Source organism: Ruegeria sp. Ofav3-42, from assembly GCF_022347725.1.
In the GTDB taxonomy this organism is placed as follows: domain Bacteria; phylum Pseudomonadota; class Alphaproteobacteria; order Rhodobacterales; family Rhodobacteraceae; genus Ruegeria.
Genome location: NZ_JAKRGB010000019.1, coordinates 1 through 86,804 on the forward strand (window position 1 = coordinate 1; position 86,804 = coordinate 86,804).

Below are 86,804 nucleotides of genomic sequence, written 5' to 3' on the forward strand. Positions count from 1 at the left end.
TCGCTCAGCCCTAACAATCCGATATCACCGCCTCGAGGCATTTGACGCCTGGAATGCTGCCACTCGAGCCGCTTGAAATCCGAAAACTAGGATCTCTGTGTGAACCGCGGGTTAACGTGACAACACCAACCAGAGTAATTCTCTGGGTTTTCAAAAATCAAAAAACCTGATCACTTCGTTCTACGAGGCACTTACAAGCACGGCCAGCGCAGAATTCCCGACGGCAATTGAGCAATTCTGCGCCGAAGACCTGCTGTGGCGCGGCTTTCACCCGTTTAATGAAATCACCGGTGGCAAACAGGTGGCGCGCGAGTTCTGGCAGCCCTTGAAACGCCTTCAGCGTCGTCAGGGCATCTTTTTTTTGCCGGACAGAACTCGTTGAAAAACGACGGTGGCATTTGGGTGGTTTCAATGGGGCAACTGATGGGCCTGTTTGACCAACCCTGGCAGGGCCTACGACCAACAGGAAAACTCGCTTTTCTTCGGCATTGCGAATTCAACAATGTGTCTGATGGAAAGATAACCGAAACAGCCATGTTCTTCGACATCCCCCATCTAATGGCGCAGGCAGGCCAGAACCCCTTCCCGCCGCAGACAGCCGCTCACCTCGTCCAGCCCGGACCTTTGACCCACGACGGTATTCTGACACAGGACGCGTCAGGAAGAAGGACAGCGCACCCTCGCTGCCATCAACGCGATGAATTCGGACCTGGGACAGTGGGACAGCGGTCTTTCTCTGACCGAAGAACTGGCGAGAACATGGAACGACGACATAATCTGGTGGGGGCCGGAAAGTATTGGCGCGACCTACACGATCGAACGTTATGCGCAGCAGCATTCAGGGCCTTTCAGGGCCGCCTTCTCGGAAAGGTCAAAACAAACCATATCTGTCGCCTGGCCGAAGGCCATTTCGGCGGATTTTTTTGAATGGCTAAACTTCTCAACCGTTCCAGCCGGCGTTTTTATGGGGATGCCCGCAACTGGGTCTGCCGGCGAGTTTCGCGTCATCGATATCTAGCGTTGGGCTGGTGACAAGCTGGCAGAGAACCGGGTTTTCATTGACCTTCTCCACTTCTGGAAACGGCAAGGTGTCGACATTCTGACGCGCACAACAGGAATCGAAACGTCATGAAATTCGATGCGCATCACCACCTGTGGGATCTGAACGCCGTGCATTACTCATGGCTTATGGAAAAGGGTGCCAAGTGTTTCTTTGGCGACCCAAAACCAATTCGGCGCGATTTCCTGCTGCCCGAGTTTCGCAGGGATTCCGAACCCCATGGCTTTTCCGCATCGGTCCACATTCAAGTGGGTGCTGCTGACGCGTGGGCCGAAGCGCAATGGGTGCAAGCCATTGCCGATCAAAATGGGGACTGGCCGTTGGCGCAAGTTGCATTTTGTGACCTCACCTCGGACGACCTGACACACCAGTTGGATCGGCTGCTAACCTTGCCGTCAGTGCGGGGCGTACGGCAGATTGTCGGTCGGTCCCCGGGCGAAGATGCTGAGACAGGCACCAACACATTACTCGCGAACCCAAAATTTCTGACGGGCCTGCAACAACTGGGCGAGCGCGGTCTGTCTTTTGATCTCCAGTTGCTGCCCGAACTGATGGAGCAGACGGCCTCGGTCTTGGAACAAGCACCGAAGACACAAGTCGCTTTGTGCCACGCCGGGTCACCCCATGATCGTTCCCAAAATGGGTTGGATCAGTGGGGAGCCGCTTTGAAATCGCTGTCCAGCTTGCCGTGCGTCTATTGCAAACTTTCTGGTCTCGGCATGTTCGACCATGATTGGACCGCACAAAGCGTAAAGCCGATCGTGGAAACATGTCTGACGCAATTTGGCGCTGAGCGCTGCTTGTTCGGATCCAATTTTCCAGTCGACAGCCTCAGGTCCACCTTCGGTGAGTTCATGTCCAGATACCGGAAACTCGTTTCCGGGAACAACAGTCAGATGTGTTCTACAAGACCGCCGAGCGTTTCTGCCGTTTTGGCTAATGTTGGGTTTCGATGCCGAGTCTTGCGACGACACGTGACTTCAGTTTCTGAGCACTCGTGCCACGTGGAATGACGGCCATTCTACGAGCCGGATCCGGAAATGTAATTTTGTTTCTTTCTTGCCGCTAAATTTGAAACATCATGACAATCCTGCGTCGATGGTCTAATTGTACATTTTACGTAAGAACAAATTCCCGGTGACGTTTGTGGAACAGGTGGCCTTTAATTTTGAGATGGGCGTCGTTTGCGCCCTTCTGGCTTTCACCGTTTTCCTCTTTGTATCCGAAATCGTCAGAATTGACCTGTCTGCCATAATTGTTTTGGTCGTCATTGGCCTTCTCAGCTATGCGCCCGGCCTCGAAAACCTCGCTAATGTTCCGCACCTGTTTGATGGTTTTGCGTCCAATGCGGTGATTTCGATAATCGCAGTGATGATCGTCGGCGCTGGCTTGGACAAGACAGGCATTATGAACAGGGTCGCAGCCGTCATTCTGAAATACGGTGGTACGTCCGAGAACCGAGTGGTGCCTATCGTCTCGGGCACCGTCGGTGTCATTTCATCGTTCATGCAGAATGTCGGGGCAGCCGCATTGTTCCTTCCAGTCGTCAGTAGAATATCGTCCAGATCCGGCATCCCGCTTTCCCGGCTGCTGATGCCCATGGGTTTCTGCGCCATTCTGGGCGGCACGATGACGATGGTTGGCTCGTCCCCGCTCATTTTGCTGAATGATCTGATCCAGACCGCGAACAGGGGCTTGCCGGACGGTCAAAAAATAGAGCAGTTTGGCCTGTTCTCGGTCACTCCGATCGGTATTGCCCTGATCCTGACCGGTATCATTTACTTCCTGGTGCTGGGTCGCTGGGTGCTGCCGGGCGATGCGGGCTCTGACAACACCGGAACCGGACAAGGCACACAAGAATATCTGCAACGCGTCTACGGGTTAAAAGCGGATGTTTTTGAGGTCATCGTGCCAGCGGAGAGCCCGTTGGTGGGACAAATTCTGGCTGACATCAACCACGAAAACCATCTGTACATTATTTCGACATTCTATCGCGGCAAGACCTCGATGGTTCAGGTTTTGACGGCGGAAATTGCAGCGCCATGCAGGCTTGCAATCATCGGTCGCCGCTGGGTGGTTGAGGAGTTTGCGCAAAAATTCGGGCTGACGGTCCTGCCAGATCTGGACATCTTCGTTGAAGAGTTTGCACCGACCAACGCCGGTATTGCCGAAGTTGTCGTAACGCCCGACAGCAAACTGATTGGCAAATGTCCGCGCGAACTGCTGTTCCGCAAGACTTACGGCATGTCTCTGCTTGCCATCCATCGCGGGGAAGAGACGCTTAGTCACGTTGAGACCGAAACACATGAATCCACTCAAATCGGACTTGAGAAGTTCCAGGCCGGCGACATGCTTGTTGCGCATACGAGGTGGGACAACCTCATGCGGATCAAGCGGGACCCGGATTTTGTTGTTGTCACAACGGACTTTCCTCAGGATGAGTTGAGACCGCAGAAAGTCGGCTGGGCCTTGGCTTTCTTTGCCATTTCCTTGTCTCTGATACTGTTCACCGATGTGCGCCTGTCGCTATGCCTTTTGACCGGGGCCGCCGGAATGATGCTGACGCGAGTGCTGAGCGTAGATGAAGCTTATCGTGCAGTTGGCTGGAACACCGTCTTTTTGCTCGCGTGCCTTATTCCCTTGGGCCAGGCCGTGCAAAACACCGGCACGGCCGCGTGGATCGCCCAACAGATCATGATAATTCTCGACGGCTGGCCGATCTGGTCGCTTCAAGCCGGTGTTGCAATTCTGGCCACTGCGTTTTCGCTTGTGATGTCCAATGTCGGGGCCACCGTGTTACTTGTGCCATTGGCCGTATCAATTGCAGTGGCAGCAGGCGGAAACCCGGCTGTTTTTGCACTGACAGTCGCAATATCAACGTCGAACAGCTTCATCATTCCAACCCATCAGGTAAACGCGCTTATCATGGGTCCCGCTGGGTACAAGGTCATGGATTTCGTTCGTTCGGGCGGGGTCATGACGATCCTATTTCTGGTTGTTTCCCTGATCATGCTCAACGTGTTGTACTGAGGTCGCCTCTTTTTCGCTTGGTGGGTCATAGCTCCTAGCGGTGGCTCACCAGACGCGGGCTTGCCGCTGTTTGCAACGTCAATTTCCGCGTGACTGACGGCACCAACTACCGTTCGCTGAACGCTCGTTCCATTGTCAGCTGCACTGGCTTTAACAGATACGCCAACAGCGTCTGTTCTCCCGTGGTCATTTCCGCGACAACGGTCATCCCGGCCTGAAGGGGGCGTTCCCGGGGTCCAGCACCCACCTTGGCATCGGCCAATGCGAACGACGCACGGAAATAGGTTTCTCCGGTTCTTTCATCAGTCAAAGGCACGGGGTAGATGTATTGCAAACGCCCTTCGACCTTTCCGAACCGCCGCGCATCATATGTATCAATGCTGACCGAAACCGGATGATCAGCGTCAACATGACCGACCTCGGAGTTTGCAATGCGTGCTTCAACGACCAAGGCTTGGCGGGTCGGCAAAATCTCAAAAATCACTTCCCCGGGTGCGATAACTTCTCCGGGGTTAGGATAGGTGACCGCCTGCACGATCCCACGCGCCGGGGCAGCAATGTTAAGTGCCGCCAGTTTCGTGATGACGGAGTGCAGAGATACATCCAGCTCCGACCGTTTTTGTTCCAGCTCGGTCATTCGGGTCAGCATTTCGTCCCGCAACGTCAAAGTCTCCTCAGCCTTGGCCGCTTTGGCCAACATCAATGCGCTTTGAGCCTCAGCAAGGCGCACACGGGCATCCGAAGCGGCGGCACGTACGGCGTCAACTTCATCCTCTTCCTCAAGGAAATCACTCAGGGACTTCAATCCTTGTGCGCGTAGCTGCGCGAACCTTTCCAGGATCTCTTCCTTTTTCTGAACGCGATCCTGGGCAAACTGCGCTGCCTGTTCCAGGATGCCGAGCGTTCCCTGCTGTTGCGTGATCGTAGCGTCTTGAATGCGTTGACTCTCAGCATAAAGTTCCAACCGCGCAGCGGCGACGATCAGGCCTTTATCCTTGAGGTCATCTATATCCGAAACGCCAGGCAAGCTGCCGCGATCTAACATTTCAAGCACAACAGATGCAGTGGCCAAGTCACGTTGCACTGCTGCAAGCTGTCCTGTCATCACGTCCCGTTCCATTGTCAGGTCCGGGTGATGCAGCTCGACCAGCAGGTCTCCGGCCTCGACATACTGACCGTCGCGAACGTGGACTGCACGAACGATGCCGCCCTGCATCGTTTCGATTTGCGGATACTCTCCGACGGGCAGGATCGTCCCGGGGGCTCGAGTGATCTGGGGCACAGCGGTTTGCCCGGCCAAGAGGATAAGGCTCCCAATCATGATAAACGTTGCCATAGAGAGGAATGCGGCGAACCGAGGCCGTTTCATCCGACGTTTCCAACCAGCGCGTTCCATCGGGCCAGCGGTGCGGCTTTCATTGAAGTTGTATCTCACTATCCCCTCCCCAGCGTTTTCAAAACGGCCTGAAGCTTCCTTCGCCCAGCGTCACCTGTCCCGTTCACGACGACCCGGTCGCCATTCAAAAAAATGAAGCGGTCGGCAAGCTGCACAAAAGATTGATCCGCCGTAGCGATGACCACAGTGCGTCGCCCTTGCTGCGATTGAACCCAGTCCCTGAAACTGTGTCGGCGATGATCCGAAAGGCTGTTGGTGGGTTCTGAGAACAGGTAAATCGAGGATTGGCGGGCCATGCAGCGTGCAAGCACCACGGACTTCAAGGTTTCCGCAGGCAGGCGCGCCAGATCGCGATCCGTCAACCGAGTGCCGATACCGTCGGGCAATAGGTCTTGATCATCCAACAAATCCATTGCACTCAGCGCAGCCTTGATTTCGGCGTCAGAAACCGACGGCGAAGCCAACCTGAAGTTCTGAGCAATCGTTCCGTAGAACAAGGAAAGGTCATAGGTCGCGTAAGTGATGGACTTGCGTCGCTCGTCTTTGGCGATCTGGCGAATGTCGACGCCATCATGCTCGATCGTTCCGGCCAGAGGGGTGTAACTGCCGTCGATCAAATCCAACACTGCTGTGCGACCGGCGGCGTCGCTGCCCATGACCAAAACTACTTCGCCCGGTTCGCAGTTAAAACTGGCTTGGGACAAGACAGGTGCGTTCAATGGATCAGGTCGGAACGTGACAGAAGAAAACGCGATGGCCCCACTTAGGGTCTTTTGGTGCGTTTGCTCCAGCCCCACCTCCATCTCTTCATTGAGGCCCAGAACGCGGTCAGCCTGATTTCGACTACTTCGGAAGGACAGTATCTGCGGAAAGTTGGTGTAGAGCGACTGGATCGGGGCCAGAATTTTGGACACCAGCGCGATGGAGGCAATCAAGCCGCCAAAGCTGACTTCTCCGATCAATGCACCATGAGCACACAAAATGATGGCGCCCATCGTGGCCAGCGCTGAGACCGACTGTGCTAGGGACTGCGATAGTGCCTGAAACTGACGCGCACGGCGTGTGCTTGATTCAGCGTTTTCCGCCATAGGCATGCAGCGTTTCAGCCATTGATTTTGCATACCGAGATTGGCAATGGCCCGCTGATGACGTATCGTATCCAGCATCGCGGACTGGCTTGCTGCAGCTGCTTCTGCGGCTTCCTGATCCAGCCTTTTTTGGCGTGGAATGGTGATTAACCCAACCGCGATCAAAAAAGTGGCCAACCCGAGTGTCAGCAACCCGACCTGCGGCGCAAGATAGACGAGAACCGAGAAGAATATCAACACAAACGGCAAGTCCAACAGAGTCGTCATAACCTGCCCGGTGAACACATCTCGCAGGGATTCAAACTGACGGAAACGCGAAAGCTGCTGATCAACATCTGACTTTTGGATCTGGCTGATGGGCAGCGACATAAGCTTGCGAAACAACGCGATCATCAACTGGCGTTCCGCGCGCCAGCCCGCATAGGCCAAAGCCCTGGTGCGTGCATGACGGAAGCACAGATCGGACACGCCAATGATGACAACGCCGATGGTCAGAGAAATCAACAAATCAACAGAGCCCGATGGGATCACCCGCTCGTAGATTCCCATAATCAGCAAGGGCACCATCAGCCCTAGGATGTTGGACAGCAACGATGCGGCCACCAACCAGGGCATCATCGGCCCCAGCTCTCCGAATGCCGAGCGCACGGATGTGAATCGCTTTGCAACCTGTTGTTGCGTAGATGGGTCGATGCGGATGACTGTGCACCAATGGCGACCGGGTTTTAGGTGCCTCAGATCCGGATTTTGATCGTCGCTGATTTGCAAGTCACCACCGTCGCGGTTCAGCGCCAGATAGCACGCGCCATTCTCTGGTACGATCAACGCGGGGCACTCTTGTGCCGTGATATCGCGTTCACGGCATCTGATCTGCGTGTAGGGGAGTTTGAGATTGTCTAACGTCTCAAAAAGGTCTGCCGGCCGAAGCTTTTCGGACATATGCGGAAAGGCCTCCAGCAGCCTGTCCTGATTGTTTCTCCAGCCACCCGCCAACAGTAGCTGATACAATAGCCGGCCGACGGTCTGAGCGTTCATCACAGTCACGCGGCACCTCTGCTCAAAGCCTCTGCCGTCGCGATCTCAAGGCCTGCATCCACAGACCATGCCGCCAAGTCTTCGGACTCGGGTAGGGTTAACCGGACAGACTGATCTGAGAACTGCTTCATCCGTGGATCGGGACTGGCCAATATCATCGTAGGTCGCGGCGACAAAGATTTTAGATAGTCGGCCAAAGCCTGACGTTCAGGCATATCCAGAACAGCTGTCGGCTCGTTCATCAAAAGCACCCGCGGGCGCAATGCCAAAGCTCGCGTCAGCGCGATCAACTGCCGGTTCACGGGGTCCGATTCAAATCCTGTCCCGGTATTGAGCCGGGTGGCATAGCCCATGGGTAGTCGGTGAATTCTTTTTTCCAACCCAAGTGCCAAAGCAACTTTCTTGGCCCGCGCTGCCATCGCCGCATCGCCGAAGGCGCTGATGTTATCGAGTATTGTTCCAGAGAGGATCGCGGGCTTGGATTCAAGCGCGACCAGTGCGTCCTGTCCCCGTCGTCCAACTTGTTGCGATGCCGACAGGTCATCGATCAGCACCTCGCCCTTCTCAGGCGTTCGTTGACCCATCAGCGCATCAAACAAGGCATCAATCATCCAGCTGTCAGTTGCCTCAATCAAAACAGCGCTGCCATGACCCGCTCGGAAAGTTATCGGAGAAAAGGTTTTACCTTCACCACTCAGCCTACTCATGGATAGCTCCGAAACGTCAATCTTCCCAACCAAAGAGCTGGTAGGGGAATCCGCGCTTTGACTGGTTTCGATTTTTTCCATTTCCTCTAATCGCGCCTTTGAAATGGCTGTGTTTTCCGATTGAACCCACAGCGCCATAAGCTTGGTCAGAGGTTGGACAATTCGGCCATTTAACAGCATACAGGCTGCCAATTCCGCGATGCCGATTTGATTGGAAATCACGAGGTATGCCCCAAGCAACCCCATCGCCGCCACTGTCATCTGGGAAAAAATCGCGCCAAAGCTTTGCGAAAACCCCGAGAACTGGATCAACGTCTTACTGAGGCTGACGGTCTGATCCTCCAGCATCTCAAATCGGCGGGCCATTTGCGGCTCCATCCGGTTTGCCTTGACCGTGGACATGCTGGACAAAATCTCGGACAGAAAGGCATAGCGGCGCGTATCCAGGGCTTTGCGATGCCTGAACAAGGCCCATTGCGCGCGTTTCATGACGCCCGCAAAGACGGCCACTACGCAGAACGAACCCACCGGCACTAGAAAAAGCCACCCGCCAATCAATCCGATCATAACCGCAAACAGAACTGTAAATGGCAGGTCAATCGACAGCGCCTGCCCCTGGCCGGAATGATAGTCTCTGAGCTGACCGATTGCCGCGTAACGCTCGGCGAATGTGCTGGCAGGCTCCCGTGAAAAGGCCAGGGTATTCGCGCCGAGGACTTTGGTCATGAAATGGCGGTAATTCGAAATCGCAGCACCCTCGGCGGCGGTTGTCAAAAGGATGGACCGGCTTTGTCTTAGCAGAAATTCAATCCCGGCTCCGATCAATAACGCCACAGTCAGAACCCGCAGGGTCTCTGTCGACTGAAATGGGATGATGCGATCGAAGATGAGCAAGATGGAAATTGGCATCAACAGAGACAGGATGTTCAAAGACAGCGACGCAATCCAAAGCGGGATGTAAAATTGCGGTGCCGAGATGCGGCCAACAAATTCACGCGGTTCCATATCGCCCTTCACGCAACTGATGTTTTGGGCAGGAGTGACTGGTTCCTATTTAGAATTAGTAAACTCGGATATGGCGGACTGGCAATAATTTCCTTTAAAATTTAGGCACTTAGTTTGACCTCATTGGCCGACGGCATGCTACCCAAAAGGTTGAATCAGCACGCATTTCGGGGTTTGGCATTATGGGTAGATTGGAAGACAGCCTTAGTTACCACGCTCGGTCTGCCAAGGCCGATTTGGACGAGAGGCAGGAAATCGTCTCTCACGCATCGCGCAGTGCACCCGGAGCAAACGACGATCCCACGCGCAGCACCCTGCACACAGGCCAACAGTTTTCCGGCAAGCTTGAGGTCCAAGTTCGAAACGATGGTGCCCCGGAGGACCACAACAAACCTAGCGCGCAAGACCACCCGCAAAGAGGGGAAACACGAGCAGAACCTGAGACCCACTCCCCCGCTCCGATCGCCACCCCGATCAACACGGAGGCATCAAATTCCGAAGCTGATGCCCAGAAAACGTATGACGGCAGCGTTCCTAGCGAGCATTTCATCGTCCCGAACGAGCCGCGCAATCCGACTTTGCAAGTCGAAATGACCCCGGCAAGCAGGCCTGCGGAGTTTTCAAATACGCCAAATGTGGGTGATATGGAACCAACACTCGAGGCGCCATTCCCTGAGCAGAACGAAAATCACGCCCCACAAGACATCTCGCTGGACAGCGCGACCGTTGCTGAGAACGCCCGGGGGGGCGTGATCGGCAACATCACAATTGTCGACCCAGATGCATCAGACACGCACAGATTTGACATTTCCGGCGACCGATTTGAATTCGTCGACAGCCAGCTGAAGCTCAAGCCCGGCATCGCGCTGATCCACGAAGACGCTGCGCAGATCGAGGTCGATGTCACGGTCACTGACGCCAAGGGTGCCAGCCTGTCCGAGCGAGTTACCGTGGACGTTCAGGATGTGAACGAAACGCCCGAGGCAATCTCGCTGGACAGCGCTTCCGTGGCCGAGAACGCCCAAGGGGCCATAATCGGCAACATCACAATTGCCGACCCCGATGCATCGGACACCCACAAGTTCGACATTTCCGACGACCGGTTTGAAGTTGTCGACGGCAAGTTGAAACTCAAGCCGGGCATCGCGCTGAACCACGAAGACGCTGCGCAGATCGACGTCGACGTCACGGTCACCGACGCCGAAGGTGCCAGCCTGTCCGAGCGCTTTACTGTGAACGTTCAGGATGTGAACGAGGGACCATCACGGCTCGCGATGCAGTACGACGCTGACAACCTCGTAAGAAATGGAAGTTTCGAAGAGTTCGACCTCGAAAAAGGAAAATGGAAGGGCTTTGACGCCGACAAAACCGGATCCTGGAAAGATACCAATGGTATGGAAATCTGGGACCAATTGGGCGGTACAAAAGCGTCCGATGGGGACCAACTGCTTGAGATGGACCACGACCGGGGCATCGACAGCATCTCTCAGATCATCAATACAGAAGACGGTCAGCTTTACGACCTGAGCGTTGACCTCCGCGAACGTCTTGCCGGTGGGACCGATACGGTCGAAGTCTATTGGAACGGCAATCTGATTGCAGAGTTGGACCCGCAATCTGCCGATTGGGAAACGTTCCAGCTCAAGGTCGTAGGAACAGGTCAGGATACGCTGGAACTGCGGGAAGCCGATGGCGAGAACGACACCTACGGAGCACTGGTCGACAATATCACACTGACCGCTGCCGAACAGACTGTGGCCGAAAACGTTGAAGGTGCCGTTGTCGGGCAGATCAGCTTCGATGAACCGGATCTGAGTGACTCGCACCGGTTCGAAGTGTCAGATGATCGGTTTGTGGTCGTCGACAACCAACTGCGCCTGAAACCGGGGGTCGCGCTGGATTTCGAGGGTGCCTCATCGATCACAGTTGACGTAACTGTGGTTGACGAGGGTGGACTAAGCCAGACTGAGAGCTTCACCGTCAAAGTCGAGGACATGGATGAGATCACGTTTTCTTCTGGGTTTCATGCCAAGTTTTTCGAGGTTGATCATCGCCTGTCCAAGCTCGATGACATCGATTGGAACGCAGAGTCAGCCCATCAGGAGGTAACGTCCGACGTCAATTTCTCAAACGGCCATGAGTCCTTTTGGGAAGGGGGCTCAAAAGACACGTTTGGAGTGCAGATCACTGGGAATGTCGAAGTTGAGGAAGGTGGAACCTTCACATTCTTTTTGGGTGCCGACGACGGCGCGATACTGGTCATAAACGGCGAGCCGGTCGTTGAAAATGACGGGGTGCACGGGTTTCGGACCCGCTCGGGTAAAATTGAACTGGAGCCGGGCACTCATTCGATTGAAATCCGGTACTTTGAAAACTATGGTCGGGCCGGGTTAAAACTTGAGTGGGAAGGTCCCGGTTTGGACGGGCGCGAGCTTGTGACAGCCCCGGATTCATCCGCGGCCCAGACCGTCGCTGGAATGCCGTTGGCGTTTGAGGTCGACTTGGGGGCGCTCAAACCGACAGACGAAACCAGATTTGAGCTGGGCGATTTACCGGAAGGAACGATTGTCGACACTGGCGGCGTTACTTATGCGGCAGACACGGAAGGTAGCATTGAGCTTGCGGGGTGGCGCGGCGAAATGCTGACCATCACGCCACCTTCGGACTATTCCGGTACGGTTGAGGCATCGTTGCGCCATTCCACGCCCACGGGCGAAAACAGCAGCCATGACGCTGTGCAGAAACTGGCTTTCGAAGTGAATGAGGCGGCTCTGAGCGCGATTGACGCCAAGATGGTGGGCGGCTTCCATGCCAGCTATTTCGATGCCGACAACAGGCTGTCAAAACTGGATGACCTAAACTGGAACGGAACGCCGACGCATCAGGAATTCGTGCCTGAAATCAATTACAAAAACAGCGCAGACTCGTTTTGGGAAGGCGGATCAAAAGACACCTTCGGTGCAAAACTTGAGGGTAGAATCACAATAGAAGAAGGCGGGTCCTACACGTTTTTTGCCGGTGGCGACGATGGCGTCGCAGTTTTCATCAACGGCGTAGAAATCATCGATAATGATGGGTTGCATGGATTCCGAACGCGATCGGGTCAAATCGACCTGGAGCCCGGCTGCTATGACATCGAGGTCCGATACTTCGAGAATTACGGCCACGCAGGGCTTAAACTGGAATGGGACGGTCCGGACTCCAACGGGCGCGAGCTTCTGCAACCCGATCCCGGAACCACAATCGGTGAAAACGGCACTTTCGAAGTTGGGCTTGAACTGGATAACGCTGGTGATCAGGCTGTCGTATCGCTGGACGGGTTCCCGGCAGGCACGTTGTTTATCAGCGGCGAGGATGCGGTGATGGCGGATGGCGGGCCAACCGATTTATCCGGCTGGTCCCTTGATTTTCTCGAGATTTCTCCGCCCCCAGGCTTTGAAGGATTGATTGAGGGAGAGATCATCGTAACGGACACCGGCTTCAACGGCGCGCAAGTGACCTCTGAAAGCCCGTTTGTTCTGGAGGTCGGACAGACCGACCACGGTACGCCTGATATTAGCCGAGACTTGGCCGAGACACTCTCGGCAACCACAGGGCCAGAAACGCACACGCCATGGAACATGGATCATCTGCAAAGCGAAAATGAGGATGCAGATGTTATGGCCGAGGCGGTCTTGACCAATCCAGGGTCCGAGATTTCGTGCATTGAGACAGAAGCCTACGAACGTATCGACTGGTGACCCTACCTCAAGAAGCCCATCTTTCGCACTCAACCTACCTTGGCCACGCCTTCAGTCGCGTTTTCGGGCAACAATCCACGTCGGTTGATATGTCAGCGAAACGCCAGTTTCGCTACCGAAGTACCTGACGTACTGGTCAGTAAATTGATTTAGACTGGTCTTTGTCCAGCCTTTTTGTGCACGCCCGTTCACCCCTGTTCTCCGCAGATGCTCAAGGACTTTTCTGGGTGAGGCGAAGTGCATTTCCCGAATGGTATCGCCAGTGCTTATGATCTCTAGCTCATCCCGCACCGCGGCAGCCAGATCTTCGGATCGGCAAAGACCCGGTGCTTTGGCCGTTGATCCAACTTTCACCAGCTCGCGATACTGTTCCGGTCCAAAGCCGGAAACCGCCAACCACCCCCCGGGCGTAAGTGCAGTGGCCGCCTTTCGCAGAAATGCGGCAGGGTCACGCAACCATTGGATCATAGACGCGGACGCGATGAGGTTTGGCTGGCCTGGCCAGTTAAGTGTTTCGGCATCACCGCACAGAAAATCAGCACCAACGGCATAGGCAGTCTGCTCGGCTTCGGGCGAAAGGTCATTGATCATCAGCGACCGAAACTCAAACGTCTCGCAAAGCCTTTGCGTCAGATGGCCGGTGCCACAGCCAAACTCCAACCCAAACGCAAAATGTTGCGGGGCGCCGCCGGTGCGCATCTCATGCACCAGGTGGTTCGCGATTTGGGATTGCTGGCTTGCAGAGTCATGATAGCTGCGAAAACTGCGGCTAAAACTGCGTTGAACGCGTTCGGCTAATTGGGCGTTCATGCGATCCACTCCTCCCAGCTTTGACCACTGCGAAACGGGATATGCGGGGCAGAGATACTACGGATTGCGGACTGCTGGGATGTCCAGGCGACTTCCTGTGCGTGTGTTGGGATGACCCGATCGCGCTGAGGAATCCATACCCGGTCAAATGCCATTTCCGGGGCATCGCCGCGTTCGATCACGGCGTGAAGTTCAGCCCGCGCTGCGTCAACGTCAATCGCAGGGACCGGCCCCTCCATCCCGGCGCGGCGGCAAAACTTGGTAAAGCTGTTTTCGGTCAATTGATCAGCCGTGGCACGGATCATTTCTGGCGCGATGCCGCGCTCAGCATCTGCCGGACACAGAGTCCCGCTGACGGCAATCAGCCGATAGGGTCGGAAACCAGATTGGGTCAACCAATGGGCGGCGGACGCCACACCAAATGAAAAGGCGATCAGGTTGACACGGTCATATTGCGTGAGGTCATCAAGCGGTTCGTCAAGCCGGGTATAGTCATCGACCAGCAGAACATCTCCGCCCCCGCTGAGGCCGGTAAACGGGGCAGCACCAAGAGCCCACCCTGCAAAGACCAAGATCAGGTCATCCGTGCCAGATCGCGACAACCAGCGCTGTTTCATGACATGCTCCGAACCAGTGAGACCATTGCGGACGTCACCCGGCTCAGCTCTTCCGGCGTGATGATGTAAGGCGGCATACAGTAGATGTTGCGCGCAAACGGACGCAGCCAGACTCCGGTGTCGGGTGCCAGAGCATGCGCGATCGAAGGATCAACCCACTGCTCCATTTCGATGACCCCGATTGCACCCAGCACGCGGACATCGGCAACGCCGGGCAATCCACGCGCCGGGGCGAGCTCATGCTTCATCTGGTCGGCAATTGCGTGCACCTCGGTACGCCAATCTCTGGCCGACAACTGGCCCAGACTGGCTATGGCCGCAGCGCAAGCCAGCGGATTGGCCATATAGGTCGGCCCGTGCATCAAAACACCTGCTTCGCTTTCGCCAATTCTGCGCGCGACGTTTTCGCTGGTGATTGTTGCAGCCAGCGTTATGTGCCCCCCCGTCAGCGCTTTGCCCAGACACACGATGTCCGGCACCACAGCGGCATGGTGCATCGCAAACAGCTCTCCGGTCCGACCAAACCCGGTTGCGATTTCGTCGAAAATCACAAGCACATCGTGCGCTTTGCACATCTTTTGCGCCCGCTGCAACCATTTGGGGTGATAAAAGTACATGCCGCCCGCACCCTGAACGACGGGTTCAAGGATCAGCGCTGCGATTTGATCGGATTTGGTTTCCAGAAGCTCTTCCAAAGCGTCCAGCCCATTCAGGGTTGTATCATCCGTCCATTCCTGATCGAACGAGATCGGCGGGCACGGTAGGAAATGCTGGATCGACAAGGCTCCGCTGAACAAACCATGCATCCCGTTCACGGGATCGCAGACACTCATCGCCTTCCAGGTGTCACCGTGATAACCGCCGCGGATCGTGGCGAATTGAGTACGGCCAGTGTTCCCAAGGGCCATCTGGTACTGAACGGCCATCTTCAATGCCACTTCAATCGCAACCGACCCGCTGTCACTGTAGAAAATGCGGTCCAGCCCTGTCGGCAGCAACTCAACCAGCTTGCGGCCAAGGTCAATAGCGGGCTGGTGCGTCAGGCCGCCGAACATCACATGTGGCATCCGCTGCAGCTGCGCCTGCATTGCGTTGGTAATGGCAGGGTTACGATGTCCGTGTGCCGCACACCACCACGACGACATCGCGTCGATCATCCGGGTCCCGTCCTCGCGGGTCAACCAGACACCCTCGGCGTCGGTGATCAAATGCATCGGGCCGGGGTCCAGCACGTTTGTATAGGGGTGCCACAGATGGCGGGCATCAAAATCCAGCGAGTTCACAGGGCACTCCGGATCAATTCGACGTCAATGGCCCCAAAAGCATCGGACAGGGACTCGCGAGACAGGGGATTGAGATGCGGTAAACGCCCCAGGTGCGCGACCTTGCACATCTCGGAAATTGTCTGTTCCACATCAGGTTCGGCGTCTCCGACGAACGCCACTCCGACAACATTGCATCCCGCACTCCGCAGGGCCATCAGAGACAGGCTGGTGTGGTTGATCGTCCCAAGCTCTGTGCGCGCCACCAGAACAACGGGCGCGTTCCACAGTGCGATCACATCAAGGAAGAAGCTTTTACGGTTCAACGGCACCATAACGCCGCCAGCGCCTTCCACAACCAAAGGCCCGGTGACCTGTGGCAACACAAGCCGGTCCAGTTCAATTTCAAGGCCCATCTCTTCCGCCGACAAATGCGGCGAGGCTGGCATATTCAGCCGATAGGCCTCGGGCAGGACCTTGGCACCGGACAGAGTTTCAACGGTTTCTGTGTCAGTTGCGTCCTCAAGCCCGGATTGCACGGGCTTCCAATAGCATGCGCCCAGCGCCGCCGTCAGACCAGCGGCAAAAACTGTTTTACCCACACCTGTGTCGGTTCCTGTAATGACTACGGTACTCATGCAGCCTCCGCCTGTTGATGCGCTAGTGTTTCGAACAGCGCGGTGATGTCATCCTCGTCGACATTGCCGGTGATCGACACCCGCAATCGCGACGTGCCACGTGGCACCGTCGGGGGCCGGATACCACGAACGTCGAACCCCTTGGCCTGTAACGTTGCGGCCATTTCCATTGACCTGGCTTCGTCACCCAGAATGACTGGAATAATCTGGCTGTTAAGCGCCTCTTCAGGGACACCGTGTTGCTGAGCAACCGCATGAGCGTGCCCGATACGGGCGGTCGCAGCGCGGGTCGCAGCGTTGTCCGATTGCAGGTGCTGCAAAACGGCACGCACAAGAGCGGCATTGAAAGGCGACGGGGCAGTTGCAAAGATGAACGGCCGCGCGCGATTGATCAGGGTGTCGATCATTACCCGTGGGCCACAGATCAAACCGCCTGAAACTCCCAACCCCTTACCGCATGTATGCAGGGTCAACAGATCAGCATCCAACCCATGAGCCAAACCCTGCCCATTCGAGCCGAACACGCCGGTCGCGTGCGCTTCGTCCACAACCAAAATCGCACCATGCTCGCGGGCCAGTTTGGAAAGCTCTTTCAAGGGCGCGATTTCACCCTCCATCGAGTAGATGCTTTCCACTGCAATCCAGATTTGGCCAGTTCCACCACCTGCCTGCCAGTCGGCGATGGCGCGCCGCGCATCGGTCGGATCATTATGGACAAAGGCACGGGTCTGGGCGCGCCCTATGCGCATACCTTCATGCGCGCTTGCATGCACCAGAGCATCGTAAAGGATCAGATCTTCGGCCGCCGGAAGCGTCGAAAAAATCGCCTGGTTTGCCTGAAACCCTCCGCCCATGAACAAGGCGGCTTCGGCACCGAAAAACGCGGCGGCCTCTTCTTCAAGGGCTTCATGTTCCGGGTGATTCCCGCGCAGCAGCCTGGATCCGCCAGATCCCAACGGCACGCCCTGGTCTAACGCTTTTTGGGCGGTATCATGCAACAGCCTCGACTGAGCCAGCCCCAGATAATCATTGGACGCGAAGTCCAATCCGCTCCGGGGTGCCAACACCCGGCGGCGATGTCGGGTGTCCAGCACTTCGAGCATTGAGTGCAAACGACTCAACGCCTTCATTCAGCAGCATCCAGGCAGGATTTTTCAGCCGGTGCTTCGGCCTGCAACCCAAGTTTGGCAAATAGCACAGCGTCAGTGTCTTCTTCCGGGTTCTCTGCAGTCAGAAGAGTTTCGCCGACGAACATCGAGTTCGCGCCGGCAAAGAAACACATAGCCTGCAGCTCATCACTCATTTCGCTACGGCCTGCGGACAGGCGCACGTAGGATTTCGGCATCATGATACGGGCCACTGCGATCACGCGAACGAAATCAATCGGATCAATCGGCTTGGCATCTGCTAAAGGCGTGTCTTCCTGCGGCATCAGCATGTTGATCGGCACAGAATCCGGAGCGGGGTTCATATTGGCCAGCGTCACCAGCATATCGACCCGGTCCTGAACCTCTTCGCCCATTCCCAGGATACCGCCCGAACACACTTTGATCCCTGCTTCCTGCACCCGGTTCATCGTGTCGATCCGGTCTGCAAAGGTACGCGTCGTGATCACTTCGGAGTAATACCGTTCGGACGTATCGATGTTGTGATTGTAGTAGTCGAGTCCGGCATCGCGCAGGCGGATCACCTGGTTGTCGTCCAGCATGCCCAGCGTCATGCAGGTCTCCATGCCCATGTCGCGCACACCTTCAACCATGGCTACAAGCGCATCCATGTCCCGATCTTTAGGTTCGCGCCAAGCAGCACCCATGCAAAAGCGTGTTGCACCACCGTCACGGGCTTGGCGGGCCTGGCTTAGAACACGTTCCACTTCGATCAGTTTGGAGGCAGAGAGTTTCGATCCGTTACGGGCCGACTGCGAGCAATAGGCACAATCCTCGGCACATCCGCCAGTTTTGATTGATAGCAGCTTGGATGTCTGGATCTGGTTTGGATCAAAGTTTTCGCGATGCACCGTCTGGGCGCGAAACAACAAATCCATCAGTGGAAGGTCATACAGTGCTTGCGCAGCCTCACGGGACCATAGCGTGGCGGTGTTTTTCATTTTATCGATACTTTTCAAAAGACATCATGATTGGCTGATCTTTTATAGATAAAGAAGAGAATCACAACTGGAATTTACCGCCCGCACCTAACAGGCGGATCCTCGCACCTATTTGGAAGCCCTAAAAACGCGCTGCCGCAGCAGGTAGACACATCACACGCATGTCCCAAGATCAGCGCATTCTAGCGCGTGAGCCGTCGCGGCATTCGTTTAGCGATTTTCGGATTTAATGAGATCTGCGGCTTTCTCGGCAATCATAATCACTGGCGAGGCCGTGTTACCCGATACGATTTTCGGCATGATCGACGCATCCACAATGCGCAGCCCGGTCAAACCGCGAACCCTCAGCTGAGGGTCAACCACCGCCCGGTCATCCATTCCCATCTTGCAAGTCCCCACCGGATGGAAAATCGTCGTGGCAATATCCCCGACCGCCTTAACCAAGTCGGAGTTTTCTCTGATTGAAGGCCCAGGCAGGATTTCTTGTGGCTCGTATCGCGACAGCGCTGTTGCGGACATGATCTGGCGGGCTTGGCGAACAGACTCCACCGCAACAGCCCTGTCCCGCGGCGCGGACAGGTAATTGAGCCTAATATCGGGTTGCTGATCGAGATCACGAGAGCTGACATGGCTGCTACCAATGCTCTCTGGTCGAAGATTGCATACCGAAACGGTAATGGCCGGAAAGGGATGCAAAGGATCGCCCAGCTTGTCCGTAGACAGAGGCTGTATGTGGTACTCCAGATCCGGTGTCGCGAGCGCAGGGTCAGATTTGGTGAACATCCCGAACTGACTTGGGGCCATAGACATGGGCCCCGACTGCCTTAGTGCATATTGCAGAGCGATCCGGGCTTTGCCGAACAAAGAGTTTGCCAGCGTGTTCAATGTTCTGGCGTTGCTGACTTTGAACACAGTTCTGATCTGCAGATGGTCCTGCAGATTTTCACCAACCCCTGCGCTTTCATGCTGCACCTCAATGCCGAAACCGGTCAGCACATCGCCGCGACCTATGCCAGATAGCTCCAGAATCTTCGGAGAATTGATGGACCCGGCAGCCAATAGAACCTCTTTTTGAGCGATGGCATCAACGACCCGACCTTTGTGGCGAAACCGGATTCCCCGAACAGCCTTTCCATCCAGGATCAGTTGGTCCGTCGTGGCTTCCGTCACGACCCTGAGATTTGGGCGTTTCATCACGGGCCTCAAAAAACCCTTTGCTGTATTCCACCTGACGCCATTGCTCTGGTTGACCTCGAAAAACCCAGAGCCTTCATTATTGCCTTCATTGAAATCATCACGCGGGTGAACACCAAATTCTTTGGCACCCTCTTGCACTGCTTTTAGGATGTCCCAGCTCAGCTTTTGTTTCTGCACTTTCCATTCGCCACCACTGCGATGGTACTCACTGTCTCCGCCGTGGTGATCTTCGGACTTGAAGAAATAGGGCAGAACATCGTCCCAGCCCCAACCAGTGTTCCCCATTTGCCGCCAATGATCATAATCCGCCGCCTGCCCGCGCATGTAGATCATTCCATTGACCGAAGTGCAGCCGCCCAGAACCTTGCCGCGCGGATAGACCAAAGATCGGCCGTTCAATCCGGGCTCGGGCGCGGTCTTCATCATCCAGTCGGTGCGCGGATTGCCGATGCAATGAAGATAACCAACGGGGATATGCACCCAATGGTAATTGTCGGACTTGCCGGCCTCCAACAACAGGACACGTGTTTTAGGGTTTTCGCTCAGACGGTTCGCCAGAACGCATCCTGCAGTGCCGGCACCCACGATGATGTAGTCATAGTCGCCATCAAGGCGGGTCGTATCGCTCATAGTCACTCTCAATCAGACCGGCTCAGCCGCAATTTTCAGAGAGTTTACCGACAATTGCGCCAGTTTCCACAGCGCGGCACCCGACATATGATCGCAGGCCTTAAAACTCCGTTAGCCAATGGCCTCAATCGTCTGTCGCGGACACTGTGCGTGCGTTTGCTTCAGCGCAAATCCGAAATCGACTTTTGCAGCGCAACGATCAGGGCATCGCGGTGTTGCGAGAGTTCGGAGGGTGGGCGGCCTTGTGCCTCGGCTTCAACGCCTTCGACCAGTTGCCGGGTGACATCTTTCGACAGGTAAACATCGCCCAGATCCTCCCACCAGCCGTTGAAGGTCTGTGAAAAATGATCGCAAAACGCTTGCAGCCCGCCCTCTCCAGCACCGAGATTGAACAACATGGTCGGCCCCATCGCTGCCCATCTGAGCCCCGGACCTGCCCAGACTGCCTTGTCGACGTCTTCGACGGTCGCAACACCCGATGTGACCAGATGAATGGCCTCTCGCCAGATCGCAGCCTGCAGACGGTTCGCGACGTGACCGGGCACCTCTTTGTTGAGGCGGATCGTGGTCTTGCCCAGACTTTCATAGAAGCCCTGCGCAGCTTCAACAACGCCATCAGCCGTATTTTCATTTCCAAGAACTTCGACAAGCGGGATCAGGTGCGGCGGATTGAACGGATGCCCCAGAACAAAGCGGGCGGGGTCCTTCCAGCCCGCCTGCATCTGTCCAAGGGTCAAACCAGAGGCCGAGCTTGCGACAATGACATTCGGCGCAAGTGCAGGCTCGATTTCAGCAAAGGTCGCATGTTTGATTTCCAGTCGTTCCGGCACGTTCTCTTGTACAAACGCGGCGTCGGCTACCGCTCTGGCGGCGTCCCGGTGAAAGGTGATCGCATCTGGGTTTCCGTGTTCCGCAAGACCCAGCTCTGTCAATGCCGGCCACGCGGTTTTAATATAGGCGCAAACCTTCTTTTCGACATCGGGGTCAGGATCAAACATTGCAACCGAACGGCCCGAAGCAAGAAACAACGCGGCCCAGCTGGCACCGATAACCCCGCCGCCGAGGCAAGCTGTGTGTTGTCTGTCCATCAAAACAATCCCGGATTAAGAGGTGAAGCTGCGGTCATGCCGCCGTCAACTGTAAATAACTGGCCAGTTGCAAACCCGGCCTCATCCGAAGCCAGCCAGACCGCCATGCTGGCAATGTCCTCCGGCCTGCCGAAGCGGCGCATGGCATGTCGGGCCAAGGCATCCTGACGTGCTTTCACGGGGTCCGAGGCGAGATCAAACCCTGCATCCAGCATCCCTGTTTCAATCCAGCCCGGGCAAATCGCGTTGCAACGGATATCCGGGCCATGATCGACCGCTATCGACCGGGTCAGCCCGTGCACAAACGATTTCGACGCGTTGTAGAGCGCCATTGAAGGGTCCGCGACGCGCCCCGAAATAGAGCCGATGTTGATGATCGAACTGCCTTCGGGCATTCGCGGAATGAATGCGCGGCAAAGGTTGAACACACCACGACAATTGGTGCCGATCACCGCCTCCCAATCAGCGTCCGTGCTATCGGCCACGGTCTTTTCGACCTGCACACCCGCGTTATTGACAAGGATGTCCGTTCCGCCGGTCGCATCAGCCAGTTCTTCAACTGCCTCAGCGTCCGTGACATCCAGCGGATACCATATGATGTCATCCGTCAGACCGTCGGGTCTGGGTCCGCGGCCGCAAGTCGTCACCGCTGCACCTTCTCGCCGAAACGCCTCGACAATCCCGCGCCCAATGCCTTGTCGGCCACCGGTGATCAGCGCTCTTTTCCCAGCCAGCCGCATCAGTGAGCCACCATCACATGGCGCACGGAAGTGTAGGCATCCAGTGCGTAAACCGACATATCGCAACCATTGCCTGAGCCCTTCATAGCGGCCCAAGGCATTTCGGCGGCGGGCACTCCATGTGTGTTAACCCAAGTCATCCCATAACGCAGTTGAGACGTCATTTTCATCGCCAACGAAACGTCTTTCGTCCAGACCGACGATGCCAGTCCATATCGCCCTGCGTTGGCAATCCGCAGGGCGTCTTCGGCCTCACTAAAGCGTGACAGGGTGACAACAGGTCCGAAAACCTCATCGCAGGCAATCTTCGCATCGTTGTCCACGTTCGCCACAACCGTCGGCTGGTAGAAGAACCCGGCTCCTTCGCCCAAATTGCCGCCAACAGCGATTTCCGCACTGCTGCGGGCGCGATCTACGAATCCGGCAACTCGGTCACGTTGAACAGCAGAGACGATAGGCCCCATCTCGGTACCTTCTGCCCTTGGCGCTCCGATCCGAATTTGGCTGACCTGATCGGAGACTGCTGCAACGAGCCGGTCATAAACGCCATCCTGAACCATTACGCGGCACGGCTGCGCGCAATCCTGACCGGCATTGAAGAAAGACCCGTACCGGATCGTTTCAGCCACAGCCTCAATGTCAGCATCATCAAACACGATGACCGGTGCCTTGCCCCCGAGCTCCAGATGCACATGTCGGATCTGGTTCGAGGCCGCCCGCATTGCCGCCATGCCGGTTGCTGGAGAGCCGGTGATTGAAATCCCTTCGATCCTTGGGGCGTTGATCAGGTTGTCTCCGATTGAGGCCCCTCGTCCATGGATCACGTTTAGAACGCCTTTGGGCAGGACATCCGCAAGAAGTTCGGCCAGCCGTAGCGTAGCCAGCGGCGTGATCTCGGAGGGTTTCAGCACGATGGTGCATCCTGCGGCCAATGGGGCCGCGATCTTCCAGGCTGCCATCATCAAGGGATAGTTCCAAGGCGCAATCGAAGCGACCGGGCCGATCGGATCCTTGCGGATCATCGAGGTGTGACCAGACACGAATTCGCCAGCCGCCGATCCGGCCATCGTGCGTGCCGCCCCGGCCATAAACCGGAAAGTGTCGATGGTCAGTGGCATTTCCTCGTCACGGGCCATTGGCCACGGCTTGCCAACGTCCAGAGTTTCCAGTTCCGCCAGTTTTTCAATATTTTCTTCAATCACCTCGGCAATTGCCAAAAGATGACCTGCACGTTCAGCTGGTGTTGTAAGGCGATAGTTTTCAAAGGCTTCCTCCGCTGCGCGGGTCGCGGCTTCGATCTGGTCCACGGATGCCTCAGGGACTCGGGCAACTTCCTCACCGGTCGCGGGGTCCAGCACCGGCAATGCCTCACCGCTTCCTTCGACCAACTCGCCGTTAATCAACATCTTCGTCTGCATGCATACCCCCGTCAGAAAGCGGTCTTGTCGTTACCTTTTAGGTCCAGCCGTTGCCGGGCCTCGTCAGGTGTCGCGACCGTCAGGCCAAGGTTTTCGATGATTGAGCGGATTTTGCGGACCTGATCCGCATTCGATTTCGCCTTTTCACCCGGTCCAATGTACAGGCTGTCCTCTAACCCCACCCGCACGTTACCGCCAAGAATTGCTGCTTGAGTCGTGAAAGCCATTTGGTGACGGCCCGCCGCCAGAACCGACCATTCGTAACTGCCGCCAAAGAGTTTCTCGGCGATGGTGTGCATATGCATAAGGTTGTCGGGGTCTGCTCCGACGCCGCCCAGAATCCCAAACACCATCTGGATGAAAAAGGGCGGCTTGACCCAGCCCTGATCGACCACCCAGGCCAGGTTGTACAGGTGGCCAAGATCGTAGCATTCGAACTCAAACTTGGTACCATGACCTTCACCCAGCTCTTTCATCGCAAATTCGATATCGGCGAAGGTGTTGCGGAAGATGAAATCCCGGGTCATGCCCAGAAACTCGGGCTCCCACTCGTGTTTCCAATCCGAGTATTTTTGCATCATCGGGAAGATGCCGAAATTCATCGACCCCATGTTCATACTGGCCATTTCCGGGCTGGCACGCAGCGCAGCGCGCAGTCGGTCCTCTCGGGTCATACCCAGCCCGCCGCCTGTTGAGACATTCATGACGGCACCGGTTGCCTGTTTGATGCGCGGAAGGAACTGCATGAACAACTCCGGGTCGGCACCAGGTCGGCCATTTTCGGGGTTGCGAGCGTGCAAGTGGATGACTGAGGCCCCGGCCTCCACTGCACCAATGCTGGCCTCGGTGATTTCGTTCGGCGTGATCGGCAGGTATTCGGACATGGTCGGTGTATGGATACCGCCAGTAGGGGCGCAGGTAATGATGACGGGCTTGCTCATGCAATTGCGCCCCACGCGCCGCGGGCGTCCTGATCGACGATCTCGATAACATCGCCCGGCCGGGCCACGGTGATATGAGAGAAATTGCTGTCAGCCGTTGCGCCGTGCCAGTGCGGGTGCCCGGCAGGGATGGTCACAACGTCTCCGGGCTCCATAATCTGTTCGCCATTCTCGTCGGCGATGATGCCTCGCCCAACCGTCGCCATCAGGATCTGATCGACTTTGTGGATGTGCACGCGGTTGCGCTCGCCCGCGCCGAAGTTGACGATGTAGAGTTCGACATCTTTGGTTTCCGGCAGACCCGCAACCGGGGCAAAGGTAATATTGTCGCCGAGAAACAGATCGCCGGTCGCTGGCTTGGTGTTGGTTTGGGTCGATTTAATTACTTTCATAGCTTCATCTGCTGAACTTGCGCGCTCAGCCCTCCATCCAGAACCCATAGCTGTCCGCTGGCGTATCGCGCCTCGTCCGAAGCAAGCCAGTTGACAAGATTGGCGATGTCCTCCGGGGTGCCGTAGGTGCGCATCGGATGCACATCGCGCACAGCCTGTTGAAGTTGATCGATCGTTTTCCCCCCCGCACCTGATCCGTCGCCGGTGAAAAAGCTTTGCAGCATGGGCGTGTCGACATAACCAGGGCAAATCGCATTGACTCTGATGCCTTCAGGGCCGTGGTCACAGGCCATGGCCTTGGTCAAAGCGTGTACCGCGCCCTTGGTTGCGCAATAGGCGGCCAAACCGGGGTCGGCGATGAAACCGTCATAGCTGCCGAAGTTAATGATTGAGGCCGAAGTACCAGACGACGCAGCCTTGCGCATAAGCGGCAGAGCATGTTTTGAGGTCAGGAACGAGCCGGTGACATTTACTGCAAAGGACAGGTTCCATTCCTCCAGTGACGTCTCTTCGATGGTCTTTTCGATTTCGATCCCGGCGGCATTTACCAGAATGTTGAGCTGACCTGCTTCTGCCCTTACCTGTTCCATCGCCGCGACTGCATCCGTTTCCTGCGTGACGTCCAGTTTCACGAAAGTGCTGCCATCATCGTCATGAGCCGCCAAAGACCCCTCGGGCGTAAGGTCCGCCGCATAGACCCGCGCACCTTCGCGCAGGAAACGCGCTACAATGGCGCGTCCGATCCCACCGCGACCACCTGTAACCAGCGCCGTTTTGCCTTCCAGCATCATTCGTTGTTCTCCTTCAACGGCGGATAGCGATAGCGAGAGGCCGCGACCGTCCAGTCCATGTGATTGCGCACGAATTCCTGCGAAGCGTCGCGCGGCGGGTTGTAGTCCCATGCCTCGCCAGCACCCGCCTCCATCGCGGTATGCAAGGTCCGACGAGATTTCTGCGTTGCGATCACGTCGGCGCGGAGCATTTCGCTGTCCCACCGCTTCGCGACTTCGGCAGCAAACGCAGCGGCCTGATCAGCATAAGCCGGATCGCTTGCGACATTGACTTTTTCCAGCGGATCAGCGGCCAGATCGTACAGTTGCGGCGGATCGGGATCGCAGTGGATGTATTTCAGCGACCCGCGTCGGATCATGAACACTGGGTACGGCGTCATCTCGGCGCAGTATTCGCCGATGGCTTCGTCCGCAGGGTCATGCTCTCCACGCGCCAGTGGCATCAGGGAACGTCCGTCGACCGGCTCGCCATACAAATCAGCCGTGCCACCGGCGATTTCAACAAAGGTCGGCAACAGATCGAGCAGCGAACAGGCGTTGGAAACAGCGCCCTGAACAACACCCGGACCCGCCATGATCAAAGGCACGCGGGCCGAGTGTTCGAAAAAATTCATTTTATACCACAGACCCCGCTCGCCCAGCATGTCCCCGTGGTCTGCGGTGACTACGAAGATGGTGTTGTCCAGTTCTCCGATATCTTCCAACGCTTTAACCATCGCGCCGACTTTGCTGTCGAAATAGCTGACATTGGCCAGATAGGCGCGGCGGGCGCGAAGGACTTCTTTATCCGTCAAAGGCACATAACTCGCCTCAATCCCGTCCATCACCCGACGCGAGAACGGATCCTGTTCCTCTGGCGTCAAGGTAAACTCCGGCATAGGGATGTCCGCATCCGAATAGAGGCTCCACCACTCGGGCTTCGCTACGTAGGGATCATGAGGATGAATGAAACTGGCCACCAGACAGAAGGGAGCACCATCCCCACCGGCCCGGTCCCGTCCCCGGTCGATCAGCCATCGACGGGCGGCGAACTCGACTTCGTCGTCGTAATCGGTTTGGAAAGTTGCGACAGCCGCGCCGCTTTCCTTGACCGTCTGCATGTTGTGATACCACTTGTCGATCCGCTCATCCGGCGCTTCCCAGTCCGGAGTCCATGCGAAATCGGCAGGGTAAATGTCGGTTGTCACGCGATCCTGAAACCCGTGTTTCTGATCCGGACCAACGAAATGCATCTTACCAGAAAGGCAGGTCTTGTACCCAAGCGCCTTTAGGTAATGCGCGAAAGTCGGGACCGAGGCCCGGAACTCGCTTGCATTGTCATAGGCGGCAATCCGGCTGATCAATTGCCCGGACATGAAGGCAAAACGCGACGGGGCGCAGAGCGGCGAGTTACAATAGGCCGCGTCAAACCGCATGCCGCGTGCCGCCAACGCATCAATGCTCGGCGTCCTCACCGTAGGGTGGCCATAGGCACCACAAAAATGTGGTGCAAGCTGGTCGGCCATGACCACAACGATGTTGGGCCGTGTCACGGGGCGGCCTTTGCGTAAGCGTCCAAAACCAAACCGTGGAAGTGATGAACCGCATGTTCGGATTTGCCCGATCCGTTCGGGTCATGCACGATCCGGCCTTGAGTGAATGCGGGTGTGCTCATACCGCGTTGCACACTTTCGACGATGTCGATGTCTTCACGTTGCAGGACCTCGTCAAGATAGCGAATGGCCTCTAGCTCTGCCTCATCCGGTTCCGGCGTCTCAAGAAAGAAATCGTAGGTTTCAAGCGTCCGGTCCGGGCCAATCGGGATGATGTTCAGGACGATCATCGATGATCGGCCGGGGTAGCGCATAAGACATGTCGTGGGCCACAGCCACCAGACCGCATGGGTGCGAACGGTCGCATTGGACACGTCATAGGCTGTGTTCCCAACTTTGCCTGCTTCGGCCATATGGCTGGAATAGATACCGTAGGTGGTCACCTTGTAGGTGTCCATATCCACCAGATCGCAGAAATCCTTATGTGCAGTCGGGCAGTGGTAGCACTCAAGGAAGTTGTCAACGACATTCTTCCAGTTCGACTTAATGTCGTAAGTCAGACGATGACCAAAGGTCAGTTGCTCGATATCCGGTGCCCAGTGGCAAATTTCGGTTTCCAGATTGCCGGAAACTTCGCGCAACGGGGCCGCCAAAGGGTCGAGATTTACATAGATGAAGCCCGCGAATTCCTCGACCTGCACCTGATCGAGACAGATGTCCTTGGTGTTGAAGCCGGTGAGGTTTTCGGTTTCCGGTGCGCGCACCAATTGCCCGTCCAACTTGTAAACCCAGGCGTGATAAGGGCACATGATGCGCGTCGTTTCACCCTCACCCGAAAGCAGGTGATGCGCGCGATGTTTGCAGACATTATAAAAAGCACGCAGCGTGCCCTCACGGTCGCGAACGACCGCGATTGGGCGACCCGCAACTTCGATGGTTACATAAGAACCGGGCGTCCGAAGTTTTTCGACGTGACACACCCATTGCCATGTCTTGGCAAGAACCTCATTCTGATCAACCTGATACCACGCGGGGTCTACATAGGCTTCGGCTTTCAGAGAATTCGTATTGAAAGGGTCCGGGCTGAAACCATCGGATATCCGTTCGAATTGGTCTTTGGACGGCAGCTCGCTCATCGGAAACTCCACAACTCGGGGTCAGGTAACAACCCGTTGGCTGGCTAATGGAGTGTATGATCTGTCGAATCCGGCCTGGCATCATAACTTTTTTCGACCTCGATTCGACTTTTTTCGCCAATCAGCAAAAGCGTGCGTCACCCTGCGGGTTTCCGATGCATTGGCCATGCCCGAAACTCAAAAGGAACGCGGCCTTCCACCCTGTCGCGACTTGGCGGCAACCCGAACCGTTCTTTGTAGGCCCGGCTGAAATGCACCTGACTAGCAAACCCAGACGCCATTGCGACCTCGGCAATCGGCAGCTCGGTCTGCGTGACCAGACCACGCGCCCGATCCAAACGGATGTCCCGGTAATAGAGTGCGGGAGTTTTCTTGATGTAAGTTGCAAAGAGGCGATCCAGTTGCCGATGTGATATTCCGGCTTTTCTGCAGATCTCCGGCACTGGCATCGGATCTTCCAGATTGGCTTCCATCACCTGAATGGCAGCCCTCAACTTGGCAGGTACCGTCGCGCCTAATGGCTCGCTCCCTTCCGGCTGTTGCATGTCGGACGGTCCTCTGAGGCGATCGTGAAAGATGTACCGGGCCGCGGCGTTCGCTAAGGCACTGCCGTAGATCCCCTGCAAAACCTGCAATCCGAAATCCACAGAGGCGCTGCCGCCACAACATGTGATCCGGTTGCCATCCAGCACAAACAAATTCTCGACGACATCGATATCCGGGTAAAGTTCCTGAAACGCGTCAATGTGTTCATAATGGACCGTCGCCCGCCGCCCGCTTAGAAGCCCGGCCTGCGCAAGGATAAATGCACCCGTATCCAGCGACCCCAGCGTGGTACCGGCGCGCGCCCAATGTCGCAGTGCATTTCCCGTTTTTGCCGTCAGGTGTTTCTCGGGCGTCCAGCTTGTGGAAACGACAACAATATCCGCCGCTGCAGCGGCAATTTCACCAAGAGCAACAGTATTGACTTCCGCCCCGTTGCTGGCGACGCAAAAGCCGCCCGTCTCGGACACGAATTCCCATGAGAAATAGGGGCGGCCATCCAAATAGTTGGCGGCACGAAACGGGTCGATAAACCCCATTGTCGCGGCCAGATTGAAACTTGGGGCAATCACCACGAAAACCCGGGTAACTGCCCTTGAGCTATTTACCATGTGGCATCCGCCTCATTTGCGCTACCTTAGCGTCAAGAAAATAACTTTTGCATTCATCGCGCAAGTCAGATGCTAGAATCCGGACTTCGACTGAATCTTAGTCATCAAGCTGTACAAGCGGACGATTGCCTGTTGCGAAGCGAAATGGACGGCGATGGCATGGTCAAACGAAAACTGGATTATCGACAAAATTCCGCCCTTCCTGTATCTCATTATAGTGGTTGGGAAAAACGGGCTGAATCCATTATCCAATCTTCCGGTAGGCGGCTTATGGACAATCCGGTACGATGTGCATTCCCACTCCTGGGACAACCGTTTAGGATGCGCCGCGAAGTAACCCCATCCGAGCCCAGAGTGGCAAAACCGAGAGTCTTCGTTCGTGAAAATTGACAATCCCATGGCCACACAGCCACGACATGAAATGCAAACTGCACGCAATCAGGGTATCACATTCCTGGCGTTGGCATTTCTGTTCAGTATCTTCGTCAACTTGTTGATGCTGACCGGGCCGTTGTTCATGTTGCAGGTCTACGACCGTGTACTCGGGTCCCGTGCGGTTGAAACCCTGGCGGCACTGTTCCTGCTGGTTGCGTTGTTGTACGGTCTAATGGCGATGCTCGATTTTGCGCGAGGTCGGATCGTGGCGCGTTTTGGCGCCCGGTTTCAGTCTCAATTGGACGAGCGCGTGTTTGACGCAACCCTGCGGCAGTCGCTGCATCCACGTGCGCGCGCCGCTCCGGCAATGGCGTTGCGCAATCTGGAGTCTATTCAAAAACTGTGTTCGTCACCGGTTCTTCTGGCCGTTATGGACATCCCTTGGACGCCGATTTTTATAGCGGCGATCTTTCTGTTTCATCCTCTTTTGGGCTGGCTGGCCGTCGGTGGCGGCTCTCTTTTGATCGTCATTGCCCTGTTGAACCAGGCGCTTACCCGACGCAAAGTCGCCATGGCGCAATCCGCTTCGGCCAACGCCAATATTTTTTCCGAGCATGCAAGACAGGCGGCTGAAGTTGTGCGCTCGCAAGGCATGCAAGAGGACATTACCCGACGGTGGCAACGGCAGCGCACTAGTGCTCTGCATCAGACGATCGCGGCCAGCGACTGGACCGGTAGCTTTTCGTCCGTCACCAAGTCGCTGCGGTTATTCTTGCAATCCGCGATGTTGGCGCTTGGCGCGTTGTTGGTTCTGCGCAATGAACTGACGCCCGGGGCAATGATCGCAGGGTCAATCCTGTTGGGTCGCGCATTGGCACCCGTCGAGCAGGTTGTGGGGCAATGGGCGGTTGTCGAGCAGGCTCGAACCGCTTGGAGATCGCTGAACCAGTTTCTGGATGCCACCCCACCCGAAACACCGCGCACCAAGCTGCCGGTGCCCAAATCTCGGCTGACAGCGAAAGGATTGACCGTCGTTCCACCCGGCGCGGACGCCCCGACTTTGCGCAATGTCTCACTTACTCTAGAGCCTGGGCGGGCGCTTGGCGTGATTGGCAAAAGCGGTTCGGGTAAATCAACGCTGGCCAAGGCGCTTTTGGGTATATGGCGGCCCGCAACCGGGGAAATTCGCTTGGGCGGCGCGACTCTGGATCAGTATGATCCAACCGATCTGGGCCAGCACATTGGATATCTGCCGCAGGAAGTCACTTTGTTCAACGGCACGGTTGCGGAAAACATTGCACGCATGTCCGAGAACCCGGACCCTGAGGCTGTTGTCGAAGCAGCCAAGAAAGCCAACGCACACGAGCTGATCCTGACTTTGGAAAAAGGGTACGACACCATTCTGGAAGGCAATGACAGTCAGCTGTCAGGCGGACAGAAACAACGGATTGCCCTGTCGCGAGCCCTGTACGGAGACCCGGTTCTTTTGATTTTGGATGAGCCGAACTCGGCCCTGGATGCCGACGGAACAGAGGCGCTGAACGCTGCCATTCGTGGGCTAAAGGCTGCGGGAAAGTCCGCAATCATCATGACCCACCGGCCTCAGGCAATCTCGGAATGTGACGATCTTGCGGTCGTCGAACGCGGACAAGTGGTGAAAGCCGGGCCGCGGGATGAGGTTCTGGGGGCGGTTGTTCAAAACGCGGGATCGATCAAGCGCAACCTCACTAAGGCTGGAAACTAATGCAGGACACAGCGGCAAACAATTCGCGCTCGGCGTGGCGCATTACTATCCCGGCTTTGGTGGGTTTTACCGCATTGGGCATTCTTGTCGGCGGGTTGGGCCTTTGGGCAGTCAAGACACGGTTGGCAGGCGCGATCATCTCTCAGGGCATCATCGAAGTTGAAACCAATCGGCAGGTGATCCAACACCCCGATGGCGGCGTTGTTGGTGAGATCTATGTACGCGATGGCGATGCCGTCTCTGCCGGCGATTTTCTCCTGCGTCTGGACGATACTTTTCTGTCGTCTGAGAAAACCATTGTCGAAGCTCAACTTTTCGAATTGTTGGCCCGTCGGGCCCGTTTGGAGGCCGAGCGCGATGGCGCCGATGCCGATGCTTTGGCCACCCGTCTCGCCGAGATTCAACAGGAGGATGGCATCGATTCCGACCTGATCGCCGGTCAGCAACGCCTTTTCGAGGCGCGACTGAACACGCTGACCCAGCAAACCGAGCAATTGAGCAAACAAACCGTCCAGATTGAAAGCGAAATTGAAGGCACCGAAGCGCAGTTGGTTTCACTGCGGCGTCAGGTCGAGTTGATACAGGAGGAGTTGGATGATCAGGAAAGCCTGCTTCAACGCGGGCTGACGCAGGCCAGCCGGGTGTCGGCCCTGTTGCGTGAAGAGGCCAGCCTGACCGGGGATATCGGCCGCTTGGAAGCCGCCGTCGCACGGTTGAGAGGTCAGATATCATCTACCGAAATCGCTATTGTCGAGCTTGAGGCGACGCGGCGGGAAGAAGCCATATCGACCCTGCGCGACATTCAATCTCAGATTTCTGAACTTGCCGAACGCCGCCTGTCACTGGACACTCGCCTGTCACGGCTGGACATTCGAGCGCCGGTGTCGGGAACCGTCTATGACAGCCAGGTCTTTGCGCTGCAGTCGGTGATCCAGCCTGCCGAACCTATGATGTATCTGGTGCCGCAGGATACCCCCTTGCTGGTTGCGGCCCGCGTGGACGCGATCCACGTCGATCAGCTGCACGTCGGCCAGTCCGTTCTGTTGCGATTTCCCGCCTTTAATCAGCGCGAAACCCCTGAAATCGATGGGCAAGTCATCACGGTTTCCGCGGACACCTTCACAGACGACAAAACGGGCCAAACGTTTTACCGCGCCGAAGTTGTTCCCGATGACGGGCAGGTCGAACGGCTGAAAGGGCAGGAACTGCTGCCCGGCATGCCAGTGGAGACGCTGATCAAGACAGATGAACGTACACCTTTGTCCTATCTAGTCAAACCACTGGCGGATTACTTCAACCGGGCGTTCCGCGAATGATCGCCCGGTTACTTCAGGGGGCTTCAACGTTTCCCAGCAGGATTGAGGTCATGTCGGTCGCGATCACCCCATCCACCGCCACGACGTCGACTCCGGTTTCATAAGAAACGTTTTGGCGCGTGATGCCCGATAGGTCCGCGTCATCATCAAGAAAAACCCATTCCGGCCGCTGTGCTGTAGGCAGACCGACCGCCACCCTCAGAATCTCCAATGCGTCCAGCGCATTAACGGAACCATCCCGGTTGAAGTCGGCCGCAATCAGGTTCTCGGGCGAGGCGGGTCCGAAAGTTGGGTCCAACCCAACCGAAATCCGCAACACCTGCAGGGCGTCCAGAGCGCTGATGTCCTTACTCGCTGTGGAATAGGTTTTGATCACGTCGAACTCACCTTCAAATGAGCCCGACGGCAAATTCAGATCAAACCGACCATCGCTGTCCGCGCGAACACTCACGGTGCCACCACCGTTGGGAGTGAACCTGATTTCGGCGTCGCTGAGGCTGGGGTTCGAAGTCTCGGAGTTGATCGAAACGTTCCCCAGCACGCCATCGGAACTACCCGGATCGAGTCCTCCGAAATCACCGAAGTCTACAGGAATATGATCTGGGCCGCCGAAACCTGCCCCAAACACCTGCGCACCGGTCAACGGTCCACCGGACGCCGAAATCACGTTGATCGTCTCATTCAGGTATTCGATGCGCGCGCCCTGCGCCGTGGTCGTGAACGTGAGCTGCGCCGGGGTTCTCATCAACGGATAGTCAAACAGGTCCAACCGGTCGATACCGGCCTGAAAATCCGTGATTGTGGTGAGGTCCGTGCGGTACTGCATGACGAAGATGTCCGCACCCGCCCCACCTGTCATAATCGTGGCGCCGGTGCCTGCAATCAATATGTCATCGCCAGCCCCGCCCATGAGGGACGTCGGAAGGATATTGCCGCTCAGCATATCGTGCCCTGAAGTGCCATTAACCGCCCCGAAGCCACTGCGTGTGACGCCCAAGTCCGCTACGTTTACTGTAAGCTGTGTCAGACCCGCATCTTGCTGCGACGCGGCCAGAATCTGCAACTCATCCCCGACACGCGCGGCGCTGAAGGTCTCGACGTTTTGCAGCCCGCTGTGAATCGTATCGGCAAAGCTGTCCAGATACACCAATTGGCCGGCAGGTGTCATCGTGAACAAGGTGATCCCGTCATCGCCACCCCCGGCCACCATGAAAACGCGCCCATCGACTTCGATCACCGAAAGATCTTGAACCGACTCGAACCGTGTATGCAGTGAATCCAAGACGTGATCGGTCGGGATCAGACGGCCATCGCCGGCCAACTCCATAACACTGAGCGAGTTACTCTGTGCGCCAGCAACCACTACCCATGACCTCCCGTAAGCCTGTACAACTTCGACCGCCGTCGGTGTTGCGATACCCAGAGTCGCCAGGGATTCGCTGTTGTCCACCGCACTAATGGCGCCAGAATCCCCATCGACCCGATAGGTCGAGACGGTGTTGCGGGCCGCATCCGCAGCAATCACAAAATTGTCCGCGCCAATCCGAACTGCCTGCATCGAATCGGCCCGCGCAGTGATAGAGCCCGAAGCCGTCAACGTGCCGTCTCCGTGCACGGCATAAGTAGCGATTTGCCCGGTGTCCTCGTGGGCGATCATCAACAAATCACGGGAACCGGTCGAAAGCTGGACCAATGCGGGAATGTCCCCACCGCCGTTCAGCGTTCCTGTTTCGCGTAAGGCACCGACGGTTCCATCAGGATTCAGCTCATACCCTACAAGGCCTGTTGCAGTGTCGATATCCAACACAAGCTGGTCACCACCACCCAACGATACAGGCTTTCCGCTGCGCCCGACCTGAAACGTGATCGTACCGCTGAAGTACTCTGTATCCAGCAACTGTGGAATCGCGCCATCGACCAGTTTCCAGACGGCGATACCGCCTCCTGCGCCGGTCAAACTGTATAGATACGTGACACCGTTAAGCGTTTTTAAAGCCGTATCACGGATACCTGAATCGAGCGCTGCGCTCCCCGTCGCAACCACTCCTTCGAACTGAAGCATCATACTAAATCACCCCACGCCAAAACTTGGCAACGACTGCAGGATGATCTGATGCCCGGTCCGAAACCAAAGCGGAAATGTGGTGAGAACGAGGAGTTCGGTTTCAGTTTAACACAATTTTTCCTGGTTAGGGCGCAAGAGTCACGGAAGGGAAAGACAGATGAACGGAACCCGGCCCACCCGGGCGAACGTGGACACCACATGTGAGGGTAAGATGACCAAAGAACATGAACCCAAGAACAAAACTGCAAAGCCCGGATCAGACACCGGCCGCAAGGAACATATTCGCCGGTGGATTGATGGCAAAATGCGCCGCTGGGCCGGGCGCGGTATCGCCGGAGGGTTGAGTTCGACGCTCATGGCCCTGCCTGCGTTGGCGCAGGCAACGATAGAAGAGCTTTACGCCTATCAATTCGCGGAAACGATCCCCGGCGTCCGGTCGGTCAAGCTCCTGAAGAACGGTGATGTTCTGATCAAAATGGCCAATGGCAGCACTATGGTTGTGGCCGCCGAGAACGTTCAGGTTCTGGACAGCGGCGCGATCATGATCGCCGAAAATATCGTGGCCGAGATTGCTCAATTCAGCCTGGCCGAAGCCGGAGGTGCTGCCGCAGCAGGTGGCAGCATAAGCGGTATCGGGGCCGCACTTGGTGGTTTGGGTCTGGCCGGTGCAGCCGCGGCGGGCAGCGGAGGAGGCGGCGATGACGCTGAACCAGCACGGCCTACGCCGACCTATCCGTTCCTCAACCTCGCGCAAGCGCAAGCCAGCGCGCTGAGTAGTGCGGGTACGAACATCGCCATTCCGGAAGGAACCGAGACGGTAGAAATCACCATAGGCTCGCTTGTCAAATCGGTGCCACTGAATTCGGATGGCAGCTGGAACATTTCCCTAACACCTTCCGAAGCGGCGGGACTGCCTCAGGGCGTTCAAAACGTGAGCGTTCGGCACCTTAATGGCGACGGCCTGGAATTGTCGGTCGAAACCGTCACTTACAACGTCGACACGATCCCCCCTACCCTGACAATTTCCGGCCTCTCTGACGGTTCGGTCATGAACGCCGCAGAAATGGCAACGGACTTGATTGTCTCCGGCACGTCAAACGCCGAAAACGGACAGACCGTTACGGTCACGCTGAACGGGCAAACCTACACAGGTACGGTCGCCGATGGGCAATGGACCGTCACTGTTCCTGCCGCCGATCTTGCAAAGCTACCGGATGCGGCGACGATCAAAGTGACCGCGGATGTCGCTGATCAGGCAGGAAATCCTGCAACTCAGGCAAGAGATAGCTTTGAAACAGACTTTACGGCTCCGACAATAACGCTAAACCCAATTTCCGACGGGTCCATTGAGCTGGTCGATGTTCAGAGTGATATGGTGCTAAGCGGGTCGACAACGGCTGCTGACGGCCAGATCGTAACAGTGGAATTTGCCGGACATACCTATACGGGAACTGCATCCGACGGGAATTGGAGCGTAACTGTTCCGGCTGCTGATCTTGCAAGTTTGCCTTCGGGGACTCCGGCCTCGGTCCGTGTTGTTGTCAGTGATACCGCAGGAAATACTTCGATTCCGGCAACCGCATCGGTTCCCGTGGACCTGACCGGTCCTTCAATCGCCGTTTCCCCGCTTTCTGTCGGTGCCGTACTGAACGGGGTCGAAGTCGGGTCGGACCTGATGGTCTCGGGCATTACCGGGAACGTGGAGGATGGTCAGCAGGTTACTGTTACGCTGGACGGTGAAAGCTACACAGGCGTGGTGTCCGGCGACAGCTGGTCGGTCACCATCCCGGCTGCGGATCTTGCAGCTTTGGCAGACGGCGGCGCGTTTATCATCACGGCGGATGTAACAGATTCGGACGGTCTCGCGGCGAACCAGGTCAGTGTGCCCATATCCAAGGACGTGACCGCTCCTACCCTCACCATCGACGGCTTTTCGGGCGGGACCGTCATGAATGCAGCCGAACAAGGCACGGACCTGACGATCAATGGATCGACAAATGCGGAAGATGGGCAAACAGTAACTGTTTCGCTGAATGGCCAGTCCTACACCGGAACGGCCTCTGGCGGGGTCTGGAGTGCCACCGTACCCGCATCACATCTGGCGGCTTTATCAGACGGCGCGACGGTTGCGGTCACAGCAGACGTTGCGGATGCCGCCGGGAACCCAGCGGTTCAGGCCAGCGGTAGCTTTGACACCGATTTCTCGGCCCCCGCGATCGCGGTAACGGGTCTCTCCGATGGCACGGTCATGAACGCAGCGGAACAAGGCACGGACCTGACGGTCTCGGGTACGTCTGACGCTCCGGACGGCACAACCATCACTGTTGAAATTGTCAGGGCGGACGGCACGGTGGACCTGAGCAACACCACAACTGTCAGCGGAGGTACGTGGACGTTTGTTGCACCAGCAGCCAGCCTCGGCAGCCTGCAAGACGGTGAAACTTACAGCGTAAATGCCTCAGTGTCTGACACCGCCGGCAACAACGCCAGTGCCAGCGCAGGGTTTAACACGGATTTCACTGCCCCTGCCTTGACTATCAACCCCTTGCCAGTCGGATCAGTCCTGGACCTTGCCGAGCGAGGCAACGATCTGACTATCTCTGGAACCACCACAGCGGAGGACGGACAGACCGTTACCGTCACGCTGGATGGCCAACCCTATACCGGTGTCGCCTCTGGTGGGGCTTGGACGGCCACAATTCCCACGTCGGATCTTGCAGGATTGGCGGATGGGACAAACTTTACTGTTTCGGCCGCAGTGGACGATTTGGCCGGAAACAGCGCCACACCGGCCACCACAACACTCGCGACAGATTTCCGACCGCTTCTGAATCTGAACTCTGTAGGTACAAACAACGCTGTTTCGCTCAGCGACGCTCAGAGCTCTGGTGTGGTTGTTTCGGGAACGTCAACAGGGCTGAGCGCCGGTCAATCCGTAAACGTGACACTCAACAGTTCCTCAGTGGGCACTACCACCGTAGCTGCGGATGGCACCTGGTCTTTGACTGTTCCCTCTTCCGAGTTTTCGGGCATCAAAGCCGGAGACGATCTGACTTTCGAGGCACAGGCACCAGTCTCTGGTGGTCCGGACCCCTTGCCTGCCACCGATGAGGTCACGGCCCATACACCGGCAGCTTACGTCATCACTCAAGCCAGCCGGGCAGGCTCGAAAATCACATTCGAGGTTTTTGCAGACTCTGACCGAGACATATCCAGCGGGTTGGCTATGACGCTGGAGATGGGCTTTGATCCAACCGTGGTGACATTTGACAGCGGATCAGATATCGGCAACGGCGCTTTCGGATTTTACCTGTCAAATCCCGTTGGAAGTTCCATAGTCAATTTCGCTGGGATCTCGCCCTCCTTTTCAGACCTGAGCCAGCCATTGGTGACATTCACCATGACCGTTCAGGATCCCAGCAAACCTGTTGAATTGACCCTAACCACACCGGAAGGCGGCCCCTCGACCATCATCCTTGGCACCGACGGAGACGATACGTTGGTTGCGACCGATGTAGACAACTTCATCCGCGGTCAGGATGGAAACGACGCAATCAATGTCTCGGATGCAGGCCGTGACGTCGTCGTTTTCGAAGCTGATCCAGACGCGAACGGTGTGGATACGATCACGGGTTTCTCTCTGGGAGCAGCATCAGACGTTGCCGATGCATTGATGTTCAGCGGTCTTGATCTGACAACTTTGCGGGGCAACGGAACGGGCGTGGAAACGCTGAACGTCGGCAGCTCGGTCGCCGCGAACACAGGCGTAGTCGGTTTGACCACAGTCTTGACCGACCTGAATTCGGGCACAATCGAAGCAGCCGTCGAAAGCCTGACCGGAATTCAGGCAGGCGATGAACTCTACGTACTCGCAACTGACGGCGATGACAGTGTTCTGGTCAAGGTCGACTATTCAGCGCCGAGCTCGGCCGCCGTTAAAACCGTGGCTCAATTCACCGGGCTGGATGACCTGAGCGGGTTGAGCTCCGATAACATCCTGCACACAGATCCAACAGGCGCGACTGCCTGATTGAAACCTGCACTGCCGGTACTCGAAACCGGCAGTTCCACCAGACATCAGGGGGTCAAACATGGCACAGAATGGCCTGTTTCCAGTAACATATGCGCGGCATCGGGATCGATACTGGAAGCGCTTGTCATCTTTTCACTTTGTGAAAGGCCGATCAGAATGTCCGATTGTCGAAAAAGAAGTATTGCCCGTCGCGGCAGCCTATCCGATCCTGTTCCGCAAAATCGAAACAGGCGTCGAGCCTGTGGCTGTGTTATCGCTGATACCCGATGCACCAACGCCATTCGTTGCACAGGACGGCCGCTGGTTGGCCGGTTACATTCCGTCTGATTTACGGTGTCCGCCTTTCCAGGCGGGATTGTCCGAACAGCAAGCTGACGCTGAACAAGGCCGTTTGCAACTCATGGTTGATGAAACGCTTGGGCTGGTAACGGACGTTCCCGGAGACGAGCCCTTTTTTACCGCGGACGGCAAACTGACCGCGGAACTTCTTAGAGTTCGCACATTTCTCCAAGCACGCGCAGCCTCAGCCCAGCAAACACAGTCGATGTGCAGTGTATTGGAAGAATTGAAAATCCTCGAACCGATGAAAAGCTACGAGGGAGTTAGTTTACCAGCCGGTTACCTAGGGGTTGCGGCAGGACGTTCAAACGCTCTGTCTCAGGCTGAAAAACTGACGCTGTTCGAATTTGGGGCTATTCGAATGATCCACGCGCATCAGGTTTCGCTATCGCATTTAACCTGGTTGTCGCGCGCGCATGAGCAGTCGGATCGGCCAGAAAAATCAAAGCACTATACCAAAAATTCAGACATTTCGCGTTTTCTCAGTGCCATGGCACACGCGCAGCAAGAAGAACTTTTGGAAGTTGGTGAGGTATGAGAACGCTCATGCTTTACCACACCCACATCGGAAGATGTCTTGCCTTGTGTTTGATCCCCTTGTTAGCGGCCTGCGCACCGCCGCCTGACCTTGCGGGTGTCGAAGCATCGCTTTCCATCGGCTCGGTCGGGGCTGGCGCCCAGGCACCGGTGAAGCGCCTGACTCAAAGCGAGTTTGGTCAACGGGTTCGAGAGGCCGTAGAAACAAACCCAAATCTGGCGCAAAGCGCGACAAGGCTCGAAATTGCAAGTGCCAACCAAAGGGCGGCAAAGGGAGCTTTCCTTCCGCGCGTCTCAATGGGCGTCAATGCGCGATCCGAGCGCGTGGATTCTGACATTGCGGATGTAACACCATTCTTGCGGGTGTCGCAGCTGGTCTACGATGGGGGTGCCGCGTCCGGTGAACTGGCGGCCGCACAGGCACGTGTTCTCGAAAGTCGGGGGGGACAGCTTCAAACTGCTGCTGCACTGACCCTATCCGCGATTGAAACTTATGTCGTCGTCCTTGATCGGCGCAAAATCCGCGAGATCTCGGCCCGGAATGTTGACGTGCACGAAGATCTCGTGCGCCAGATCACAGAACGAACCGCACAGGGTGCTGGGTCGAATGCCGACGTGTTGACGGCACGATCGCGCATGGCGGACGCACGAACACAGCTTGCCGATGCCGAGGCCCGAACGGACAGAGCAGAAGCGCAGTTCCGCGAAGTTTTCGGTCAGGCTCCGGGTCCACTTGCCGCTCCGGTGGCTGCACCCAGGTTGACCCGCACCGATACGCAAATCGTTTTGGACAGCCCGCAGGTGCGCCGCGCGAATGCAGCTTTGATGGCGGCTCGAGCCGAACAAACCGCAGCAATCGCACGGCGGCAGCCGGGTGTGGAAATTGCGGCGTTTGCCGACCGGGATGACAGCAATGACGCCAATTTCGGGCTTGATCTGTCCTTTAACTATGAACTGGACAGCACCGGTCAACGCCGAGCTTCCATCGCTGCCGCCGAGGCCCAGGTGAGAGAGGCCGAGTTCGCCCGTGAGACACTGATCCGCGAAATTCGTCGCGAACTGGAGTTCATCCGCTCAGATCAGGAAGCGGGTGCCGTTCGCTTGCAAGCAGCACGCCTGGCGGTCCAGGCCAACGCCGAAAGCGTGGATGCTGCGCGCGCTCAGTTCTCAATCGGTCGGCGCAGCCTCATCGAGATTCTGGACGCTCAGCGGGACTACGTGCACGCACAGCAAAGGCTGATTTTGGCAGAGCAAAGTTATTTTCTGACGAACTATGCCGCTCTCAGCCTGACCGGGGACATCCTGGATTTTCTTGGCATTTCAATCACTAATCAGGGTGGTGATTTATGACCACATTAAAACCACTGCCTCTTACACAAGAGCTAACGTCGTTGGAAACCTGCCTGCTGCACGTGGCCTCGCATCTGGATCGCTCGCTTACAGTGGCCGCGCTTCAGGCGGCACATTCCGACTCGTCGGGTAAGTTGAGCATTCGGGACGCAATCGAAGTCGCGCATCACGCCGGGCTACAGGCAGGTTTCGGTGCGCGGAAGCTTGCGGATTTCGATGATACTCTGGTTCCGTCACTGCTTCTGCTGGAAAACGATAAGGCCGTTGTCTTCCACGGGCGCGCTAAAACCGGTCTTCTTCTGATTTTTGACCCCGCCATAGGTGAAAGTATCGGTGAAGTCGCGGAATCGGTTATTGCCAAGCACTATACCGGATACGCGATTTTGTTTCGTCGCAGCCACAAAGAAGAACCTGCGAAATGCAACAAGTCTGCACCCGGCCATTGGTTTTGGTCTGCCATGTTGGCGAACCGCTGGTCCTATGCCCAAGTGGCCCTTGCCGCGGCAGTGGCAAATTTGCTTGGTCTTTCAACATCCGTGTTCATCATGGTCGTGTACGACAGGGTGCTTCCGAATGAAGCAACAGAGTCCCTGATCGCCTTGACGCTCGGCGTGAGTCTTGCGCTAGCGTTTGACTTCGCTCTCAAACTCTTGCGTGCAGGATTCATTGACCGGGCTGGCCAAAAGGCCGATGTATTCATGGGGCGGCGCGTTTTCGATCAAGTGTTGAACATCAAGATGAAGTCCCGCACCGGTTCGACTGGCGCCATGGCCAGCACCATCCGGGAGTTTGAAACTCTGCGAGAATTTTTCACCTCAGCGACATTGATCGCGTTGGTCGATCTACCCTTCATCGCCCTGTTTGTCCTGGTCATTTACGTCGTGGGCGGGCCACTTGCGCTGATCCCGGCGCTCGCCGTTCCAATCGTGTTGCTTGCCGCGTTGGCAATTCAGCCTTTGTTGTCGCGATTGGCCGAAAAGAGCTTCGCTGACGGGCAGTCAAAACAGTCCGTTCTGGTCGAAACCGTATCGGGTCTTGAGACCATCAAGACCACAGCTGCGGCGCGTCAGATGCGTGCGCGTTGGGATGACGCGATCGAACGACAGTCCTCACACGGCATCCGCAGCAGAACGGTAACGCAGTTCGCCTTAAACCTGACCGGTTTCACGCAGCAAGCGGCCCAGGTCCTGATCGTTTTCTATGGCGTGTTTTTGATCACGGATGGCCAAGCAAGTATGGGCGCCCTCATCGCCTCGGTCATGTTGACGGGACGAGCGCTGGCCCCGCTGGGGCAACTTGCCCAGACACTGACACGCGTCAATCAAGCGCGCAGTGCATACCGAAATCTGAACGCATTGATGCAGGCAGAAAGTGAGCGGCCCGAAGGGCGCAATTGGATCAGTCGCCCGCATATTGACGGCCGTATTTCCTTTAAGGATGTTCATTTTTCGTACCCCGATCAGACGGATGATACGCTTTCCGGGGTCTCGTTTGATATTGCTCCTGGGGAAAAGGTCGCAATTCTGGGGCCCATCGGATCAGGCAAAAGCACGATCACTCGCTTGCTGCTGGGGTTGTATGAACCCAGGGCTGGATCGGTCATGTTGGACGGCGTTGATATCCGTCAGATAGATCCGGGCGATCTTCGTCGCAACATCGGTTCGGTTTTGCAGGACGTCTGGCTTTTTTCCGGCTCTATCCGGGACAACATTGCAAGTGGTGCGACCCGGCCCCGAGATCAGGATCTGATCGACGCCGGTCGGGTGGCCGGAGTGGAAGATTTCGTTGCTCATCACCCAGGCGGCTATGACCAACAGCTGGCCGAGCGTGGCGAAGGCCTGTCGGGTGGTCAACGGCAGGCGATCGCACTTGCGAGAGCGCTGGTCGGGCGGCCTCCGGTTTTGCTTTTGGACGAGCCGACCAGTGCGATGGACGTAAGAACCGAGGCCGAGGTTATCAAACGTCTGAAACAGGCAACCGCCGACACCACGATGGTAATCATCACGCACCGCACCAGCCTGCTGGCGCTGGTCGACAGAGTAATCGTGATCGAGCGTGGTCAAGTTGGGGCTGACGGACCAAAAAGCATACTCAGCCAGCACACTCGCGTAGCGCGGAGGCACCTTAATGTCGCAGCATCCTGACCTTGCTTCATTGGCTCGAGAAATGCGGGGGCGATCTCCCCTACGGGGGTCGCTCCTGCTGCTTGTCATCTTCGCCTGCCTCCTGTCAGCGGGGTTTTGGGCCTATTTGACAGAACTGGACGACGTGACCCGCGTGGACGGTCGGATTGTCCCTTCCGCAGATGTACAACTGATCGAAGCGACGGAACCCGGTGTCCTTCAGTCCCTGCATGCCAAGGAAGGTCAGATCGTCGAAAAAGGCACATTGCTGATGGAATTCGACACCACGCAAATCGACAGCCAACTGAGTCAAGAGGAGCAGCGCGCATTTGGACTCATGGCGCGGGCTCAACGATTGCAGGCGGAAATAGATGGAGCAACCCTCACATTCTCGCCTAAGCTTATCGAAGGTGCTCCGGAAGTTGTTAAATCGGAAACTGCCTTGTTCCTGGGCCGTCAGACCGAACTTATGGCCGAAATCGCCATCTTGGAGCGGCAGCGTGAACAACGTCAACGAGAATACGAAGAAGGGCTTGTAGACCAGGTCACTGCAGAGGAAACGCTTAGGATTCTGGCCGAGGAGCGCGCAATAATGGCACCGTTGGTCGAAGAACGGATGGAGCCTGCAACTACCCTTTTGGCCCTTCGTCGAAGCGCGGCGGAATGGGAAGGTCGTAAAGTACGTGCAACAGCGGTTACAAGCAGGTTGCAAACCGGCCTCGACGAAATCGACGACAGGATACAAGCCGCGCATAGCAGATTCCGCAGTGCAGCGCTGACCGATCTTGCAGTCACAACCGCCGAATTGGCAGCGCTTCGACCTTCACTTCCGGCCTTGCAGGACCGCGCAGATCGCGCGCAGGTCCGGTCCCCTGTCCGTGGCATCGTCAATCGCATTCATCGGACAACAATCGGTGGTTTGGCACGCAGCGGAGAAGAGTTGATCGAGATTGTCCCATTGGACGACAAGCTTTTGGTCGAAGCCTATGTCCGCCCCGAAGACATCGCCTTTCTGCATTCGGGCCAATCCGTAAAAGTAAAGATCACGGCCTATGATTTTGCTCGTTATGGAGCTTTGGACGGGGAGATCACACGCATAGGTGCAACCACAATCACGCGACCGGAGCGCAATGACGAAGAAGTATTTGTCATCGAAGTCCAGACGAACCATGCGATTTTGGATGCAAACGGGATTGCCGTTGAGATCATCCCAGGGATGATTGCCGAAGTAGACGTTCTATCCGGTAAGAAAACCGTGCTGGACTACCTTCTGCAACCCGTTATCAAGGTCAAGGATCGGGCCCTACGCGAATAGTAGCCTGTAGCCAAGTGTGCCGCGATTTTGAGCAACGCCTGTCGGCGGCGGAATATCGCAGCCAGCATTTGCTACCATTCGACATCTCCCAAGAAAATGTATCCGGCGCCGTAGATGGTTTTTATTAACCGCGGGTTCTTTGGGTCTTCGCCCAGTTTGGTGCGCAACCGCGAAATCCTGACGTCCATTGCCCTGTCGAAACTATCACCGGCGGCCCCGCCCAGCGCCTCCTGCATCTGGGCGCGGCTGATCAGACGCTTGGGACTTTCCAGAAACAGCCGGAGAACTTCGCCTTCGGCATGGCTGAAAGGGGTCTCGGTTCCAGTTCCATCCTCAAGAATGTAGCGGTCAAAATATGCCGTCCAACCATTGAACCGCGCTACATCTGACTGCATCGTCTGCACCCTTGGGGACCGCAACCGCGCGCGAATGCGGGCTACGACTTCGGCCGGGTCGAAAGGCTTAGTAATGTAGTCGTCTGCACCCAACTCTAACCCGGTGACGCGATCCTGTACCTGCGCACGGCCAGAAATGATGATGACGGCGGCCCCCTGCTCCAAAGCCAATCTGTGGACCAGGGCCAGCCCGTCCGTGTCTGGCAAGGACAAATCCACCAGACACACATCCGGCGTGACACGTTTGAGCGAGGCTTCAAATTCGCGCGCACGGGAAAAGCTTTGGGTCCGGAAACCGGCATCTTCCAGCGCGTCGGTCAGAATGCGCCGGATTTCGGGCTCATCATCGACAATGGTTACCAGCGGTTTGGTCATCGGGCAGCCTCGTCTCGGATCAGGGCGGACAGTTGCGCCCGCGTGAACGGTTTACGCAGCACCGGCGCGCGATTCAGTGCTTCTCGATGCAACGGGTCAGAATAGGGCAAGGACGTCATCAGAATGTACGGCAAAAATGGCTTTAGATTCGCCAGGAGGTCCAGACCCGTCTTCTGCCCCTCAAGACGAATGTCCGAGAGCACAAGGGCAATGTCTTCGACATTCTCCGCCAACGCCAACGCCTCGTCGCACGAGGTCGCCTCGATCACCGAAAACCCGAGGTCGACCAGCATGTCACGAAACTGCCGGCGCAGTTCGTCACTATCTTCGACCAACAGGACCAGACCTTCCTGAACAGGAGGGGCCGGGCGATAGGGCAGACGTAGAACAACTGATGCACCCGACGGAGTGTTGCGAAGGTTCAGGTCACCGCCTGCCAGCTTGACCGTGTCATACACCATCGGCAGGCCCAGACCCGATCCCTTGTCGCCTTTGGTCGTGAAGAATGGGTTCAGTGCCTTCTCCAACGCTTCTTTCGAAAATCCGGGACCAGTGTCCGACACTGCGATCTCAGCCCAGATTTCACCAATTGTATGAGCGCTGATCGTGATTTGGCCCGACCCGCCACAAGCGTCACGCGCATTGAGCACAAGGTTTAACAAAGCGTCCTGAACCATGCCCGGGTCCAACATAAGGGCTTTGTCCGGCAGCGTGTTGACGACTGACAAACCGACGCCGCGCGGCAGGGAAGGAGACGCCAGAATACGCAGGTCCTCCAGCAATCCGCGCATGTCTGTCGCTTTGGGCTGCGGTGTTCGGTTGCCGGTCATATCAGCGATACGGTTCAGCAATTGCCCGCCGCGGCGAGCCGTCTGCTGGGTCGCGGCAACGAGTTCGCGAGCTTCGTCCGGCAAACCCATTTTTTCAAGTCGCGACTGCATACCCAGTATAATGGTCAGCAGGTTGGAAAAGTCATGGGCCAAGCCACTTGTCATTTGCGCAGCCATGGCCCGCCGGCGCGTTTGCTGCAAAGCAACACGTGCTTGCGTTTCCTCGGTGATGTCGACGGACATCACATAAACGCCCCCATCACCATCGGGGGTAAAGGATACACGGATACGTCTGGAGTCCTGATCCTCGGTGAACTCAAACACCGACGTTTCCCCGGAATAGGCCTTCTGTAAAAACGGCTCGACCCGCAAGTAAGCCGCGGAACCCAACGCCTGAGAAATATGCATGCCCAGGATCTCGGACGGGCGACCGGGCATGACCGAGTTCAGGCGGCGATTGGAATAGTCATACCGACCGTCAGGATCCAGATGCGCAATATGTGCCGGCATCATCTCGGTGGTCATGCGCGTGCGTGCTTCGATTTCGGTGAGCTGACGTTTGGCTTCTTCCAAAGCCGAATTGGTAGCCGCGAGCTTTCTGTTTGTCGCTGACAGCTCCTCGGCCCGGTCGAACAACTGACCAGAAAGCTCTTCTGACCGAGCGCGCAACAGGGCCTCGGCCTGTTTCGTGTTAGTGATGTCCGTATAGACCGCCACCCAGCCACCTCTGGGCAACGGTGCGCCTTCGACCGAGATGACCTGGCCATTGGCGCGAACGCGTTCGATGTAGTGAGGTTCGAAGGTTAGAGCCTGTTTTACCCGCAGATCGACAATTTCTTCGATGTCGCTAACTTCTCCATACTCGCCATTGGAGGCGAGGTATCGGATCGTATCGCTGAACAGAGCGCCCGGCTGGACCAGATGGTCGGGCAGATCGAACATCGACTGAAATGGTCGATTGCTGACCACCAGCCGAAGCTGGCTATCATAAATTGACAGCGCCTGCCCAATCAGATTCAGACCGGCCGTCGTCATAGCCTTAGTTTGCTGTTCAGTTATTTCCAATTCCACCCTCCCGCATCACATGCGTAACACCGGTTCCGTCACAGGTGTAGGGGGCAGGCACGCGACACTTTGGGACAACAGGCTTTGATTACTTGGCGATCAATACCTGGGTCTGGACTTTGGACCGTCGGCCGTGATCGAATCCAGTGAAAGTGTATGATCCATGTTTCGCATGCGGTGACGCAACATTTGTCGACTCAACCGAGCCAAATCGTTCGCGTACTCAGAATCTACGGCTACGTTCTGCAATTCTCCACTCTTATGGTGGTCGAACAAAATAGGCGGAAGTTCCGCAGCAAACTCGACCAGAGTGAAACGCTCATCCCGTAGGATGCCCAGGCACGAGTCGCTGTTGCCCGTTCCCAAAACGTGCTGCCAAACAGAAGGCTTTTCGGGCTCAGCAAAGTCCAGCTCACTGAAAGAATAGCTGCGCCAGTCGTCAGGGGTTTCTCCCTGCAACAGCGGAAGCAGCGATCGCCCGTCCATTGAGTTCGGGATCGGCTGACCAACCCAATCCAGTATCGTTGGCGTAATATCGATGGACTCGGTTGGTACCGAAACAACTGATCCGGCACGCGCCTGATTGTTTGGATCCCGGATCATCAGGGGCGTTTTGTAGGCCGCGTCGTAGACCGTCATCTTACCCCAGCTGTGGCGATCACCCAGCATCTCTCCGTGATCGGCGGTTACAACCACCATTGTGTCGTCGTATTGACCACTGTCCTTCAGGAACCGGATGACACGCCCAACGTGATGGTCGACCTCGGATGCAAGCCCCAAATACACGGCGCGCAAGGTCTGAATATTCTCGATGGTTGGCTCGACGTCATCAAACCCCAAAACAAAATCACTGGCGGTCTGATTGGCTATTGTCGGGCCGAAGAAGGGATGCATTGCGCCCTCTACCCCGGCATCCGAAAATCCAGCGGGCCGAGGCAGTGTCTCGGGATCGTACATATCATTATACGGCGCAGGCGCGACCAATGGCGGATGCGGCCGAATATATGTCAGATGAGCGAACCAGTTCTCGTCAGAAAACGGGGCCATGCTGTTCAGGAACACATCCGTCAGAAATGCCGTGTCACTGTCTTCGGCCCGATACATGGCGGGGTCATTCAGTCGCGGTTGGCCGCCGCTTGGCGCTACCGGTTTGTGGACATCCCAGTAGTCTTCGAACTCATAGCCCTTTTGCATCAGGTGAGACCGCCAGGGATAAGACTCCTCAAGCCGCATTTCGACCACCTCGTGAAATCCGTTCATCGGGTGTTCATACGATTTCAGGATCGGATCGTTCTGGTCATGAACTCGTGGGTCCGCCGATGTGTCGGTGTACCCAAATAGCATGGGCAGATAACCTGCCTTGCGCATCTCGGTCGCGATGTTCGGCGTGTCGTGCCGCAACGGAGTGCCATTGCGAACCGAGCGGTGATTCATCGCGTATTGCCCGGTCAGGATGGATGCACGCGACGGGCCACAGGGGTTGGTTACCGAAAAATGCTGCTCGAACGTGACGGCTTCGTCCATGAACGCGCGCAAGTTCGGCAGTTCGACATGGGCCGCCAAGGCACCGTTCAGGCAATCGGCGCGCAATTGATCGATGATGATGAACAAGACATTTCCGGCGTGCGGCATTTCGATCTCCCTGATTCCACATAAGTGGTGCCGAAGCGAACTCTGTCTCTGTTCGCAAAGCCCGGCAACAAGATAGTCGTGCCCTGTCTAAATTTGTTTTTTGTTCCGGGGCAGTTCGGATCCGGGCGCGGCTTATCGAAGCCAAAAATATGTTTGAACGCAACGCCCTATGCAACTGAGGCTTTTGGGCCCGGAATTGTCACTCAGACGCTATTACACCGCGACAATTACTGTGCAACCTGCAAAAATCCGTTGCAGGTCAATGTCCTTTGGCATCACATACGCGCATGACCCAGCCAATGATACAGTCGGACCGTGACGCCAACGGCGTCTACCTGCGGGTTTCGGGTGATCTGCTGACACAATCTTTGGAAACAGTGGAAACGACCTTTACCTCGTTCCACACGGATGGGGACGACGTCACCGTCGATCTGTCCAAGGTCGAAGCATTGGATACCGGTGGCGCATGGCTGATTGCCGATCTGGCGCGCCGCGTTAAAGCGGGCGGCGCAGAAGTCCATTATCTGGGACTAAATCCCGCTCATTCCGCGCTGCTCGAGACTGTGGCTGAAAACATACCCGACGATCCTGGCATCGAAACCGAACGCCGCAGCTTTGTCGACTGGGTAGCAAGTGTAGGGAAACGCACGGTCCAGGCCGGAAAGGATGGCCTGTCGCTGCTTGGGTTTTTGGGTCTGACGCTGCACCGCCTCGTGCGTACGATCCTGATGCCGCGTCGGTTACGTACTGCGGCACTGGTATCCCAAATGGAGGAAACCGGCTTCAAGGCCATACCAATCGTCGCTCTGATGGGGTTCCTGATCGGCGTCGTGCTGGCCTTTCAGGGTGCCACTCAGCTGAAACAATTCGGGGCCGAGATTTTTGTGGTCGAGCTGATCTCGATCTCGGTTCTGCGCGAGCTTGGCATTTTGCTGACCGCGATCATTGTTGCTGGCCGGTCTGGTTCAGCCTTCACAGCATCAATTGGTTCGATGAAAGTTCAGGAAGAAATCGACGCAATGCGGACGCTGGGTCTGGACCCGATTGAGGTTTTGGTGATCCCGCGAGTTGTTGCTCTGTTGATCATGCTTCCGATACTTGGGTTCATTGCAGATATTGCGGCGCTGATCGGTGGTGGATTGATGAGCTGGATCGACCTTGGCGTCAGCCCCGGTATGTTCGTAACGCGCCTGAAAGAGAACACCGGCATCTGGCAATTTGCCATCGGCATGATCAAAGCGCCGTTCTTTGCGTTGGTCATCGGCGTCATTGCCTGCTGGCAGGCGATGCAAGTCAAGGGTTCAGCCCAAAGTGTCGGGCAAAGAACGACCGCTTCGGTTGTGCAGTCCATCTTTCTGGTCATCGCGCTGGATGCACTGTTCTCAATCTTCTTCTCAGTGATGGAGATCTGACATGGACGGGACAACTCTGGAACAGACCTCGAAGACAGGCGCACAGCGCGAGGCCGTGATCCGCGTCCGCAACCTGACGAACCGGTTCGGGCCACAGGTGGTGCACGAGAACCTGAACCTGGACGTTTGGCGTGGTGAAGTTCTGGGGATCGTCGGCGGCTCGGGGACGGGCAAATCGGTTTTGTTGCGCACGATCGTTGGCCTGAACAGACCGGCGGCTGGCAGTATCGAAGTGCTGGGCGTCGACGTTTTGAACGGGCCGGAAGAGGAGCGACGCCGCATCGAGCGCCACTGGGGCGTCGCCTTTCAGGACGGCGCGCTGTTTTCGTCGTTGACCGTTTTGCAGAATGTCATGGCCCCGTTGCGCGAACATACCGGGCTGAGCGAAAAGCTGATGTGCGCGCTTGGTAACCTCAAGATCAGTCTGGTTGGACTACCAGCACTGAGCTGCGGCAAGCTGCCGTCAGAATTATCAGGCGGGATGCGCAAACGCGCCGCTCTTGCCCGAGCCTTGGCATTAGACCCCGAGATCGTGTTTCTGGATGAACCAACCGCTGGATTGGACCCGATTGGCGCCGCCGCCTACGACGAGTTGATCGGAGAATTGCAACACGCTTTGGGCTTGACGGTGTTTATGGTCACGCATGATCTGGATAGCCTCTACGCCATTTGCGATCGGGTCGCAGTTCTTGCGGAAAAACGCGTGCTGGTTGAAGGTCCGATTGAAGAAATGACCAAAGTCGATCATCCTTGGGTTCAGGAATATTTCACCGGCCCCCGGGCGCGCGCGGCGCAAGAGAAGGGGCAGGACAGGTAAAGGCTATGGAGACCCGGGCAAATTACATTCTGATCGGTGCGTTCACCATCGCGGGCATCCTCGGTGCCTTTGGCTTTTTCCTGTGGCTCGCGAAATTCGAGGTGTCACGGCAATACGCGTATTACGATGTGCTTTTCGACAATGTCTCGGGCCTGTCCGCCGCAGGCGGCGTCAGCTTTAATGGCCTGCCGGTGGGGCAGGTGATTTCGTTGAACCTGGACGAAGATGATCCGTCAAAGGTGCGCGTGAAGTTGGAAGTTGACGCCGATATTCCCGTGACCGAAGACACGATCGCGCAATTGCAGTCTCTGGGCGTCACCGGTGTCAGTTACGTTGAACTGACCGGGGGCAAAAGCGGCGACAAACGGTTGCCGGAAAACAGCGTGATAAAAAGCAAGCGCAGCGCCATTCAATCCCTGTTCGAAGGGGCGCCAAAGGTTCTGGACGAGGCAGTTACCTTGCTGGAAAACCTGAATGAAGTTGTCGATGACAAGAACCGCAAATCTGTCAGCGACATTCTGAACAACCTGGCGGCGGCTTCAGGCAAATTGGACAAAACACTTTCGGATTTTGAAAACCTGTCCACAGATCTCGGCGGGGCTGCGAAACAGCTGGGTAACTTCACCACACGCCTCGAAAAACTTGCCGACACGGCCGAAACGACCCTGACCACGGGGACGGACACGCTCAAAAGCGTGAAGACGGCGGCGGAGTCTGCGACGGCAACCCTGGACAGCGCCAAGGGCACGATCGAAACCGCTGACCGTTTGATCAAAGACGACCTCAAATCCTTTATTGACCGGGCATCGAACCTGGCAGAACGGCTGTCCGGGTTGTCAGACGAAGGCAGCGTCGCCCTTGCGACAGTCACCGAGACGTTCTTGAACGCAAACAAAACTTTGGGATCGATCACTGGCGCCATGGAAACCGCAAACAGCACGCTTGTGTCAGCGGAAAAGGCCTTTGACTCGGCCAATAAGGTGATAAACGAAGACGTCGGAGCGGTCATGGACGATATCCGAAACGCCGCTAATCAAGTCGCGACCACGGTTTCGAACGTCACCGAAAAGCTGGACAAAATCTCTGCCGATATCCTAAGCGCGTCACAATCTGCGTCCGAGTTGATGGGAACCATCGACGGCATCGTTCAAGACAACCGGCGGCAATTGTCCGACTTCCTCCGCGTCGGCCTGCCGCAGTTCACGCGGTTTGTGGAAGAGTCGCAACGGCTTGTGATCAGCCTGGATCGGCTGGTGGATAAAATCGAACGTGACCCGGCACGCTTCTTACTGGGAACTCAAGCATCGGAGTTTCGCCAATGATCAGGCTCTTTTTCTTGGCTCTGGCGCTGGTTTCGCTGGGCGGTTGTACAGGATTGGGGACGCTCAGACAGGCGTCCAAGCCGAACGATCTGTATCTGTTGACGCCTAAGAGCACATTTTCCTCGTCGATACCACGTGTTCAAAAGCAGATCGTCGTGCAGGAGCCAACGGCGACCGCTGCGGTCAATACCGATCAGATCGCCATTCAGCCAACGCCACTTCAGGTGCAGTATCTGCCGCGTGCCAGATGGGTTGATCGCGCACCACTTATTGTTCAGGCGCTGCTTGTGGAAAGTTATGAGAACAGCGGGAAGGTGGCCGCCGTAGGCCGTTCTACTGTTGGTTTGCGCGCGGATTATGTCATCGTCCCGGACCTGCGAGAGTTTCAGGGGCTTGTCATCAGTGACGTTGAAGGCTCGAAAACCATACGCGTCGAAGTGCGCATGAACATTAAGATTATTGACGAGTTCGAAGACAAGATCATCGCATCCAGCTCGTTTCGGGAATTTGTTGTATCGGAAAGTGACAAGACGCCGGATCTTGTGAGGGCTTTCGACGAAGCTTTGGGCAAGACTATGCGGGACGCCGTGGAATGGAGCGTGCGCCGCATCAATACTCACGCAGCCAACAACCAAAGATCGTACTGATAGGACGCCGCCTTGCGCAGCGCCCTATTGCGGGATGTCACTGTGACAGCGTTTCCGCAAGCCGCATCAGCGTGACGGCTTCGGCCCTGTAACCGAACGGATCTTCACCTCGGGCCAAGTTGGCCAACCCAATTGCGTCCTCATAGGACCAGTCCTCTAAGTACCCACCGCCGCGCAACAATTGCCCGAATCCGGCGATGGCATAGGAAAAGCGCACATCGTTCGTGAGCTCGCCTTGAACGGACATAATTGGTTCCTCAATCAGCCGACTCTGATCAGCGCCGGGCGTTTTATAGCGCAGTTTGAAGAACCCGATCTCATCAGATTCACCTGGCACTGGCTGCTCGCTATAGCGAAGCGGATCGTTTCGGATCGCATCCGATCCAACCGGTGTAACCTCGAAAATCGCAGTAACCGAATGGCTTGCGCCGATGTCACCGGCATCTACCTTATCATTAGAGAAATCCTCGCGGCGCAGCGCGCGGGTTTCGTATCCGATCAGGCGGTACTCGGCGATTTGCGACGGATTGAACTCGACCTGGATCTTGACGTCATTGGCAATCGGGAACAGCGCGCCAGTCAGTTGATCCACCAGCACCTTGCGCGCCTCACTCAGTGTGTCGATGTAAGCCGCTTGTCCGTTCCCGTTCTGAGCAAGCGCCTGCATAGTGGCATCGTCCAGATTGCCTCGCCCAAAGCCCAAAACGCTTAGAAATGTGCCACTGTCGCGTTCGCGGGCAATGAAGTCTTCCAATGCTTCGGGATCTGACAGCCCGACATTGAAATCTCCGTCCGTGGCCAAAATGACGCGCGTGACCTCTCCGTCAGCGGCCATGCTTTCGGCGACCTCGTAAGCCTGCTGCAACCCAGCCTGCCCCGCAGTCGAGCCACCTGCCTCCAACCTGTCGAGCGCGCCAAGGATTTTGTTGCGTTCCGCAGCCACGGTAGGTTCCAGCGCCTGCCCTGCGCTGCCAGCGTAGGTCACAATCGAAACCTGATCTTCGGGCCTCAGTTCCGACAGCAACAAGCGGAACGATTGCTTGAGCAGCGGTAGCTTGTTCGCGTCCTGCATTGAGCCTGAGGTATCGATCAGAAAGACCAAGTTCAGAGGTGGACGATCTTCGATCTGAGGCAATGCACCTTGAATACCGATGTGGACAAGCTGCGTACTCTCATTCCACGGCGTCGGCGTTACGGAAATCGTCGGTCGAAACGGGGCATCGCCTTCGGGCGCGGGGTAGGAATAGGGGAAATAATTCACCATTTCCTCGACCCGCACGGCATCTTTGGGGGGAAGCTGACCACGCATCAATGAGGACCGAACAATCGAATATGACGCTGTATCGACATCGATCGAGAACGTCGAAACAGGCTCTTCACTTGTCACTTTTACAGCGTTGTTCTCCGCGTTCGCAAAGGACTCAGTGTCTGGCTGTGGTATCAAACCCACCTCTGGTTGCATCAAGCTCGGAACGGCCTGGTCATACGTAGCACCGTCTGCAATACCAAAGCGGGCACCTCCTTCAGCACCCAAACCAGCAGCGCCCAATTGTGGTGATGCCATTTTTGACTGCATGGCTTCAGCGGCCTCTTCACCAATGACCGGGGCCTCGACTACAGGTTCCTCTAGGCCCGCGAGGTCCGCTTCGGGCAATGGTGGTGCGGCGACGCGGCTTTCGCTTCGCGATAGCGGCTGAACCACAACGTCCCGAGTTTGCGGCACGATCATTACAAGAGCCACGGCAGCAATTGCTGTTGTGGCGGTCAACACTCCGCGATGCGACAAAGCATTCAACATGGATTTCGCTCCTTCTGTCATGCGGGCCAGAGGGCCACGCTTAACAGTCGGACGCATCGCAGCGCGCGATCCTTGGTTACGGGCGAAATTTTTCTGCGCCTGCTCCAGGTTTTCCGCACGTCGACGCGCATCAGGTGCCGGAGTTGCGGCGTCCATCAGCGCTTTGAGTTCTTCAAGATCGTCGGTCATTGTGCCAATTCCTCTTGCCGCAGGATACGCAGCCGTTTGCGGATGTCTGACATCCGCCAGGAAACGGTTCCCTCTGAAACCCCCAACACGACAGCAGCTTCGGCATGGGTCATCTCGTCTTCCAACGTCAGGGCCAGCGTGTCCTGCAATTCAGGCGGCAAGGACTGCATGGCGCGCTGCAACCAACCCAAGGCTTCGGCTGATTCTTCGGCCTCTGCCCGGCGCATCTGCTCAACATCGCCCCAGCCCACTGCCGCGCGGTTACGACTGGCATTACGACGTCGCGAGTCTTCGGCCGCGTTGACCACAACCCGGTAAAGCCATGTCGTGAATTTCGCCTGCGCCCGAAATCCTGAGATTTTAGCTGGAAGGGCAGCGCAGATATCCTGTGTCAAATCTTCGGCTTGATCCGCCCGCCCCGTCAAACGAAAGGCCAGACGAAAGACGCGGTCGTAGTGACGCTGCAAAAGGGTGGCAAACGCGTCAACGTCCCCCTCTGCGGCGGCTTTGGCCAGGTCCTCATCCGATGTTTTCATGCGCATCACGATGGGTAAGACGGATCGAAATCGTCAATCCTTGGCAGTGTCCCAAAAAAAGTTAAAAATGTTCCGCCGAAGCCGCTTTCCAGTCTGCTTCAAACTCAACCGGAATTGCATCCGACAACAAGACACCTTCGTCGATGAAGGTATAGAGTTCGGCATACGACCGTTCGCGCTCGTCCGCCGTGCGGCGGCGAATATCGGCCGGACGAAGCTCGGATACATTTTCCTTTCCCATGGCGCCCAAAAGCTCGCGGAAGCTTTCCAAGGTCGCGTCATGAAAGCGGTGCACCCGCTGGCGTTTTTGCGGAACATTCACAGCCCTGCCTCGTATCGGGTCTTGTGTCGCGACCCCCGATGGGCAACGGTTCGTGTTGCAATGCAGCGCCTGGATGCACCCAACTGCAAACATCATTGCACGTGCCGCGTTGCACATATCTGCGCCCAGCGCGAATTTCTCGACCATGTCGTACCCAGTCGCCACCTTGCCCGAGCAGATAATCCGGATCTTGTCGCGCAAGGCCACGCCGCGCAGACAGTTGTTGGCGAAAATCAAAGCCTCATTCAGCGGCATTCCCAGACGGTTGGTAAACTCGACCGGAGCTGCTCCGGTACCCCCTTCCGCGCCATCGATCGTAATGAAGTCCGGCAGGATACCGGTTTCCAGCATCGCCTTACAGATCGCCATGAACTCGGACGGTCTGCCGATACATAATTTGAACCCAACCGGTTTACCGTCTGACATCTCACGCAGATGTTGCACGAAATGCAGCAGGCCAGTCGGCCCCTCAAAGGCCGAGTGTATCGGCGGAGAAATCACGTCCTGATGTTCGGGTACACCCCGGATTTCGGCGATCTCTTTGTCTACTTTTGCCGCGGGCAACACGCCTCCGTGGGAAGGCTTGGCACCCTGCGAGAGTTTAATCTCAATCGCTTTGACAACGTCCTTCTTGGCCTTCTCTGCAAACAGATCCTTGTCGAACCCTCCTTCAGGTGTTCGGCACCCGAAGTATCCTGTTCCAATCTGCCAGATGATATCTCCACCCTCGGCCAAATGGTGCGGGGACAGACCACCCTCACCCGTATTGTGCGCAAATCCGCCGTCTTTGGCACCACCGTTCAACGCTCGGATTGCATTAGCACTGAGGGCTCCGAAACTCATTGCGGAAACGTTCAATCGCGATGCGCTGTAAGGTTTTGAGCATTGCGGACCGCCCAGCATGATCCGTTCTTCGCTTTCAGCCACGTTCTTGGGTGCCAACGAATGGTTCGCCCGATGATACCCAACCGTCATGATATCGTACTGGGTGCCAAAAGCCTGCGTATCGACCTGCCCTTTGGCCCGCGAATAGACAAGCCCACGAATGATCCTGTTGAAAGGCCGCCCACTTTCATTCGTTTCCACGAAGTATTGCCGGATTTCCGGGCTGACGAATTCCAACATGTAACGAAAGTGCCCCAGAACAGGGTAATTGTTCAGCACGTTGTGCTTCGTAGTCAGCATATCGTAGAGGCCAACTAAGGCGTATGGAATGAGCAGGACCAGCAGCCAAAGCGCCGGCGGCCAGATATACCCCCACAGCAGAGTCAACGGCAGACATACATAGGTGATGACATAGTAGAGTCTGCGTACAATCATTCGTGCTCTCCCAGAATGGCGTGGTATCTGACCGGCTCGGGCAGGCAGGCCCTGCGCCAACCGTGGGCCAAATCGGCGTTAGATTGCAAGCCATTGTGCCCACGTTCACACTATCGGGCGGACTTGTGAAGGACTGCCGAGTTCCTGGCTGCAGTTGATCCATTCAACATCTGCCTATATGCCCGAACAGAAAGGATATGGGCAGGACAACAGGCTGTGACACAGAAACGAACAGGCGTTCGGACCACGGCTTTGATGTTCGGAGCCGTATTCCTTGGCGGAGCGGCAGGGTCGCTGCTGCGTGAGGTGTTCTCGGTCAACATTCCCGGTGCGGATTTTCTGACACAGACATTCGGCATCAACATTGTAGCCTGCTTTATTCTCGGCTGGCTCTACTCGGTTCGCAACCGCGTTCACGCCCATGTCCTACACTTGGGGGCCGTCGGGTTTTGTGGTGGCTTGTCGACCTTTTCGTCATTCGTGGCCGAACTGGAGCGTTTAGCGTTGTCCAATATCTGGGTCGCAGCTTCCGCTGCCGCGCTGGAAATCACTGTCGGATTGGCTGCTGCCATTCTGGGTGAAGCCATCGGGCGTCACATTCATCTGCGAGGGTCCTCGGAATGAGTGAGCTGTACCTGCATGCCATGTTTGGCCTGGGCGGTGGTTTGGGTGCTGTGTTGCGCCACTGGATTGCATTGCGGGTCGTTCATGATCTGCCGTTGTCGACCCTGATCGTGAACGTTCTGGGCAGTCTTCTGCTGGGCCTGTGGATCGGGTACCTCGGCGGAACAGTCGAGATGGGTGAGGAAGAAAAACGGCTGGTTTTTGGGTTTTGCGGCGGGTTCACGACGTTTTCTAGCTTTGCCTATCAATCGCTGGAACTGAGGCGCGAGCGCACGCTTGCGCTAGCCGCAGGCAACATTCTTCTTAGTCTTGTTTTGTGTTGGGCAGCACTGGCTCTGGGGCTATTCCTGCTGCGTTAATGCGCTGGTACAGACGTCTGCGTTCCAGGTTTGGGCGCCTTGCAGAACAACAACAGCGGAATGGTCGCCAGCGCCAGCAGTCCAAGATTATTGAAGACGGTCAAGTACGAGATCAACTCGGCCTGTTGCGAAATCTCCTGTCCCAGAATGGCCGCGCCCTGCGCGCTGTCCGGCGTCAGGTTCAGCGGCGCGAGGTAGGCTTGTGCCGCCGGATTGTAGGGCGTCACGTTTTGGCTGAGAACGGCTGTGTTCGTTTGAAGGCCTCGAACGACCCAAGTGCCCACCAGCGAAATACCAACTGACGAGCCAAGCTGCCGTGTCACGTTGAACAGGCCCGATGCCTCGTCCTGTCGGGATTTGGATATGCTTTCGAAGGCCAGGATGGACATCGGAACAAACACGAGGCCCATGCCCAGCCCACTGACAGCACCCGGCCATGCCAACTCCCAGAAACCTGCGTCCATGTTGAGAGCACCCATCATGAAGTTACTGACAGCGGTCAAAAACATTCCCAAACCGGCCAGCACGCGAGGATCAAATCGGTTTACCAAAACCGCACCAGTCAATACCATCGACAATCCGGCAGCGATCCCACGTGGGATGAACAAATGCCCGGATGTAATAACGGGATAGTCCAGCAGGTTCTGGACGAATGTCGGCAGGATCGCGATCCCTCCGAACAAAGAAATGGCAAATCCTGCAATAACCAGATTGCACAGCGCAAAATTGCGATCCGCGAAAAAGCGCAGATCGACAACCGGCTTTTTTGTGGTCAGCGCATGGGCTACGAACCCCAGCGCGCCCAGAAGCGAGGCGATGACCGCAACCTGAATGATGCGGGATGACAGCCAGTCCTTGGTCTCTCCCTGATCCAAAACGAATTGCAGGCAGCCGATCCCGATGGCCAGAAGGGCCAGACCGGTCCAGTCGATCCGAACCTCTTCAGTCTCGTCATCGGGCAACTCTCCAGCCAGTAAAAGCAAGGCCATTGCGGCCACCGGCAAGTTTACGAAAAACACCATGCGCCACGAGAAGTACTCGGTCAGGATCGCCCCAACCGTAGGTCCCAGCACAGGAGCGACAACGACGCCCAAACCAAAGACAGCCATCGCCTGCCCGCGCTTTTCGCGTGGGAAGGCATCGAACAGAATGGACTGTGACAGCGGGATCAGAAACGCACCGAACATTCCCTGTGCAAGGCGGAAGGCGACGATTGTCTCGAGGCTCCATGACAGGCCACACATGACCGACATCGTGGCGAACCCGGTCACGGCGGTCAGGATCAGGCGTCGCCGTCCGACCCGCCGGGCGACAAAACCGGTCAGCGGCATGACCACAACAGCCGACACAATATAGCTGGTCAATATCCATGTGGCCTGATCGGTTGTCGCGCCAAATGCAGCCTGTATGTGGGGCAACGCAACATTGACGATTGTACTGTCGAGCACCTCGAGTATTGCACTTAAGACCACGGCGACCACAATCACCGGATTGACGTGGCCAGCAGCCGACGACGTCATTTTCCTTCCTGAGATGCTGTTGTGTCCACGGTAACCTTGCTGCTGCCCCCTACACGCAGTGGCGCATCCGTTGGATCAAGTTCAACCCGCACCGGAAAACGGCGCGTGACCTTGACCCAGTTGCCACTGGCATTCTCGGATGGCAGCAATGAGAACGTGTCCCCCGATCCACGCCCGATTGATGCAACCTTGCCTGTCAGGGTCACACCCGGCAGCATGTCGATCTTGACGGTAACCGGCTGACCCGGGCGGATGCGGGGCAAAGATGTTTCCTTGAAATTGGCGTCTACCCACCAATCAGTGGATTCAACAATAGAAAACTGCGGCGCATTGGCCGAAACCGATGACCCCGGCCTTAGGGTCAGATTGGCGATCCAACCATTCGCCGATGCGAATATTTTGGTCCAGTTGAGGTTGGCCTGTGCAATTTCCAACTGAGCCTGCGAGGACAAGATATCATCCTGTTTGGCCGCCAAACCGCTTTGCAAGGCCAGCAGACTGGATTGGCTTGTGGTCAGTCGTGCAGAGGCCTGCGCAAAACTCGAGGTTGTCTGATCCAACGAAGCCTGTGCCAAATCTCCGGTTGAAAAAAGAGCCTTCGCACGTTCCAGATTGCTCTGCGCGGTATCGTATGCCGACTGCGCGCTTTCGACCGAAGCCTGCGCAGCGGCGATCTGCGTCGAGTATGATTGCGCCTGCTGCACGGCGCTGTCCAAATTGGCCTTGGCCTGATCGACCGATGCCTTGAATTGTGTGTCATCGATAGTAAACAGCAGATCCCCGTTTTTGACTGGTTGATCTTCGTCGACAAGCACTTCGGCGACCTGACCAGTGACCTGAGGCGCTACGTAGATGATGTTTGCCCCCACATAGGCATCATCGGTCGAGGGGTAGCGTTCTTGGTGACGCCAAAACAGCAGCAGGCCAACGGCAATTACCCCCAGCATGACAACGACACTGACGACCTTGAGAGATTTCATGTACCTGCCCTTGTTGTTTTGCTCGTCCTGACGTCACATCGGAAATGTGTGCATCCGAACCGCCAGATTGCCCATGATCCACACCGTCCCAAGAATGATGATCAGCAACACCAGCGTAGAGAAGAGGATAAGATCCAGGTCTTCGCGGCTGCTACGACGTCGGTCGATATGCAGGAAATAGACCAGTTGCACGATCAGCTGAGCCAACCCCAGCAGGGCGATAGTCAGGTAAACACCCTTCGTCTCGATACCGTATCGGTAGGCAATCCCGAACACCGCGAAGGTCAACAAAAGCGACCCGCCATAGCCTATTACATAGCGGCGACGCTCGCGGCGGTGCATTTCGCTGCGTTTATCCATAGGTCAGGCCTCCGAAATAGACGATCGTGATGATGCCGATCCAGATCAGGTCGAGAAAGTGCCAGAACAGCGCCAACCGCACCACGCGCGACATCAGCAAATCGGTCAGGCCAAAGACCCGCAGTTGAATACCCAGCACGATCAGCCACAGGCACCCTGCGGCGACATGCAGACCATGCAGCGGCACCAGCCCATAGAACGCGGACAGAAAACCGCTGCGCTGCGGGATGCCCCCCTTTTCGGCCATCGACATGAAGTCGTGAATTTCCAGAACCAGAAAACTGAAACCCAGAACCAGTGTCACACAGAACCAGAATACGATCCGCCACCGAGGGAGATTGTACTTGAGAGCGAGCATCGCCAGACCAACGGTCAGACTGCTGGTCAAAAGGATCAGCGTCTGGGCGAAGATACTCGTGAGGTCGAACAGTTCATGCGGTCCCGGTCCGCCTGCCTGCGCGTCGATCATGGTGATGTAAATCGCGAACATCAGCCCGAAATAGACCAGATCGCTCATCAGGAAGACCCAGAACCCGAAGGTTACAACTTCGCTTGCCTTGTCGGCGCTTGCGTGTCGCCGCCCAAGGTTCAGGCCGGGATAGCTGTGCGTCGGCGCGCGCTTCATGTCGCTGCCTCCAGATCAGGGCGGGCCAATCCGCGGTTTTCCGGGGCAGTTTCGTGATCGCGGTCGACAGGCGTGGATTTGTGAACCAAGTCCAGCCAGGCCTCGTGTCGTTTGCGAACTTCTTCTGCCGGAATGACCCGTTCCGTTTCGGTCTTGAAAGTCCAGGCGATGAAGGACCCAAGCATCATGACGGTCATCAGCGCTGCCAACCACCAGATCCACCAGACCAACGCAAACATCCATATCCCGCTTAGCACGCAGAGGATGAAGCCAATGCCAGTGTTGAGTGGGACCGAGATATCCTCGTAGGCATCTGGCGTGGGATACGCGTTACCGCGTTCTTTCGCGGCCGCGAAGTTATCCCGGTCGGTTACGTGAGGGATAATCGCAAAGTTATAGGGCGGCGGTGGTGCCGGGGTCGACCATTCCAACGTGCGCGCATCCCAAGGGTCGCCCACTGGTACGCGGGTTTTTTCCCGGTCCCTGATACTGACCCAAAGCTGCACGATCACCGACAATAGTGCACACAGGATGACCAGTGCTCCGACAACGGCGACAATCATGTATGGGTGAAAACTGGGGTCCTCCCAGCTAAAGGATCGACGCGGCATTCCCATCAAGCCAACGAAATATAGCGGCAGGAAGGTCAGCATAAAACCGACGGTCCACAACGCAACCGAGACACGGCCCCAAAACTCGCTCAGACGAAATCCGAAGGCCTTGGGAAACCAGTAATTGTACCCGGCCAGCAATCCGAACAGCACGCCCGGCAACAGAACATTGTGGAAATGGGCGACCAGGAACAGAGTGTTGTGGACCTGATAGTCAACCGTAGGGTTAGCGAGTATGACGCCAGACAGCCCTCCGATCACAAACAGCATCAGAAATGCCAGCCCATAAAGCATAGGGACGGAGAACCGGATACGCCCCCGGAACATCGTCGCCATCCAGTCATAGACCTTAACGCCGGTCGGGATGGCGATCAGCATGGTGGCGATGCCAAAAACCGCGTTGATCAGCGCGCTTTGGCCCATTGTGAAGAAGTGGTGCAGCCAGACGGTGAACGACAGAACCGCAATAGACATGGTGGCAATGACCAGCGAGTTGTACCCGTATAGACGTTTCGCCGAGAACGTGGCGAAGACCTCGGAATAGATGCCATAGGCAGGCAGAACCAGCAGATAGACCTCGGGGTGGCCGAACAACCAAAACAGGTTGGCGTAGTTCATCATGTTGCCGCCAAGGTCGTTCGTGAAAAAGTGGAAATCCAGATACCTGTCAGCCGCCAACAGCAGCGCCGCAACCCCCAGAGGCGGCATTGCAAAGACGATCAGGATCGAGCTGCAGATGATCGTCCAGCAATACATCGGCAAACGCATGAATTTCATACCCGGCGCGCGCAGTTTATAGATGGTCACTGCAAAATTGATCCCGGTCAGAGTTGTCCCGATGCCCGAGACGACAATAGCCCAGATCCAGTAGTCTGGCCCAACGCCCGGATTGAACGCGGCGCCCGTATAAGGCGGGTATGCCGTCCAGCCGCCGGTCGAGAATTCGCCCACCACAAGCGACACCATCAGCATCATCCCGGCCGAGACAGTCAGGCCCAAGCTGATCTGGTTCATCACTGGAAAGGCCACGTCCCGCGCACCAATCATCAGCGGGACCAGGAAATTCGCGACACCAAAGACGAAAGGCACGGCGACAAAGAAGATCATGATTGTGCCATGCGTGCTGAACAGTTCGGCGAAGTGTTCAGGTTCCAGGAATCCATCCCCCGGCCCTGCTGCCTGTTGAGCCCGCATGACCACGCCTTCGAGCACTCCTCGCGCCAACATGACGATCGCAAAGACGATGTACATGATGCCGATCTTCTTGTGGTCTGCGCTGGTCAGCCAGTCACGCCACAATGATCCCCAGAGGCGAAACCACGTTAAAAGCCCAACCACGGCCACGACACCCACGATCACTACGCCTGCAGCGGCATTGGCAACGATTTCGTTGGCATTGGGGGTCTGGATCAGCCCCGCAATCGGAAAGGCGTCCCAATTCAGGCGGCCAAAAAAGCCGGACTCACTGGTGGTCATTGTGATGCCTCCTGCCCAAATTCCACCGTCCCCGGCTGTTGATCCACTTGCAACCCCTCACCACCGTGATATCGGTGCACAATGGACTGGAACAAATCAATGTCCCCCAGCGTGAAGTACAGAGCGTTGCCAGGCATTTGCGCTGTACCTAACGCCGTCTGAACCTCATCCCGATCCGAGCGCATAGCCAATATACGGTAGGTTTTTTCGTCCAGTTGAATGCCGTTGGTTCGAACCTTTTCGACCCATGTGCTGAAGTCTTCCGTCGGCATGGCTATGGTCTGAAACTTCTGCTTGGTAAACCCGCGCCCATTGTACTGGGTATTTTCGCCCTGCATCGTCCCCGGCGCATCCGACACGATATGCAGCTGCGTCGTCATCCCCGGCATTGCGTAAATCTGGCCTGCCAGAGCCGGGATCATGAAGGACTGCATCACCGTGTCCGTCGTCAGGGTCATGGCGACCTGCTGTTTTACCGGAATCCCAAATTCTCCAACACTGGCGATGCCAAGGTCCGGGTAGATGAACAGCCACTTCCAGTCCAAGCCAACGACCTGAACATTCAACGCTGGCGTTTCACCAAACCTTGCCGCATAGGGGTCAAGCCTGTGGGTTGCCTTCCACAAATAGAAAGACAGGAGGGCCACAATCACGACGGGCACGCCCCACATGACGAATTCCAGACGCCCGGAAAAATCCCACTTGGGGCGGTAGAGCGCATTGCTGCCTGAGCGCCGCCGATACCGAATTGCGATTAACGGAACCAGTACCAGAACCGGAACAACCGCGATCAGGATCAGGACCGTCGCGCGAAAAAGGTGGAGTTTCTGGACGGCTGCGATGGGGCCCTGAGGATCCATGAAACTGTCACTCGCACCGGCGGTCTGCGCCGTTACGGTGAAAACCGCAGCAGCAATCAGGACTTGCATCCCCTTTGGTGACATTCGGGAAAGAGCCACGCGTGATTGTCCTCCTGAGCCATCCTCTGGGGCCAACTATCGGCAGACACATGAAATTTCTCAAGGATTTTTCCATAATGGCCAAAAATGTGTCGCCCTTCGTAATCAACCGCCGGGATAGGAGCATACAAAATCAAAAGATCGGCGCTGTTGACTTACAACCGAGGTCGGGCGAGACCATGTGTGATGCGTTGGATTGTTTTCATCCTCAGCCTTTGGTGCCTGTCCACAAGCGCAACTGCGCAGGATCGAGCTGCAGTCGAACGGGAGTTTCAGACATGGTTGAACGAAACTGTCTGGCCAATGGCCAAGGCCAAGGGCGTTTCGCGTCGTACGATGCGGCAAGCCTTTGATGGTGTCACCCTAAATTGGAAGCTGCCGGATTTGGTGCCACCGGGCCAACCGATCAAAACACCCAAGCAGCAAAAACAGGCAGAGTTTGGTTCTCCGGGCCGCTATTTTAACGCGGGTTCCGTCCAGGGGGCGACATCCGTTGGCCGGCAGATGGCCCGGCGACATGCCGCGACCCTGTCCCGCGTCGAAGCTGAAACCGGCGTACCTGCGCGTATCATCCTGGCCATCTGGGGCCGCGAAAGCGGTTATGGTCAGGTTCCCATTCGCCACAATACCTTTCGGGTACTGGGCACCAAGGGTTTCATGAGCACCCGCGCCGCGTACTTCACGGAAGAGCTCATCGCGGCCTTAGAAATCGCGGAAGCCGGCAATGCACCGCCCGGAACCATGAAAAGCAGTTGGGCCGGCGCGCTTGGGCAACCACAATTCATGCCGACCAGTTTCCTGGCTTACGCAGCCGACGGGAATGGGGACGGCACGGCCGACATATGGACCTCGGCGGATGATACTATCGCGTCCATCGGGAACTACCTCACCCAACATGGTTGGAAAACCGGACGCGATTGGGGGTTCGAAGTCATGGTCCCTGACACCGTCTCCTGTGCGCTTGAAGGCCGCGATCAAGGCAGGTCCATTCAGGACTGGGCCGCAATGGGGATCACACGCGTATCAGGCAAGGCCTTTCCCCAGCAAGAACAGACGGGTGAAGGGTATTTGATGATGCCCGCCGGGCGAAACGGCCCTGCTTTTATCGTGACGCCCAACTTCTATGTCCTCAAGGAATACAACAAGAGCGATCTGTATGCCCTGTTCGTCGGGCATGTCGGGGACCGTATTCAATTCGGCGTCGGCGATTTTAAAGGGCGCTGGGGTAAAGTCGCTAACCTGTACCGGTCCGACATAGCGGCCATGCAGCGCACGCTTGAGCAACAGGGCCACGATATTGGGGGAGCCGATGGCCTGCCCGGTTTCAAAACCCGCCGATCGATCGGGCGCTGGCAGCAGGCCAGTGGTCGGGCACCGACCTGTTTCCCGGATGCGAGTATGAAAGCCGCGCTGATCCGCTATTGATTCGCCTCGTTCTGGCCATCCACCTGCACCCTGACGCCGCGGCAATCGCCAAACAGAATTCTCTCGCCTTCACGAAAATGTCACGAAGCCATGGCGTTTCAGCATAAAATTTCCAACGCAACCCCGATTTCAATCACAATCCACCTCCGGTTGCCTAATTTTCAGGCAAAGGCTTTAACCTTTTTTGAAATAATGCCACGTTCTGCGTCAGTGAAAGGCGACTTTCGCAAACACGTTCCCGACTGCAAACCGAAAGACTGCGACGCGGTGTTCATTGCGATCTGAAAAAGCAAAATTCGAACCAGTCCCGGTCTCTTTCTGGGTCGGACAAGCATGGTGGCCTGCAGCCATCCTGAAGGGATGCGCGTGGGTTGCCGAAAAAAATGGGAGTAAAACAACATGAACAAGTACATTCGGACCTCTGTGGCGGGGCTGCTGACCTCGACCATGATCGTCGGCGCTGCATTTGCTGCGGGCACGCACCCGAAAACCGGCGAAGCGCTGGCGGATGACCAGACATTTACCTATCGCCTGCTGGACGAAACCACGTCATTTGACCCCCAAGTCGTGGAAGATGTGGACGGTTCAGACATCGTCCGTGATCTTTTCGAAGGTCTGATGAATCAGGACGAAAACGGCAATCTGGTTCCCGGTGTTGCCACCGGCTATACCACCAACGACGACAAAAACGTTTACACCTTTACCCTGCGCGACAACGCAAAATGGTCGAACGGTGATCCGGTGACAGCAGGCGATTTCGTTTACGCCTGGAAACGCGCTGTCGATCCCGCCCTGTCCTCGCCCTATGCGTGGTTCATGGAACTGATGTCGATCGAAAACGCATCCGAGATCATTGCAGGTGACAAGTCGGTTGACGAACTGGGTGTCAATGCCATCGACGACCATACGCTTGAGGTCAAGCTGAGCAAGCCGCTGCCGTATTTCGCACAGATGACCACGCACTCAACCACTTTCCCTGCCCCGCAGAAAGTCATCGAAGAATTTGGCGACGCCTGGACCAAACCTGAAAACATTGTTTCGAACGGTGCATATGTCCTGACCGAGCATCTGCCGCAGGAACGTTCGGTCCGTGAGCGGAACGAGATGTACTGGGACAACGACAACACCATCCTCGAAAAAGTCGTGGCACTGGTTATCAATGATGAAAACGTCGCCCTGACCCGCTATCTGGCTGGCGAACTTGACCGCACTGACGTCCCCGCCGGTCAATTCCCGCGTCTGAAGAAAGAGCACCCGGAAGAAGCAATCAGCTATCCGCGCCTGTGTAACTATTATTACACCTTCAACCTGTCCGATGGTGGCCCCGAGGCCTTTAAAGATCCGAACGTCCGTCAGGCTCTGTCGCTGGCCGTCGACCGAAAGATCATCACCGAAAACATCATGGCAGGCGGTCAGCCTCAGGCATACACGTTTGCTCCGGCAGCGACCGCAGGCTTTGACGTCCCAGACGTTGAAATGGCGTCGATGTCCCAGGCCGAGCGTGACGAACTGGCCAAGGAACTGCTGGCCGAGGCAGGATATGGTCCCGACAATCCGCTGAGCTTTGAAATGGTGTACAACACCTCGGAAGCGCACAAGAAGGTTGCTGTGGCACTAAGCCAGATGTGGAAGCAAAAGCTGGGCGTCAACGCTGAGCTGGCCAACATGGAATGGAAGATCTTCCTGGAAGAGCGCGGCAACCAGAACTTTGATCTGGCCCGTGGCGCATGGTGTGGCGACTACAACGAAGCGTCGACCTTCCTGGACCTGCTGCAGTCCCAGTCCGGCTATAACGATGGCAAGTACAACAACGCCCGCGTGGATGAGCTGCTGGCCGAAGCCAAAACCTCGGACGATCCGGCACCTCTGTACACCGAGGTCGAGCGCATCATTGCGCAGGAAACCCCGGTTATCCCGATCTACCACTATGCCGGTGTCTACATGATCGACAGCGATCTCGGCAACTGGCCGATCAACAATGTTGAGCAGAACTGGTATTCCAGAAACCTCTACAAAACCGCTGAATAATCTTCCTTAGACCACGCATTGCCCCGAAGTCCTCTTCGGGGCAATGCCAATAACTGGGGGCATGAAATGCTTGCCTATATCGTCCGGCGGCTATTAATGGCCGTCCCAACGATCCTGTTGCTGATCGTTGCAAGTTTCTTTTTGATGCACTTCGCGCCAGGTGGACCCTTCACCTCGGAACGGCCATTGCCGCCCGCGGTTCTGGCCAATATCGAGGCGCGGTACGGGCTGGACCAGCCGCTGTGGAAACAGCTTTGGGATTACCTGTACAACATCGTCGTGCATTTTGATTTCGGCCCGTCCTTCAAATTCAAGGACCGGGACGTGAATGACATCATCGCGCAGGGTTTCCCGATCTCGCTGACCTATGGTTCGCTCTCGTTCTTGTTGGCGACATCCGTTGGTGTCGCATTGGGGATTGCCGCTGCGATCAAGCACAACAGCTGGATCGACTATTTCGCCGTCGGCTTGGGCATCGCTGCACAAGCGCTGCCGAACTTCATCATGGGGCCGATCCTGATCCTGACTTTCACCCTGTGGCTGGGATGGCTGCCGGGCGGTGGTTGGAACGGCGGTCAGTGGCAATATCTGATCATGCCCGTCATCGCGTTGGCCACGTCGTATATGGGGTCCATCGCGCGGATCACACGCTCGTCGATGCTGGAAGTTCTGAACTCGAACTTCATTCGCACTGCGCGGGCCAAGGGATTGCCGACAAGAACCGTGATTTGGCGCCACGCGCTGAAACCGACCTTGCTGCCCGTCGTGTCCTATCTGGGTCCGGTCTTTGTCTACGTTCTGACCGGATCGGTCTTTGTCGACATCTATTTCTCGACCGGTGGACTGGGACAGGCCTATGTGGGGTCCGCCCTGTCGCGCGACTATGCCGTGCTGCTGGGGGTCACGATCCTTTATGGCGTTCTGACCGTTCTGGTAAACCTGCTGACCGACCTGGCTTATGCCTGGTTCGATCCGAAAATCCGTTACTGAGGGGCTGGCAATGCTTGGTAAATCACAAAAAGCCGCCCACCTGGCCGAAGACATCACCGATTACACGGTCATTCAGGGGCGTTCACTCTGGCAAGACGCGCGGATGCGTTTTGTTCGCAATAAGGCCGCAATGGCGAGCCTTTTTATCCTTGGGCTTATCGTTCTGTTCACGATCATAGGACCCTACTTCGCTGTCTGGAACAATGAAGAGATCGACTGGAACGTCATGGGCGACGTGCGTGGCATGGGGATGCCGTCCGTCGAAACCGGGCATTTCTTCGGCGTCGATGACCTGGGGCGTGATCTTTACAGCCGCGTTATTCAGGCGACAACGACGTCATTGTTGGTTGGTCTGATCGGCGCTGCGACGGCGCTGATTGTCGGCACATGCTACGGCATCACCGCTGGATACATCGGGGGCCGCACAGACGGTGCCATGATGCGCTTTGTCGATATCCTGTTGGCGATTCCGGCGACACTGGTCATTATCCTGCTGCTTGTTGTGGCAGGCCGGTCGTTCGTAATGCTGTTCATCGCGCTTGGTGCGGTCGGTTGGTTGACAATGGCGCGGATTGTGCGGGGACAGACGCTGACCCTGAAGAACCGCGAATTTATCGAAGCCGCGCGTGCTGCCGGCGTCAGCGAGTTCACGATCATGTATCGCCACATCCTGCCCAACCTGTTGGGAGTGGTGATCGTCTATGCCTCGCTTCTGGTTCCCGAGATGATCCTGACCGAAAGCTTCATCTCGTTCCTCGGCCTTGGGATTTCGGAACCCTACACGTCGTTGGGTCGTCTGATCGCTGAAGGCGCCGGAACAATGGGCTATGGCACCCTTTGGCAGCTGTTGTTCCCGCTCACATTCTACGTCGCAATCATCATAACGATGTTCTTCATCGGCGATGGGCTGCGTGACGCTCTGGACCCGAAGGATCGCTGATATGAGTCTGTTTTCCATTAAGGACCTGAGCGTCCAATTCAACACCCCCGATGGCGTCGTCGAGGCCGTCAAAGGCATCAGTTTCGATATCAATCCGGGCGAATGCTTAGGGATCGTGGGCGAGAGTGGGTCTGGCAAAAGCCAGACCTTCATGGCCGCGATGGGGTTGTTGCCGCCTGCCGGGCGGGCACTTGGCTCAGCCAAGTTGAACGGTCAGGAAATCCTGAACCTGCCGGTCAACAAGCTGAACCAAATTCGCGGCGATGATGTCGGCATGATCTTTCAGGACCCGCTGACCGCCCTGACCCCGCACCTGCGGATCGGTCAACAGATGCGCGAAGTTCTACAAGTTCACGAAGGCCTTCAAGGTTCCGCCGCACGGGCACGTTGTCTGGAATGGTTGGACCGTGTGCGTATCCCCGAGGCCAAACGCCGTCTGGATCAATACCCGCATGAGCTGTCCGGCGGCATGCGCCAGCGGGTCATGATCGCGATGTCGATGCTGTGTAATCCAAAGCTCTTGATCGCAGATGAACCTACAACCGCACTGGATGTGACCGTTCAGGCCGACATTCTGGATCTGATGGTGCGTCTGCAAAAGGATGAAGGCACGGCGATCGCACTCATTACCCACGACATGGGTGTCGTCGCGCGGATGTGCGACCGGGTTCAGGTGATGCGGTTGGGTCAGTTCGTGGAAGCTGGAGAGACGCGCGAGATCTTTCGCGCGCCGAAACACGAATACACACGAACACTTCTGGAAGCGATGCCTCGCATCGACGCCGGCGATGCACCCAAGGCACTGGACAAGGTCGACGAGCCTCTGCTGAAAGTCGATGACGTCAAGGTGCATTTCCCGATCCACGTCTCAGGCGGGTTATTCGGGCACAAAGTGCCGCTGAAGGCCGTTGATGGCGTCAGCTTTGACATCCGAAAAGGTGAAACGCTGGGCGTTGTGGGCGAGTCGGGCTGCGGAAAGTCAACTCTGGCACGGGCCGTACTGCAGTTGATCGAACCCAGCGCGGGTAACGTCAGCTGGCTGGGCCATCCCATTGTTGGGTTGAAACGGCGCGAACTGAACAAATACCGCAAGGATTTGCAGATCGTCTTCCAGGACCCTCTGGCAAGCCTCGATCCGCGAATGACCATCTCGGCCTCGATCGCTGAACCGCTGAAAACTTACCGGCCCGACCTGACCGAGCGCGAGCGCAAGAAGATGGTCGCGGAAATGATGGAGCGGGTCGGCCTGAAGGCGAACATGATCAACCGTTACCCGCATGAACTGTCCGGTGGTCAGAACCAGCGTGTCGGCATCGCCCGCGCCATGATCAACAAACCCAAGCTGATCATCTGCGACGAAGCGGTTTCTGCATTGGACGTCTCAATTCAGGCGCAGATTGTGGAATTGCTGCGAGAATTGCAAAAGGAGTTCGGCCTGTCGATGATCTTCATCAGCCACGACCTTTCTGTCGTGCGGGCGGTTTCGAACCGGATTATGGTTCTGTATCTGGGCCGGATCGTAGAGTTGGGGGATGGCGAAGTGATCTGTTCTGATCCGATCCACCCCTATACCAAATCTCTGATCTCGGCCGTCCCAATTCCGGATCCGGACGTGGAACGCAGCAGAACTCGCCTGAAGTTGCCCGGTGAGCTACCCTCGCCTATGGATCCCAAGGCCGCACTGCGCTTTCTTCCAAGCCGACTTTCAGCCGGAGACACAAACTATGTGCCGCAGCTGAGCGAAGTGAAGCCTGATCATTTTGTAGCCGAACATGACTCGCTGGAGTCCATCATGGCTAAGGCGTAACACCTACCCTGCCCCGAAGCGACATTTTGCCTTCGGGGCAGATTTTTAATGGCGGACTTAATCCGCCATTAAGATTTCCCAAAATCACTAATTCGACGAAAATTGACCATATTGTTGACCTACTCCGCCGCCTCTCTGCCGACGCCTTGGTCAGCTAAAACGGATAATTTTGACTTCCATAGTCAACGGTGGCACGATTTCTCCTGATTGATTGAAGTTAGCCTGTATGCGTTGAATGTTCCGGCGGCGCACCCTATTAGGTAGCCTTGAAAGCACAATTTCATTCGGACAGTAATTTACACTGAGAGGCAGCATGGCACGTAAGGTCACAAAGGCGATTTTTCCGGTAGCAGGTCTGGGCACCCGTTTTCTACCCGCGACAAAATCGGTGCCTAAGGAAATCATGACCCTGGTTGACCGCCCTCTGGTTCAGTATGCCATCGACGAAGCGCGCGCTGCCGGGATCACAGAGTTTATTTTCGTGACATCGCGCGGGAAATCGGCGTTGGAGGACTATTTCGATTGCAACCAAATCCTTGAGCAAACGCTTGAGGAAAAAGGCAAAGACGACCTGTTGGAAACGCTGAAAGCAACCAACATGGAAAGCGGCGCAATCGCCTACATACGCCAGCACAAAGCGTTGGGTCTGGGCCACGCAGTCTGGTGCGCACGTCGATTGATCGGGGACGAGCCCTTTGCCGTCATGCTCCCGGACGACGTTATCGCGGCGGATAAGCCCTGCCTGCAACAGATGATCGAAGCCTATGAAGAAACTGGTGGAAACATGGTCGCCACCATGGAGGTTCCTCCCGAAAAAACCAGTTCGTACGGTGTGTTGGATGTAGGCGAAAACATCGGTCAGGTCGTACGTGCCCGCGGCATGGTCGAAAAACCCAGCCCCGAAACGGCCCCTTCCAATCTGGCGGTGATCGGTCGTTACGTTCTTCGCCCGTCGGTTCTGTACAACCTTAATCAGAACAAGCAAGGCAGCGGTGGCGAGATTCAGTTGACCGATGCGATCGCCGAGGACATCAGAAACGGCGTACCGGTCTTTGGCTACAAGTTCGACGGACAGAGGTTTGACTGTGGCTCCAAGTCGGGATTCCTGCAGGCTACTGTCGCCTTTGCGCTGGCACGTGATGACCTGCGCGACGACTTGCGGCAATATTTGCATGACGCCGTGGTTACGGGTCAGGCCGCACAGTAACAGGCTTTACTAACCCTCACGGGCACAACTGGACGGGGCAAGTTGCATGAGATTCAGCTTGCCTTTCTTGCTTGCGCGCCTGTTTTGCGTTCCGCCAAATGTAAGAGATTAGCAATCTGTTGCTGGGGCGTTCGGCTCGGTCAGTCGGAATTCATGTGTGTCACGGCAGTGTTGCGCACAATGCAATTGTCGCACTGACAGCCAACGGAGGATGCCCCTTGTCCCAGAATTCACCCAGATTGAATCTGCCTTTCCTTCAACCCTCGCAGGCGCAAAAACACGTCACACATAACGAAGCCCTGCGTCGTCTGGATCTGGTGGTCCAACTGAATCTTGTGGCAACCGACGTTGCGACTCCACCTGCGGCACCCGCTCAGGGGGAAATTCATGCCATTGGACAATCCCCCACCGGCGATTGGTCCGGGCAGGCTGGAAAACTAGCGGCCTGGCTGGACAACACCTGGCACTTTTTGGCTCCGGATTTGGGTTGGCGCGCTTGGGATCAAGCCACCGAACGCTTGAAAGTATGGGACGGAACGACGTGGATCGACCCACCGGTTTCTACGCAGAACTTGCCCGGTGTTGGTATCGCCACCGGGTACGACAGTACCAATCGCCTGTCGGTCCGATCCCCGGCAACACTGTTGAGTCACGATGGCGGCGGGCATCAACTGAAGATTAACAAGGCCGACGCCGGTGACACCGCATCCCTGTTGTTTCAATCCAACTGGACTGGCCACGCCGAAATGGGTTTGTCCGGCACCACCGGGTTTTCGATCAAGGTCTCTCCGGATGGAAACAACTGGTCAGACGCGCTGAGTCTTGATCCCGCGACCGGAATAGCCAGCGGCTCGGCCGTTCAAAACAACGCGAATGACACTACCGCCGGGCGGCTGATGCGGGCCGATTACGGCTATGGTCCGGGCAATCTTGTGGGTACGGTCGCGCAGTCTGGCGGAAATCCGACCGGCGCGGTTATCGAACGCGGAAGCACATCAGACGGTGAATTCGTCCGCTTTGCCGATGGAACACAGATTTGTACAGCAACGCCTGACCCCACAGATTGCACGAATGCCGAGGGCGCCATGTTTGCCAGCGCGCCCGAAGTATGGACGTTCCCGGCTGCGTTTGCGGCGGGTACCACCCCGGCACTCAGCGGTAGCGGCGGCGCAGCAAGCAGGTATGTTGGGTTCGACACGCCGTCTGAAACCCAGGTTGCGTTCAAGGTGCTTTCTTCAACGTCTGATCCCGCGACATTTTCGCCAACATGCATCGCCATAGGTCGCTGGTTCTGATCCGCCTGACCGCCCGGATCCGCGTTCGGGCGGCTATTTGGCGCGTAGGTTTACGTCAGGCTGTTCCTGGAACCACGCGTAAGTTTCGCGAATTCCATCCTCGAGACCTGTTTTCGCGCGCCACCCCATGTCTGCCAAACGGGAAACATCCATCAGCTTTCGCATTGTACCGTCCGGCTTGCTGACATCCTGAGAAATCCGCCCCTTAAACCCGGTGACTTTGGCCACCAGTGCGGCAAGCTCGGCGATGGAGATATCCTCGCCACAACCAACATTGATATGGCTCAGCATAGGTTCAGTATTGGCCTCATAGACGTCCCGAGGCAGGTCCAGAACGAACAGCGACGCTTCGGCCATGTCGTCTACGTGCAGGAACTCGCGCCGTGGCTTGCCGCTGCCCCAGATGACGACCTCGTCCAGCCCATCACGCTGCGCCTCGTGGAACCGGCGGATCAGGGCGGGCAAAACGTGGCTGTTTTCGGGGTGGAAATTGTCGCCCGGACCATAGAGGTTTGTCGGCATCACTGAACGGTAATCCACCCCGTGCTGCCGGTTATAACTTTCGCACAGTTTGATCCCGGCAATTTTGGCCACCGCATAGGGTTCGTTCGTCGGTTCAAGCACGCCCGTCAGCAACGCATCTTCCCGCATCGGCTGCGGTACGGCACGCGGGTATATGCAGGAACTACCCAGCTGCAGCAGGGTTTTGACTCCGGCAACAAAGGCCTGATGGATCACATTGCACTCGATCATCAGGTTTTCGTAAATGAAATCTGCCGGATACGTATTGTTGGCGTGAATGCCGCCTACTTTGGCCGCCGCCAAAATGACAACATCCGGCCGCTCGCTCTGCATGAACTCGCGAACCGCAGTCTGATCGGTCAGGTCCAGCTCTGCGTGCGTTCGTGTTACTAACTCCAACGCGTCGCCTGACATCTGACGGCCCTGCAGGCGACGCAAGATTGCTCCGCCAACCATACCGCGATGACCTGCCACATAGGTTTTGCGCATGTCGTCTGCCTCAACCAGATTCCAATGTTACCGGCAATTCGTATCCGTGCTCTTTCAAAAGCGCATGGCGCTTGGCTGTCTTCAAGTCTTCCGAAACCATCTCGGCGCACATCTCCTGAACAGTCAGTTCAGGGACCCACCCCAACTTGGTCTTGGCATTCGTGGGGTCTCCAAGCAGCGTGTCCACCTCGGCCGGGCGGAAATATTGTGGGTCAATACGCACGACGACATCGCCTTGTTTCAAAGCAGGTGCGTTATCGCCTTTCACTGACTTGACTGTCGCGATTTCATCGATGCCCTCGCCCGAGAACTCAAGCGTTATCCCAAGTTCGTTGGCAGACCATTCAATGAACTGTCGGACCGAATACTGAACGCCTGTTGCGATGACAAAATCCTCGGGGGTGTCTTGTTGCAGCATCAGCCACTGCATCCGGACATAGTCTTTGGCGTGCCCCCAGTCGCGCAGGCTGTCTATATTGCCCATGTACAGGCAGCTTTCGAGACCTTGCGCAATATTGGCCAAGCCGCGGGTGATTTTACGCGTCACAAAGGTTTCGCCCCGGCGCGGGCTCTCGTGATTGAACAGGATACCGTTGCACGCGTACATGCCGTAGGCTTCGCGGTAGTTCACGGTGATCCAATAGGAATAGAGCTTGGCAACCGCATAGGGCGAGCGCGGATAGAACGGCGTGGTTTCGCGCTGGGGCGTCTCCTGAACCAAACCGTACAACTCGGACGTGGATGCCTGATAAAAACGCGTCTTCTTCTCAAGCCCCAAGAACCGGATCGCCTCTAGCAGGCGCAAAGTACCAATTGCGTCGACATCTGCGGTGTACTCAGGAGCTTCAAAACTAACCGCCACATGCGATTGGGCACCAAGGTTGTAGACCTCGTCCGGCTGCACTTCCTGAATGATACGCGTCAGGTTCGAAGTATCGCTTAGGTCGCCATAGTGCAGGTGCAGGCGGGGATTGGGAACATGCGGGTCCTGATAGATGTGGTCGATGCGCTGCGTGTTGAACGATGAAGCACGGCGCTTGATTCCGTGAACCTCATACCCTTTTTCCAGCAAAAACTCAGCCAGATAAGAACCATCCTGCCCTGTGATGCCAGTAATCAAAGCTGTTTTTGTCATAGCTGCGTTCCACGAAATTCAGTCTGCGTGTTTGCAGTCTCAGAAACAGCAATATCCGCCTGAATGCAAGCAAAGGCCATCGCCGCGCGCTGATTTCGCGGTTTTAATCCGGACTCAGACCCTTCGTTCGAGGTGCCTAGCGAAGCGGTGCTTTTGCCAGTTTTCGCAAAGGCCTTGGTCTGATCGCTGCCGCAGTGTGGAGCTTTTGAACTTGAACTGCCGCAAGGAAACGCAAGTGACAAAGCAAGCGGGGGCAGCTAGCCGCCCCCGCCGATACCGTCATCCAATGGACGGAGACCAAACTCGCTCAGTTGGGCGAAGAGCAACACGTCATCTTCCAGAATTGGGTTGTCGGAATCTGCCTCCAAGTTAGAACGGGTAAGGTCTTCTGCCTGTAGACCGACCTGTGTTGTGACATTGCCACCATTGCCCAGCACCTCGATTTCAAGGCTGCCGTCGATCTCTCGGATATCGATCTGATCAGCGACCAGGGCGTCTACATCAAAGCTATCGGAGGTCGGGTCAAAACCTTCAATCCGGGTTTGCGCCCTCCAGTTCCAATTGATTTCAGTCGTATCCACACCCGTGCCACGAACCACGATGCCGTCCGGCGCAGGGTCAAAGCCGACTATGCCCTCGGCGTTGCGGCCGCCTCGAGAAATGTGCGTCACCCTTTGTGGCGCCGGTTACGTCGGGTGGGTTCGATCTGTCGGAGTTGTAGGTCAACCCATACCCGCCCGTCGCGGGGGCTGATATATCCTGACCGAGAACGCCGACGATTTCGTTCAGAACGTCCTGGTTGTCTGCTGAGAAATTGGCGATTGTAAGGTCTTCAAGGCTAACGCCTTTAAGGATGGTCTGCGTTGCGATGCCGTCGCGGGTAACGCTGACCCGAGCGGTCCTACCAAGCGCATCGCCGGATTCCCCGAAGATCTCAAAGTCGCTGGCGGTGACGCCTGAGTCAATTTCGATCACGTCGCCCTTGTTCGGCTTGAAACCTTCGATCACGCTTGCCGGACTGTCATAGCCGATAGTGACATACATGTGCTCGTGGCTGCCATGCCCACTGTCATGGTCCATCGCGGTCAGTGAGGTAAGTTCTGTTCGCGCGGTAGCGTCCTGTGCGTGGATGCTATTAGCCCTTAGCATATCCAGCGTCACTCCTTGCAGTGAGACTGTCTGGTTGTTCGAAGGCGCCACTAGGACAACCGAGCCATCCACCTCAGAGATCTCAAGCGCGCTGGCACCGATCCAATCGGTGGGGATTGTGCCAGAGTCCGGATCAAATTCGGTGACTTTTGGTGTCGGCACCATCGGACCATATTACCACAACATCGGTACTGTCATTGCCGACGTCGGCCTTTCCACGCTGCCCGCTGCCAGAAACGGGGCCAGCTACGGTCGGCTGTTCTCCGGGTTGATCCAGTCTTTCGTCGCCCGTCTTCCGATCTTCATAAACGCGATCAGGGCTTCGACCGTGGGGCTGTCGAACCCACCAAACTGAGCCACTTAAGGCAGGATCGGCGTGCCGTATTCGTCTGTTGACACTGCACCGTTCTGCAAAAGGTTCAGCGTTCCATAGGCACCGCGCAAATGCGCGGCAGCCAAAATACCGGTCAGCGTTAGTTCTACCGTGACCGTTGCACCGCTGCCATCGGTGTAAGAAGTGGTTTTTCCCAAAAAATCGTCCATGCTCTTGCCAATTTTTAGGCCATTCTCAACGATCTGCAGGTTGGCCAAACGCCTCCTGAATAGCGACTGTCTGAGCCTCTTTGGTAATGATATCTTCCAAAAGTTGACGCCGTTTTTGCCAATCCAAGTCCCATCCCAAGTGTTTTTGGCCGCGCCGTTGTCGTTTAAGATATTGCTATCATAATAGCCCAGATCGATATGCAGCGCTTCACGGCGTTGGAAACCCACAAAACCCAGCGAATTCATCGAGCGACAAGCCATCGCTTCCCATTCCCATTGATCAAGCTGGGCGTCAGTAGCATTGCCTTTTTTGTGGATGTCCCATGCCGACGTGAATTGGCCAACCCGGCCCGTTCAGTTGGACCGTAACTGCTCGTCGCCGTTCGGAAAGTCCCAAGCATGGCGCTCCGCGTAAATTCAAAGCAATGGGTCTCGACCCTCATGTCCAGCCCGGTGGCATCTATGACTAGATCGATGTGAGCGGATGTCTCCCGAAGCTCTATTCAGGCATGTTGGCGTGCAGCAGGCGCAAATCACCGGACATGGCAGGGGACATCAGCTAGCCTATTATATTTAAACGAAATTCATGCCACCAAGGCACGGTTGCGCGGATCGATAGCCAACCCCGTCTAGGCCCCCACCCAAAGGAGCATCCAGATGCGCCGCCAGAAAATTCAAAATGGCCGCTTCCATACCGCGAGGCAAGGGACCACCAATCTCATCCAGGGATTTGAGCTGCAGATCGATAGCAGTAAAGGCTGCAGCCATCGACCGAACCCAATGATTGGGCACCCGATCTGCGACTGATGTAGAGAAGCTCGATAGTGTGGTTCAGCCGTCTGATTATCTTTCGTAGCAACAGTCATGCGCCAACATTGGGTCCAACGAAACATACTGCCCGGCTATTCGTCGGGAGACCGCTGAAAAAGAGATTCACGGCGCCTTCGTTCCAAGCTTTCCGATAAATACCTCAACGGATCACCACGGGCGCGACAATTGGGGTATTTAATTCTCGGTTAGCGATTTCGGAGCCTTAGCCAAGATCAGAGGCTGAGGACAAAACAGGGCAAGCGAGGGTAACGTCATCTGTCTTAGATTTCATACGTTATCTGCGCCTCGCACGGCTCAAAAAGACCTCGAAATAAATCAATTCCCGGGCGGTCGCGATTCAAACCTTGGGCGCACTCCAAAAGGCTGTCCGGTTCTTACCAGTAATTTGAGGAAATGACGGATCGCGCTAGTTTATGATGTGAGGTAGCAAACATGGAGATTGCAAAGCAACGGCTACAACTCTTTTGTCTCATCATCCTGTGCTTCCTGTCGGCAACCCGAGCAAACGGCCAGGTTGATACTGAAGACACTATTGGGAACCGGGTGTTGCACACGGTGATCGAAGGGCCAATCGGTCCGGCAACCGTGCACCACATTTCGCGGGTTCTTGAACACTCACAAAGCCAAAGTACTTCCGCAGTCGTCTTGCAACTCAACACGCCTGGCGGTTTGGCGGACGCAACACGCGAAATCATTTCAGAGGTTTTGTTGTCACCTGTTCCGGTGATTACCTATGTGGCCCCGCCCGGTGCGCATGCGGCCAGTGCGGGCACCTATATCCTTTACGCCAGCCACATCGCCGCCATGGCACCCGGAACGAACCTTGGTGCGGCTACTCCGGTTGCGATCGGCGGTATGCCCGGCGGTTTGCCCAGGCAACCGCCGGGGGACAAGGGCGAAGATAACAAGGAATCCGAAGACGGGGCGGCCGATGACCCCCTGGCACCCAAGGATGCGATGTCGGCCAAAGCCACCAATGATGCCGCGGCCCTGATACGCAGTTTGGCGGAAATGCACGGCCGCAACGCGGATTGGGCTGAAAGCGCGGTACGACAGGCCAAAAGCCTGTCGGCCGAACAAGCGCTGAAGCTGAATGTCATCGACCTGATGGCGGTAGACCTAAGCTCGCTGCTGCGGGATGCGGATGGGCGCAGCGTGGTGATGGGAGAAAGCCGCCAAACGCTGAACCTCTCCGGCTTGCCAGTTGAACGGATCGAGATGGGACCGGTCACTCGGATACTCAGCATTCTGTCGAACCCCAATGTGGCTTTGGTACTGATGATGCTTGGGGTCTACGGCCTGATATTCGAATTCTGGAACCCCGGTGCGATTGTACCCGGTGTAGTTGGCGCGATCTGTTTGACGCTGGGGCTGTATGCGCTCAATCAGTTGCCGCTGGATTATGCCGGGTTGGCGCTGATCGGCCTTGGAATCGCGTTCATGGTCGCCGAGGCCTTTTCGCCAAGCTTTGGGGTGCTGGGACTTGGCGGGATTGTCGCCTTTTCGCTGGGGGCTGCAATGCTTGTGGACACGGATGTCGAAGCTTATCAAGTCTCATGGTGGCTGATTGGTGTCATGGCACTGATCAGCGCATCGGTTTTAGCCGTGCTTCTGGGATACACAATTCACACCTACCGGCGTGCGCCGGTGTCGGGTCTGAACCGGATGTTGGGTGCACATGCCCGTGTATTGGATTGGTCCGGTGATGCCGGTTTCGTCTGGGTCGAGGGTGAGCGCTGGCAAGCCCAGGGCGGAACCGACCTGCAACCTGGTCAAGACGTGTACGTTCTTGGTGTAGAAGGCCTCAGGCTTCGTGTCGGTCCGGCAACCGGCGACCAACGTGAAACTGGCGGAGGCGTATGATGATGGAAGCATTCCAGTTTGAATGGATCGCCTATCTCATCCTGATGGTGTTGGTGTTCCTGTTCCTGCAAGCGGCAATCTACATTTTCCGGGAGTATGAGCGGGGGGTAATGTTCACGCTGGGGCGGTTCACAAGGGTTACCGGGCCGGGATTTGTCCTGATCATTCCGATTGTGCAGCAGCTTGTACGCACCGATCTGCGTATGTTCGTCGAAGATGTACCCAGTCAGGACGTAATCAGCCGGGACAATGTCTCTGTCAAAGTCAACGCGGTGATCTATTTCCGCATTGTCGATCCGCAGAGGGCGATCATCAACGTGGCCGATTTCAGGGCTGCGGTCAGTCAATTGGCGCAAACCACGTTACGCTCGGTTCTGGGCAAGCACGAACTGGACGAAATGCTGGCCGAGCGTGACAAGCTCAATGCTGATATTCAGGAAATTCTGGACCGTCAGACCGACGCTTGGGGCATCAAGGTCGCAAATGTCGAAATCAAGCATGTGGATATTGACGAAAGCATGGTTCGCGCCATTGCCAAACAGGCCGAAGCAGAACGCCTGCGTCGGGCACGGGTCATTAACGCACAGGGCGAGTTTCAGGCGGCATCGAAACTGGTGGAAGCCGGCAAATTGCTGGCAACCCAACCGAACTCCATGCAGCTACGCTATTTCAACGCACTCAATGACATTGCCACCGATGGCACCACGACCGTCGTGTTTCCGCTGCCAATCGATCTTCTTCCAAAATCTCAAAAAATCGACGAATGAAGCGTTGTCAGAGGATTTCGGTTAGGGATCTGTTGCAAAGTTTTGACCATTTGCGTTCGTGCGGCTAGGGCGTTTCTGTTTGACCATGGCACCCAGTTGAAAGCTTGCTCATGGCCTTCTTCAAAGGCGCACAGCATCCCAAGTATAAGATCTTGCTCTCAGTTTTCTGTTACGTTCGGTGCGGCGTCTCATTCCGCGATCTCGAAGAGATCATGCACGAGCCAGGCGTTGCAGTGAAACACACGACGCTGAACCCCGCTGGGTTACACGGTATTCGGGCGCAATCGCGCAAGTGGCGTGTCGTCGCAAGGGACCACGCGACCGTTCCTGGAGAATGGATGAGACTTAGATCCGAATGAAAGGGATGTGGGTCTATCTCTTTCGAGCTGTCGACAGTGGGGCGGATCAGGAATTGATCGGGGGAATCAATTCCCCAACGAACGGCAAAACGCTTGATTTCATGCTTTCGCGGCGCCGTAACAAACCGGCCGCCACAAAATTCTTCGCTCGGATGTTGGAGGTCAACGGGCTTCCGAGAAAGTTTGTCATCGACAATGTGCGCGGAGAGAAGGCCCCGATCTTTGCACCGGACGAACCGCTGACTGTGGCGTTTTCGCATGGCACGCCGGGCGTTTTGATTGTCGACTCCGGTTCGGTTGCCGTGCGATTGGACGGGCAAGACACGGTCCAGATTGAGGCCAAAGTTTTGTCGAAAAATCTAAAAACCCTTTCGCTGGACACACTTATCTTGAGGGATTCTCGCTTACGACAGGTAGGCACGCGCCGCTTTCAAATACCGGCTGTCGAAGCCTTCTTCGAACTGCAGCACCAGCGGTTCGATAAGTGCACGCCGCGCATCTTTTGTGTGTAGCAAGGACGCTAGGCCAAGCGCGGCGCGTAGCTTCCACGAAAGAGCGGACCGGCTCTCTGCTGCTTTGAAGGCTGCACGATAATGCCGTTCTGCGTCGATTGCATCCCCACGTTTTTGCGCCAGTTCGCCTTTGACCAGACTCAGATCAATTGCGTGGTTCAACTCACCCCCATCCTGCAACGGTTGTTCTAATCCACCCAGAACCCGCGCAGCATCCTCGACCCGGTCCAGCGCCAAAAGCAGGCGCGCATGGTTGGCCTCGAAACACACACGGTGGTAATGTACCCCCGCATTCTTGCAGGCGGCAACAGCTGAGGCCGTCATCTTCTCGGCTTCTTCCAATTGCCCAAGCTGCGCCATAGCGCGGGCGCGCCAAAACGAAGCCCAGACTCCCAGAAACTTGTAACCGTACTCACCGGCAACGGCGCTGCATTCCTCGGTCAGGACCATGACCTGTTCCCAGTTGCCATTCCAGTCGTGAATGCGGATCACCCCGTTCGACAGCGCATAGACCAGCGAATACGGATCCGGTAGTGACCGGGTGTATTCCAGTATGTCATTCCCAACTTTCTCGGCCTGATCGGGATAGCCCAGCGACCAGAGCGCCGCCGCCCGGAAACACTCTGAGATCACTTTGGGTTCTGCGGCCGAAAGCCGGGGCCCCGGTTGATCCCATATGCCGTCATCGTAAAGCTGCAGCACCCGTTCACCATAACGAGCTGATTGAGCGTAGTCGCCACGGTTGAAATGCGACCATGCCTGCATTGACGCCGAATAGACCTCGTAGCGGGCATTGCCGCTGCGTTCGGCCTCGCCGGCCAGCGCGGCAAAGGTTTCGTGCCCGGCGCTGACGTCGCCACGCATGGTTTCAAATGCCCCGATCCCATAAAGAACCGCGACGCGCAGATCGGGATCGTCAACATCGACGAACAGTTCGCGGGCGCGTTCAAATGCGGCCTGCGCCTGTGGCGAGGCATAGCTGGTGGCGGCAAAATGCACGACGCCAATGGTCGATTGCAGTTGCAGTTCAAGCCGGGCGCGATCCGTGAGGTCATCGATCTCACCAACAAATTCCAGGCCCTGGCTGAGCTGCGCAAGCGCTTCCTTCATCGAAGCACGGCCCCATGCGGATTTGCCGGCGGTCAGCCAATAGGGAACCGACCGACCCCCCAATCCGGCGGCAACAAAGTGGGTCGCCACCTGTTCGGGGCCAGATTTACACCGCTCGGGGAACTTTTCTTCCAGCGTTTCAGCAATTTCGGCATGCAACTGTTGCCGCCGCCGGCGCAGTATAGATCTGTACGCCGCTTCCTGAATCAAAGCGTGACGGAACAGCAGACTATTGCCGCTTTGCGTCGGGTACACCAAGTCAGCCTCGGCCAGCAGCGAAAGCGAATTTGACAGTTCCGGCAGCGGGGTTTTGGTCACCTGCGACAGCAGGTCGATATCAACTTCGCGCCCGATCACCGACCCGATCTGGGCGTATTCGCGAACTGCGCCCAACTTATCAAGGCGCGCCATCAAACTGTCCTGCAAGCTGTCCGGCACCAGATCCGCGCTATTCTTGGATTCCAATACCGAGCGGGTCAACTCTTCCACGAACAGCGGCACACCATCCGATCGATCAAACAACTGTTTGCGCTGCTCGACAGAGAATGTGCCTGCTCCTGTCATGCTGTCTAGTAGCTCTTCGACCTCGGCAGGCGTAAGGCGCGACAGTTCACAGGTCTCCAGATGATCCACCTGCCATTCATGGGCAAATTCCGGTCGGCAGGTCGCCAGCAACAAAACCTGATGATCGGCAAGTTTGGTAACAAAACTGCTCAGCAGCTCCAGAGACGTGGGGTCGACCCAGTGCAGATCCTCGAAATGCACAAGCAGCGGTGCCTGTTTGGCCTGCACGATGACCTGTTCGATCAGCATTTCGATCGTGCGGGTCTTTTGCAACGCGGGTGACAAGTTCAGGGCCGGGTACCTGTCGCATGGCAGCGAAAACAAGGACGCCATCAGGGCGCGGGCCTCGTCCAAATCGGTTTCGGCAACCACCAGTTTTTCCAGCTTGTTCAACCGGGTGTCGTCGTCATCGCCATCGGTGAATGCAAGCAAGGTCTCGATTTGACGGCGGATGGGGTACATGGCCGTGTTTTTAAAATAAGGCGCAGACTGCAGGTGAAAGACCCGCGCCCCTTCGCGTTTTGCCTGATCGACGACTTCATAAGTCAGGCGGCTTTTGCCGATACCGGCTTCGCCCGTGACCAGACACACGCGGCCCTTACCCGATTTGGCATCGTCCCAGGCCGACATCAGGCGCGCCCGCTCGGGGCGGCGGCCGACCAAAGGCGTGAGCTGCCGACGCGCCGAGGTGACGGCGAACCGGTCCTGGCGTTCCGCCACAGAAACGACGCGCCAAGCTACCTGACCGGGATCAAATCCCTTCAGTTGGATGTTCTCCAGCGCCTCATAGACGAACATGTCGCCTAACAAAGAGTGCGTCCTGTTGCCGATGACAATCTGACCTGGCTTAGCCAGCCCCTGTAGCCGCGCTGCAAGGTTAGGCGTATCACCTGCCACAGCAGAAGTTGAGACCGCCCCGGTCCCGTCAAAATCACCGGCCACTACCAACCCGGTTGCGATACCGATACGCGCCTGCAGGCGTTCACCTGCTGCGGTATCAAGTGCGGCAACCGCTTCCACTATTTCCAAAGCGGCACGGCATGCGCGCTCCGCCGCGTCCTCTTGCGCCACGGGATAGCCGAAATAGACCACAACGCCATCACCAAGATACTGGGCGACGTGACCTCCGGCCTCTTTGACCAACTGCGAAACCGAGTCCTGATAGAGCGCCATGAGGTCGCGATAGTCTTCCGGATCAAGCCGCGCCGACAATGAAGTCGATCCAACCAGATCGCAGAACATGATCGTGAGATGCCGCCGTTCGGCGCTTTCCTCGTCCGCCATGGCTCCGCTGGGTTTGGGCTGTTCCGGGTCAGGCTTCAGAGCCGCGATGGCTCTGTTGAGTTTAAGCCGATGACCAAGCACCGTTACACCTATTTCCTTGAGGTGATCGCCTGTTACGTCCTCAAGAATTTCCAGGTCGATGCCATTTTCCTCAAACAATTCAGCGTATTGAGGAAGGCCAATATCACTCAACCATGCCGCAATCGATTTGGCAGTCATTAATCCCCTCTCGTTTGCGTGAGGTATTTCTAAGCTACTTTCGTCGCCTACCTTCTTTTGTGTAGTTCCAGAACAGTGGACCAAAGCCCAAAGTCCTTTTATTCCATTTGCTTGCAGGATGCCAATCCGTAAACAGAGACGTTACCGTTGCATCGTTTTGACTACCGCCATCCACAGAAACTGTGAGGGCTTTGTTGCTATCTTTTGGCTAGGAGGTCTCTGTGTTGATGGCGTCTCAGGTTTCGAAAGCGGCGGGCAGTGAAAAAGTCTCATTCTAAGGCGCTCAATTTCCAAGGGACGTGCTTTGACACACGGTGTATTTCTACCTTCGTCATTCAGTGTCGTACCCGGATTCGGAGGTAACCGCCCCTTACATAGTGCGGCTTTCCCATGCCGCGGGCCCGTATGGAGTTCTCAGAACAAGCCCAATTCAGAACCACGTGCTCCAGGCACTGTGTCGCAAGCTGGTTTTCCTGATCTCGTCTCATCGACTGCTACGCCTTACCTTCCGTTTGACCGTCCCACACCTCCGGGATCAGATTGTGTACAAGGCTCTAACGTGTAACGATTGGTCCCGGCATGCTTCGCCACGTGCCATCAACGCCCAGACGGTACGCGCCATTTTGTTGGCCAAAGCCACTCTGACCAACATGGGTGGCTTGCGCTCCAACATCCTTGCGAGCCAGGATCCCGGTGCGGACCCATTGTGCTCGGCCCATCTAACCAAAGCGCTGACTCCAATACTGAGGAGGCGTCGCAACGTTCGGTTCCCCATCTTTGATGTGCGTCCCAGGCGCTGCTTGCCGCCGGTCGAATGCTGGAGTGGGGGTTAAGCCTATCCATGCCGCAAAATCGCGCCCCCATCTGAATGTCGAAGGTG

At 56.5% G+C, this 86,804-nt stretch carries 66 protein-coding genes and 2 pseudogenes; 28 read left to right on the plus strand and 40 right to left on the minus strand.

The genetic code is table 11. The features are described from left to right. Positions 1–697: 697 nt before the first annotated feature. The 3 genes from MHN28_RS25130 (at position 698) to MHN28_RS21180 (ending at position 4,090) form a co-directional block, all read left to right on the plus strand. Positions 698–1,018 (plus strand): hypothetical protein, encoded by a 321-nt coding sequence (locus tag MHN28_RS25130; RefSeq protein WP_370645776.1) that lies wholly within the window; start codon positions 698–700, stop codon positions 1,016–1,018. Positions 1,019–1,128: 110 nt separating this feature from the next. Then, on the plus strand, positions 1,129–2,073 hold the full coding sequence (locus MHN28_RS21175) for an amidohydrolase (RefSeq protein ID WP_239344593.1): 945 nt from the start codon (positions 1,129–1,131) through the stop codon (positions 2,071–2,073). A gap of 160 nt (positions 2,074–2,233) precedes the next feature. After that, on the plus strand, positions 2,234–4,090 hold the full coding sequence (locus tag MHN28_RS21180) for an SLC13 family permease (RefSeq protein ID WP_239344708.1): 1,857 nt from the start codon (positions 2,234–2,236) through the stop codon (positions 4,088–4,090). Positions 4,091–4,196: 106 nt separating this feature from the next. On the opposite strand, the gene MHN28_RS21185 is transcribed toward MHN28_RS21180, so the two are convergent. Genes MHN28_RS21185 through MHN28_RS21195 form a run of 3 tightly spaced genes read right to left on the minus strand, consistent with a single transcriptional unit; the run spans position 4,197 to position 9,321 of the window. Further along, positions 4,197–5,525, minus strand: a complete 1,329-nt coding sequence (locus MHN28_RS21185) for an HlyD family type I secretion periplasmic adaptor subunit (RefSeq protein WP_239344595.1) — start codon at positions 5,523–5,525, stop codon at positions 4,197–4,199. Continuing rightward, entirely contained in the window at positions 5,525–7,609 is a 2,085-nt protein-coding gene (locus tag MHN28_RS21190; protein WP_239344710.1) for an ABC transporter transmembrane domain-containing protein, read from the minus strand. The genes MHN28_RS21185 and MHN28_RS21190 overlap by 1 nt, the downstream gene beginning before the upstream one ends. A gap of 5 nt (positions 7,610–7,614) precedes the next feature. Continuing rightward, the gene (locus tag MHN28_RS21195; protein ID WP_239344597.1) at positions 7,615–9,321 is read right to left on the minus strand and encodes an ABC transporter transmembrane domain-containing protein; all 1,707 of its coding nucleotides are present in this window, start codon (positions 9,319–9,321) and stop codon (positions 7,615–7,617) included. A gap of 644 nt (positions 9,322–9,965) precedes the next feature. Between MHN28_RS21195 and MHN28_RS21200 the strand changes: the two genes are divergently transcribed. Further along, complete coding sequence (locus MHN28_RS21200; protein WP_239344599.1) at positions 9,966–13,061, plus strand: PA14 domain-containing protein; 3,096 nt, start codon at positions 9,966–9,968, stop codon at positions 13,059–13,061. A 51-nt stretch (positions 13,062–13,112) separates the two neighbouring features. On the opposite strand, the gene MHN28_RS21205 is transcribed toward MHN28_RS21200, so the two are convergent. The 16 genes from MHN28_RS21205 to MHN28_RS21280 all read right to left on the minus strand — a co-directional run bounded on the left by MHN28_RS21205 (position 13,113) and on the right by MHN28_RS21280 (position 29,514). Next, the gene (locus MHN28_RS21205; protein WP_239344601.1) at positions 13,113–13,871 is read right to left on the minus strand and encodes a methyltransferase domain-containing protein; all 759 of its coding nucleotides are present in this window, start codon (positions 13,869–13,871) and stop codon (positions 13,113–13,115) included. Beyond that, a complete protein-coding gene (locus MHN28_RS21210; protein WP_239344603.1) occupies positions 13,868–14,488 on the minus strand; it encodes a pimeloyl-ACP methyl esterase BioG family protein in 621 nt (206 codons plus the stop codon). Before MHN28_RS21210 ends, MHN28_RS21205 begins: the two co-directional genes overlap by 4 nt. Further along, positions 14,485–15,771 carry an adenosylmethionine--8-amino-7-oxononanoate transaminase gene (gene bioA / locus MHN28_RS21215; RefSeq protein ID WP_239344605.1) on the minus strand — a complete coding sequence of 429 codons (1,287 nt, stop codon included), beginning with the start codon at positions 15,769–15,771 and terminating at the stop codon, positions 14,485–14,487. Before bioA ends, MHN28_RS21210 begins: the two co-directional genes overlap by 4 nt. Beyond that, complete coding sequence (bioD, locus tag MHN28_RS21220; protein ID WP_239344607.1) at positions 15,768–16,388, minus strand: dethiobiotin synthase; 621 nt, start codon at positions 16,386–16,388, stop codon at positions 15,768–15,770. The genes bioA and bioD overlap by 4 nt, the downstream gene beginning before the upstream one ends. Then, a complete protein-coding gene (locus MHN28_RS21225; protein ID WP_239344609.1) occupies positions 16,385–17,518 on the minus strand; it encodes an 8-amino-7-oxononanoate synthase in 1,134 nt (377 codons plus the stop codon). The genes bioD and MHN28_RS21225 overlap by 4 nt, the downstream gene beginning before the upstream one ends. Next, complete coding sequence (gene bioB / locus MHN28_RS21230) at positions 17,515–18,495, minus strand: biotin synthase BioB (protein WP_239344611.1); 981 nt, start codon at positions 18,493–18,495, stop codon at positions 17,515–17,517. The genes MHN28_RS21225 and bioB overlap by 4 nt, the downstream gene beginning before the upstream one ends. A gap of 210 nt (positions 18,496–18,705) precedes the next feature. After that, entirely contained in the window at positions 18,706–20,322 is a 1,617-nt protein-coding gene (locus MHN28_RS21235; RefSeq protein WP_239344613.1) for a GMC family oxidoreductase, read from the minus strand. 161 nt (positions 20,323–20,483) lie between these two features. Continuing rightward, the gene (locus tag MHN28_RS21240; protein ID WP_239344615.1) at positions 20,484–21,410 is read right to left on the minus strand and encodes a 3-hydroxyacyl-CoA dehydrogenase NAD-binding domain-containing protein; all 927 of its coding nucleotides are present in this window, start codon (positions 21,408–21,410) and stop codon (positions 20,484–20,486) included. Next, the gene (locus MHN28_RS21245; RefSeq protein WP_239344616.1) at positions 21,410–22,150 is read right to left on the minus strand and encodes an SDR family NAD(P)-dependent oxidoreductase; all 741 of its coding nucleotides are present in this window, start codon (positions 22,148–22,150) and stop codon (positions 21,410–21,412) included. Before MHN28_RS21245 ends, MHN28_RS21240 begins: the two co-directional genes overlap by 1 nt. Beyond that, a complete protein-coding gene (locus tag MHN28_RS21250) occupies positions 22,150–23,568 on the minus strand; it encodes a gamma-aminobutyraldehyde dehydrogenase (protein ID WP_239344618.1) in 1,419 nt (472 codons plus the stop codon). Before MHN28_RS21250 ends, MHN28_RS21245 begins: the two co-directional genes overlap by 1 nt. A gap of 11 nt (positions 23,569–23,579) precedes the next feature. Then, positions 23,580–24,509 carry a 3-keto-5-aminohexanoate cleavage protein gene (locus tag MHN28_RS21255; protein ID WP_239344619.1) on the minus strand — a complete coding sequence of 310 codons (930 nt, stop codon included), beginning with the start codon at positions 24,507–24,509 and terminating at the stop codon, positions 23,580–23,582. Continuing rightward, positions 24,506–24,901 (minus strand): cupin domain-containing protein, encoded by a 396-nt coding sequence (locus MHN28_RS21260; protein WP_239344621.1) that lies wholly within the window; start codon positions 24,899–24,901, stop codon positions 24,506–24,508. Before MHN28_RS21260 ends, MHN28_RS21255 begins: the two co-directional genes overlap by 4 nt. Then, positions 24,898–25,692: an SDR family NAD(P)-dependent oxidoreductase gene (locus tag MHN28_RS21265; RefSeq protein WP_239344622.1), complete on the minus strand. Its 795-nt coding sequence runs from the start codon at positions 25,690–25,692 to the stop codon at positions 24,898–24,900. Before MHN28_RS21265 ends, MHN28_RS21260 begins: the two co-directional genes overlap by 4 nt. Then, positions 25,689–27,224 (minus strand): choline-sulfatase, encoded by a 1,536-nt coding sequence (gene betC, locus MHN28_RS21270; RefSeq protein WP_239344624.1) that lies wholly within the window; start codon positions 27,222–27,224, stop codon positions 25,689–25,691. The genes MHN28_RS21265 and betC overlap by 4 nt, the downstream gene beginning before the upstream one ends. Then, positions 27,221–28,360, minus strand: a complete 1,140-nt coding sequence (locus MHN28_RS21275; protein ID WP_239344625.1) for an SRPBCC family protein — start codon at positions 28,358–28,360, stop codon at positions 27,221–27,223. The genes betC and MHN28_RS21275 overlap by 4 nt, the downstream gene beginning before the upstream one ends. Before the next feature lie 137 nt (positions 28,361–28,497). After that, the gene (locus tag MHN28_RS21280; RefSeq protein ID WP_239344627.1) at positions 28,498–29,514 is read right to left on the minus strand and encodes a GlxA family transcriptional regulator; all 1,017 of its coding nucleotides are present in this window, start codon (positions 29,512–29,514) and stop codon (positions 28,498–28,500) included. A 421-nt stretch (positions 29,515–29,935) separates the two neighbouring features. On the opposite strand from MHN28_RS21280, the gene MHN28_RS21285 reads away from it, so the two are divergent. Together MHN28_RS21285 and MHN28_RS21290 are read left to right on the plus strand one after the other, a co-directional pair. Continuing rightward, the gene (locus MHN28_RS21285) at positions 29,936–31,633 is read left to right on the plus strand and encodes a type I secretion system permease/ATPase (protein WP_239344628.1); all 1,698 of its coding nucleotides are present in this window, start codon (positions 29,936–29,938) and stop codon (positions 31,631–31,633) included. Continuing rightward, complete coding sequence (locus tag MHN28_RS21290) at positions 31,633–32,949, plus strand: HlyD family type I secretion periplasmic adaptor subunit (RefSeq protein WP_239344630.1); 1,317 nt, start codon at positions 31,633–31,635, stop codon at positions 32,947–32,949. The genes MHN28_RS21285 and MHN28_RS21290 overlap by 1 nt, the downstream gene beginning before the upstream one ends. Positions 32,950–32,962: 13 nt before the next feature. Here MHN28_RS21290 and MHN28_RS21295 read toward each other — a convergent pair whose 3' ends face one another. Then, positions 32,963–35,014, minus strand: coding sequence for a dockerin type I domain-containing protein (locus MHN28_RS21295; protein ID WP_239344631.1), 2,052 nt, complete (start codon positions 35,012–35,014; stop codon positions 32,963–32,965). Between the two features lie 211 nt (positions 35,015–35,225). Between MHN28_RS21295 and MHN28_RS21300 the strand changes: the two genes are divergently transcribed. From MHN28_RS21300 to MHN28_RS21320, 5 genes are all read left to right on the plus strand, one after another. After that, positions 35,226–39,044 carry an Ig-like domain-containing protein gene (locus tag MHN28_RS21300; protein ID WP_239344633.1) on the plus strand — a complete coding sequence of 1,273 codons (3,819 nt, stop codon included), beginning with the start codon at positions 35,226–35,228 and terminating at the stop codon, positions 39,042–39,044. A 61-nt stretch (positions 39,045–39,105) separates the two neighbouring features. Beyond that, positions 39,106–39,924, plus strand: coding sequence for a SapC family protein (locus tag MHN28_RS21305; RefSeq protein WP_239344634.1), 819 nt, complete (start codon positions 39,106–39,108; stop codon positions 39,922–39,924). A gap of 8 nt (positions 39,925–39,932) precedes the next feature. Continuing rightward, the gene (locus MHN28_RS21310; RefSeq protein ID WP_239344636.1) at positions 39,933–41,273 is read left to right on the plus strand and encodes a TolC family protein; all 1,341 of its coding nucleotides are present in this window, start codon (positions 39,933–39,935) and stop codon (positions 41,271–41,273) included. After that, positions 41,270–43,417, plus strand: coding sequence for a type I secretion system permease/ATPase (locus MHN28_RS21315; RefSeq protein WP_239344637.1), 2,148 nt, complete (start codon positions 41,270–41,272; stop codon positions 43,415–43,417). Before MHN28_RS21310 ends, MHN28_RS21315 begins: the two co-directional genes overlap by 4 nt. Continuing rightward, positions 43,401–44,711, plus strand: a complete 1,311-nt coding sequence (locus MHN28_RS21320; RefSeq protein WP_239344638.1) for an HlyD family type I secretion periplasmic adaptor subunit — start codon at positions 43,401–43,403, stop codon at positions 44,709–44,711. The genes MHN28_RS21315 and MHN28_RS21320 overlap by 17 nt, the downstream gene beginning before the upstream one ends. Before the next feature lie 71 nt (positions 44,712–44,782). On the opposite strand, the gene MHN28_RS21325 is transcribed toward MHN28_RS21320, so the two are convergent. The 3 genes from MHN28_RS21325 to MHN28_RS21335 all read right to left on the minus strand — a co-directional run bounded on the left by MHN28_RS21325 (position 44,783) and on the right by MHN28_RS21335 (position 49,008). Continuing rightward, on the minus strand, positions 44,783–45,481 hold the full coding sequence (locus MHN28_RS21325) for a response regulator transcription factor (RefSeq protein ID WP_239344640.1): 699 nt from the start codon (positions 45,479–45,481) through the stop codon (positions 44,783–44,785). Further along, positions 45,478–47,346 (minus strand): PAS-domain containing protein, encoded by a 1,869-nt coding sequence (locus MHN28_RS21330; protein ID WP_239344712.1) that lies wholly within the window; start codon positions 47,344–47,346, stop codon positions 45,478–45,480. Before MHN28_RS21330 ends, MHN28_RS21325 begins: the two co-directional genes overlap by 4 nt. Positions 47,347–47,475: 129 nt before the next feature. Further along, positions 47,476–49,008, minus strand: coding sequence for a sulfatase-like hydrolase/transferase (locus tag MHN28_RS21335; protein WP_239344642.1), 1,533 nt, complete (start codon positions 49,006–49,008; stop codon positions 47,476–47,478). 299 nt (positions 49,009–49,307) lie between these two features. Here MHN28_RS21335 and MHN28_RS21340 point away from each other — a divergent pair, with 299 nt between their 5' ends. Genes MHN28_RS21340 through MHN28_RS21355 form a run of 4 tightly spaced genes read left to right on the plus strand, consistent with a single transcriptional unit; the run spans position 49,308 to position 53,206 of the window. Continuing rightward, on the plus strand, positions 49,308–50,420 hold the full coding sequence (locus MHN28_RS21340) for an MlaE family lipid ABC transporter permease subunit (protein ID WP_239344644.1): 1,113 nt from the start codon (positions 49,308–49,310) through the stop codon (positions 50,418–50,420). 1 nt (position 50,421) lies between these two features. Beyond that, on the plus strand, positions 50,422–51,237 hold the full coding sequence (locus MHN28_RS21345) for an ABC transporter ATP-binding protein (protein ID WP_239344646.1): 816 nt from the start codon (positions 50,422–50,424) through the stop codon (positions 51,235–51,237). A gap of 5 nt (positions 51,238–51,242) precedes the next feature. Beyond that, positions 51,243–52,559 (plus strand): MlaD family protein, encoded by a 1,317-nt coding sequence (locus tag MHN28_RS21350; RefSeq protein ID WP_239344648.1) that lies wholly within the window; start codon positions 51,243–51,245, stop codon positions 52,557–52,559. Beyond that, positions 52,556–53,206, plus strand: coding sequence for an ABC-type transport auxiliary lipoprotein family protein (locus MHN28_RS21355; protein WP_239344650.1), 651 nt, complete (start codon positions 52,556–52,558; stop codon positions 53,204–53,206). The genes MHN28_RS21350 and MHN28_RS21355 overlap by 4 nt, the downstream gene beginning before the upstream one ends. Positions 53,207–53,243: 37 nt before the next feature. On the opposite strand, the gene MHN28_RS21360 is transcribed toward MHN28_RS21355, so the two are convergent. The 3 genes from MHN28_RS21360 to MHN28_RS21370 all read right to left on the minus strand — a co-directional run bounded on the left by MHN28_RS21360 (position 53,244) and on the right by MHN28_RS21370 (position 57,371). After that, positions 53,244–55,193, minus strand: a complete 1,950-nt coding sequence (locus MHN28_RS21360; protein WP_239344652.1) for a VWA domain-containing protein — start codon at positions 55,191–55,193, stop codon at positions 53,244–53,246. Continuing rightward, the gene (locus MHN28_RS21365; protein WP_239344654.1) at positions 55,190–55,729 is read right to left on the minus strand and encodes an RNA polymerase sigma factor; all 540 of its coding nucleotides are present in this window, start codon (positions 55,727–55,729) and stop codon (positions 55,190–55,192) included. Before MHN28_RS21365 ends, MHN28_RS21360 begins: the two co-directional genes overlap by 4 nt. Positions 55,730–55,790: 61 nt before the next feature. Continuing rightward, positions 55,791–57,371, minus strand: coding sequence for an FMN-binding glutamate synthase family protein (locus MHN28_RS21370; protein ID WP_239344656.1), 1,581 nt, complete (start codon positions 57,369–57,371; stop codon positions 55,791–55,793). A 216-nt stretch (positions 57,372–57,587) separates the two neighbouring features. On the opposite strand from MHN28_RS21370, the gene MHN28_RS21375 reads away from it, so the two are divergent. Further along, positions 57,588–57,995, plus strand: a complete 408-nt coding sequence (locus MHN28_RS21375) for a CrcB family protein (protein ID WP_239344658.1) — start codon at positions 57,588–57,590, stop codon at positions 57,993–57,995. Continuing rightward, a complete protein-coding gene (locus MHN28_RS21380) occupies positions 57,992–58,354 on the plus strand; it encodes a CrcB family protein (protein WP_239344660.1) in 363 nt (120 codons plus the stop codon). Before MHN28_RS21375 ends, MHN28_RS21380 begins: the two co-directional genes overlap by 4 nt. Here the strand turns inward: MHN28_RS21380 and MHN28_RS21385 are convergent. The 6 genes from MHN28_RS21385 to MHN28_RS21410 are packed head-to-tail and all read right to left on the minus strand — an operon-like array spanning position 58,351 to position 64,885. Continuing rightward, positions 58,351–59,874 (minus strand): DHA2 family efflux MFS transporter permease subunit, encoded by a 1,524-nt coding sequence (locus tag MHN28_RS21385; protein ID WP_239344662.1) that lies wholly within the window; start codon positions 59,872–59,874, stop codon positions 58,351–58,353. The two genes, MHN28_RS21380 and MHN28_RS21385, sit on opposite strands and share 4 nt — an antisense overlap. Further along, a complete protein-coding gene (locus tag MHN28_RS21390) occupies positions 59,871–60,854 on the minus strand; it encodes an HlyD family secretion protein (protein ID WP_239344664.1) in 984 nt (327 codons plus the stop codon). The genes MHN28_RS21385 and MHN28_RS21390 overlap by 4 nt, the downstream gene beginning before the upstream one ends. Positions 60,855–60,887: 33 nt before the next feature. After that, positions 60,888–61,214 carry a cytochrome o ubiquinol/quinol oxidase subunit IV gene (locus tag MHN28_RS21395; protein ID WP_239344666.1) on the minus strand — a complete coding sequence of 109 codons (327 nt, stop codon included), beginning with the start codon at positions 61,212–61,214 and terminating at the stop codon, positions 60,888–60,890. Next, entirely contained in the window at positions 61,207–61,839 is a 633-nt protein-coding gene (locus MHN28_RS21400) for a cytochrome c oxidase subunit 3 (protein WP_239344668.1), read from the minus strand. The genes MHN28_RS21395 and MHN28_RS21400 overlap by 8 nt, the downstream gene beginning before the upstream one ends. Further along, a complete protein-coding gene (locus tag MHN28_RS21405; RefSeq protein WP_239344670.1) occupies positions 61,836–63,926 on the minus strand; it encodes a cbb3-type cytochrome c oxidase subunit I in 2,091 nt (696 codons plus the stop codon). Before MHN28_RS21405 ends, MHN28_RS21400 begins: the two co-directional genes overlap by 4 nt. After that, the gene (locus MHN28_RS21410; protein WP_239344672.1) at positions 63,923–64,885 is read right to left on the minus strand and encodes a cytochrome ubiquinol oxidase subunit II; all 963 of its coding nucleotides are present in this window, start codon (positions 64,883–64,885) and stop codon (positions 63,923–63,925) included. The genes MHN28_RS21405 and MHN28_RS21410 overlap by 4 nt, the downstream gene beginning before the upstream one ends. A 186-nt stretch (positions 64,886–65,071) precedes the next feature. Here MHN28_RS21410 and MHN28_RS21415 point away from each other — a divergent pair, with 186 nt between their 5' ends. The 7 genes from MHN28_RS21415 to MHN28_RS21445 all read left to right on the plus strand — a co-directional run bounded on the left by MHN28_RS21415 (position 65,072) and on the right by MHN28_RS21445 (position 74,577). Beyond that, the gene (locus MHN28_RS21415) at positions 65,072–66,310 is read left to right on the plus strand and encodes a lytic murein transglycosylase (RefSeq protein WP_239344674.1); all 1,239 of its coding nucleotides are present in this window, start codon (positions 65,072–65,074) and stop codon (positions 66,308–66,310) included. A gap of 399 nt (positions 66,311–66,709) precedes the next feature. Continuing rightward, positions 66,710–68,338, plus strand: a complete 1,629-nt coding sequence (locus tag MHN28_RS21420; RefSeq protein WP_239344676.1) for a peptide ABC transporter substrate-binding protein — start codon at positions 66,710–66,712, stop codon at positions 68,336–68,338. A 66-nt stretch (positions 68,339–68,404) separates the two neighbouring features. After that, positions 68,405–69,328: an oligopeptide ABC transporter permease OppB gene (gene oppB / locus MHN28_RS21425; protein WP_239344678.1), complete on the plus strand. Its 924-nt coding sequence runs from the start codon at positions 68,405–68,407 to the stop codon at positions 69,326–69,328. 10 nt (positions 69,329–69,338) lie between these two features. Further along, positions 69,339–70,268: an ABC transporter permease subunit gene (locus MHN28_RS21430; protein ID WP_239344680.1), complete on the plus strand. Its 930-nt coding sequence runs from the start codon at positions 69,339–69,341 to the stop codon at positions 70,266–70,268. 1 nt (position 70,269) lies between these two features. Next, the gene (locus MHN28_RS21435) at positions 70,270–72,075 is read left to right on the plus strand and encodes an ABC transporter ATP-binding protein (RefSeq protein ID WP_239344682.1); all 1,806 of its coding nucleotides are present in this window, start codon (positions 70,270–70,272) and stop codon (positions 72,073–72,075) included. A gap of 313 nt (positions 72,076–72,388) precedes the next feature. Then, the gene (gene galU / locus MHN28_RS21440) at positions 72,389–73,282 is read left to right on the plus strand and encodes a UTP--glucose-1-phosphate uridylyltransferase GalU (RefSeq protein WP_239344684.1); all 894 of its coding nucleotides are present in this window, start codon (positions 72,389–72,391) and stop codon (positions 73,280–73,282) included. A 218-nt stretch (positions 73,283–73,500) separates the two neighbouring features. Next, positions 73,501–74,577 carry a DUF2793 domain-containing protein gene (locus MHN28_RS21445; protein ID WP_239344686.1) on the plus strand — a complete coding sequence of 359 codons (1,077 nt, stop codon included), beginning with the start codon at positions 73,501–73,503 and terminating at the stop codon, positions 74,575–74,577. 33 nt (positions 74,578–74,610) lie between these two features. Here the strand turns inward: MHN28_RS21445 and MHN28_RS21450 are convergent, their stop codons facing one another. From MHN28_RS21450 to MHN28_RS21465, 4 genes are all read right to left on the minus strand, one after another. Beyond that, positions 74,611–75,588, minus strand: a complete 978-nt coding sequence (locus tag MHN28_RS21450; RefSeq protein ID WP_239344688.1) for a GDP-L-fucose synthase — start codon at positions 75,586–75,588, stop codon at positions 74,611–74,613. A 10-nt stretch (positions 75,589–75,598) separates the two neighbouring features. Further along, a complete protein-coding gene (gmd, locus tag MHN28_RS21455; RefSeq protein ID WP_239344690.1) occupies positions 75,599–76,723 on the minus strand; it encodes a GDP-mannose 4,6-dehydratase in 1,125 nt (374 codons plus the stop codon). Between the two features lie 257 nt (positions 76,724–76,980). Further along, a complete protein-coding gene (locus MHN28_RS21460; protein ID WP_239344692.1) occupies positions 76,981–77,394 on the minus strand; it encodes a hypothetical protein in 414 nt (137 codons plus the stop codon). After that, entirely contained in the window at positions 77,342–78,034 is a 693-nt protein-coding gene (locus MHN28_RS21465; RefSeq protein ID WP_239344694.1) for a hypothetical protein, read from the minus strand. Before MHN28_RS21465 ends, MHN28_RS21460 begins: the two co-directional genes overlap by 53 nt. Between MHN28_RS21465 and MHN28_RS21470 the strand changes: the two genes are divergently transcribed. Further along, complete coding sequence (locus MHN28_RS21470; RefSeq protein ID WP_239344696.1) at positions 78,015–78,227, plus strand: hypothetical protein; 213 nt, start codon at positions 78,015–78,017, stop codon at positions 78,225–78,227. The two genes, MHN28_RS21465 and MHN28_RS21470, sit on opposite strands and share 20 nt — an antisense overlap. Positions 78,228–78,232: 5 nt before the next feature. On the opposite strand, the gene MHN28_RS21475 is transcribed toward MHN28_RS21470, so the two are convergent. Continuing rightward, the gene (locus MHN28_RS21475; protein WP_239344698.1) at positions 78,233–78,661 is read right to left on the minus strand and encodes a hypothetical protein; all 429 of its coding nucleotides are present in this window, start codon (positions 78,659–78,661) and stop codon (positions 78,233–78,235) included. Positions 78,662–78,988: 327 nt separating this feature from the next. Next, on the minus strand, positions 78,989–79,183 hold the full coding sequence (locus MHN28_RS21480) for a hypothetical protein (RefSeq protein ID WP_239344700.1): 195 nt from the start codon (positions 79,181–79,183) through the stop codon (positions 78,989–78,991). Positions 79,184–79,678: 495 nt separating this feature from the next. Here MHN28_RS21480 and MHN28_RS21485 point away from each other — a divergent pair, with 495 nt between their 5' ends. From MHN28_RS21485 to MHN28_RS21495, 3 genes and pseudogenes are all read left to right on the plus strand, one after another. Continuing rightward, positions 79,679–81,109 carry a nodulation protein NfeD gene (locus MHN28_RS21485; protein WP_239344702.1) on the plus strand — a complete coding sequence of 477 codons (1,431 nt, stop codon included), beginning with the start codon at positions 79,679–79,681 and terminating at the stop codon, positions 81,107–81,109. Further along, positions 81,109–81,876: a slipin family protein gene (locus MHN28_RS21490; protein WP_239344704.1), complete on the plus strand. Its 768-nt coding sequence runs from the start codon at positions 81,109–81,111 to the stop codon at positions 81,874–81,876. Before MHN28_RS21485 ends, MHN28_RS21490 begins: the two co-directional genes overlap by 1 nt. Before the next feature lie 110 nt (positions 81,877–81,986). Next, positions 81,987–82,429, plus strand: a pseudogene (locus tag MHN28_RS21495) (IS6 family transposase); the annotation flags it as partial. A 210-nt stretch (positions 82,430–82,639) separates the two neighbouring features. Here the strand turns inward: MHN28_RS21495 and MHN28_RS21500 are convergent. Together MHN28_RS21500 and MHN28_RS21505 are read right to left on the minus strand one after the other, a co-directional pair. Beyond that, the gene (locus MHN28_RS21500) at positions 82,640–85,924 is read right to left on the minus strand and encodes an adenylate/guanylate cyclase domain-containing protein (RefSeq protein ID WP_239344706.1); all 3,285 of its coding nucleotides are present in this window, start codon (positions 85,922–85,924) and stop codon (positions 82,640–82,642) included. Positions 85,925–86,459: 535 nt separating this feature from the next. Next, positions 86,460–86,804: pseudogene (locus MHN28_RS21505) on the minus strand (transposase); the annotation flags it as partial.

Bases quoted from the DNA above. Each gene is read 5' to 3' on its own strand.
- MHN28_RS21480 (WP_239344700.1), bottom strand. From the start codon at position 79,183: ATGGCTGCAGCCTTTACTGCTATCGATCTGCAGCTCAAATCCCTGGAT.
- MHN28_RS21415 (WP_239344674.1), top strand. From the start codon at position 65,072: ATGCGTTGGATTGTTTTCATCCTCAGCCTTTGGTGCCTGTCCACAAGC.
- MHN28_RS21315 (WP_239344637.1), top strand. From the start codon at position 41,270: ATGACCACATTAAAACCACTGCCTCTTACACAAGAGCTAACGTCGTTG.
- MHN28_RS21405 (WP_239344670.1), bottom strand. From the start codon at position 63,926: ATGACCACCAGTGAGTCCGGCTTTTTTGGCCGCCTGAATTGGGACGCC.
- MHN28_RS21245 (WP_239344616.1), bottom strand. From the start codon at position 22,150: ATGCGGCTGGCTGGGAAAAGAGCGCTGATCACCGGTGGCCGACAAGGC.
- MHN28_RS21180 (WP_239344708.1), top strand. From the start codon at position 2,234: ATGGGCGTCGTTTGCGCCCTTCTGGCTTTCACCGTTTTCCTCTTTGTA.
- MHN28_RS21395 (WP_239344666.1), bottom strand. From the start codon at position 61,214: ATGGATAAACGCAGCGAAATGCACCGCCGCGAGCGTCGCCGCTATGTA.
- MHN28_RS21485 (WP_239344702.1), top strand. From the start codon at position 79,679: ATGGAGATTGCAAAGCAACGGCTACAACTCTTTTGTCTCATCATCCTG.
- MHN28_RS21340 (WP_239344644.1), top strand. From the start codon at position 49,308: ATGATACAGTCGGACCGTGACGCCAACGGCGTCTACCTGCGGGTTTCG.
- MHN28_RS21285 (WP_239344628.1), top strand. From the start codon at position 29,936: ATGCAAACTGCACGCAATCAGGGTATCACATTCCTGGCGTTGGCATTT.
- MHN28_RS21290 (WP_239344630.1), top strand. From the start codon at position 31,633: ATGCAGGACACAGCGGCAAACAATTCGCGCTCGGCGTGGCGCATTACT.
- MHN28_RS21370 (WP_239344656.1), bottom strand. From the start codon at position 57,371: ATGATTGTACGCAGACTCTACTATGTCATCACCTATGTATGTCTGCCG.
- MHN28_RS21500 (WP_239344706.1), bottom strand. From the start codon at position 85,924: ATGACTGCCAAATCGATTGCGGCATGGTTGAGTGATATTGGCCTTCCT.
- MHN28_RS21400 (WP_239344668.1), bottom strand. From the start codon at position 61,839: ATGAAGCGCGCGCCGACGCACAGCTATCCCGGCCTGAACCTTGGGCGG.
- MHN28_RS21260 (WP_239344621.1), bottom strand. From the start codon at position 24,901: ATGAAAGTAATTAAATCGACCCAAACCAACACCAAGCCAGCGACCGGC.
- MHN28_RS21175 (WP_239344593.1), top strand. From the start codon at position 1,129: ATGAAATTCGATGCGCATCACCACCTGTGGGATCTGAACGCCGTGCAT.
- oppB (WP_239344678.1), top strand. From the start codon at position 68,405: ATGCTTGCCTATATCGTCCGGCGGCTATTAATGGCCGTCCCAACGATC.
- MHN28_RS21420 (WP_239344676.1), top strand. From the start codon at position 66,710: ATGAACAAGTACATTCGGACCTCTGTGGCGGGGCTGCTGACCTCGACC.
- bioB (WP_239344611.1), bottom strand. From the start codon at position 18,495: ATGAAAAACACCGCCACGCTATGGTCCCGTGAGGCTGCGCAAGCACTG.
- MHN28_RS21210 (WP_239344603.1), bottom strand. From the start codon at position 14,488: ATGAAACAGCGCTGGTTGTCGCGATCTGGCACGGATGACCTGATCTTG.
- MHN28_RS21385 (WP_239344662.1), bottom strand. From the start codon at position 59,874: ATGACGTCGTCGGCTGCTGGCCACGTCAATCCGGTGATTGTGGTCGCC.
- gmd (WP_239344690.1), bottom strand. From the start codon at position 76,723: ATGACAAAAACAGCTTTGATTACTGGCATCACAGGGCAGGATGGTTCT.
- MHN28_RS21190 (WP_239344710.1), bottom strand. From the start codon at position 7,609: ATGAACGCTCAGACCGTCGGCCGGCTATTGTATCAGCTACTGTTGGCG.
- bioD (WP_239344607.1), bottom strand. From the start codon at position 16,388: ATGAGTACCGTAGTCATTACAGGAACCGACACAGGTGTGGGTAAAACA.
- MHN28_RS21225 (WP_239344609.1), bottom strand. From the start codon at position 17,518: ATGAAGGCGTTGAGTCGTTTGCACTCAATGCTCGAAGTGCTGGACACC.
- MHN28_RS21310 (WP_239344636.1), top strand. From the start codon at position 39,933: ATGCTTTACCACACCCACATCGGAAGATGTCTTGCCTTGTGTTTGATC.
- MHN28_RS21365 (WP_239344654.1), bottom strand. From the start codon at position 55,729: ATGAAAACATCGGATGAGGACCTGGCCAAAGCCGCCGCAGAGGGGGAC.
- MHN28_RS21250 (WP_239344618.1), bottom strand. From the start codon at position 23,568: ATGCAGACGAAGATGTTGATTAACGGCGAGTTGGTCGAAGGAAGCGGT.
- MHN28_RS21335 (WP_239344642.1), bottom strand. From the start codon at position 49,008: ATGCCGCACGCCGGAAATGTCTTGTTCATCATCATCGATCAATTGCGC.
- MHN28_RS21320 (WP_239344638.1), top strand. From the start codon at position 43,401: ATGTCGCAGCATCCTGACCTTGCTTCATTGGCTCGAGAAATGCGGGGG.
- MHN28_RS21430 (WP_239344680.1), top strand. From the start codon at position 69,339: ATGCTTGGTAAATCACAAAAAGCCGCCCACCTGGCCGAAGACATCACC.
- MHN28_RS21390 (WP_239344664.1), bottom strand. From the start codon at position 60,854: ATGAAATCTCTCAAGGTCGTCAGTGTCGTTGTCATGCTGGGGGTAATT.
- MHN28_RS21325 (WP_239344640.1), bottom strand. From the start codon at position 45,481: ATGACCAAACCGCTGGTAACCATTGTCGATGATGAGCCCGAAATCCGG.
- MHN28_RS21450 (WP_239344688.1), bottom strand. From the start codon at position 75,588: ATGCGCAAAACCTATGTGGCAGGTCATCGCGGTATGGTTGGCGGAGCA.
- MHN28_RS21475 (WP_239344698.1), bottom strand. From the start codon at position 78,661: ATGAATTCGCTGGGTTTTGTGGGTTTCCAACGCCGTGAAGCGCTGCAT.
- MHN28_RS21355 (WP_239344650.1), top strand. From the start codon at position 52,556: ATGATCAGGCTCTTTTTCTTGGCTCTGGCGCTGGTTTCGCTGGGCGGT.
- MHN28_RS21330 (WP_239344712.1), bottom strand. From the start codon at position 47,346: ATGACGACGGCCGGTCTGAATCTGATTGGGCAGGCGCTGTCAATTTAT.
- MHN28_RS21275 (WP_239344625.1), bottom strand. From the start codon at position 28,360: ATGAGCGAGCTGCCGTCCAAAGACCAATTCGAACGGATATCCGATGGT.
- MHN28_RS21235 (WP_239344613.1), bottom strand. From the start codon at position 20,322: ATGAGCGATACGACCCGCCTTGATGGCGACTATGACTACATCATCGTG.
- galU (WP_239344684.1), top strand. From the start codon at position 72,389: ATGGCACGTAAGGTCACAAAGGCGATTTTTCCGGTAGCAGGTCTGGGC.
- MHN28_RS25130 (WP_370645776.1), top strand. From the start codon at position 698: ATGAATTCGGACCTGGGACAGTGGGACAGCGGTCTTTCTCTGACCGAA.
- MHN28_RS21360 (WP_239344652.1), bottom strand. From the start codon at position 55,193: ATGACCGACGATCTTGAAGAACTCAAAGCGCTGATGGACGCCGCAACT.
- MHN28_RS21305 (WP_239344634.1), top strand. From the start codon at position 39,106: ATGGCACAGAATGGCCTGTTTCCAGTAACATATGCGCGGCATCGGGAT.
- MHN28_RS21435 (WP_239344682.1), top strand. From the start codon at position 70,270: ATGAGTCTGTTTTCCATTAAGGACCTGAGCGTCCAATTCAACACCCCC.
- MHN28_RS21280 (WP_239344627.1), bottom strand. From the start codon at position 29,514: ATGGTAAATAGCTCAAGGGCAGTTACCCGGGTTTTCGTGGTGATTGCC.
- MHN28_RS21255 (WP_239344619.1), bottom strand. From the start codon at position 24,509: ATGAGCAAGCCCGTCATCATTACCTGCGCCCCTACTGGCGGTATCCAT.
- MHN28_RS21345 (WP_239344646.1), top strand. From the start codon at position 50,422: ATGGACGGGACAACTCTGGAACAGACCTCGAAGACAGGCGCACAGCGC.
- MHN28_RS21240 (WP_239344615.1), bottom strand. From the start codon at position 21,410: ATGGACAGACAACACACAGCTTGCCTCGGCGGCGGGGTTATCGGTGCC.
- MHN28_RS21265 (WP_239344622.1), bottom strand. From the start codon at position 25,692: ATGATGCTGGAAGGCAAAACGGCGCTGGTTACAGGTGGTCGCGGTGGG.
- MHN28_RS21490 (WP_239344704.1), top strand. From the start codon at position 81,109: ATGATGGAAGCATTCCAGTTTGAATGGATCGCCTATCTCATCCTGATG.
- MHN28_RS21350 (WP_239344648.1), top strand. From the start codon at position 51,243: ATGGAGACCCGGGCAAATTACATTCTGATCGGTGCGTTCACCATCGCG.
- MHN28_RS21195 (WP_239344597.1), bottom strand. From the start codon at position 9,321: ATGGAACCGCGTGAATTTGTTGGCCGCATCTCGGCACCGCAATTTTAC.
- MHN28_RS21200 (WP_239344599.1), top strand. From the start codon at position 9,966: ATGGAACCAACACTCGAGGCGCCATTCCCTGAGCAGAACGAAAATCAC.
- MHN28_RS21380 (WP_239344660.1), top strand. From the start codon at position 57,992: ATGAGTGAGCTGTACCTGCATGCCATGTTTGGCCTGGGCGGTGGTTTG.
- MHN28_RS21300 (WP_239344633.1), top strand. From the start codon at position 35,226: ATGACCAAAGAACATGAACCCAAGAACAAAACTGCAAAGCCCGGATCA.
- MHN28_RS21205 (WP_239344601.1), bottom strand. From the start codon at position 13,871: ATGAACGCCCAATTAGCCGAACGCGTTCAACGCAGTTTTAGCCGCAGT.
- MHN28_RS21295 (WP_239344631.1), bottom strand. From the start codon at position 35,014: ATGATGCTTCAGTTCGAAGGAGTGGTTGCGACGGGGAGCGCAGCGCTC.